The organism is uncultured Leifsonia sp. (genome assembly GCF_945957465.1).
In the GTDB taxonomy this organism is placed as follows: Bacteria; Actinomycetota; Actinomycetes; order Actinomycetales; family Microbacteriaceae; genus Leifsonia.
The window spans coordinates 1-111019 of sequence record NZ_CAMFLC010000004.1 but is presented as its reverse complement, the minus strand read 5'-3'; the positions used below and the strand labels follow the sequence as shown (position 1 = coordinate 111019).

The window sequence follows — 111019 nt, the reverse complement described above, 5'->3', positions numbered from 1 at the left end:
AGGGTTCCCGGTCTGAGTCAGAGCAGCCATCAGCTGAGCTCCTTCCGCGAGCCCCGGAGCTGGACGACGTAGGCGATCACCGCGGTGACGACTCCCATCACGATCGCGACCGTGGCCGCGTAGTTGAACTGCTGACCGGCGAACGACAGGTTGTAGGCGTACATGTTGGGCGTGAAGTAGCTGCTGATCGCGTTGGGCGCCAGCTGCTTCAGGAGGTTCGGCTCATTGAAGAGCTGGAAGCTGCCGATGATCGAGAAGATCGTCGCGATGACGATCGCGCCGCGCACCGCGGGCAGCTTGATGCTGAACACGGTGCGGAATGCACCGGCGCCGTCGATCTCGGCGGCTTCGTAGAGTTCGCCGGGGATGACGCGCAGCGCCGCATAGAAGATGAGCATGTTGTAGCCCATGAACTCCCAGGTGACGATGTTGCCGATCGAGCCGAGGATCCACTGGCCGGCGAGCGGAGCCAGCTGCGTGCCGAGCAGGTGGTTGACACCCGCGGTGAGGCCGAACTGGTCCCCGTAGATGAAGCCCCAGATGAGGGCAGCGACCACGCCGGGCACGGCGTACGGGAGGAACAGCGCGATCCGGAAGAAGCCCGCGCCGTGCAGCCGTGCGGAGTCGAGCGCGAGTGCGGCGACCAGCGAGAGGGCGAGCATGATCGGCACCTGCACCACGAGGAACAGCGCGACTCGGCCGAACGACTCCCAGAACTTGCCGTCTTGGAGGACCGCCACGTAATTGTCGAGCCCGACGAATGCGTTGCCGCCGATGAGCTGCTGGCGGAACAGGCTCAGGTAGAGCGCGTAGACGACGGGTGCGACGATCATGAGGGCGAACACCACCATGAACGGGGCCACGAAGGCCCAGCCGCGCCAGTCGCGACGCTGGCGCCGCAGCCGCCGCGGCGGGGACGCCGGCGGGGCCGTCGGCGTGAGGGACGTCGTTGTCATGGCCTTCCTCGGATGGTCGGAGCGTATTTCGGTGGAGCAGAGATGTTTACGTCAACATCTGGTTCGCTACCATAGCATGTTGACGTCAACATGACGCAAGTCCGTGTCGACCCTCGACGGAACAGCCGCCATCACCAGAATGAGGAACCATGACCGAGTCGATCGCCGATCCGGCGCCCGCACGCCGCGGCGGCCGCACCCGCGGCCCCTCGCTCGGCGACGTCGCCGCGCACGCAGGCGTCTCCACGCAGACCGTCTCACGGGTCGCGAACGGCCTCACCAACGTGGAGGCGGCGACGCGCGACCGGGTGCTGGCCTCCATGCAGGCTCTGGGCTACCGGCCCAACCGCGCTGCCCGTGCGCTGCGTTCCGGGCTGTTCCGCAATCTCGGCGTGGTGATGTTCACGCTGTCGTCGTACGGGAACATGCGCACACTCGATGCGATCGCGGTGTCGGCGGCGACCGCGGGCTATTCGATCACCGTCGTGCCGGTGGAGCGGCCCACGCAGCAAGACGTGAGCGTCGCCTTCACACGGCTGCTCGAACAGGCGGTCGACGGGATCATCATCGTCATCGAGGCGCACATCGTCGACCGCGCCGACGTCGAGCTGCCTCCCGGCCTCTCGGTCGTCGTGATCGACTCCACCGAACGCTCCGACTACCCGCAGGTCGACACCGACCAGGCGGAGGGCGCCCGCCAGGCGACCGAGCACCTCCTCTCGCTCGGGCACGAGACGGTGTGGCACATCGCCGGTCCGGCCGAGTCGTATTCGGCGGCGCGCCGCGAGCAGGCGTGGCGCGACACGCTGGAGGCCGCGGGCGCGACCGTTCCCGAGGTCTTCCGCGGCGACTGGTCGACGAGCGCGGGATACGGCTTCGGCCGCGAGATCGCGGCGCGGCCGGAGATCACCGCGGTGTTCGCCGCGAACGACCAGATGGCGCTCGGCGTGCTGCGGGCGCTGCACGAGGCCGGGCGGCGCGTGCCGGACGACGTCAGCGTCGTCGGGTTCGACGACATGGCCGAGTCGGACTCCTTCTGGCCTCCGCTCACCACCATCCATCAGGAGTTCGAGACCACCGGCCGCCGCGCCGTGGAGCTGCTGATCGCCGAGATCGAAGGCCGCCCGGAGCCCGTGCGGTCGTCGGTTCTCCCGACGCGCCTCATCGTTCGGGCGAGCAGCGGACCGGCACCCGAGGGGCTCCCGAGGGGCTCCCGAGGGGCGTCCAAACGCCCCTAAAACGCCCGCTTCAGGGCGTTTGCTCGCCCCTCGGGCGCCGCTCGGGGCGCTCAGGCGCGCTCGACGACCTCGAAGCGGTTGCCGTCGGGGTCGGTTGCCTGGAACATCGCCGGTACGCCGAGCCAGCGCAGCAGCTCCCCCACCGCGACCCCGCGCCGGATGAGTTCCTGGTGTGTGGCGCCCGCGTCCCGACTCTCGAACCGGATGCCGGTCTCGACCCCCGCCGGCACGTCCCCGCTCGCAGTGACGAGCGAGACCGATACGGCCGATCCCGGCGGCGCCAGCATGATCCAGCGGCCGCCCGTGGGCAGCGGCGCGTCCACCAGCACGTCGAACCCGAGCGTGTCCCGGTAGAACGCCAGCGCGACATCCTGGTCCGCTACCGGGATGCCGATCGTGTTCACCCCGATGATCCCTGTATCCGTCATGCGCGCATCCTCCTCCTCTCTGCGCCGAGGGTCCGTCAGCCGCGGTCGACCAGCGGGCGCACCTCGATGCCGCCGTGACCCTGCCGCGCTTCGGCGAGGGAGGCCGCGAGCGCCACCACCTCGTCCCGGTCGTCGCCCTCGACCACGTAGAAGCCGCCGACGACCTCCTTCGCCTCGGAGAACGGGCCGTCGGTCGTCCGCGGCTCGCCGTCCGCTCCCGTGCGCACCGCCGCGCCGGTGGAGGTCGCCTGCAGCTCCCCCGCCGCACGCACCCGTCCGGCGGCCTTCTCGTTGAACGCCCGATGGGCCTCGTCCACCGCCGAGCGCTCGTCCGCGCTCAGCGCATCCCACCGGCTCTCGTCACCGTGGATGAGGATCAGGTACTCGGTCATGTCTTCCCCTTCGTCGAATGTCCTGAACACCCTCACGTCGAATGGGCGGGGCCGTTTTCGACGCCCGTCGCCCGGCTATACTGCTGACGTCCGGCCGTTCATCCGGCCCGGTGCTCGAAAAAAGGGCACGAAGCCGCGCTCCTCCGGCAGCAGCGCGCGAGACACATACGGATCATCGCACCTCCGTTCCCGTCTCGAAAGGCACCAGCATGCCCTCTGTGTCCGCTCACGTCGCCGCCGCCCTCGCCCAGCACGTCGACCAGGTCTTCGGTGTCATGGGCAACGGCAACGCCCACTTCCTCGACGCGCTCGAGCGCGACGGCGCCGTCGCGTACTCGGCGATGCGGCACGAGGCGGGCGCCGTCGTGGCAGCCGACGCCTACCACCGCGCATCGGGGAGGCTGGCCGCCGCCACCGCGACCTACGGGGCGGGCTTCACGAACACCCTCACCGCGCTGGCGGAGGCGCGGCAGGCGCACATCCCGCTCGTGCTGGTCGTGGGAGACGAGCCGACCTCGGGCCCGCGCCCCTGGGGAGTCGACCAGATCGCGCTCGCCAGCGCCGTCGGCGCCCGCACCTACACGGTCGGCCGCACCGACGCCGCGGCCACGACGGTCATCGCCGTAGAGCACGCGCTCACCTACCGGGTGCCCACCGTCCTCGCCATCCCCTACGACGTCGCCACGCGCGAGGCCGGGCCTGTGCCGGCCGCGCCCGCACCTGTCGCACCGGCCCCGCTCGCGCCGGCCGGTCCCTTCGCCGCCCGGGCGATCGCGGACGCCGCTCGGGCGCTGGCCGCCGCCGAGCGCCCGTTCCTGCTCGCCGGTCGCGGCGCGTGGATCTCGGGTGCGGGCGCCGCGCTCGGTGGTCTCGCCGACGCGACGGGCGCCCTGACGGCCGGCACCGCCCTGGGACGCGGCGTGTTCCCCGACACCCGCTTCGACCTCGGCGTCACCGGCGGCTTCGGTGCGGAAGGGGCGATGGAGGCCGTACGGAGGGCCGACGTCGCCGTGCTCTTCGGCGCCTCCCTCAACCAGTTCACGATGCGGTTCGGCGACCTGTTCGCGCCGGGCACCCGGATCATCCAGGTGGACGTCTCCCCGGCCGCGACCCATCCGCAGGTCGGAGCATTCGTGCGCGGCGACGCCCGCCTGGTCGCGGAGGCGCTGCTGGACGAGCTGCGCGCTCTCGGAGCCGAGCCGTCGGGCTGGCGCGAGTCGGTCGACGTCGGTGCCCTGACCGCTCGGCCGGCCGGGAGCGGTCTCGCCGCCGACGGGCGACTGGACCCGCGTTCGGCCGCCGCGCGCATCGGCGAACTGCTGCCCGCCGACCGTGTGGTCGTCTCCGACGGCGGCCACTTCATCGGCTGGGCGAACATGTACTGGCCGGTCGCCTCCCCCGACCGCATGATCATGGTGGGCACGGCATACCAGTCGATCGGCCTCGGCTTCCCGAGCGTCGCGGGCGCCGCGCTGGCGCACCCGGAATCGACGGTGGTGCTCACGACCGGCGACGGCGGCGGCCTGATGGCCCTGGCCGACCTGGAGTCCGCCGTGCGCGTCGCCGGCGGCCGTGGCCTGGCCGTGGTCTGGAACGACGCGGCCTACGGAGCAGAGGTGAACCTGTACGGTCTCAAGGGCCTGGCCCAGGGTCCGATGCGCATCCCGGAGGTCGACTTCGCGGCCCTCGGACGCGCCGTCGGCGCGCAGGGTGTCGTGGTGCGCACGCTGGCCGATTTGGAGGTCCTGGCCGAGTGGGCGGCGCGCCCGGCGGGCGAACGACCGTTCCTGATGCTCGACCTGCGGATCTCCGGCGCCGTGATCGCGCCCTACCAGAAGGAGATCATCCGCGTGAACTCGTGAGGGTCGAGGAGACGTAGCGCTACGCTCCTATCAACATGCTGATGGACCCCGACGACGACCTCTTCCCCGTTCCGCCGCCGCCCGTTCACCGGCCTGCCGGGCCTGAGGACCTCGCCGTGACGATCGCGTTCACGGTCGTCCTGGTCGCCGCCGGCGTCGTCCTGTCATTCGTCGCCGTGCTCGAGCTGATGCGGGTCGACGCGTGCGGCCCCGACCCGTCCGTCTGCGATCCCACTCTCGCCGCTGCGACGATCTGGATCACCCCGACGGCGACGCTCGTCTCGATCGCCCTGGTGACCGTCGCCCTCGTCCGACGACCCGGGAGGCTCCGCCGCACCTGGTGGGTTCCGGTCCTCGGTGTGGCCGTCACCATCGGCGGGTTCGCGCTGGCGTCGCTCCTCATCGTGCAGGCACTGCCCGTCGCTTCGTGACGGACGCGTCCCGACGGACGCCTGACCGATCCGCTCCCGCGGTCGATAGTGACGGCTGACGTACCTCCTTTGGTTCTTCCGTCGCAAGTCGTGAGGAGTTGCCATGCCCGAGTCCGCACCCCGTTCCGCCCGGCACCGGGAGGCCACGCGCCGAGGAGCCGCCGAGACCGTCCGCCGTCTGCTGGGGCGGCTTCGACGACGAGGGGGAGGCGCTCCCCGGCGACGCCTGGCTGTCGCCGCGGCGCTCACGACCGCCGTTCTCGTCGGGTCGGGCGCGGTGGTCGCCACCGGAGCCCTCGCCGCGGCGACGCCGCGCGTCGACGTCACCTGGACGACCGCGAACGCCTGGACCACCGGGTTCCAGTCCGCGGTCACGATCACGAACGGAGCGGGCACCGGCACCACCTTGAAACCCTGGCAGGTGCGGTTCACCTTTCCGCACACGCTCGTCAGCATCTGGTCTGCCGTGTCCGTCAGCTCGCCGGCCGGCACGCTCACGGTCGGCGCGCCCTCGTGGGCGACGACTCTCGCCCCGGGAGGGTCCGCCCAGTTCGGGCTCACCGCAACACGCGCGGGGACCGCCGCGATCGTTCCCACCTCGTGCACCATCGTCGGACTGCCGGCCGGGTCGAGCCTGCCGTGCTCGGTGAACGGCGGGGCCACGACGCCCACGCCGACTCCGACCCCGACCCCGACTCCGACCCCGACCCCGACCCCGACCAGCACACCCACTCCCACCCCGGCTTCCGGCCTCGCCGTCACCTGGACCGTCACCTCCGAGTGGACCGCCGGCTTCCAGTCGTCCGTCGCCGTCGCCAACTCGTCCTCCCGCACGCTCAGCCCCTGGCAACTGGCGTTCACCACTGCCGATGGTGTCGTCAGCCTCTGGGACGGCACGGCCGCAACGACGAGCGACGGCTTCAGCGTCACCGCCCCTTCCTACGCCAGCGTTCTCGCGCCCGGCGCGACCGCGACCTTCGGGCTCACCTCCGCCAAGGCCGCAGGTGCACCGCTGGTGCCGACCGCATGCCGCGTCCTCGGTGCCGACCTGCCCTGCACGATCAACGGCGGGACGACGCCGACGCCGACGCCGACGCCGAGCCCAACCCCCACTCCCACGCCGACCCCCACACCCACGCCGACCCCCACACCCACGCCGACCCCCACACCCAGCACGACGCCGGCCCCCTCGACCTCCCCGCTGGTGGTCGCACCCTACGTCGACATGGGCCTGTGGCCGACCGCCGACCTGACGACGTTCGCCGCCTCCGCCGGCGTCAGCGCGGTCACGGCGGCGTTCATCGTCGCCGACCGCAGCAGCGCCTGCTCCCCCACCTGGGCGGGCTACACCGCTTACGCGATCGGCGGCAGCCAGGACTTCCAGTCGAACATCCAGGCGTTCCAGGCCCGGGGAGGCCGCGTCATCGCCTCCTTCGGCGGCGCGATCAACGACGAGCTCTCCCGGGTGTGCACCGATCCCGCCAGGCTGCTCGCCGCCTACAGCTCGGTCGTGACACGGTTCGGGCTCGACCGCGTGGACTTCGACATCGAGGGGGCGGACGTCTCCGACGCCACGTCCGACCTGCGTCGGGCGACGGCCGTCGCTGCGCTGCAGAAGCAGCGCGCTGCGGCCGGGCACCCGCTCCAGGTCACCCTGACCCTGCCGGTGATGCCGTACGGGCTCGTAGCGAGCGGCCTCCGTACGGTCTCGGAGTTCACCGCGGCGGGCGTACAGCTCTCGGCCGTGAACCTGATGACGATGGACTATGGAACGGGCGTCACCGACATGGGCGCCGCGGCCGTCGCGGCGGCGACAGCGGCCGCAACGCAGCTGAAGTCCATCCAGGCGTACTCGTCGTGGACCGACGCGCAGCGCCTGTCACTCATCGCCGTCACGCCGATGTTCGGGCTGAACGACACCGGGGAGCTGTTCACGATGACCGACGCCACGACGGTCGGGCGGTACGCCGCCGCCAACGGCCTGGCCGGCCTCTCCTGGTGGGAGTTGACCCGCGACCAGCCCTGCGCCCAGGGTGTCGCCGCCTACATGTGCTCGGGCACGAACCAGCCGCGCTGGGCGTACTCGCGCGCGTTCGTCGCGGCGGTCGGCTGAACCGTCGGGGAAAGAACGGAGCCGACTGCGGGGTTCGAACCCGCGACCGCTCGCTTACAAGGCGAGTGCTCTACCAGCTGAGCTAAGTCGGCGACGACGGGAGCCCGTCGCGAACCATCCTAGGGGATGTGCGGCGAGCCTCCCGGAGCGGGAGGGACCGGTCGCCGGCTCAGCTCCCGCTGCTCGGTGACGGTGTCGGCGTGGCCGTCGACGAGTATTCGTCGCCCTGCGCCTGGAGCACGAATGCTTTGAAGTCGTCGGCGTTCGTCAGCGAGCCGGTGTAGGGCTTGCCGTTGACGAGCACGAGCAGGGCGTTCGTCATCTTCTTGACGTCGGAGTTCGGGATCGGGCCGGTGAGAGCGCGGTCGCTCGCGGTGCCGACCCACGTCTTGAACCGACCGTCGTCGATGCACGAGTTGACGTCGGATGCGGAGGCACCGGCCGCCGCCGCGCGCTTCTTGAGCTGCTGATCGGTGAGACCGGGGCCGCCCTCGGCGGGCTGGTTCGTGAACAACGACTCGTTGAAGGCCCAGAACGCCTGAGGCGAGTAGTTGGCGACGCAGGCCGCGGCGTTGGCCGCGCGCAGCGAGTAGCGGGTGCCGGCCGAGTGACTGGTGTAGATGGCGACGGGGTGCAGCTCCACCGTCACGGCGCCGTTCTTCACCAGGGGTGCCAGCTGCTTGAGATTGGTGCGCTGGAACTGGCCGCACAGCTTGCACAGATAATCCGAGTAGATGCGGATGTCGACCGTGCTGCCGCTCGGGTCGGGGGCGCTCGCGATCGGCTTGGCGTCGGCGGCCAGGGCCGGCGTGGCTCTGACCTTCATACCGGAGCCGACGACGACGCCGTCGCTGGCCATGTTCTTGGGTCCGGGCACCGTCGGGCGGATGGCACCCGTGATGACGACGGCGACGATGGCCGCGATGGCGAGGACGCCGATCACGATGCCGCCGGTCAGCAGCGTCTTGTTCCTGCGGTCCTTGCGTTGCTGGCTCGTGCGGAGCTGTCGGGCTTTCTCCCGTGCTGCCGCACGGACGTCGCCGCTGCGGCCCTCGTCGGGATCGGTCATGGAACTCATATCTTCAGGGGGATCGGCTCTCGGGGTAGGCGGCGCTGCGCGCGGGGGGACGCGCAGCGGGACGTGCGTGAGCTAGACGCAACCGGACGATCGTATTCCGGCAGTCTGGGAATAGACCAGAGATACGCCGTTCGAGATCCGAACACCGCCTCCACGTGTCCCCCGAGTGCGGGACGCCGAGGGTGAGGAACCAGGTGGTAATCCCACCCCGTCCGATGCCTTACTATGGGGGTCGTGGCATCGACGCCCCTGGACGTCGACGCCACGTCTATTCCATTCACAACGGATCGTCCGGCACGTACCTGCCGGTGAAGGAGACAAAAGAAAAATGGCGACTGTCACCTATGACAAGGCGACCCGGCTCTACCCGGGTTCCAACCGCCCCGCGGTCGACGCTCTCGACCTCGACATCGCAGACGGCGAGTTCCTCGTCCTGGTCGGCCCCTCCGGCTGCGGCAAGTCCACCTCGCTCCGCATGCTCGCGGGCCTCGAAGAGGTCAACGACGGCAACATCTTCATCGGCGAGCGCAACGTCACCGACGTTCCGCCGAAGGACCGCGACATCGCTATGGTGTTCCAGAACTACGCGCTCTACCCGCACATGACCGTCGCCGAGAACATGGGCTTCGCGCTCAAGATCGCCGGCGTCGGCAAGGAAGAGCGCGCCTCCCGCGTGCTCGAGGCCGCCAAGCTGCTCGACCTGGAGCCCTACCTCGGCCGCAAGCCGAAGGCGCTCTCCGGTGGTCAGCGTCAGCGTGTCGCCATGGGCCGCGCCATCGTGCGTTCGCCCCAGGTGTTCCTCATGGACGAGCCGCTGTCGAACCTCGACGCGAAGCTCCGCGTGCAGACCCGCACCCAGATCGCCTCGCTCACCCGCCGCCTCGGCGTCACCACGGTCTACGTCACCCACGACCAGACCGAGGCGCTCACCATGGGCGACCGCATCGCGGTGCTGAAGGACGGCGTGCTCCAGCAGGTCGGCACCCCGCGCGACCTGTACGCCCAGCCCAAGAACGTCTTCGTCGCCGGCTTCATCGGCAGCCCGGCCATGAACCTGTTCACGGCCGAGGTCACCGACGGCGGGATCAGGTTCGGCACCTCGGTCGTCCCGGTCGAGCGCGACGTGCTCGCCAGCGCCGGCAACACCGTCACCATCGGTGTCCGCCCGGAGGACGTCGTCGTCTCCACCTCGGAGAGCGGCGGCCTGAAGGTCGCCGTCGACCTGGTCGAGGAGCTCGGCGCCGACGGCTACCTCTACGGCCACTCGGAGGTCGACGGCAAGCGCACCGACATCGTCGGTCGTGTCGACGGACGTGTTCACCCGAACGCGGGCGACACCGTCTACATCACGCCGAAGCCGGGCCACGTCCACCTGTTCCACGCGGAGTCGGGCGAGCGTCTCGGCGGCGCGGTCGTCGACTAAGGCGCCAGGAGAACATCCACACTCTGCCGCAGTCCGGTCTCGGGCTGCGGCAGAGTGGTTTCCGCACCTTTTCGTCCCTGGAGGCTCTGTCATGGCCGGCTCTGTCAACATCACCGCGGCGACCGTCGATCCCGCGCTGCTCGATCTCCCCTGGAACCTCCCGTTGGAGCAGTGGTCGAACGAGCACATCGCCCTGCTGCCGAAGGGCATCAGCCGCCACCTCGTGCGCTTCGCGAACCTCTCGGGCTACGTGATCGCGATCAAGGAGACGACCGCCGAGATGGCGCAGCGCGAGTACGAGATGCTCCGCACCCTCCAGCGACTCGACGTACCGTGCGTCGACCCGGTCGCGGTCATCAAGAACCGCACCGACGACAACGGCGACGCCCTCAACGCCGCGCTCGTCACCCGGCACCTGAAGTTCTCGCTCCCCTACCGCGCCCTCTTCTCGCAGACGCTCCGGCCCGACACCGCGACCCGGCTGGTCGACGCCCTCGCCGTCCTGCTGGTGCGCCTCCACATCGTCGGGTTCTTCTGGGGAGACGTCTCGCTGTCGAACACGCTGTTCCGCCGCGATGCCGGCGCCTTCGCCGCCTACCTCGTGGATGCCGAGACCGGCCAGTTGTATGACGGACTCTCCAACGGGCAGCGCGAGAACGACCTCGAGATCGCGCGGGTCAACATCGCCGGGGAGCTGATGGATCTGGAGGCCGGCGGCCGCGTCGACGAAGCGCTCGACCCGATCAAGGTGTCCAACGGCATCGTCGCCGCCTATCGGTCGCTCTGGAAGGAGCTCACCGGGAGCGAGTCGTTCTCGTCGTCGGAGCGCTGGCGCATCAGCCAGCGGGTCGAGCGTCTCAACGAGCTCGGTTTCGACATCGAGGAGCTCGCGATCAAGACCTCCGACGAGGGCACGACCGTCCGCATCCAGCCGAAAGTCGTCGACGCGGGCCACCACCAGCGGCGCCTGCTGCGGCTGACCGGCCTCGACACCGGCGAGAACCAGGCGCGACGCCTGCTGAACGACCTCGACTCGTATTCGGCGACGCTCGGCAAGCGGGGACTCGACGAGGAGGCCATGGCCCACGAGTGGCTGCTGCGCGTCTTCGAGCCGGTCGTCCGGGCCATCCCGGCGGATCTGAAGGGCAAGCTCGAGCCTGCGGAGGTCTTCCACCAGCTGCTCGAGCACCGGTGGTTCATGTCGCAGCGCGAAGGCCGCGACGTGCCCCTGGCCGAGGCGCTCACCTCGTACATCAACGACATCCTCCGGCACCGCCGCGACGAGGCCACCGTGGTCGGGCCGCCGACCGAGACGATGAGCATCCCGGTGATCCGGCGTGCCGCCGGTCTCGATGACGACGAGGACGAGGACGATTGGCGTTCGAAGGTCTGACGCGCTCCGCCGGGCCAGCGGGCTCCGCTACGCTCTGAGTAACCAGAACGAGGAGCCCGATGTCTCACCCCGAACAGCCCGGCAGCGTGCCGCCGTACCCGGCCCAGCAGTATCCGGCGCAGCCGTATCCGGCTCAGCCCTATCCGGGCCAGCCCGTCTATCCGGGCCAGCCCGTCTATCCGGGCCAGCCCGTCTATCCGTACGCCTATGCGCCGGAACCGGGCACGAACGTCCTCGCGATCGTCTCGCTGGTGTCGGCCTTCTTCGTCAGCCTCGTCGCGATCATCACGGGGCACATCGCGCTCTCGCAGATCAAGCGCACCGGCGAGAAGGGCCGGGGCCTCGCTCTGGCCGGTCTCATCATCGGCTACGCCGGCATCGCGATCGGGGCCGCGTTCATCATCCTGTGGCTCACACTCGTCTTCGCGATCATGAGCCACGGCATCGCGGTGTCGGGAACGTCCGCCTAAGCCGCCACCGTCAGCGCGCGGGCTTCGACTCCGCGCGCAGTTTCGCGATCTCGTACAGCGTGACGCTGGCCGCGATCCCGGCGTTCAGCGACTCGGTGGAGGCCGAGATCGGGATGGACACCACGGCGTCGCAGGTCTCGGTCACCAGTCGCGACAGGCCCTTGCCCTCGCTCCCGACGACGATCACGACGGGGCGGTCGGCGAACGGCAGCCCCGGCAGGGACGTGTCGCCGCCGCCGTCGAGGCCCAGCACGAAGACGCCCGCCTTCTTGAACTCCTTGAGGGTCGACGTCAGGTTGGAGGCCATCGCGACCGGAGTGCGCGCGGCGGCGCCCGCCGACGTCTTCCAGGCGGCCGCGGTCATCCCGACCGAGCGCCGCTGCGGGATGATCACGCCCTGCCCGCCGAACGCGGCGGCCGAGCGGATGATCGCGCCGAGGTTGCGCGGGTCGGTGATGCCGTCGAGCGCCACGAACAGCGGGGTCTGGCCCGTGCGCACGGTCAGGTCGAGCAGCTCGCCCGGGTGGGCGTACTCGTAGGGCGGCACCTTGAGCGCCACGCCCTGGTGCACGGCGTCGCGGCCGGCGAGCCGGTCGAGCTCCGGGCGCATCACTTCGAGCACGGGGATGGCGCGGCCGGTGGCGATCGAGAGGATCTCCTTCATGCGGTCGTCCATCTCGACCCGGGCGGCGATGTAGAGCGTGGAGGCCGGGATCGCCGCACGGAGCGCCTCCAGCACGGAGTTGCGCCCGGTGACGATCTCGCTCTCGTCGCCGCTCTTGGCACGGCGGGCGGCGCCGGACGCGCCGCGCGGCGCGCCGTCGCGTGCGCCGCGCTGCTCCGCCTTGGCCGCGGCGCGCTCGCGCAGCTGCTTGTTCTTGTAGGCGACGTGGTACTCGCGGTCCTCGGCCTTCGGGGTCGGTCCCCGACCCTCGAGAGCCTTGCGGCCGTGGCCGCCCGTTCCCACCTGGGCGCCCTTCTTGCTCTTCCTCACAGCGCCGGCGCGGGACTTTCCACCCGAGTTCTTCATGCTTCGATACTCCAATGCGACCCCGTCGGGGTGTCTTCGATACTGATTCCCGCGGCGGTCAGCTCATCGCGGATACGGTCTGCTGCGGCGAAGTCGCGCGACCGGCGCGCCTCGTTCCTGTCGTCGAGCAGTCGCTCGACGAGGGCGCCGAGCGCGTGCTCGGCAGCGCTGGATCCCGCCGAATGCCAGTGCGGCGACAGCGGGTTGATGCCGAGCACCTCGGTCATCGCGAGCACATGGCCGCGTGCGTTCGCGGCGGCCTCCAAGTCTTCCGCATCCAGCGCCGCGTTTCCTGAGCGCACCGTGTCGTGGAGGACGGCCAGAGCCTGAGGCACGGCCAGGTCGTCGTCCATCGCCTCGGCGAATGCTCCGGGGACCGTCTCGACACCGCTGCCGGCGAACCGGGTGCCGGCGAGCCTGCGGTCGACGCGTTCGAAGAATCCGGAGATGCGGTCGAGTGCCGCCTCGGCCTCGCTGAGGGAGCCGTCGTGGTAGTCGATGGTCGACCGATAATGGGCGGAGCCGAGGTAGTAGCGCACCACCAGCGGCCGGGCGGCGCCGAGCAGGTCGGCGGCGTAGACGGAGTTGCCGAGCGATTTGCTCATCTTCTGCCCGTTGACGTGGACCAGTCCGTTGTGCACCCAGTAGCGCGCGAAGGCGTCTCCGACCGCGGTCGACTGCGCGATCTCGTTCTCGTGGTGCGGGAAGCGCAGGTCGAGACCGCCCCCGTGGATGTCGAACTCCGGCCCCAGGTAGCGTCGCGACATCGCCGAGCACTCGATGTGCCAGCCGGGGCGGCCGGCCCCCCACGGCGAAGGGAACGACGCGGACTCCGGCTCGTCGCTCTTGCGCCCCTTCCAGAGCGCGAAGTCGCGCGGGTCGCGTTTGGCGCGAGGGTCGGCGTCGGCCGCGGCCTCCATGTTGTCGATGCTCTGACGGGTGAGCTCGCCGTACGACGGCCAGCTCTTCACGTCGAAGTACACGTCGCCGGAGCCGTCGGCCGCCGGGTAGGCGTGGCCGCGCTCGATCAGCCGGCCGATGATCTCCTGCATCTGCATGACGCTGGCGGTCGCCCGCGGTTCGTAGGTGGGAGGCTGCACGCCGATCGCCGTGTAGCCGGCCGTGAACTCCAGTTCGAACCGGTACGCGAGCGCCCACCACTCCTCGGAGCCGCCCTGTGCCTGAGCGTCCGCCGCATTCACGAGGACCTTGTCGTCGATGTCGGTGACATTGCGCACCAGCGTCACGTCGAGCCCCCGGTAGGCCAGCCAGCGCCGCAGCTGGTCGTACACCAGAGCCGACCGGAGGTGACCGATGTGCGGCGATGACTGCACGGTCGGGCCGCAGACATAGATGCCCACCGCGCCCGGGCGCAGCGGGACGAAGTCGCGGAGGGCCCCGGCCTTGGTGTCGAAGAGTCGCAGTGTCACGGCCTAAGCCTACGGGGCCGCGCGGGCGGCGAGCGCTTCGTTGACCGGCGCGAACGCCACCCGGTCGAAGATCAGCTCGATCCGGGTGATCGCCTCGTCCTCCACGGTGACGAGCTCGACGCAGGGCACCGCCCCGGCGGGCGTGTCGGTGACGAAGTCGTAGACGACGCACGCCCGGTCGCCGTCCGCGAAGACCTCGCGGATCTCGTTGCGCGTCAGCGCCGGCAGGAGCCGCTTGAGGGCGGCCAGCCACTCGTCCCTGCCGAGCGTGGTCCCGGCGAAGATCGCGGACAGCTCGGGGGCGAGGATACCGCCGACGGTTTCGAGGTCGTGGGCGCCGACCGCTTCGATATAGCGTCGCGCGATGGCCGCACCAGAGGTTTCGCTCATTTCGGTCCTCTCCACGCGACAGGCTAGTGAGTCGACGCCCTCAGCGCAGCAGTGCGGTCGCGAACACGGCGATCCCCTCGCCGCGGCCGGTGAAGCCGAGGCCGTCGGTGGTGGTCGCCGCGATCGACACGGGCGCCCCGAGGATGCCCGAGAGTAGTTCCTCGGCCTCGCGCCGCCGGGGAGCGAACTTCGGACGCTGCCCGATGATCTGCGCCGAGACGTTCCCGATGCGAAAACCGGCCTCCTCGACCAGCCGCCGCGTCTCGGTGAGGAACACCTCGCCGTGCGCACCGGCGAACCGGGGATCGCCCGTCCCGAACACTCCGCCGATGTCGCCGAGGCCGGCGGCGCCGAGGAGGGCGTCCACGATGGCATGACAGGCGGCGTCGCCGTCGCTGTGCCCCGAGAGCCCCTGTTCGTCCGGCCAGTGCAGTCCCGCCAGCCAGAGTTCGGCCGACGGATCGAACGCGTGCGTGTCGGTGCCGAGGCCGATGCGCGGCTGCACACGCGGGGAGATCATCTCGTGCGCACGCTGGAGGTCGCTCGGTGTCGTGATCTTGAACGCCTGCGCCTCACCGGGCAGCACGGTCACCGCGAAGCCCGCGGCGGCCACCAGGCCGGCGTCGTCGGTCTCGTCGGTCGTGGCCGCCGCGTAGGCGGCCAGAAGCTGCTCGCGGGGGAAGCCCTGCGGCGTCTGGACGGCCGAAAGCGTCGACCGGTCCACCGTCTCGTGCACCGATCCGTCGCCGGCGACGCGCTTGATCGTGTCGCTGACCGGGAGGCCGGGGATCACGCCGTGGCCGGTCTCGACGACGGCCTCGACCACCGCATCGAACAGCGCGGAGGAGGTCAGGGCGCGCGCAGCGTCGTGGACGAGCACCACCTCCACGTCCTCCGCGAGCGCGGCCAGCCCCTGCGCCACCGATCGCTGCCGAGTCTCGCCGCCCGGCACGACCCGCGCTGCTCGCCCGAAGACGGCTACGGCGATGGCGGCCGCTTCGTCGACGCGGTCGGCCGGGACGACGAGGATCGGGTCGGCCGCATGGCGCATGCCCCGCACGGAATGCAGGGCGCGTTCCAGCAGTGTCGGGCCGTCCAGCCGCACGAACGCTTTCGGGAGGTCGGCGCCGAGCCGCGTGCCCGATCCGGCCGCGACCACGACGACCGCGACCCGCGGTCCGGTCTCAGTGCTCATGCCCCGAGACTACTGCCCGGCCACAGCAGCGCCAGCAAACACCGAAGGCCCCGCTGCGCTGCAGCGGGGCCTTCGGAAGCGGGTGAATCGCGGGCTAGGAGGCCAGCACCTCGTCGAGGAGGCTCGACGCCTTCTCGTCGTCCGTCTTCTCTGCCAGGGCGAGTTCGGAGATGAGGATCTGCCGCGCCTTGGCGAGCATGCGCTTCTCGCCTGCGGAGAGGCCGCGGTCCTGGTCGCGGCGCCACAGGTCGCGAACGACCTCGGAGACCTTGATGACGTCGCCGGAGGCGAGCTTCTCGAGGTTCGCCTTGTACCGGCGGGACCAGTTGGTCGGCTCCTCGGTGAAGGGAGCGCGCAGCACCTCGAACACGCGGTCGAGGCCCTCCTTGCCGATCACATCGCGCACGCCGACGAGGTCGACGTTCTCGGCGGGGACCTCGATGGTCAGATCGCCCTGCGTGACGTTGAGCTTGAGGTACAGCTTCTCTTCACCCTTGATGATTCGTTTCTTGACCTCGGTGATCGTTGCAGCACCGTGATGGGGGTAAACGACGGTTTCGCCAACCTCGAAAAGCATAGATATGTTGTCCCTTCAGCAACGAATAGGATACCACACGAGGCACATGCTAAGGTTCGCCCTCACGCCTCCCGGGCGGCCGGGAGCGCCCGTCGGCATACGGTAAACTCAGTGCTGAATCCGCTTCGTAACAGGGCATCAGCGCGCCGTCGAGCGGAACGATTCGGAGGGTCATTCCAGTGAAAGCTCGCGTCGCGGCGTCCATCGTCCTCGCCCTGGCGGTCGCAGCCGGCACGGCCGGATGCGGTTTCATCGCACCGCAGGCAACCACGAAGCACTACGACGCGAGCGACGGCGTGAGCGGCAGCGTCGGCGCGATCGACGTGCGCAACGCCTTCATCGTCACCGACGGCGTCGGCGGCAAGGTCGGCAACCTCGTCGTCTCGCTGGTCAACACCGACAGCAAGAGCCACCGGGTCGCCATCACCTCCGGTTCCTCCGGCGCAGCGGCCTACATCACGGTGGAGCCGGGCCAGGTCAAGAAGGTCGGCTCCCAGCCCGACAAGGCATCGTCCAGCAACGTCTTCCTCACCCCGTTCGACGCGCTGCCGGGCGGCCTCTACCCCGTCTACTTCCAGTACGGCGACGCGACCGGCGTGAAGTTGCAGGTCCCCGTCCTCGATGGCGGCCTCCCCGACTACAAGAGCCTGGTGCCGCCGACGATCCTGCCGGCCCAGAACTGAGCTCGTCCGCCCCGACACGACATCGAAGCCGCCCTCGCGATCAGGAGGGCGGCTTCGTCGTCGTCGGAGCGGAAGCCGGTGTCGACGAGACGGTCAGGCGTTGAAGCGGTAGCCGAGGCCCCGCACCGTCACCAGCATCTGCGGGTCGGACGGGCTCTCCTCGATACGCGACCGGATGCGCTTGATGTGCACGTCGAGCGTCTTGGTGTCCCCGAAGTAGTCGCTGCCCCACACCCGGTCGATCAGCTGACCGCGGGTGAGCACCCGGCCGGCGTTGCGCAGCAACAGCTCGAGCAGTTCGAATTCCTTCAACGGCATGGAGATCTCGCCGCCGTTCACGGAGACGGTGTGCCGATCGACGTCCATGCGCACGGTCCCGGCCTCCAGGATGGAGTCGTCCTCCAGCTCGGCCTCGTCCACCCGGCGACGCAGCACGGCGCGGATGCGCGCCAGCAGCTCGCGCGACGAGTACGGCTTGGTCACGTAGTCGTCCGCGCCGAGCTCCAGGCCCACGACGATGTCGACCTCGGAGTCCTTGGCCGTCAGCATGATGATCGGCACGTTCGAACGGGTACGGATCTCGCGGCACACCTCGGTGCCCGGGATGCCGGGGAGCATGAGGTCGAGCAGGATCAGGTCGGCGCCCGCGCGGTCGAACTCGGCGAGCGCGGTCGGCCCGTCCTCGGCGACCGTCACGTCATAGCCCTCGCGCTTCAGCAGATACGCGAGGGGCTCGCTGAGGGCGGCCTCGTCCTCGACGAGCAGGATGGCTGTCACAGGTTCTCTCCAATCGGGGGACGCACGGTGGCCGCCTCGGGCAGCCGGATGGTGAAGGTGGAGCCGCGCCCGGGCTGCGACCAGACCCGGACCTCGCCGCCGTGGTTCTGCACGGCGTGCTTGACGATCGCGAGACCGAGCCCGGTGCCGCCGGTGTTGCGGGAGCGGGCCTGGTCGACGCGGAAGAAGCGTTCGAAGACCCGGTCGAGGTCGTCCTCCGGGATGCCCTCGCCCTGGTCGGTGACGGCGATCTCGACGACGCCGTCGATCGTGCGCACGCCGATCCCGATACGGGAGTCCTCCGGCGAGTACTGGATCGCATTCGAAATGAGGTTGTGCACAGCCGTGACGAGAAGCGCCTCGTTGCCGATGACGCTCGCGTCCTTCTCGCCGCGCATGGCGATCTCGATCTGACGTGCTTCGGCCGCCACGCGGTTCTGGTCGATCGCGGCCTTCACGACCTTCTTCGCCGAGAGCTGCGCGGCGTCGCCCAGCGCGTCGGCGGCCTGGAGGCGGCTCAGTTCGATGATGTCCTGCGTGATGCGGGCCAGGCGGGAGGCCTCCTCGCTCAGTCGCAGCGCGAACCGGCGCACCTGCTCCGGGTCGTCCGACGCGTCGTCGAGTGCCTCGGCCAGCAGACCCACCGCTCCGATCGGCGTCTTCAGTTCGTGGCTGATGTTGGCGACGAAGTCCCGTCGCACCGACTCGAGCCGGAAAGACTCGGTGCGATCCTCCGCCAGCAGCAGGATGTAACGCGAGCCGAGCCGAGCCACCCGCACGCTCAGGTGGATGTTGGCCTCGCCGAAGGGCCCGCGCGCGAGCTCGCACTCCTCGGTGACCGGCTCGCCCGTGCGCCGCACACGGTCGACGAGCTCCACGAGATGCGCGTGCACGAGCGTGCCGTTCCAGACGAGCCCGATCGCGTGGGCCCCCGGGGAGGCCTTGATCACGTTGTTCGACGGGTCGAGGACGATACCGGCGGACTCCATCGCGTCGAGCACCTGCTCGACGCCGTCAGGGACGGCCGGATTCGACACCGCGGCCGCGTGGTCGCCGCGGCGAGCGGCGATGTGGAGGATCCAGACGAACCCTGCGCCGACGACCAGCCCCAGCCCGAGCGAGAGCAGCACCAACCAGGCGGAGTCCATACTCAAAGCGTAGGTGATCGGATCGGGCGGGCAGCGACCGATCCGGCTCTGCGCCGCGTCTTTTCGCGGGTACGTTAGACAGTGTTCAGGTGGACGGCACCAACCGTTAACCTCACGACGCGAGCATGCTCACGGGGTCGTCCGACCCCCGTATTCCGCGTGCGCGCGCACGCCCAGGAAGGACCCAACCCATGCGCGAAGTTTTCCAGCAGGAGCTGGCCGAGGTCCAGGACCGGCTGGTCGAGATCGCCGAGCTGGTCGTACGTTCGATCCGCAGCGCCACGCAGGCGTTCAACGAGTCCGATGTGACCCTCGCCGAAGAAGTGATCGCCAACGACCACCGCATCGACGAGCTCACCGTGCTGCTCGATGAGCTGTCCATCCAGATCCTCGCCCGGCAGCAGCCCGTCGCCCGCGACCTCCGCATCGTCGTCAGTGCGCTGCGCATCAGTGCGTCGCTGGAGCGGATGGGCGACATGGCCGAGCACATCGCCCAGCTCGCCCGCTACCGCTTCCCTGACAAGGTCGTCCCGAAGAGCCTCCGCTCCACGTTCGCTGAGATGGGGCGCCTCGACGTCCAGATCGCCGAGAAGCTCGCGGAGCTGCTGCGCTCCCAGGACATCCGTCTCGCCGACGAGATCCGCAACGACGACGACGACATCGACGAGCTCCACGCCAGTGTGTTCGACAAGGTGCTCGGCGAGACGTGGAAGGGTCAGGCCGTCGACACGGTCGACGCGACCCTCGCGAGCCGCTACCACGAGCGCTTCGCCGACCACGCCGTCTCGATCGCGAAGAAGGTCCAGTACCTCGCCACCGGCGACTGGGCACCCGAACTCGCCGGCTGACCGAACCCCAGCCCTCCCTCACCCGCCGAGTACGCAGATTCGCTGCGTACTCGGCGGTTTTCGCATGAATTCGCGCGTACTCGGCGGTGTCAACTGAGGGGGATGCGGGTGGCGACCCGGCGGCGGGAGCCGGGGGTGCCCTCGACGATCGCGAGCTCGGAGAGCGAGACGTGGGCGCCGGGGGCGAGCGCGGCCGACCGCTGATCGGAGGCGTGCGGCCGATAGCCGGAGCGGATGTGCCGCTGATCGGCGATGTGCGCGCCGCCGTCCTCCAGCGCATCGACGCACGCCGTGTGCAGCGCGAGCAGGGCGGGCGACGGGCGGATCAGTGTGACAGGTACGGAGCCGCGGTGCCCGAACGACGCTCGCGCACCCGCGACGAGCGGGAGGCGCGGTCCGCGCGGCAGGAGCGCGGCCACGGCTTCAGCGTCGAGGTCCGCCGCGAACGGGGGCACGATCGTGACGTGCAGGGGCCAGTCCCCCGCCCCGAACTCCTCCGGAACGACGACGTCACCGCCGCGTTCCGGCAGGAACGCGACGACGACGTAGGAGCGATCGGTCGTGACGGTTACTTCTTGCCCTGGGCGGCGACGGCGGCGGCACCGGCCGCTGCCGCCTCGGGGTCGAGGTAGACGGCGGGCTCGATCGGCGCGAACGTCTCGTCGAGCTTGTAGACCAGCGGGATGCCGGTGGGGATGTTGAGCTCGGCGATCTCGTCGTCGGAGATGCCGTCGAGGTGCTTCACGAGCGCGCGCAGCGAGTTGCCGTGGGCGGTGACGAGCACCGTCTTGCCTTCGGCGAGGCTGGTCGTGATGTCGGACTCCCAGTAGGGCAGCATGCGGGCGATGACGTCCTTGAGGCACTCCGTGCGCGGCAGGTCGTCGCCGAGACCGGCGTAGCGCGGGTCGTGCGCCTGCGACCACTGGCTGTCGTCGGGCAGCGGCGGCGGGGGCACATCGAACGAGCGACGCCACAGCTGGAACTGCTCCGGCCCGTACTTCTCGAGCGTGTCCGCCTTGTCCAGACCCTGGAGGGCGCCGTAGTGGCGCTCGTTCAGACGCCACGACCGCTCGACCGGGATCCAGAGGCGATCCGCGACGTCGAGCGCGTAGTTCGCGGTCTGGATGGCGCGCGTGAGAACCGACGTGTAGAGGATGTCGGGCTCGAGGCCGGACTCGGCCAGCAGCTCGCCGGCGCGCTTGGCCTCGGCGACGCCCTGCTCGCTGAGCCGGACGTCGACCCAGCCGGTGAACAGGTTCTGCTGGTTCCACTCGCTGTTGCCGTGGCGGAGGAGGATCAGAGTGTAGGGAGCGGGCATGCGATTAATCTTGTCATATGCCGCCCTCGACCTCCTGCGCCGTCGGCACGGTGACCCGCGGCACGACCAACACCAACCGCTTGCGCCGAGTGGATCGGTGGCTCGCCTCCCTGCCGGTGCTGCGGAGGACAGGCGACCCGCTGGTCGTCGACCTCGGTTTCGGAGCGAGCGGGGTGACCGCCTTCGAGCTCCAGCAGCGGTTGGCGCGCGTGCGGCCCGACGTGGAGATGCTCGGACTCGAGATCGACCCGGGCCGGGTGCGCACGGCGCTCACCCAGCTGGAGGCGGTCCGGGCCGGGAGCACCGGCTTCGCCCCCGGCGCGCGCGTGGATTTCCGCCTGGGCGGCTTCGAGGTTCCCCTGCCCGAGGGCCGTCATGCCGCCGTGATCCGCGCCTTCAACGTGCTGCGGCAGTACGACGAATCGGAGGTCGCTGCGGCCTGGACGCGGATGCTCGGCCGGCTGCAGCTCGGCGGCGCGCTCGTCGAGGGCACCTGCGACGAGATCGGCCGGATCGCCAGCTGGATCACGCTCGACGCGACCGGTCCGCAGACCTTCTCGATCTCGCTCCGGCTCCGCGGTCTGGATGCGCCGAGCGTCGTCGCGGAGCGCCTGCCGAAGGCGCTCATCCACCGGAACGTGCCCGGCGAGCGCGTGCACGTCTTCCTGTCGGACCTCGATCGCCTGTGGCAGGTCCACTCGCCGCTCGCGGCGTACGGCCCGAAGCAGCGCTGGATCGCCGTGGCGCAGGGCATGCGCGATGCCGGCTGGCCGGTCGTCGGCGGCCGCGACCGGTGGCGGCTGGGCGAACTCACGGTCTCGTGGGAGGCGGTCGCGCCGGTCTAGCGAACGGTCAGGCGCGCGGGGTACGCGTGACGGCGCCCAGGCGCGGGAGGTGCGGCACGTGGGCCTCGGCGCCCGCTTCGGGCGGCACCACGATCTCCTGCGCCGCAGCGACGGGCGTGCCGTCGGCGTCGACCGTGAGCGTGGCCGCCGGGTCGGTGCCGCGCTTGACGACGGCGAGCGCGATCGGCCCGAGCTCGTAGTGCAGTGCCGACGACGTGACCGTCCCGACCACGCGGCCTTCGAGTGTGACCTCCGCTCCGGCTACGGGATGCACGCCTTCCGAACCGTCCAGGTGCAGCATCACGAGGCGGCGCGGCGGGTGGCCGAGGTTGTGGACCTTCGCGACCGTCTCCTGACCGCGGTAGCAGCCCTTGCTCAGATGCACCGCGGTGCGGAGCCAGTCGAGTTCGTGCGGGATGGTCCGCTCGTCGACCTCGGTGGCGAAGCGCGGGCGCCACGCCGCGACGCGCAGCGCGTCTGCCGCGAGGGTGCCGGCGACGGCGAGCTCGCCCGACTCGACGCGCGACACGATCGACGGCAGGGCCTCCCGCGGCACGACACGCTCGCTCCACGTCCACCCGGCTCCGGGATGGTCGCCCGTGGCGTACTGATGGCCGCCCGGCGTCAGCGCGCGCCACGGGTCATGCCACACGAGCGGGACGCCGTGGGGCGCAGCGAGCGGAAGCGGCGGCTCGGCGAGCGTTCCGATGGTCGCGAGGGTCTCCGTGTGGTCGGTCAGCTCGACCCGGAGCATGAACCGCATCGAGTCGAGCCAGGAGAGCAGGCCGGCGGCTTCGGGACGGTCGACCAGCAGCCAGAGCGCGGTGCCGTCCTCGATCAGCCGGACGGCGTGCTCGACCCGGCCGGTGACGTCGAGGAGCAGTGTCTCGGACGACTCCCCCGGCTGCAGGCCGAGCAGGGACTGGCTAGTCAGGGAGTTGAGCCAGCTCAGCCGATCCGGGCCGGTGATCGAGAGCACAGCGCGATCGGACAGGTCGACGATCGCCGAGCGGTCCTGCAGCGCGCGCTGCTCGGCCAACGGGTTGCCGTAGTGCGCGGGAACCCCGGCCTGCGCGGTGTCGACTGCGCCGGGCAGTGCGAGGAAGGGCGACGAAGACACGTCAGTCGACCTTGGCGAGGCGCGCCGACGCGTGCGTGCGGAGGTCCTGGCCGAGGGCGGCGATGTCCCACGCCCAGAGGAGGTGGCCCTCCACAAGACCGTACAGGCGCGTCGCCGCGCTGTACTCCTTGGCTCCAGCGGTACGCACGACCGCGTCGGTGGCCAGGTCGATGCGCGGGCCGTTGACCTGACCGATGTAGAGCTCGCTGACTCCGTCGGGGTGGATGATCGCCACGTCGATGTCGAAGCCCCCGCTCGACGCCCGCAGCGTCTCGACCGCCTGCGCCGTGCCGAACGGACGGCCGCCCTGACCGGGCAGCATCGCCGGGCCGGGAGCGCCCTCCACCAGCGTGCGGCTCAGCCGCCAATAGCCGGTCTCGGCCGCGAGCGGGGTGCGGTTCTCGTCGAGCACCCATGACGTGGCCGAGTAGTTGAGGTACGCCTCGCCGTCATGGCTGAAGCTGATGCGCTGGCCGAACTCGAGCTGGGTGTGCTCCTCGCCGACGGCGTAGTCGACGACGCCGCTCCCCTCCCAGATCCCGATCAGCCAGGACAGCGGGACGAGTTCGGCCGGAAGGTCGGTGGGGAGCTCGATCATGCCTAGCGCTGGCCGCGGAAGAGGTTGTAGACCACCACTCCGGAGACACCGAGGATGGCGAGGGTGGCCAGACCCAGCAGGCCGATGAAGAAGAGTTCGAGAGCGACGAGCATAGGGCCAGTCTAATCAGTGCCCGAGCGTGATGACGCCGAGGACCGCACCGAAGAGTCCGAGGATGACGAAGCTGCCGACGAGGGTCGTCGCGAGCCGGTTGACGAAGCCGTCCTTCCGCTGCGTCGCGAGCTGCGCCCCGAAGGCGCCGATCACGCAGACGCCGAGCGCGAGCGAGAGCCACGACGCGTACTGCGGAGGATGCGACAGCAGCGCGATCAGCACACCGAGGACGAGCGCGAGCGCCCAGACCGCGCCGACGCTCCACGCGACGGCCGCGCGCGGCAGCGGCTCCGGCGGCGGCCCCGCGGCCGCGGCCGGGCCCAGCGGTCCGGGCTCCAGCGGTTCCGGCTCCTGAGGCGTATCGCTCATCCCTCCATTGTGCCCTGCGGTCCGGTGGTGCAAGCGTTTCCGGTAGCATTGCGGCACGAAGAGGCGAGGAGGAACTGAGTGGCGCAGCTGTTGATCCTCACGTCTGCGCCCGATGCAGAGGTGCTCCCCGCCCTCGGTCTCCTCAGCCACCGCACCCGCCAGATCCCCGCCGAACCGGCATCGCTGGTCAACGCTCCCGCCTGCGACCTGATCTTCGTCGACGCCCGCCGCGACCTGGCGAGCGCCAAGTCCCTGTGCAAGATCCTCACGACGACGGGCATCACGGTGCCGCTCCTGCTCGTCCTCACCGAGGGCGGTCTCACCGCCGTGAGCGCCGATTGGGGCATCAACGACGTGGTCCTCGACAGCGCGGGTCCGGCGGAGGTCGACGCACGCATCCGGCTCGCGATCGGACGTCAGGGCCAGGACAACTCGCACTCGAAGATCCAGGCCTCGGGCGTCACGATCGACGAAGCCAGCTACTCGGCCAAGGCGCACGGGCGAGCGCTCGACCTCACCTTCAAGGAGTTCGAACTGCTGCGCTTCTTCGCCACGCATCCCTCGCGGGTCTTCACGCGCGAGCAGCTGCTGAGCGAGGTGTGGGGCTACGACTACTTCGGCGGCACGCGCACGGTGGATGTGCACGTGCGACGCCTGCGAGCAAAGCTCGGAGACCTGGAGTCCCTGATCGGGACGGTGCGCAACGTCGGCTACCGCTTCAACGTCTACGAGGACGAGAACGACCGGCTGCCCTCGTCCGTGCGCCCCTGATCCTCCTGCACCATCGGCCCCGGAGGTCGTTCGTCCACAGTTAATCGAGACTCGTGCCGCTCTGCGCTCGCCCGGTGCCATGATGGGAGGCATGGACGGCGAGCGCACCACACTGGAGAACGGCCTACTCGACAACGGGCTGAGCGGCAGCCTGGGCAGCGACTTCGACGACGACTTCGCCCCCTTCATCTACGAGCCCGACCCGACGCTCCCCGACGACCGCTACCTCGATCGCGAGCTGAGCTGGCTGGCCTTCAACCAGCGCGTCCTCGAGCTGGCGGAGGATCCGCTCCTGCCGGTGCTGGAGCGCGCCAACTTCCTCGCGATCTTCGCGAGCAACCTCGACGAGTTCTTCATGGTGCGCGTCGCGGGCCTCAAGCGCCGCATCGCCACGGGGCTCGCCGTGCCGACGAACGTCGGCCGCGCTCCGCAGGACGTGCTGGCCGACATCTCCGAGAAGGCGCACGAGCTCCAGGTGCGCCACGCCAAGGCCTACCGCGAGCTGGTGCTGCCTGCGCTCGAGCAGGTCGGCATCACGGTGTCGTCGTGGGACGAGCTCGACGAGGCCGACCGGGTGCAGATGCGCGAGGTCTTCTCGCAGCAGATCTTCCCCGTGCTGATGCCGCTCGCCGTCGACCCGGCGCACCCCTTCCCGTACATCTCGGGGCTCTCGCTCAACCTCTCGGTGCGCGTGCGCAACTCGCGTACAGGCAAGGAGCAGTTCGCGCGTCTCAAGGTGCCGCAGATGCTGCCGCGTTTCGTCCGCATCGATCAGCGCGAGGGGCTCGGGCAGGTGCGGTTCCTGCGCTTGGAGGACCTGATCGCCAACCACCTGGGCGATCTCTTCCCCGGCATGGAGATCCTCGACCACCACGTGTTCCGCGTCACGCGCAACGAAGACGTCGAGATCGACGAGGACGAGACCGAGAACCTGATCCAGGCGCTGGAGCGCGAACTGCTCCGCCGCCGCTTCGGGCCGCCGATCCGGCTCGAGGTCACCGACGATATGGACGACGTGACGCTCGGCCTGCTGGTGCGCGAGCTCGACGTGACCGAGCAGGAGGTCTACCGCCTCCCGGCCCCGCTCGACCTCGGCGGCCTGTTCGACCTGGCACGCATCGATCGTCCCGACCTGCACTACCCCAATCACGTGCCGACCACTGCGCCGCAGCTGATGCCGAGCGAGCCGAACGCCAAGCCCGACGTCTTCGCGGCGGTCTCACGTCAGGACATCCTGCTGCACCACCCGTACGAGTCGTTCGCGACGAGCGTGCAGGCGTTTCTGGAGCAGGCGGCGGCGGACCCGCACGTCCTCGCCATCAAGCAGACCCTCTACCGCACCTCCGGCGACAGCCCGATCGTCGAAGCGCTCATCGACGCGGCGGAAGCCGGCAAGCAGGTGCTGGCCCTGGTCGAGATCAAAGCGCGCTTCGACGAGCAGAACAACATCTCGTGGGCCCGCAAGCTCGAGAAGGCCGGAGTGCACGTCGTGTACGGCCTGGTGGGACTCAAGACGCACTGCAAGCTCGCTCTCGTCATCCGCGAGGAGAAGGGCGTGCTGAAGCACTACAGCCACATCGGCACGGGCAACTACAACCCGAAGACATCGCGCATCTACGAAGACCTCGGACTGCTCACCGCCGACGATCAGGTCGGGAAAGACCTCACCCGGCTCTTCAACGAGCTGTCCGGCTACGCGATCGAGAAGAAGTTCAAGCGCCTCCTGGTCGCGCCCCTCCACCTGCGCAAGGGTCTGCTCAAGCGAATCGACACCGAGGCGGCCAACGCCGCCGCCGGGCGCCCGTCCGGCATCCGGATCAAGCTCAACTCGATCGTCGACGAGGCCATCATCGACACCCTCTACCGGGCCAGCCAGGCCGGTGTGCCCGTGGAGCTGTGGGTGCGCGGCATCTGCGGCGTCGTTCCTGGGCGCGAGGGCCTCTCCGAGAACATCCGCGTGCGTTCCGTGCTGGGTCGCTATCTGGAGCACTCACGTGTCTTCTCGTTCGTGAACGACGGCGACCCGCACGTGTACATCGGCAGCGCCGACATGATGCACCGCAACCTCGACCGCCGCGTCGAGGCGCTGGTTCGGCTGACCGACCCCGACCACCTCGCAGAGCTCGGCCGCCTTTTCGACCTGGCGTTCGACGAGCGCACCGCCGCCTGGACACTCGGCGAGGACGGCGTGTGGACCCGTCATCACCTCGACGAGAACGGCGCGCCGCTCACCGACCTCCAGACCAAGCTCCAGCAGCAGGCCAGCCACCGTCCCCGCAGCACCCGTACGGGAACGAGGCGGTGAGCCTCGCCATCTACGCCGCGGGCGCCCTGTGCTGGCGCATCGTGGACGACAAGCTCGTCATGCTCGTGGTGCACCGCACCAAATACGGCGACGTCACGATCCCCAAGGGCAAGGTCGATCCGGGCGAGACGCTTCCGCAGACCGCGGTGCGCGAGATCCGCGAGGAGACCGGTCTCGCCGTCACCCTCGGCGTCCCCCTGGGCGTATCGGCGTACCCGCTGGCCTCCGGACGCGAGAAGATCGTGCACTACTGGGCTGCCGAGGTGAGCGAGCAGGCGATCGAACAGTCCACGTTCGTGCCCAACTCCGAGATCGCGGCGATCGAGTGGGTCACGCTCAAGAAGGCGCGCGGTTACCTCACCTACGACCGCGACGTGGAGATCCTCGACGCGTTCGAGGCGCTCGTGAAGCAGGGCATCACCTCCACGTTCGCCCTCATCGCCCTCCGCCACGGCAAAGCCGAGCCCCGCGGCGGCTGGGACGGCCCGGACGCTTCGCGCCCGCTCACCGACCGCGGCGTCAAGCAGGCGGCCGGGGACGTGCCCACCCTGCGCGCGTGGCGGCCGAAGCGCATCATCACGAGCGACGCCGTCCGCTGCGTCGCGACAGTCGCTCCCCTGGCGGCCGCGACCGGCGTCAAGCCGCGGCGGGAGCCCGGCATCAGCCAGGACGCCTACGAGGAGGGCACCGGCGATGTCCGCGGTGTGATCGGCAAGCGCGTCCGCTCACGCAAGAGCGCCGTGCTCTGCAGTCACGGGCCGGTGCTCCCCGAGATCCTTCGCGAGATCGCCCTGGCCACCGGCACCATGCCCGGCGGGTACCTCAACGAAGCCGCCGACCTCGACACAGGCGGATTCTCGGTCGTGCACCTCTCGACGACCAACCCCGCGTCGGGCATCGTCTCCATCGAGACGTATGCACCTGCGGTGAGCTGACCGCGGGACGGCCGGGCTCGCCCACCAGCTAGCCAACCCTTGTTTACCTTCCGTTTACCACCGCGGGGGACTCTGGACAGACATCGGGAATAGCGTCTCACGCGGGTCGCACCGACCCCGTCCTGTTGTTACTGATCCCCGGAAGGGACAACTGTGAAACTGAAGCGTCTTGGCGTTCCCGTGGCACTCCTCGCCGCCGCCGCCATCTCCCTCACCGCTTGCGCGTCGAACGAGGGCAGCACCCCGGCGACCACCACGGCCAAGCCGTCCAACCTGTCGGGCACGCTGAACGGCATCGGCTCGTCCGCTCAGGCCGCCGCCCAGACCGTGTGGATCGCGGGCTTCCAGCAGGCCAACCCGAAGGCGACCGTCAACTACGACCCGCAGGGCTCGGGCGCCGGCCGCAAGAGCTTCATGTCGGGCGCCGCCGACTTCGCCGGCTCGGACGCCGCACTGAAGACCGAGGAGCTCGCCGGCACGTTCGCGGGCTGCGCCGCAAACTCCAAGGGCATCGACCTCCCGGTCTACATCTCCCCGATCGCCATCGCGTACAACGTCGACGGCGTGAAGGACCTCAAGCTCGACGCCGACACGATCGCCGGCATCTTCTCGGGCAAGATCACCACGTGGGACGACCCCAAGATCAAGAGCCAGAACTCGGGCGCCTCGCTCCCGTCGGCCCCGATCACGGTCGTGCACCGCTCCGACGACTCGGGCACCACCCAGAACTTCACCGAGTACCTCGCGGCGAACGCTCCCACCGTGTGGACCGCTCCCGCCTCGCAGACCTTCCCGTTCCAGGTCGGTGACGCCGCCAAGGGCACCTCGGGTGTCGGCGACGCCGTGAAGAACGCGAAGAACTCGATCACCTACATCGACGAGTCCGGCTCCGCCGGCCTCTCGATCGCCCAGCTGAAGGTCGGCGACAACTACGAGAAGATCAGCGCCGACGGCGCGGCCGCCGTGGTCGCCGCCTCGCCTGTCGCCTCGGGCCGCGACGCCAACGACCTGGCCATCCAGATCAACCGCAAGGACACCACGAAGGGCGCCTGGCCGCTCGTCCTGGTCTCCTACGTGATCGCCTGCCAGGAGTACAAGGACGCCGCCAAGGCGGACCTCGTGAAGGGCTACGTCGACTACGTGATCAGCAGCGACGCCCAGAAGGCCGCCGCCGAGCAGGCCGGTTCGGCTCCGCTGTCGAGCGACCTGTCCTCCAAGGTCAGCAAGGCCGTCGCCAGCATCAAGTAACACCCCGGCCGCTCGGCCCGGACCGCACCACGGTCCGGGCCGAGCGGCGCACCGCACTCACCCTCCGGGGAACCCGATGAGAGAAAGCAACGAATGACCGCCGGAACCGCAGGAGCCATCAGGCCGAAGGCGAAAGTCCGCCTCGGCGACCGCGTCTTCTCCACCAGCACCGTCGTCGCCGGGTCGCTGATCCTCGCCACCCTCGCCGCGGTGGCGCTGTTCCTCATCATCCAGAGCTTCCCGGCCCTGTTCGCCGGCGCCGGCCAGCTGCCGAACAACGCGACCAACTTCTGGTCGTGGGTGTGGCCGCTCGTCTTCGGCACCATCTGGGCGGCGCTCATCGCGCTCATCATCGCCACGCCGCTGTCGATCGGCATCGCGCTCTTCATCTCGCACTACGCCCCGCGCCGTGTCGCGCAGACCCTCGGGTACATCATCGACCTGCTCGCGGCCGTCCCGTCGGTCGTCTTCGGCCTGTGGGGCATCGCGACCCTCTCGTCGTTCGTCCAGCCCTTCTACGCCTGGCTCGGCCAGTACCTCGGCTGGATCCCCTTCTTCGCGCCGCCCGTCTCGGGCACCGGCCGCACGATCCTGACCGCGGCGATAGTGCTCGCGGTCATGGTCATCCCCATCATGACCGCGATCTGCCGCGAGATCTTCCTGCAGACGCCGCGCCTCCACGAAGAGGCTGCGCTGGCGCTGGGCGCGACCAAGTGGGAGATGGTCCGGATGGCGGTCCTCCCGTTCGCCCGCAGCGGCATCGTGTCGGCGATCATGCTCGGCCTCGGCCGCGCGCTCGGCGAGACGCTGGCGATCGCGATGGTCCTTTCGCCCGCGCTCATCGTCAAGCTCGCCGTACTCCAGGCGCAGAGCCCGAACACCATCGCCGCGAACATCGCGCTGCAGTTCCCGGAGGCCACCGGTCTCGGCGTCAACGCCCTGATCGCCTCCGGTCTGGTGCTGTTCGTGGTGACCCTCCTGATCAACATGCTCGCCCGTTACATCGTCAGCCGCCGCGCGGCCTTCTCTGGAGCGAACTGATGGCTGCCACCACAACGACCGCGACCGCGGCTCCCCGACCGCTCGCCAACTCGTACACTGCGGGCAAGCTCCCCCGCTGGGCGCCCTGGACGATGCTCGTCGTCTCCTGGGTCGTCCTGGGCGGAGTGTTCGCGATGCTCGCCGCCAGTGGCGCGACCAAGGGCTTCAACATCGTCGGCGCGGTCTTCTTCGGCACGGTGCTGTTCGACGTCGCGATCTACACGACCTCCGTGCTCGTGGAGGGCACCCGCAAGGCCAAGGACCGGCTGGTCACCTCGCTGGTGGCGACGGCGTTCATCGTGGCACTGCTCCCGCTCATCTCCCTCGGCTGGACCGTCGTCAGCCAGGGCCTGGCACGCTTCGACGTCGCGTTCTTCTCGCAGTCGATGCGCAATGTGATCGGTGACGGCGGAGGCGCACTGCACGCGATCGTCGGCACGCTGATCATCACGGCCCTCACCGCGATCATCTCGGTGCCGATCGGTCTGCTCACCTCGATCTACCTGGTCGAGTACGGACGCGGAACGCTCGCTCGCGGCATCACCTTCTTCGTGGATGTCATGACGGGCATCCCGTCGATCGTCGCCGGCTTGTTCGCCTACGCCCTGTTCGCCCTGATCTTCGGGCCGGCCATCCGCAACGGCTTCATGGGCGCCGTCGCCCTGTCGGTGCTGATGATCCCGGTCGTGGTGCGCTCGAGCGAGGAGATCCTGCGGATCGTCCCGAACGAGCTGCGGGAGGCCTCTCTGGCCCTGGGCGTGCCCAAATGGCTGACCGTGCTCAAGGTCGTCCTGCCGACGTCGCTGGCCGGCCTGGTCACGGGCGTCATGCTGGCCATCGCCCGCGTGATCGGAGAGACCGCTCCGCTGCTGATCGTCGCCGGTTTCACCACCAGCATGAACTACGACCCGTTCAGCGACCGCATGATGGCGCTCCCGGTGTTCGTGTACACGCAGTACACGCAGGCCGCCGGCCTCCACGCCCAGGCCTCCATCGACCGGGCCTGGACCGGCGCGCTCACACTGATCATCATCGTCATGCTGCTGAACCTGATCGGCCGCATCATCGCCAAGGCATTCGCTCCCAAGTACGGGCGCTGATCGCGACTCCCGACTCACCCGAAGAACGCAGACAAGGAAAAACGTGTCCAAGCGCATCGAAGTCAACGACCTGAACGTCTACTACGGCAAGTTCCGTGCCGTCGAGGGCGTGTCGCTCACGATCGAGCCCCGCAGTGTGACGGCGTTCATCGGGCCGTCCGGCTGTGGCAAGTCCACCTTCCTCCGCACCCTCAACCGCATGCACGAGGTGATCCCCGGCGCGTACGTGGAGGGCGAAGTGCTGATCGACGGCAACAACCTCTACGGCGCCGGCGTCGACCCCGTTCTGGTGCGTCGCCAGGTGGGAATGGTGTTCCAGCGGCCCAACCCGTTCCCCACGATGAGCATCCGCGACAACGTGCTCGCCGGAGTCAGGCTCAACAACCGACGCATGTCGAAGAGCGAGAGCGACGAGCTCGTCGAGAAGTCGCTGCAGGGCGCCAACCTCTGGAACGAGGTGAAGGACCGCCTCAACCTCCCCGGTTCCGGGCTCTCGGGCGGCCAGCAGCAGCGTCTGTGCATCGCGCGGGCGATCGCCGTCTCGCCTGATGTGCTGCTGATGGACGAGCCCTGCTCGGCGCTCGACCCGATCTCCACGCTCGCGATCGAGGACCTCATCGAGGAACTCAAGAACGAGTACACCATCGTCATCGTCACGCACAACATGCAGCAGGCTTCGCGCGTCTCGGACCGCACGGCGTTCTTCAACATCGCCGGCACCGGCAAGCCGGGCAAGCTCATCGAGTACAACGACACCAACATGATCTTCTCGAACCCGACCGTGCAGGCCACCGAGGACTACGTGTCCGGCCGTTTCGGTTGATCGACCGCCCCGCACGACGAGAGGCCCACGGGATGTCCGGTGGGCCTCTCGTCGTCTGCGGCCTCCCCGACCGCGATTGCGTCAGGAGGTGATCGCGACGATCGGTTTCGTGGTGGGCTGCTTCGAGCCTCCACTCGGTTCGACGGTCACGCCGACCGTGTCGCCTGCGGTCATCTCGCCGGCGAGCACCCGCCAGGTGGCTGGGGCACCGGTCGCGGTCATCGTCCCGGCCGGCGTGGCGGCGCCGTCGCGGATGTACCAGAGCTCATAGGTCTTGCCTCCTGCGAGCTCCGGGAGGTCGGTGGCGATCAGAGCGGACCGGCCCAGCTGCGCCGACCACACCAGGGTGGCGGTGCCGCCGCCGGCGACGGGGGAGGTGGCGCGCTGGACGTCCGGAGCCGCGTTGATGCTCGCCAGGGCCGCGGCCTGCTGCTGCTGGTAGGAGTTCGTACTGGACAGGCTGACGCCGGCGAACGCGCCGGCGACGAAGAGGATGACGCCGGCGGCAGCAGCCGCGAGGATCGCACCGGGCCGCTGGAACCACCGGCGGCGTGCGCGCTCCTCAGCCGGCGTCGGCTGCGGCGGCGCGGCCTCGGAGGACGACTCGGACGGAACCGGGCGGAGGGCGACGGCCTGCACGGGCGGGTCTGCGGCCGGCTGAACGGCCTCCTGAGCGGCGCTGCGGTTCTCCGCCGGCAGCTGCGGCGTTTCGGCGAGCTTCGCGAACAGGGCCGCCTTCAGTTCGGCGGAAGGCTGCACCGGCTCGGCGGAGAGGGCGAGCTGGGCGGCGACGTCCTCGAACTCGCGCGCCTCCCGCTCGGTCTGCGCCCCCAGGCGCGCACCGAGGCGTTCAGGGTCGACGATTCCTCGCTCCTCGTCGGTCATCGGGTCACCCCCAGTTCGTCTCGCAGCCGTATCATCGCATCCCGCAACCGGGTTTTCGCTGTGCCGAGGGGGATGCCGAGCTCGGCCGCGACCTCGCTCTGACTCAGGCCGCCGTAGTACGCCAGGGCGATGGCTTGGCGTTGCGCCTCGCTCAGTCTCGCCATCGCCACCTCCACTCGCTCGTGCTCCACCCGAACCTCGACCGTCTCCGCGACCACGTCGAAGTCGGTCGGCAGGTCACGGATGCCGACGGCCGTGTCGCGGTCGTGGGCGGACTGGGACGCCCGGATGCGGTCGACCGCCCTGCGGTGTGCCATCGTGAGGATCCAGGTGATCGCTCGACCTTTATTCGGATCGAACCGCGCAGCGGATTGCCACGCCTCGAGGAACACCTCCTGAGCGACCTCCTCGGACTGCGCCGCGTCGATCAGGAGTCGGCGCACCAGCCCCAGCACGCGCGGCGCGACACGATCGTAGAAGTCGGAGAACGCCCGCTGGTCGCCGTGAGCGGTGCGCGACAGGAGCTCGTCGAGGTCGGAGGCGGAGGTGTCGTCCACGCGGTGCTCTGCGCCTCCTCGGTCGGGTGCTCGTGGGCTGCTGCCGTCACCGACAGTAGTCCTCCGTCGCGCCGGGCTCGGCCCTCCACGTACGAAAGAGCCGGACCGCAGAAACGCCTCTCGGCGCGAGGCCGCTCGAAGCGGCAAGTATTGGAGCCCGGGGTTACTGCGGTCCGGCTTCGTCCATAGTACAGGAGGCGCGGGCGAGGTCCACGGCGTGGCGTTCGCGGCCCGAGAACGCAGAACCGGAATACGCCGCCTCGCCGGTGGCCCCTGCGGGCTCAGTCGAGCGAGTCGCTGCGCCAGAGCCGGGCACAGGCGGTCAGTTCCTCCGCTGTGCGCGTGAAGCGCAGCGCCCGTGTGGTGAGCTCGCTCGCGCGCTCCGGGTCGAGCGGGTCGCGGTCGTCGGCCACGGACAGGCAGCCGGCCGCCGTCACCCGGCAGAACGCGGCGGCCCGGTCGAGCGCGACGGCGAAGTCGCCCTCGAACACACCGCGCAGGATCCGGTCGGCGAGCTCGGTCACCTCCCCCGGCCCGGCCGGCGTCGGCGTCCCGGCGACCACCGGGTCGATGGACACGATCACTTCGGTGCCGCGCTGGTAGAACAGCGCAGTGCCCGCGGAGTCCTGCCGGATGAGCAACCGCAGCAGGTAGATGCGCCAGAGCGCACCGGGAAGGCTCTTTGCAGTGGACCGCGACCACAGCTCGGCGATCGCGTCGATCCCGTGCTCGTCGGTGTACGCGACCAGCCGATCGACGATGGCCGGGTCGGGATCCTCCCGCACACGCGCGAGAAGCGCCTGTGCCGTCTCGTGGGCGACCCTGCTGATCTGCGCCGGATCGTCCCCACCGAGGAATGCCTCGAACATCCCCCCGGGGAACAGGGTCGGCTTGTGAAAGCGATCGGACATCCCACCATTCTGCCCCGGCACAGGGAGGTGCGGAATCCACGCTAGATTAGAGGGCGAGGGCCTCTAGCTCAGTCGGTAGAGCATCGGACTTTTAATCCGCGGGTCGTGGGTTCGAGCCCCACGGGGCCCACCCAGTAAATCAAAGGGATCTGAGCCCATCGGCGGCAGATTCGGAAGCGGCGATTTCGGGATTTGCCCACACTTTGCCCGTTACGTTGTTGATGCTCCTTGGGGCAGGCTCTGAGGGGTAGTGGCCTGTCGCGTCCGGCATGACGTATTTGCCCTGTCGGTGGATGATCCTTTGTGTGTTGTCACCGGGCGCGGCGTGGTCGTGGAGTGATCGCTGATAAGGACCCGGCCGGGCTGACGCTGAGGCCATCCGTAACGTGGCTGCCGAGACCCACGACCGTGAGGCCACTGTCGATGAGGACGGAGCGGTCATGATCGAGAACCACGAATCGGTGGATGTGTTCCTTGGCGTCGATGTCGGTAAGTCCGCGTTCAAGGGCGTGCTCCCCCACCGGGGCTGCAAGCGTCCGCGAGTTATGGAGACGTAGCCCTGCAGGGTGCTCGGTTTCACCTGAACGAGCGAGTCGATCCACTTTTCGCTCCAAGTCTCGAAGTTCACGCCCGCGCGGGCGGCCGGCACATAGTCGCCTCGCGCCTTCGCCAGCTCCAGCGATGCTAAGAACAGCTCGGCGTCGCGTTTGGTGCGGAAGCCGCGCTTGTCGGTCTGCTGGTTCCCGGCGTCCGATACCGGACCCGGTAGCGCCGCCCGGCTACCGTCTCGTATGCGCTGATGCTCCCCATTGACCTCACCCCGGACTCGAGTCTCCAACCGTGCACCGACACTCGACAGCTCGCGGAGGGGCCAGCTCGGGAAACGTGCCCCTCACTTACACGTTGTCGTTTCGGGCTGGGAACGGCGCGCAGATCAGACGTTGGCAGAAATCACACAGCTTCTTGGTCCGCCCCGACGCCCACAGTTGCGCGTTGAGCGACCGTGTCAAGGGCGCTGCGCGTCGCTCCGCGATGCAGCGGAACTGCACCCTTGACCCGGTCGCTCAGCGCGCGAGCATGCCTTGGGTGGGGCAGACCGAAGGCATCCTCGACCGGTCGCGGTTGGCTGACGACCCGTTGGAGTCGGGTTTCGACTCCCCCGAAGAGGGATGCGCACGTGCTCCGGCATGCGACTAGCGTCGAAATCGTGACGTTGATCCATCAACTTGAGCGCTTCGAAGCCGCGCTTCGCCAGCGGTTCCCTGAGGCTCTCCACGCGATGAAGCCCGGTCTCGATGATGACGGCATCGCGTCACTCGCCGCCCTAATTGCTCCATTCGACCTGCCCGAGCAACTCGTAACTCTCTACCGCTGGCACAACGGCAGCGAACGTGGGGTCTTCGCCGGCTGGACGATGGAGAGCCTCGAAGCATTGACAGAGCAGCGGCAGTTCTATCTCGGCGCACCGTTCAACGAACCGCCGGTCTGGCTTCATATCTTCCGGGCGGAGTACACCTACGTAGTCGCGGAGGTCGAGATACGCGGCCGCGGAGACTACGACCCGTCGATCTGGTGGGGGGACACGCACGACGGTGGTCTCATTCGCGCCTTCGACTCCCTGGAGACGCTGGTCGCCACATGCGCCGACCTGGTCGAGGAAGACATTCTGGCCGAACGATTCGGAGCGCTACTGGCCCCCGATATGTCGAGCCTGCGCGGACAGTCGTTGAGGGAGTATCGGCTCCGGCACTCCCCCACAGCCTTCACCGAATACGGGGCTTCAGCGGCCAATGAGCAACCGCGCTTTCCCGAGAGGTCATGGCCGGCCGCGTGGCTTGCGTCCCTCGATGTCGGCCCGGAGAGATGGAAACTCCGAGGGGCAGCAACCACCATTCGCGATCTGATCGCGAACGGCCAGAGCGTCCGTGGCTTCGACACGATCCGTGGAAGTGTCGGAACGCTGTGGGGCGGTGACACGTACGCGTTCGAGTTCAGCGATGGTACGGGCACGATGCACCTTGCCTGCGATCCGCGACAGACGATCTTCAGTCCAACCAGCGGACAAGAGTACGAGGTCGACGTCACACTGGGAGCCGGTCCGTATCACCCCGACTATGAGCCGTACCGTGCCGCCCTCACGGAAGCGGCCGAGAAGATCGGACACTCAGTGCGCTTCTCAACACCACAAGGCGCACCCGGAACTGTCATAGCGCTACGTCCAATCGATTAGCCGGCGTGAGCGTTGCCAGTGCACCCCACCGCGGCTCTGGCACGATGGATTTCCAGCCGGAAGACTCGTCAGGCGCATCCCGTGCAAGATTGCGCATGGACCGACTTCAGGGTCAGCTTGCCGATGATGCGACGCTAGCGGGGGCCTGCGCCGTCGCCGTCGCACCTCATTGTGTGGTGGGCGCCGCGCTCTCGGACACTTCCATTCGAGTGCCGTCTTGGGCACTTCGCATGAATAGCCCAAAACGCCGCGCATGTTTGGCTCCGGAGTAGGCGGCGGGGCGCGGCGCTGCCAGTAGGCAGCGCGGCAGAGAGGGTTGGAAGGGTCTGAGCGAAGGAACACGACGACAGGACGAATGAACTAACAACGAGAGAGGCCAGACCTAGAAACCAAGCCACGACAGGAGCCAAGGAGAATGGAGACTAAAGACTAGGCCGCATTGACTTTGGTGGTTTCGGGCCCAACTAGTCGGAGTGGTACGATATCTTGTACCACTTGGAGGAATCATGGCCATCACAGCAAGCGAAGCTCGCAGCGACCTGTTCGGCCTCATCGAACGCGTCAACCTCGACCAGACCGAAGTCGAGATCACATCCAAGCGCGGCTCGGCCGTGCTGATGTCGAAGGACGAGTACGACTCGCTGGTCGAGACCACCTATCTCCTTCGCTCCCCCAAGAACGCGCGACGCCTCATCGACGCCATCGAGAGCGCCCGCGCGGGAAACATCACCGAGCACGACCTGACCAGTGAGTGAGCACAAGCTCGCCTGGACAGTCGGCGGCTGGGAGGACTACCTCTACTGGCAGGGCCAGGATCGGCGAACGCTCAAGCGGATCAACCTTCTTATCGAAGACATCCTGCGCGACGACCCGTTCGAGGGCGTCGGTAAGCCGGAACCCCTGAAACACGCGCTGGCCGGGGCGTGGTCGCGACGGATCGACGAAGCCAACCGGCTCGTGTACCTGGTGGACGACGCGTATGTGACCATCCTGCAGGCTCGTTACCACTACTGACCCGGACACTCGCCCTGGATCAATCCTCGGCGTTTCGACCATCGATGCCCGACGGCGGGCGCTATTCGTCTGGTTCGAGGGTGAGCCAAGCGTGAATCTGGAGCTGCGCAGGAGAAGCATCCGCGAAGGTCGCCGTCGCCGGGGCCGTCAGAAGATAGACATGCTGAATTGGCCTGACTTTCGTTCCGTTCTTCTAGTAAGGATGGAACACGATGAACAGGACCTATTCGCCGGAGATGCGTGAGCGGGCGCTGCGGATGCTCGCGGAGGCACGGCCGGAGCACCCGACGATGATGAGCGCTATCAGGCACGTCGCCGGACTGCTCGGGATGAGCCCCGAAACGCTGAGGCTGTGGCAGCGCCGCTACGAGGTCGACGCGGGCGTCAAGCCCGGGGTCACCACCGATGCCGCCGCGGAGATCAAGCGGCTGCAGAAGGAGAACGCCGAGCTGCGGAAGGCGAACGAGATCCTCAAGGCTGCGAGCGTGTTTTTCGCGAAGGAGCTCGACCGCCCCTGACCGAGATGACCCGGTTCATTGACCTGCACCGGGATCGTTTCGGGGTCGAGCTCATCTGCCGGGTCCTCCGACCGGCGGTCCAGGGGTTCCTCACCTCGCGCGGTTATCGCGCCGCGGTGGGTCGGGTGCCGTCGGCCAGACAGCTGCGTGATGACCTGCTGGTGCCGGAGGTCGCCCGGCTGCATGCCGAGAACTACGGCGTCTATGGGCGCCGGAAGATGCACGCCCTGATGCGCCGGCAGGGTTGGGAGATCGGCCGGGACCAGACCGAACGGCTGATGCGTCTGGCCGGGGTCCGCGGGGTGAAGAAGTCCAAACGGGTGTTCACCACGAAGACCGACAAGGCCCTGTCGTTGCCGGCGGACCTCGTGAAGCGGCGCTTCCGCGCCGACGCCCCAGGCGGCTCTGGGTCTGCGACATCACCTATGTCGCAACCTGGTCCGGGTTCGCCTACGTCGCCTTCGTCACTGACGTTTTCTCGCGCCGGATCGTGGGCTGGAACGTCGCCGCGACCCTCAAAGCGGAGATCCTGCCGTTGCAAGCGCTGGACATGGCCGCCTGGGACGCGGGCGGAGACCTGGCCGGGCTGACCCATCACTCCGATCACGGCTCGAACTACATGGCGATGGTCTACACCGACCGCATCGTCGAACTCGGCGCGGTGCCCTCCACAGGAACCGTCGGCGACTCGTTTGACAACGCGATGGCAGAGGCGGTCAACAACCTCTACAAGACCGAGCTGATCCGCCAGCAAGGCCCCTGGCGAACCGTCGAGCAGGTCGAGCTCGCAACACTCGAGTGGGTGTGGTGGTGGAACAATCAGCGCCTTCACGGCGAACTCGACCTGCGCACCCCGCTCGAGGTCGAAACCGCGTACTACGCTGACCTGGAATCAGCCAATCCGGCACCTGCCGGACAAAGCTCCCCATAGGAACGAAAGTCAGGCCAATTCACCCACCGGATACGCAGTTGTTGTGTCCAGCGGCTGCCTTAGCCTTGCATGGCCACTGCAGGCTGCTTGTCTGCTGGCCGGCGGCACGGCAATTGTTGTTGTGTTCTGTTACGCAGCTGGCGTTCGTAGATCCGCCCAGATCGTCGATTTTTCTGAATCCACTCGCCTGTAACTGAGGAGATTGCCGTCGAGGCGAGCGCCTAAGCGACGTGCGCCAACAATTCAGGTCACATGTCCGACTCGCGGTGTCACTCGGTCGCTCAGGCGACGGGGCCCTGGGCGAGCGTGACGTTCGCGGTGTGGGAGGCTCCGGACGGGTCGGTCCAGGTGACCTCGACGCTCTCACCCGGGGTGTGCGTGCCGAGTGCGGCCGTCAAGGCAGCCGCCGAGTCGATCGCGGTTCCGTCCACGGCGGTGATGGTGTCCCCGCCCGCGAGTCCGGCGGAAGCGGCGGGGCTTCCGTCGATGACGCCGGCGATGGTCGCGCCGGATTCCGCCGCGCCCGAGGTGCTTCCGCTCGAGGTGCCGAAACCGAAGGCGTCGCCGCCGCCCGAGCCCGACGCCGCCGCGCTCGCGGAGTCGACCTCCACCCCGAGGAACGCCGGGTAGCCGATGGTCACGTTCGCCGATCCCTGGCCCGATTCGATCTGGCCCGCGATGGTCAACGCCGTCTCGATCGGGATGGCGTAGCCCGCGGTGGCCGTTCCGCCCTCTGCGGCGGCGGTGTCGATGCCGATCACCTGGTCGTCCGCGTTGAAGAGCGGGCCGCCGGAGTCGCCGGCCTGGATGTCGGCGTCGGTCTGGATGAGACCGTTCAGCGTCTCGGACGCTGCGGTCTGCTCGGCCTGTGTCGTGATGGTCTGGTCGAGGGCCGTGATCGTCCCCGGCGAGGCGGACGGCGTGCCGCCCGTGCCGCCGGCGTTGCCGACACCGGTCACGCTCTCGCCGACGGTCGCGTCGCCGGCCGCGTCGAGGCGGGCGGTGCTGAGCCCCGAAGCGCCAGTGAGCTGGAGGACGGCGATGTCGTCCGTGGCGTCGGTGCCCACGACGTTCGCCGTGTACTGGGCACCCGTGGCGACGACCGTGACACTGATGCTGGTCGCGCCCTCGACGACGTGGTTGTTGGTGAGGATCTCGCCGCTGGAGGTCAGCACGAGACCCGTGCCGGCGCTCTCGGCCTGGTCGTAGGTCAGCTGGGACGTGATGTCGACGACACCGACCTCCTGAGCGGCCGTGGCGCTGCCCAGAGTGGATGGGGCAGAGGAGCCGGATGTCGAGCCCGAGCCGGCAGAGCCCGAGCCGTAGCCGCCGTAGCCGTACCCGTAGCCTCCCGAACCGGAGCCGTACCGTCCCATCGCGGGGTGCACGCTCGCGGCAGAGGCGACCGATGAAGACGTTCCCGACGCCGCCGCGGTCGCTGCGGTCGCGGCACCAGCGCTCACCAGCCCGAACACCGCGCCGATCGCAGTGGCCGCGCCGATCGCGGTCGCTGCCGACAACGCGACCACGCGTCGGCTTCGGTCGCGTCGCGATCCCTGCTTCGCGTCGATCGTCGGCGTCGTACCCGCGTCGTCCCTACCTGTGGCCGCCCCAGCTCCGGTGTCCATGGCTCATGTCCTCTCGATTCCTCTTCCGAAGGCCACAGCACACCGCAGCCGAGTGAGAGGCGCTCATGGACGAACTATGTGCGATCTGGGAGAAACCCAGCGTCGGCTGTGAGGGTTGCGTGCCACCCCGACGGGATCACGCGGTGCGACATCAGAGGTCCCGGCACGGGTGGGACGTGGGATCCTGTGTCAGCTCCCGGCCGGCGACCACGGGCTCATGCCACCCCTGTGACCCGCCCACGCTCCAGGACATAGCCCACGGCGACCGCTCCGGCGACGCAGATCATGATCGGTGCGAGCATGTCGGGCCCCTGGTTGGTGAACTCCATCACCAACAGGAGCGCCGTGAGCGGCGCACGCATCGTGACGGCGAGGAACGCCGCAGCGCCGAGCAGGGCGAACGCGGCCAGGGGCTCGCCCGGCCAGAGCAGCTGCCAGACGCCGCCGAGGGTCAGGCCCAGGCCGGCACCGATCGCCAGGGACGGGGTGAGCGTCCCGCCCGCCGCGCCGGCGCCGATGGTCCCGACCGTCGCCGCCGTCTTCACGAGCGTGATCACGAGGATGATCACGACCGGCAACGACGCCGACATCGCGAGCTGGCCGAGCGACCGCCCGTTGCCCAGGATCGCGGGCAGCCACAGCGAGGCCACCCCGACCGCCGCGAACACGAGCGGCATGACGATCAGGATGCCCCACGACTTGGGGCGATGGCTTTGCGCCAGGCGGCTCAGACGCACGAAGCCGACAGCGGCGAAACCGATGATCGGGCCGGCGAGGATCGCCCAGATGACGATCTGGGGGTGCAACGGCACCTGCTCCACGCTGTAGAGCGGATTCGCCGGCACCACCAGCCGCGCCACCAAGGCGGCGATCGCCGATGTCGCTAATGCAGGGAGCACCGTGGCGAAGCTGATCTCGGCCAGCAGGATCTCGATCGCGAACACGGCCCCGCCGAAAGGCACGTTGTAGACGGCGGCAAGACCGGCGCCCGCACCGCACGCGACGAGGATGCGGCGCTCGCGAGCGCTCACCCCGGCGCGTTCCGACAGCCATGACGCCCACCACGCGGCGATCTCGCGCGGGGCCACCTCCCGGCCGATCGAAGCACCCAACCCGACGATCACGACCTGGAGACCGGCGTTCAGGAGTGTCACGACTCCGGGCATCCGTCTGCCCCCGACCGCGGACTCGATCGACACGACCGCGCGGTCGGCTCGCCGTCGGCCCCAGGCGCGGAGGAAATACCAGCCGACCGCACCGACGACGCCCGCCACCACCAGCGCGATCACGCGGTTCGCCGGGGGTGCGTCCAGCAGGCCGTCGAGGAAGGTGCCCTCCGAGTATCCGAAGGCCAGGTGCTGGATGCTGTGGAGTCCCAGGTAGACGAGACCGCCGCCGACGCCGGCGCCGACACCGACGAGGGCGGTCACGACGACGAGACGGATCAGCCAGCCGGGTGTCGTCGGTCCGGGCACGTGGCGGGCGATGGGCACGGGATCAGATTATCGTCCGCGGCGGTCCGCCGTCGCAGCGGCCGCTCCGCCCGGCACCCGCCGCTACGGCGCCGCCAGCGCGCCGACGGTGAGGAGGTCGACGGTCGTGGTGGTGCAGGCCGTGACCGAATCGTCCTTCACGAACAGCGACTCGGTCGATCCCGGCGGGTAGACGCGGAACCCGTCCGCCTTCTGCGGCTTGCAGTCCGCCTCCGGGTAGTTCATGGCCTGCACGATCTTCAGCGGCGCCCGCGCGGTGCCGCCCGGCTGGAGGACGACCGTCGCGTGCGGTGTGCTCCTGTCGAAGGCCGCCGGCTTGCCGAGCTGTGTGCCGTTGCCGTCGCCGACGAACGACACGCCCGGCCACCCCTGTAGTGAACACGGGGCGGATCCATTGTTGGTGAGAACGAGGGTGACCTCGACGCTGCCGGCGGCACCGCCGCCGCCTGCGCCGATCGATCCGCTGAGCTGGGAGGTCGCGCACTGCCCGTCGACCGGCTGCGAGGTGCTGGTGGCCGTCGGCCGCGGCGAGCCGGAGGCGGTGGACGAGCCCGACGACGTCGGCGAGGGGGACGGGTTCGCCGCTGGAGCGCAGCCGGCGACCCCCACGGCGAGCGCCGCCGCCAGCGCGACTGTGACGATGGTTCGGGCGGTCACGGGTCCGGAGTTCGTCGACATGCCCTATTGTCGGCACGGCGTCCCGCATCCGTGCTCGAAGGCACGCCGCCCTCTCGGAAGTCGCCCTGGCAGGATGGACGTATGAAAGCGCTCGGACAGTGGCTCGCCCGGTGGTGGACGGTCTTCGTCCCGATCGTCGGGATCATCGTGCTCGTGTCCTTCTGGACGGTCGAGCTGCAGCCGGTCGCCGTGGCGCTGATCGCCGTCGTGCTCGCGGGCACGGTGCTGGCCGCCGTGCAGCACGCGGAGGTGGTGGCCCACCGCGTCGGCGAGCCGTTCGGATCGCTCGTGCTCGCCGTGGCCGTGACCGTCATCGAGGTCGCCCTGATCGTCACCCTGATGACGACCGGCAAAGACAGCGCGACGCTCGCTCGCGACACCGTCTTCTCCGCCGTGATGATCACCATGAACGGCATCGTCGGCCTGAGCCTGCTGCTGAGCGCCTCCCGCCGCGAGACGACGACGTTCAACGCCCAGGGCAGCGGCGCCGCCCTCGGCACGGTGACCGCGATGGCCACGCTGACGATGGTGCTCCCGACCTTCACCGTGGCCACGCCCGGCCCCGAGTTCTCGCCGAGCCAGCTGACGTTCGCAGCCATCGCCTCGGTCGCGCTCTACGCGATGTTCGTGTTCACGCAGACGTTCGCCCACCGCGACTTCTTCCTGCCGGTGTCACCCAAAGGCACCCCGCAGCCCGAGGACACGCACGCGGACGCGCCCTCCACCCGCACGGCGCTCATCAGTGTCGGCCTGCTGCTCGTCGCGCTCGTCGCGGTGGTCGGGCTCGCCAAGCTGGAGTCGACGCCGATCGAGCGCGCGGTGACCGGGATCGGCCTCCCGCAGTCGTTCGTCGGCGTCATCATCGCCCTGCTGGTGCTGCTGCCGGAAGGTATCGCCGCATCGAAGGCGGCGCGGCGCAACCGCATGCAGACCAGCCTGAACCTCGCTCTCGGTTCGGCCATCGCGAGCATCGGGCTCACGATCCCCGCGATCGCGGTCGCGTCGATCTGGCTGCCCGGTCCCCTGCACCTCGGCCTCGGTTCGAGCCAGATCGTGCTGCTGATGCTGACCGTGGTGATCAGCATCCTGACGATCATGCCGGGGCAGGCCGCGCGCATCAAGGGCGGCATCCACCTCATCATCTTCGCGGCGTTCATCTTCCTGTCCATCGCTCCGTGAGGGCTGCCATCCGCCGCGTCGGCGACGTAGGGTGACCGCGTGAGCGAGCGCGATCCGCGGGTGGATGCCTACCTGGCCGGGCTGCCGACGTGGCAGCAGGACGTGTTCGGCGAGCTGCGGGACATCCTCCACGAGGCGGACCCCGCGATCGAGGAGACGATCAAGCGGTCGGTGCAGCCGTACTTCGTGCTGGACGGCACGGTCGCCGCGTTCCTCGCCGCACGGGATCACGTGAACCTGTTCGTCTACGACGGCGGGATCGTGCCCGATCCGACCGGGCTCATCACTGCCGGCCACGACAATGCGACAGCCCGCACGATCGGCTTCCGGCAGGGCGACCCGATCGATCGCGAGGCGCTTTTGACGTTCCTGCGCCGGCTCATCGCCGACAACCGCGCGGGCGGCTGGCGCGCGATCACCGGGCGGCGCTGACGGCTGCGTCCCAGAGCTGCTCGGCAGCGAGCCGGGCCGCGAGCGGCGTCCCGCCGCAGAGCGCGGCGCTGGCGGAGGCGCCGTCGAACAGCAGCGTGAGCTGAATCGCGAGCACGTGCGGGGACGCCGCGCCCGCAGCCTCGGCCTGGCGCTGGAAGTACCCCGTCAGCTCCCCCTTGAAGTGCTGCGCCACCAGGGCGGCCGGATGGTCGCGGTCGCGCAGTTCGGTGGCGACGTTGACGAACGGGCAGCCGAAGTAGTCGCCGGCCTCCGCGGCGCGGTGGAGCGCATCGTAGACGTGCAGCACCCGCTCGCGCGGCGAGCGCTCGTCGGCCTCGTCGGCGAAGTAGCCGGCGACGACGCGCGGACCGTACTCGCGGAGCATGTCGGCGACGATGGCGTCCTTGCTCTCGAAGTGCTGGTAGATGGAGCGCTTGGAGACCTGGGCCTCCTGGGCGAGCCGGTCGACGCCGACCGCGTTCACGCCCTCGCGGATGAAGAGCCGGGCGGCGGCGTCGAGTACACGCTCCCGCGGCCGGGGCCGGGCGGGGGATGTCGACGTCATGCCTTCGATTCTAGGGGCGCGCTTGCACAAAGTAAACCGATCTGTGTACATTGACGTGAAACAGATCGGTTTACTTTTGGAGGACTCCCATGACGGATCTCACCGGCCGTGTCGCACTCGTGACCGGCGCCAACCGCGGCCTCGGCGCCGCTTTCGTCTCCGAGCTGCTCGCCCGCGGCGCCACGAAGGTCTACGCGGCGGCGCGCCGCCCCGATTCCGTCGTCGTCGACGACCCGCGCGTCGTGCCGATCGCGCTGGACGTGACCGACGCCGACAGCATCCGCCGGGCTGCGGAGGCGGCGCCCGACGTGACCGTGCTGGTGAACAACGCCGGAATCGGCGTGAACCAGTCGCTCGTGACCGGCGACCTCGCCGAGATCCACCGCGAGTTCGACACCAACTTCTGGGGGCCAGTGCTGGTCACCCGCGCGTTCGCGCCCGCGATCGCCGCCCAGGGTGGAGGCGCGATCGTGAACATGCACTCCGCGCTCAGCTGGTACGCGATCGGCTCCTACAGTGCCACCAAGGCGGCGCTCTGGTCGGCCAGCAACTCGACCCGCGTCGAACTGGCGCCGCAGGGCATCCAGGTCGTCGGCGTGCACGTCGGCTACGTGGACACCGAGATGGCGGCAGACGCGGAGGGCTACAAGGTGCCCCCGGCGCAGGTGGTCCAGGAGGCGCTCGACGCCGTCGTCGCCGGGGAAGCCGAAGCGATCGTCGGCGAGACGGCGCAGCGGGTCAAGTCGGTCCTCCACGAGGACGTGCGCGCGCTCTACCCCCAGCTCGCCAGGTAGGAGTCGCCGGCGAAGCCCTGCGGGCGGATGCCCCACTCCGCCGTCCAGGTCTCGTCGGGCTCCAGCCAGCGCAGTCCCCGACCGGTGTTGAGCGCGTTCGCCGGAGCCGTCATCGGCTCGACGGCGAGCGCGACCTCACCCGCCTCCTTGGTGGCGAACGCCCGATGGGTGAACAGCTGGACGTACGCGAACGCCGCATCGCCCCACAGCGTGACGCGGCGGCCGTCGGGAGCAGCCAGCGTGTGCTCGATCGGCGAGGCGAGTTCGCCGAACCCGTCGTTCAGGTCGAGCTCGGCGACGACCCGGCCTCCGGAGAGGTCGAAGGGCGTGCCGGCCACGGGCGTCTCGCCGACGACGTTCAGCCGGTCGTCGGTCTCGAACCGTGTGCCCGCGTGAACGGTCAGTGTCAGCTGCGTGGGCGGCACGTCACCGATGCGGAGGTAGGGGTGCGCGCCGATCGCCACGGGAGCGGTGCGGGCGCTGCGATTAGTGACACGATGGGTGACCCTGAGCCCCTCGGTGTCGAGCTCATGCGTGACCGTCGTGTCGAGCACGAACGGGAAGCCGGACTCGGGGTAGATCGTGGCGGCCTGGGTGACTGCCGAATCGGTGCGCTCGACCAGCTCGTACGGACGGAACCGGAGGAGACCGTGCGAAGCGTTGCCGAGCGCCGGCTCCGTGATCGCCAGCCGCTGCGGGACGCCGTCCAGCTCCCACACGCCGTCTTTGACCCGGTTGGGCCAGGGCATGAGCACAATGCCGTCGGCAGCGGGAGGAGTGGAATCCTCGGGGAACGGTTCGACGAGGTCCACCCCTCCGTAGCGGAGGGTGCGGATGCCGGCCGCGACCTGGGTGATGGTGGCGGTCAGATCGCCGAACTCGAGTTCGTACTGTTCTCCTGTCGGTGCGCGCATGGAGACAGCGTATGCCTCAGGCGATGGTCACGGGCAGGCCCGCGGCCCGCAGCGCCGCGACGTCGTCCGGGTCCGCCGACTCCCCGGTGAGCAGTCCGGCCACCTCGTCGATCGCGGCGATGCGGCCGACGTGGGTGCGGCCGAGTTTGGACCCGTCGGCGACCACCAGGGCGCGGCCCGAGGTCGAGACCATCACGCGCTTCAGGTCGGCCTCCGGAAGGTTGACGTTGGTAATGCCTCCGGTGGGATGCACGCCGGTGCAGCCGATGAACGCGATGTCGGCGTGCACGCGCTCCAGCAGCGTGGACGCGAGCGGCTCGACGAGGGAGTGCTGCAGCGGGCGCAGCGTCCCACCGGTCACCACCACCTGGAACCGCGGGATGGCACGCTCCAGTTCGAGGGCGATCGTGAGCCCGTTCGTGATGACCGTGACGTCGTCCAGCTCGTCGCGGTCGGCGAGAGCGCTCGCGATCGCCGCCGTGGTCGTTCCGACGTCGAGCAGCACGCTGCTGCCGGGCTCGACCAGGGCGGCGGCGGCCTCCCCGATCCGCCGCTTCTCGTCGGCGGAGGACTCCAGCGCCTCCTCGAAGCTCACCTCGCGCGTGCCCGCGCTGCGGAGGACGGCCCCGCCGTGGACGCGGCGGATGCTCTGCTGCGAGTCGAGAGCGTCGAGGTCGCTGCGCACCGTCACGTCGGAGACCTGGAACTCCTCGCTCAACTCGGCGACGCGCACGAAGCCCGCGCGCCCGATCAGCTCGAGCATCCGCTCGCGGCGCAGCGCTGCAGGCAGGGGTTCGGTCATACCCGCAATGCTCCTGTGCTTGTGTTTTCTTGTCAATACGCAAGCAATTGGGTACATTTACTTTCGCAAACGAAAGGTAAGCATGGCCGCCATCACGAAGCGCCCGCACCGCCTCTCCGACGGTCGCGACCTGATCTACTACGACGACGCCGACTCGACGCTCGACCCGGAGCGCGCCCCCGACCTCCGGGAGCCGGCTCCGCGTCCCGCGACCGCGACCATGCGGCAGGACCCCCTGACCGGCGAATGGATCTCCATCGCTGCGGCCCGCCAGAACCGCGTCATGCTTCCACCCGCCGAACTCGACCCGCTCGCACCGGCCTCCCCGCAGAACCCGTCCGAGATCCCCAGCCTCTACGACGTCGCGGTCTTCGAGAACAAGTCGCCGTCGTTCGGCCCTCTGCTCGACGACGCGAACCAGCCGGCGGACCTCGACGACCTCGCGACCGTCGGCCTCGGCCGCACCCGCACCTCCGTCGGCCGCTGCGAGGTGGTGTGCTTCAGCCCGGCCAGCACCGGGTCGTTCGGCAGTCTCACCCCGACGCGAGCGCGAACCGTCATCGAGGCCTGGGCCGACCGCACCGCGGCGCTCTCCGCCCTGCCGAACGTGCGCCAGGTGTTCCCGTTCGAGAACCGCGGGGAGGCCATCGGCGTCACGCTGCACCACCCGCACGGCCAGATCTACGCCTACCCCTACATCACCCCGCGCACCAACGCGCTCATCCGTTCGCTCGACAGCTACGGCCCGACGCTGTTCGCCGACATCCTCGAACGCGAGCGCGCCTCCGAGCGGGTCGTCCTCGCCGGCGAGCACTGGACGGCGTTCGTGCCGTTCGCCGCGCGCTGGCCGATCGAGATCCACGTGCTGCCGCACCGGCACATCCCGGACCTCGCGGCCACCTCCGACGCCGAGCGCGACGAGCTCGCGACCCTCTACCTGCGCGTGCTGCGCGGCGTCGACGCGCTCTACGACTCCCCCACGCCGTACATCGCGGCCTGGCATCAGGCGCCCGTCCACACGCACCGCGACGACATCCGCCTGATGCTGCAGCTCACCTCCCCCCGCCGCGGCGCGGATAAGCTGAAGTACCTGGCCGGCTCGGAGTCGGCCATGGGCGCCTGGATCGGCGACATCCCGCCGGAGCAGGCGGCCGCCGCGCTGCGGGAGGCCGTGGCCCGGGCCGATCGTGAGAACCCCGTCGGCGCGCTCCCGCCCGGGATCGGCGGCCTGGTCACGGTCGCCGGCAACACCGGCCCCGCCGCCCCCGGCACCGCCCCCGACATCCTCGAAGGAAAGACCACCGCATGAGCGACCTGCGCACCGGCGTCCGCGACGACTTCAGCTCGATCTTCGGACGCGAACCCGACGGCGTCTGGTCGAGCCCCGGCCGCGTCAACCTCATCGGCGAGCACACCGACTACAACCTGGGCTTCGTGCTGCCCTTCGCGATCAACCGCCGCACGGTCGCGGCGCTCGGCCTGCGCGACGACCGCACCGTGCGCGTCGGCAGCACCTTCGCCGACGAACTCGTCGAGATCGACCTCGACCGCCTCGCCCCCGAGGCCCTCGACGGCTGGTCGGCGTACCCGCTCGGTGTCGCCTGGGCTCTGGGCGAGTTCGGGGCCGACCTCGCCGCCGTGCCGGGCTTCGACCTGCTGATCGACTCGAACGTCCCGGTCGGGGCCGGGCTCTCGTCGTCGGCGGCGATCGAGGGTGCGACCGCGCTCGCCCTCAACGACGTGTGGCGGCTCGGCCTCGACCGCCGCACGCTCGCGCGCGTGGGCCAGCGCAGCGAGAACATCGTCGTCGGCGCGCCCACCGGGATCATGGACCAGTCGGCCTCCCTGCTGGGCGAGCAGGACGCCGCCGTGTTCCTCGACTGCCGCTCGCTCGACGCGCAGATCGTCCCGCTCGGCCTCGAGGAGGCCGGGCTGGCGATCCTCATCGTCGACACCGGCGTCACCCACGCGCACGCCACCGGCGGGTACGCGGAGCGGCGTGCGTCGTGCGAAGCCGGCGCCCGAGCGCTCGGCGTCGAGTCGTTGCGCGACGTGAGCGTGGACGACCTCCCCCGCGCCAGAGAGATCCTCGACGACCTCACGTTCCGCCGCGTACGGCACGTGGTCACCGAGGACCAGCGCGTTCTCGACACCGTGCGCACGCTCCGCGAGAGCGGGCCGGCCGCGATCGGCGACCTGCTCGACGCGTCCCACGTGTCCATGCGCGACGACTTCGAGATCTCGGTGCCGGAACTCGACCTCGCGGTCGAGACGGCGCAGGCGAACGGCGCGATCGGCGCGAGGATGACCGGAGGCGGGTTCGGCGGCTCGGCGATCGCCCTCGTTCCCGTCGACGCACTGAGCCGGGTGCAGGTGGCCCTCGACGGAGCGTTCGCCGAGCACGGGTTCGCCCAGCCGGAGCTGTTCACGGTCACGCCGTCCCAGGGCGCAGTCCGCGAGAGCTGAGCCGAGTTCATCCAACAGACACCTCGCTTCGCCAGAATGGGACGATGAGCGACCCGCAGATCACCTGGCTGAGCCCGGACACCGTCCAGCTCCGTCAGCCCAAGTCGTCGCACTGGGAGGCACCGTTCCTGTTCCTGCTGTTCGGCCGGGAGCGTGCCCTCCTGATCGACACCGGCGCCACCGGCGACGAGGCGGTCTTCCCGCTACGGGCCACGATCGACTCTCTGACAGACACCTGGCTGCGGCGCAACCCGGCGGTGTTCACCCGTCCGTACCCGCTTGTCGTCGCCCACAGCCATGCCCATCGCGACCACATCGCCGGGGATGCCCTCCTGTCGGTCCGGCCGGGGACCACCGTCGTCGGCACGACCCCTGCGCAGGTGATCGCGTTCTTCGGTTTCCACTCCTGGCCGCACGAGACCGTGGAGTTCTCGCTCGGCAGGCGCATCGTCGACGTGATCGCAGGCCCGGGTCACGAGCCGTCCGCCGTCGCCTTCTTCGATCGGGAGACGGGCATCCTGTTCACGGGCGACACCGTGCTCCCCGGTCACCTCTATGTGCGCGACCTCGCTCAGTTCGCGGCGACGATCGAACGGCTGCAGCACTTCCGGGACGCCCCGACAGCGCCCGTCAGAGAGCTCCGCGGCGCCCATGTCGAGATGTCGACGACCCCCGGCGAGATCTACCCGCCCGGCACACTCGACCAGCCGGACGAGCTGCCGCTCGCACTCCCTCCGCGCATCCTGGACCGCGTGCGCTCGGCGCTCGACGACCTGCGCGGCGAGCCCGGCGAGCGCATCGTCCGCAAGCGCTTCGTCGTCGTGAACGAGTGACCCGGTCGCCGAGGGGCACGTCGATGTCGCGTACGAAGCGTGGAACCGACGACGACGTGCCCCTCGCGCATCTGGATGGGCGCTCTAGGGTGAGTGCATGACTCTCGTGACCCTTGCAGACGGCTCCGCCCCGCGCGTCGCCGACGACGCCTTCGTCGCCGCCGGCGCCGTGCTCGCCGGCCGCGTGCACCTCCTGCCCGGCTCCAGCGTCTGGTACAACGCCGTCCTGCGCGCGGAGGCCGAGGACATCGTCGTGGGCGAACGGAGCAACCTCCAGGACAACGTGTCCTGCCACGTCGACCGCGGCTTCCCGCTGACCATCGGCTCCGACGTCTCCGTCGGCCACAACGCGGTGCTGCACGGCTGCACCATCGAAGACGGTGTGCTGGTGGGGATGCACGCCACCGTGCTCAACGGCGCCGTGGTCGGCGCCGGGTCGTTGCTGGCCGCAGGCACCGTCGTGCTGGAGGGGGCGGTGATCCCGCCCGGATCCCTGGTCGCCGGCGTGCCGGGCAAGGTACGCCGCGAGCTCAGCGACGAGGAGCGCGCCGGCATCCTCCGCAACGCGGGAGCGTACCTCGTGCACGTCACCGAGCATCCCGCCGGCTGACGCCGAAGGGGCGCCGAAGGGGCGCCGAGGGGGCGCCGAAGGGCGCCTTCGCGCCCTTAAGAGCGGGTTTTAGGGGCGTTAAGGCGCCCCTCGGCGGTCCCTCGCGCTAGTCAGGCGGGCACGACCGGGCCGGGCTCGCCAGCGGTGATGCGGACGAGCTCGTCGAACGTCGTCGGGAAGACCGTGTGCGCGTGGCCTGCGGCCGCCCAGACCTCGGGATAGCCGGCCAGTGCGACATCCACGACGGTCCGCAGCCGCTCGGGATGGCCGAGCGGCGCGACGCCGCCGATCGTCTGGCCGGTGGCGGCCTTCACGGTGTCCGCGTCCGCGCGACGGATGCGGCCCCCGAGCCGCTCGCCCAGGAAGGCCGTGTCGACCCGGTGCGCTCCGGAGGTCATGACGAGCAGCGGCTCGCCGTCGATGGTGAACACCAGCGAGTTGGCGATCGCCCCGACCTCGACGCCCAGCTCGGCCGCCGCGGAGACCGCGGTCGGCGTCGCCGACTCGAACCAGCGCACGCGCGGCTCGATCCCGGCCTCCAGGAGGGCGGCCTCCACCCGCTCGACGGCGGGGTGCGTGCGCTCGGCGCCGTCGTCGGTCATGCCAGGGCCCGCTCGGCGGACTCGACGACGTTCTGCAGCAGCAGCGCGCGCGTCATGGGCCCGACCCCGCCGGGGTTGGGCGAGATCCACGAGGCCACCTCGGCGACGTCCGCCGCCACGTCTCCGGCGACCTTGCTCTTGCCCGTCACCGGGTCCTCGATGCGGCTCACGCCCACGTCGAGCACCACGGCGCCCGGCTTGACGTTGTCGGCGGAGACCAGGCCGGCGACACCGGCCGCTGCGACGATGATGTCGGCGCGCCTCAAATGGGCGTCCAGGTCGGCCGTGCCGGTGTGCGTCAGCGTGACGGTCGCGTTGTACTCGCGCCGGGTGAGGAGCGAGCCGATCGCCCGGCCCACGGTCACCCCGCGACCGACGACCACGACGTCCTTGCCGCTCAGGTCGATGCCGTGGCGCAGCATCAGGTCGATGACGCCGCGGGGCGTACAGGGCAGCGGCGTCGTGATCGGGCGGTTCACGTTGAGCACGAGCCGTCCCAGGTTGGTGGGGTGGAGGCCGTCGGCGTCCTTGGCGGGGTCGACGAGCTCGAGGATGGCGTCCGTGTCGATGTGCCGCGGCAGCGGAAGCTGAACGATGAAGCCCGTGCAGTCCGGGTCGTCGTTGAGCTCCTCGATCACGGCCTCGAGCTCGGCCTGCGAGATGTCCGCCGGCAGATCCCGGCGGATGGAGGCGATGCCCACCTCCGCGCAGTCGCGGTGCTTGCCCGCGACATACCACTGCGACCCCGGGTCGTCGCCGACCAGGATCGTGCCGAGCCCGGGCACGACGCCCTGCTCGCGCAGCCGCGCGACGCGCTCCTTCAGCTCCGCCTTGATCTCGGCCGCGGTCGCCTTGCCGTCCAGAATCTTCGCCGTCACGCCGGCCTCCACACTCGTTGCGAACCGTCGAGTACGCGGATAGTCCGCGTACTCGACGGTTTCTGGCTGATTATTCGCGTACTCGGCTGCTGCCGAGGGGCGGTCAGATCGAAGACGGGAGCTCGACCGGGAAGGCGTCCTGACCCGACGGGGTCAGCCCCGGGTAGAGCGGGAACGCCGCGGTGAGCGCGTCGACCCGGGCACGCAGTGCCGGGAGGTCGGCACCGGGGCGCAACGCGAGCGCGATGATGTCCGCCACCTCGGTGAACTCGACGTCGCCGAATCCGCGCGTCGCGAGCGCCGGAGTGCCGATGCGGAGACCGGAGGTCACCATCGGCGGGCGCGGGTCGAAGGGCACTGCGTTGCGGTTGACCGTGATGCCGACCTCGTGCAGGACGTCCTCCGCCTGCTGACCGTCGAGCTCTGACGTGCGGAGGTCGGCGAGGACGAGGTGCACATCGGTGCCTCCGGTGAGGACGTCGACGCCCGCGGCACGCGAGTCGTCCGCGGTCAGGCGCTCGGCGAGCAGCTTGGCCCCGCGGATGGTGCGCTCCTGGCGGTCCTTGAACTCGTCGGTCGCGGCGAGCTTGAACGCGGTCGCCTTGGCTGCGATCACGTGCATGAGGGGGCCGCCCTGCTGTCCCGGGAACACGTTCGAGTTGAGCTTCTTGGCCAGCTCGGTGTCGCGGCTGACGATGAAGCCGGACCGCGGACCGCCGATGGTCTTGTGCACGGTCGAGCTGACGACGTCCGCGTAGGGCACGGGAGACGGATGCAGACCAGCGGCCACGAGTCCGGCGAAGTGCGCCATGTCGACCCACAGCTTGGCGCCCACCTCGTCGGCGATCTCGCGGAAGGCTGCGAAGTCGAGCTGGCGCGGGTACGCGGACCAGCCGGCGATGATGACCTGCGGCTTGTGCTCGAGCGCCTTGTCGCGCACCACGTTCATGTCGACGAGGAACGACTCGGGGTCGACACCGTAGGAGACCGCGTTGTAGAGCTTGCCCGAGAAGTTGAGCTTCATGCCGTGCGTGAGGTGGCCGCCGTGCGCGAGCTCGAGGCCGAGGATCGTGTCGCCCGGGGTCGCGATCGCCGACAGGACGGCGGCGTTGGCGGACGCACCCGAGTGAGGCTGGACGTTCGCGTACTCGGCGCCGAACAGGCTCTTCGCCCGGTCGATCGCCAGCTGCTCGGCGATGTCGACGTACTCGCAGCCGCCGTAGTACCGGCGGCCGGGATAGCCCTCGGCGTACTTGTTGGTCAGGACGGAACCGACCGACTCGAGCACTGCGCGCGGCACGAAGTTCTCGGAGGCGATCATCTCCAGGTAGTCGCGCTGGCGGCCGAGCTCGAGAGCCAGCACCTCCGCGATCTCCGGATCGACCTCCGCCAGCGGTGCGGTGAAAGTGGACGGAAGGGTGTCGGTCACAATCGGCTCCTTCAAAACAGGGATGAATACTGCATCGACCCAGGCGCGCGGCCGAATCCATCCGTTCGTTCGAGGTACCGTCGTCGCTCCCCGATGGTGACCATCTGAGCGCCAGTCGCGACGTGAGCAAGCATAGCAAAGGCGCGCACGCTGGAGGCCTGCTCATCGGCCGGAGGCTTGCTCATTAGTTAGGAGCCCTGCAATACTCGCTGGTGGCCGTCCCGCGGGCGGGCAGTGCCGGCCGACACCCCGAGTATCCCCCTGACGTCGTGAGGAGCATCCGTGGTCGTGCCGCGCCCCGCCCTGCTCGAGAACACGGGCGACGCGCCCTTCACCCTCCTCCCCGGCGCACGGATCATCGTCGCGGGCTCCGGAGCCGACGTGGTCGGGCGGTTGCTGCGGGACGAGTTGGCCTCGGACTGCCGACGCGACCTCGCCGTCGTGCACGAGCCTCCCGCGTTCGGTGACATCGCCATCGTGATCGCCGACGACGAGGGCCCCGCCGGCCACGCTGCCGAGGGCTACACCCTGGACGTCGCCGCCGAGGGCGTCCGCATCGGCGCGGCGACCGCGGCCGGCGCGTTCTGGGGCGTGCAGACGCTTCGCCAGCTGGTGCCGGCCGTGTGCGACGGCGACCCGCTGACCGTGGCGGCCGTGCGGATCAGCGACCATCCGCGCTTCGCGTACCGGGGCGCGATGCTCGACGTCGCCCGCCACTTCTTCCCGCCGGCCGACGTCAAACGGTTCATCGATGCCATCGTTCTGCTCAAGCTGAACCACCTGCATCTGCATCTGACCGACGACCAGGGCTGGCGGATCGAGATCGCATCATGGCCCGAGCTGACCCGCCACGGCGGATCGACGGGGAGCGATGGCAGCCGCGGCGGATATTACACAGCCGGCGAGTACCGCGACCTGGTCGACTATGCCGCGGAGCGCTGCGTCACGATCGTGCCCGAGATCGACATGCCCGGCCACACGAACGCTGCGCTGTCGTCGTACCCGGAGCTGAACCCGGACGGCGTAGCACCGGCGCTGTACACCGGGTCGGAGGTCGGCTTCAGCACTCTGCAGACCGGCGACCCGGTGACCGACCGGTTCGTCCGTGACGTGATAGGGGAGCTCGCCGCCCTCACTCCGGGACCGTACCTGCACATCGGCGGGGACGAGTGCCTGAGCACGCCGGTGCAGGATTTCCTGACCTTCATCCGGCAGGCGGCGGAGGCGGTCGCCGAGTCGGGCAAGATCCCGATCGGCTGGCACGAGATGGGCCGCAGCGCCGAGCTCCCGACGGGGACCGTGGGCCAGTACTGGTCGTTCCGCACACCGCAGAACGGCGCCGCCGAGGAGACGCTCTCGTTCGTCCGCGGCGGCGGCGCGGTGATCATGTCCCCGGCGGATGTCGCCTACCTCGACATCGTGTACGAGGAGGGCGACGTGATCGGCCAGGACTGGGCTGACGGGCCGACCGACCTGCGCAGCTCGTACGAGTGGGATCCGGCCCGGATCGTCCCCGGGCTCGGCGACGCCCACATCCTGGGCGTCGAAGCCCCGCTCTGGACCGAGACGATCGCGACGGTCGAGGAGGTGGAGGACATGGTCTTCCCGCGCATCGCCGCGATCGCCGAGATCGGCTGGTCGTCTGCGCCCGCCGACACCGGAGCCGTCGAGACGGCGCGCGACTTCGATGACTTCGCCTCCCGTGTCGGGCGCCTCGCCGAGCACTGGGATGCGTCGGGCACGTCGTACCGACGGGTGCCCGGGGTGCCGTGGCCGGAGGTCGTCGTCGGCTGACGCGTGCGTGATCGGTCCGTACCACGGCTCCCTGCCCGACAGCGGTGAGCCGGCGACCCCGGTGGGCCGCCGGCTCACCGCCGAGCGAGGTCACGGTCGTGACGTGGCCTTCGTCGCCTCGTGCTCGTCAGGTCTGATCAGGCCGCGGCGCCGGCTCGCGCACGACGGCGACGGACGATGAGAAGCACGAGACCGCCCACGAACAGCAGGACGGCACCCGTCGCGATGCCGGTGACGGCGATGTCCGAGCCGGTCATCGCCAAACCGCCCGAGCCGGAACCGGAGGCCGAACTCGAGCCTGTGCCCGAGCCGGTGCCGGTGCCGGCGCCCGTTCCGTCACCCGTGCCGGGATCGGTCGATCCCGCCGCGCGGACGACGGTCGTGACCACGAAGTGGTCCCACACCTCGCCGGAGGCGAGGATCACGTCGAGCTCGTACTGGTCGCCGTCCTGAGCGCTCATCGGGATGACGAACGTGAAGGTGTGCGACCCGTCGGCCGCCGCGGGCTTGGCGAACGTGCCTTCTGTCGCCGGCGCGGTCTTCAGGGATGCCAGCGTCATGGTGTGCGCCTCGACGCCCCGGATCTTCTGGGTGAGTGTCTCACCGGCGGCGTAGGTCTCTGGCGCCGCGGTGTAGGTGATCGTGTCGCCGGGCGCGCCGACGAGCGAGCTGAGCGTGCCGTGGAGTGCGTCGCCCGCGCCGGGCGGGTATGGTGCGGCGTTCGCACCTGCGGCCGGCGCCAGGGCCACCGCTAGGGCGACGAGGCCGCCGAAGATCGTCTTTCGCATGGGGTTCTCCTTTTGTGTGGGTCGGAACGGTTCTGTGTGGGTCGGAACGGTTCTGTGTGGGTCGGAACGGCTGATCGGACCGGGTCCGATCAGCCGCAGGTTCCGCGCTCGGCGTAGTGCTCGAACGGGGTGGCGGTAGGCGTCGCGATGATTCGGTCGACACGGGGGGTGCGCTCGGGAAGGACGGTGAACTCGGTCTCGACGACCGACACCTGGCCTGGTGCGAGGTCGATGAGAGCGACCACGACCGGGCTGCCGCCGATCATGCGGGTCGTCGTGCTGACCTCCTCGCCGTCGACGGTGGTGCGCACCGGACGGAGGCTGTCGGTTCCGACGATCTGCACCATCGTTCGGATGTGCCCTGTGGGCAGACCGCTCACTCCCGGCCCCGTGACCACCCACGGCGCCGTCGCGATGTCGTCCGGTGCCGTGGAGGCGAGGGTGGCCGTCGCCGCGATGGACCGGGAGTCCTTCTTCGCCGAGCAGGTCGCGGTGACCGTCCCCTCGAGATACCCGTCCATCTTCCCGGCCGTGCCGTCGGCGAAGAACACCCCGACAGGTGCCCCGTCGTCGCGCAGCTGCGCGAGCGGGCCGCCCAGCGGGCCGCCTGCCGTCACGCCCTGCAGTCGCGGGTCGGCGAACCAGACGGAGATCCGACCCTCGCCTGCTGCGGCGCCGAACTGCTTAGCGAGCGCGACGAGCGGCGTGGAGCCGCTGAAGAGCTTGTCGAACACGACACGCGTCAGCTCGGCGAAGAACGCGTCTTGCTGGGCGCGGTCACCGATCTCGCGATAGACCTGCGTCAAAAGAACGTCCGTCGCCGTGTGGGAGTCGAGCCGGAGGCCCGCGACGGTCACCGGCCCTGTGGCGCCGAGCAGATGCGAGATCGAGGCGGTGTCGATCGAGATCACCCCGTCGAGCGCAACGCCCTGAGAGTTGCGCCAGTGGGCGGAAGTCAACTCTCCGGCCCGCGCGAAATCGGGGGTCAGGTTGACATTCTGGATGTACTCGCCCAGCTGAACGCCGAACAACGCGCGCTCCTCGGGCGAGACCGCGATCCCGTCGCCCTCGCCCGGGTTGAGGTCATCGGGCACGAGCTGGCGGCCGAGTTCGAATCGACCGGATTCGGTCGTCAGCTCGGAGATCGCGCCCGCGATTCCGCCCGTCGTCCTGAGCTCTGCGTTGTTGTTGAACAGGATCGCATAGCGCTTGGCGCCCTCGGCGCCGAGGGCGGCGGGCAGCACCTCGGCCGCGATGGAGAGATCGGAGACCGTGGCGTGCAGGCCGCCGACCAGCTCGCGCGCTTCGCGCACGCCGGAGGCGAGTTCCGCCACGAGCGCTCCCGACTCCGCGTCCGCTTGGGCGCTGGCGAGCGTGTTCTCGCTGCGCCCCAGTGCGTCGGCGGCCGAACGGAGGCTGCCCGCGGTCGAGGCGACGGCTCCGACATCGACGGTGTGGGCGGACAGCGAGACGGAGGTCGCGAGCGTCGAGAAGTCGGCGGCGGCCGGCTCCAGCCCCTCGCCGACCGCGATCGCCACGGCCTCGACGGTCAGGCGGTACACACGGAGATCGTCGCCGACGAATGGGAGCACCTCGGCGGAGCGCCACACGAGGTCGGACGTCAGTTCGCGCGCGTCGCCCAGGCGGCTGTCGAGGCCGCGCAGCCGGTCGAGCGAGGCTGCTGCCGCGGCAGGATCGGCGGATACCGACGCTACGATGCGTGCGGCTTCCGCCCTCGCGACGGAGAGGTGCCCGTACGACATCGCCAGGCGCACGCCGATCCAGGCCGCGGAGCCGACGACCACGAGCACCAGGGCGCCGACGACGGCGAGGACGATGCGCCTCGTCTTCGCCGAGCGCGGCGCCGTCACTCGACGGCGTACTCGATCGCTCATGCCTCGGGTCCCTTCAGTACGAATCCATGCTGTCGTCCGACATGCGGCGCGGACCCGCGAATCCGGAGAACAACGGGCCTCCCCACCCACAAACCGTGGCCCGTCCGCGACATTACGTGCCTGGAATTGGCATTCTGCGTATTACTTGCGTGCAAGTCTGATCTCTACCGTTCCTTCACCCCCGGAGTTCGCCGTTGACCGATTCCCCCACCGCAGCCGCGCCGCAGCTCGTCGGACGCGAACGCGCACTCGCGCTCACCCGCGAACTTCTGCTCTCCGCCGGGATGGACGTGGACGTGGTGGGTCCCCGCCGCAGCGGGCGGACGAGCATCGTCGAGGCCGTGGCCGCCTCCGCGTCCAGCGCCCAGCGTCCGGCCGTCCGCGTGAACGGCGTGCGGTCGCTCGCCGCCACGCCGCTGGCGGCGCTGCACGCGGCCGGGCTGGGCGCGGGCGCAGGACAGGAACGCCGCGCCGCCTCCCCGCTGCAGCACGCGATCGACGTGCTGACAGGGGCCGTCGCACGCAGCGGCGCCGTCGTCCTCGTCGACGACGCCGATCTCGTCGACGATGCGTCGACGGGCGCCATCGACGCGGTTCGGCGCGCGACAGGCACGCCGGTGCTGCGCACGCGCGCCCGTCCGGTGGTGGCGGGCGATTCCGGTCATGTCGTGGAGCTGCCGTCGCTTTCCTACGACGAACTGGCGGCGGCAGTCGCCGGCCGCCTCGGCTCTCCCCTCGACGCCGCCACGATGAGCCGCCTCTACGCCCTCACCTTCGGCAATGTGGGGGTCGCTCTCTCCACCGTCCAGGTCGCTGTGGTGGAGGGAACGATCGCGCGGCGCGACGGAATCTGGACAGCGGACGGAGAGCTCTGGAGTCCATCGCTGCGCGGACTGGCGACCGACCACCTCGCCCACCTCACACCCACCGAGAGATCGGCCGCCGAAGCCATCGCGCTGGCGTCGGCCGACGAGGCCGCCGCTCTCTGCGCGCGTCCGGACACGGCACTGCACGGGCTCCTGACGACCGGCATCGTCAAGACCATCGACCACGGAGGCAGGAACAGGTTCGTGCTCGATCCTCCCCTGCTGCGCGAGCACTTCCGACGCGCCAACGACACCGCCCCCGCTCCCGAAGCGCTCTTCGCTCAGCTCGTCCACGAGAAGGCCGATGCCCGCCGTGCAGCCGCAGCCGAGGCATGGCGGCGCTCGCCGACGCCCCGGTCGGCGCTCGCCCTGGCGCGGGCTCTGATGGCGCCGAGCGGCGTGGCCCCTGGCGGCGCGGACGACCTCGATGCGGTCTTGGCGTGCGCCGACGAGTCCGGAGACGACCCTCTCGCGCTCCTGGCCCTGGCCGAGCTGCGCGCCCGCCGCGCGCTCGGGAGCGGGACAGACCTCGCGACGGCCTCCACCGCCCTGCACGCTGCCGCCGCCGCGCTGGGCCGCCCGTACTCACGTGCCGCCGATGCCGTCGTGGCCCTGCTCGCCGCGGAGGTCGGCGCGATGCCGCAGACGACCGCCGGCCCACCTCACGGGCACCGCCCGGAGGACGAGGCCGAGTTGCCGCCGGCCGTTCGCGCCAGATGTCTCCTCGCAGCCCAGGCCGTCGCCCTCCAGCGCGGCCGGTTCTCGGACGCACTCCACGTTCACGAGCGGATCCGCACGCTCCCCTGCGCAATCGCCCGTTCGCTCTCCGACGGCCTGCACGGTCTCGCGCTCCTCGGGGCAGGACGCAGTGCCGAGGCTATCAAGTGGGCGTCACGCGGAGCGGCCGATGCCCGGGAACGCCTGGACGTCGCGGCATGGCGACTCCACAGCCTCGCCGCCGGCCTGAGCCACTCCATCGCGGGCCGCACGGAGGATGCCGCCGATGCGATCGCGATGGTGGGCGCCCTCGGCGCCCCGCCGGTTCCCGGCTCGGCCGTCGAAGCCGGACTCCGCGGGCTCGCCGCCGTCATCGCAGCGCGCGAGGGCGACCTCGCGCGTGCCGAGCGCATCCGCTCCGAGCTCGCCGCGGCCCCGGCCCCGGCCCCGCAGTCGACCGCCACCGAGGCGGCACTGGGTTGGATCGACGCCGCACTCGCTGCCGGTCGGGGTCGTTCCGACCGTGCGGCCGCACTGCTCCACAGGCTGGCGGGCCGGCTCCGCACGAACCAGCAGGAGGCGGCGGCCGCCTTCGCGCTGCTCACCGCGCTCGAGCACACCGCCGGCGAGGACGGGGTGGAGGAGGCGAGGGCATTGGTCGCCGGCCAGCAGTCGGAGCTGTTCGACGCTCACCTCGCGCAGGTCGTCGCTCGCACGCGGCACGACGACGACGCCCCCGGCGCGCTCGCACGCCGCCTCCGCGCGGTCGGCCTCGCACGGCTCGCCACCGCGAGCAGGGACGACACCGGCTTCTTCACGACACCTGTCGTGCTGACCGACAGAGAGCGGGAGATCGTCCGGTTCGTGGCCGACGGCCTGGTCTACCGCGAGATCGCGGCGAGACTGCACCTCAGCGCCCGCACGGTCGAGGGCATCGCTGCCCGGATCATCCGCAAGCTGGGGCTGCGGGATCGGCGCGAGCTCGCCGCGCTCGCGCTCGCCGGGGAAGTGTGAACGAGCCCGATGAACGCCGGTCCGCGAAAGGCGCTCAAGGGTAACCGATGAACCACAGCAGGACGAGCGCGACCGGTTGCAGTGCGACCCCCGCGACGAGCACGATGCGTCGCGCGCGCACGTTGTGCGTGAGGCCGGCAGCTCCGGCGAGCGGCGCAAGAGGCATCAGCAGCCGGAACAGGCTCTGCTGCGGCAGGAACACGGCGAAGAGGTAGAGCGCATAGCTGGAGGCGTACGCGACGACCTCGGTCCCGAGCGCCCGGACGCTCGGCCGGTTGAGCAGCCAGGCGTATCCGGCGATGACCGCGACGACCAGGAGTGCGCCCGCGACGCTCGCATAGCGCCAGGTGAAGAGGAACCACGGCGTCAGCGGGACGAAAGCGACCCGGCCGATGAACCCCGTCCACCAGGACAGTTCGGTCTCGACGTAGGCCCCTGGCGTCCCGGTGACCGAGGCTGCGACCAGCGGCCACGCCAGGCCGGCGACCGCCGTGACGGCTCCAGCCACGATCATCGCGACGCGCTCGCGGGCGCCGAACGTCGCGCTGCCGCGACGCGCGCGCAGGGCTCGGATCACGTAGACGATGCCGAGCGTCAGCGGCAGGGCGAGCTCGCCGGGGCGTGTGAAGGCCGCTGCCACCCCCAGCGGAATCATCGCCCAGTACCGGCGCGCCATGATCGCCCAGAGTGCGCCGAACAGCAGGAGGAAGAACATGCTCTCGGCGTAGGCGATCTGCAGGACGAACGACAGCGGGCCGAAGCTGAAGAACACCGCGGCCCACAGGCCGCTCACCGCTCCGACGCGCGAAGCCACGAGCCGGTACAGCACCAGCGCCGCCCCTGCCCCGCACAACACCGCGATGAGAACGCCGGCCGGCGCGAAGCCGAGCCCGGTGGCCGCCATGAGGCCGCGCACGACGAGCGGGTACAGCGGGAGGAACGCCCATTCGTTCTGCTGCACGTCACCGTCGGCGTCCGTCGGAAGCGTCGCCGGGTACCCGTGCTCGACGATGCGACGGTAGTACGAGGCATCCCAGGTGCCGGCGAATCCGAGGAAGGTGGGGTGGGCTTGCGGGCTGCCCCCCTCCCAGTGCATGACGCCGGCGACGAGGTAGAGCGTCAACATGAACACCGTCGTGACGACGCGTGAGACCGCGTAGACGCCGAGGATGCCCGCCCACCACACGACGTCCCGGCCGAACAGCCGCACATGGCCGACATCGAGCGCGGGACCAGCGGGATCCGCCGGGCGCAGCGAACTGGAGGTACCGGCCGTCATCGATCCGATGCTACCCCCGCGAGCACCCGCGGCGAGGGGGTCGACATCCCGGCCTGGAGAGGGAAGGAAGCCGAGGGGTGCACCCGCGTCGCGCCACACGCGCGGGTGCCCCCGGCAGGAGGTCAGAGGGCGCGGTTACTTGACGCTGCCCGCTGTCAGGCCGCCCACCAGCCGCTTCTCGATGAGCGCGAACAGGATGACGACCGGGATGACCGCGACGATGGACACCGCGAACACGTACTGCCACGCCGCGTCGTACTGGCCGACGAATTTGGTGAGCGCCACCGACAGCGGCTGGTTGGCGTCGGTGGACAGGATCACGAGACTGGCCGCGAACTCGTTCCAGGATGCGACGAACGTGTAGATGATCGCCGTCACGATCCCGGGCCACACCAACGGCAGTTGCACCCGCAGGAGAACCGTCCATTTTCCTGCCCCGTCGAGCTGGGCCGCTTCGTCGACCTCCTTCGGCACCCCGGCGAAGAAGGTGTGCATGATCCAGATCGCGAAGGCGAGGTTGAACGCCGCGTTGACGAGGATCATCGCGAGCCAGGTGTCGTTGATGCCGAGCGCGACCATCTCCTTGAACAGGCCCGTCGCCAGCACGGTGGGCTGCAGCATCTGGGTCACGATGACGAGGAAGAGGAAGACGCCCCGCCCGGGGAAGCGGAACCGCGCCGTGTAGTACGCCGCCGGGACGCAGACCACGAGCACCAGCACCGTCGCGAACACCGAGATGACGATCGTCGAGATGAGGTTGAGCGGGAGGGGCGTCTCGGGCGTCGACCACATCGTGAGGTAGTTCTCGGGGTGCCACTGGGTCGGCAGGTAGGTCGGCGGCACGGCCAGGATGTTGTCCCTGCTCTTGAACGAGCCGACCAGCATGATCAGGTAGGGCGCGATGAAGACCAGGGCGATCACGATGCCCGCGATCACCTTGCCCGTGAGGCGCCATGAGAAGCGCGAGCGGGGTCGGCGCGGAGCTGCCGTCGAGGCGGGCCCGTGGCCCGAGAGTGCGACGGGTGCCGGTGCGGTCACGAGACCTCCTTCATCGGCTTGACGATCCACAGGTAGAGCGCCACGACCACGAGCACGATCAGGAAGTTGATCACGCTGAGCGCGCTCGAGAGGTCGATGCGCTGCTCGTTCTGCAGCAGCTTGAACACATAGGTGGTCGTGGTGTCCGCCTTGTACCCGGGGATCGCCCCGGTCATCAGCTTGAGGATCGGCAGCGAGTTGAACACGTTGATGATGTTGATCAGGCTGGCCAGCGCGATCGCCGCCCGCAGGTTGGGAAGGGTGACGCCGAAGTACGACCGCACCGCGCCTGCGCCGTCGACCTTAGCCGCTTCGAGCATGTCGCCCGGGATTCCGGCGAGGCCCGCGAGGATCGTGTAGGTCGTGAAGGGAAGCGACACGAACACCGCGATCGCGATCGACGAGAGGAACGCCGGCACCGGCTCCTTGGTGAAGCCGAACGGCTGCGCGAGCACATGGATGTCGACCAGGAACTTGTTGATGATGCCGTAGAACGGGTCGAGGCCGTAGACGAACACGGTCGTGGTCATGACCACGCTCGCAGCCCAGGGGACGATGATCGCCATCCGAACCCAGCGGCGCCCGGGGAAGCTCTTGTCGAGGAACTGCGCCAGCGCCAAGGAGATCACGACCGTGATGACCACGACCGAGACGACCCAGATGAGGGTGTTGAGCAGGATGCCGGGGATCTCCGGGCGCGAGAGCACGGTGACGTAGTTCTGCGGGCCGACCGACCCGTGGTCGACGCCGGCGACCGAGATCTTGCGCGTCGAGTTGAAGATCATGTAGCCGGCGGGGAACAGCACCACGCCGAAGATGAGGATCAGAGCGGGCAGTGTCCAGGGCACGGCGTTCCACAGCGTGGTGGAGTTGCCGTGCCGGGCCGGTGGCGCTCCGCGGCGGGGACGGCCGGTGGCCGTCCCCGCCGTGGTGGTTTCGATGGTCGAGCTCATGCCGCTGCTACTGGCCCATGGCCTTCGCCTGGATGGACTTCAGGAGCGTCGACGGGTCGGCGCCCTGCCCGAGCTGACCGATCTGGCTCTGGATGGCGCCCTGGGCGGCCGACCAGTTCGGGTTCGTCGACGGGTAGAACTTGGCGTTCGGCAGCAGGTCGAGGAACGGCTTGATGGTCTCGTCGGAGCCCATCGAGTCAGCGCCCGACTTGGTCGTCGGAAGGAAGCCCTCCTCGCCGACCCACTTGGTGTAGACCGCCGGCGAGTAGAAGTAGTCGAGGAACTTCTTGATCGAGTCCTTCTTGTCGGTCTTGTTCTTGAAGGCCATCAGGTGGTCGGCGACGCCCAGGGTGAAGGAGGAGCCGTCCTTGGTCGGGATCGGTGCGATCCCGTACTTGAGCGACGGGTTCTTGTCCTTGATCTGGCCGACGATCGGCGGGAGGCCGATCTGCATTCCCAGCTGACCTTGGATGAAGACGTTCATCAGCGGGGTGCGGTTGGTCGAACCGGGGTTCGCCTCCGTGAAGCCCTGGTTGATGATCTTCTGCATCTCGGTCGCGCCCGCGACGTTCTCGGCGCTGTCGATGGTCAGCGTCTTCGGGTCGCCGTAGCCGCCTCCCGCGCCGTAGAACCAGATCGCGGTCTCGGCCTGCGCCTCTTCGGAGCCGAGCGGCATGCCGTAGGGGGTGACCCCGGCGGCCTTGAGCTTGGCGGCGTCCGCTTCGAAGTCGGCCCAGGTCTTCGGGGGCTCGGCGATGCCGGCCTTGGCGAAGTCGTCCTTGTTGTAGAACAGTGCGCGGGCGGAGGCGATGAACGGCAGACCCCACTGGGTGCCGTCGATGCTGGCGTTCTTGTTGAACGCCGGCTGGAAGTCGTCGAGGGTCTTCGCCGAGACGATGTCCTTCGCCGGATAGAGCAGGTCGTCTGCTGCGAATCCGGCGAACGCGTCGATGTTCAGGATGTCGGGCTGCTTGCCGGCCTGGATCCTGGTCTTGATGACGTTGTTGATGTCGGTCCACGATTCGACGTCGAGGTTGACCGTGACGCCTTTGTTCTTGGCCTCGAAGTCCTTGATGATCTGCTGCCACTCGGCCTTGGTGTTGTCGGAGTAGCTGGCGACCATCAGATTCAGGTTGCTGGAACTGCCGCCGGAGCCGCCCGATCCCCCGCTGAACCCGCAGGACGCGAGCGTCAGGGTGGCGACCGCCGCCGTGGCGACAGTGGCTCCCCACCGCACAGACTTCTTCATCGACTTTCCTCACTCTCGCTCTGGGTCACGACCGTCGCAGGACTGTTGCGGTGCGCGACGGTGCGTTCCTGGATGATGCTTCGTGATTTGTTTTGAGCAAAAACAATCAGATGCACTCATTGGTTGCTCGAATACTTGCGCATCGCGCGGGCCGCGTCAAGGAATTTGTTCAACTTCTTTACATATCGGAAACACGGCATGCCCGATCTCCTCCGCCGCCGGGTGCGGCGATCGAAAATGATCACTAGACAACGGTTACGCTCATAAGCAATCATTGAGACGACCGAACCGTCGTCGCAGAGGAGTGAGCAGTGGCGTCCGACCCCCGACTCGACGACCGACTCGACGACCGACTCGATGACCGGCTGGGCGCCGGGCATCCGGTGCTGGCGTTCGACGTCGGAGGCACCGACCTCAAAGCGGCCCTGGTGGACGCCTCCGGACGTATCGTCGAGCTCCTCCGGCGCCCCACGCCGCTGGCCGGCGCGGAAACCGGTGACGCTGTGGTGGCGGCGGCCGCCGCGCTGCGCGACGAGTTCCGCCGCACACACCCGCAGATCGAGCCGCTGGCGGCAGGACTGGTCGTACCGGGTCACGTGGACGAGGCGCGCGGCGTCGGTGTGCTCGCCGAGAACCTCGGCTGGCGCGACTACCCGTTCCGGGAACGCGCTGCGGGCGCGCTCGCGCTTCCGGTCTCGTTCAGCCACGATGTGCGCGCCGCCGGCGAAGCGGAGTACCGGCTGGGAGCCGCCAAGGGGTTCCGCGACGTGGTGGTGATGGCCATCGGCACGGGCATCGCCGCAGCGATCTTCATCGACGGGACGCTCTTCACCGGCGGCGGCATGGCCGGGGAGGTCGGGCACTCCCGCGTCGCAGACGGCCCGGACTGCGCCTGCGGGGGACGCGGCTGCCTGGAGGCCGTGGCCTCAGCAGCCGCGATCGCGCGCCGCTACACCGCGCTCAGCGGCGTTCCGGCCTCGGGATCGCGGGAGGTCCTGGAGCGCGCGGCGGCGGGCGACCCGGCGGCCCGCGCCATCTGGGATTCCGCCCTCGACGCCCTCGCGCTGGACCTGTCGCACACGGTCGCGCTGCTCGCCCCGGAGGCGATCGTCATCGGCGGCGGGCTCGCCCAGGCCGGCGACGACCTGTTCGTCCCGCTCGCCCAGCGCCTCGACGGCATCCTGACCTTCCACCGGCGGCCGGCGCTGCTGGCGGCCCGCATCGGTGAGAACGCCGGCGTGATCGGCGCCGCCTTGCGAGCACGAGAGGCTCTGTCCGCTCCGGTCGCCGCACCCGTCCGCGAGGGAGCCCGATGATCCTGACCGTCACCCCCAACCCCGCGATCGACCTCACCTACCGCGTCGCGGCGCTCGAGCCGGGCGAGACGCACCGCGTCGAGGCGCCGGCCGCCCGTGCCGGGGGCAAAGGCCTCAACGTCGCACGGGTCATCGCGCAGACGGGCGGCGCCGCGTTCGCGTTGACGACGGCGGGCGGCGCTGCCGGGCTGCGGCTCGCGGACGACCTCGAAGCGGCAGGACTTCCGTCGGAGCTCATCCCGGTGGCCGCGGCCACGCGCAGCAGCGTCGCGATCGTCGACGAGGGCTCCGGGGTGACGACGATCCTCAACGAGGCCGGCGGCGGGCTGTCGCCCACCGAGTGGACGGCACTGGCGGAGGCCGTCGAGCGGCTCGCCGTGCCGGCGACGGCGATCGTCGGCTCCGGCAGCCTCCCGCCCGGCGCGCCCGACGGGTTCTACGCCGACCTGGTCGCAGTCGCCCGCCGGCGCGGCGTCCCCAGTGTCATCGACGCGACCGGCCGGCCGCTGCTCGCCGCCGCCGAAGCCGGCGCCGACGTCCTCAAGCCGAATCGTCGCGAGCTCGCCGACACCGTCGGCACCGACGATCCGGTCGTCGGCGCGCGCGCCCTGCTCACCGCCGGAGCCGGGCTGGTCCTGGTCTCGCTGGGCGCCGAGGGGATGCTCGCGGTGACCGCGACGGACGTCTTCTCCGCGCGACTGCCGCAGCCGCTCAGGGGCAATGCCACCGGGGCCGGGGACGCGGCCGTGGCGGCGGTCGCGACCGCGCTCGCCTCCGGGGTCGCCGACCCGCAGACCCTCGTGCGACGCGCCACCGCCTGGTCGGCCGCCGCCGTCGTCGCCCCGCTCGCGGGCGAGCTCGACCCCGCCTTCCCCGAGTACGAGGCCCGCCTCGTACTCGCCTGACCCCGCGAACGCCGACCGACCGGAGATCCCCATGCCCCTCGTTCCGACTCTCGACCTCCTGCACGGCGCCGTGACGGCGCGCACCGGTGTCGCAGCCTTCAACGTGATCCATCTCGAGACCGCGGAAGCGCTCGTCGCAGCCGCCGAGGAAGCACGGCGCCCGGTCATCCTGCAGATCTCGCAGAACTGCGTGCGGTATCACGGCGCGCTCGAACCCATCGCGCAGGGAGCGCTGGCCCTCGCTTCGGAGTCGTCGGCGCACGTCGCCGTGCACCTCGACCACGCGGAGGACGAGCAGCTGACCCGGCGGGCGATCGACCTGGGCTTCGGTTCCGTCATGTTCGACGGCTCGACGCTGCCGTACGACGCCAATGTGGAGGCCACCGTCCGCGTGGTGGAGTACGCGCACGCCAACGATGTCTCCGTCGAGGCGGAGCTCGGCGAGATCGGCGGCAAGGACGGCGCCCACGCTCCCGGTGTGCGCACCGACCCGGACGAGGCGCGCCGATTCGTCGCGGAGACCGGCGTCGACGCGCTGGCGGTCGCCGTCGGCAGCTCGCACGCCATGACCGAGCGCACGGCCCGGCTCGACCTCGGACTGATCGCGTCGCTGCGACACGCCGTACCGGTTCCGCTCGTCCTGCACGGCTCCTCGGGCGTCGCGGATGAGACGATCGAGGCGGCGATCCGCTCCGGCATCACCAAGGTCAACGTCTCCACCCACCTCAACCGGTTCTTCACGAACGCGATCCGCGCCTACCTCGACGCGAATCCGGACGTGGTCGACTCGCGCCGTTACCTGCGTGAGGGACGCGCCGCCGTTGCGGCGGAGGCGGCACGGCTGCTGACCTTGTTCGACGTCGCGACGCGCACGCCGGACGAAACGGAGACGGCACACCCATGAACAGAGCGGAACGCCTCAACGCGGTCCTCGATCTCCTCGCGGAGACGGGTCAGATCGAGGTCGACGACATCGTCGCGAAGCTCGACGTGTCCGCGGCGACCGCGCGGCGCGACCTGGACGCTCTCGCGTCGCAGCAGCTGCTGACGCGCACCAGGGGCGGCGCCGTGGGGCAATCGGTGGCCTACGACCTGCCGATCCGCTACAAGCGCGAGCAGCACGCGCCGGAGAAGCTGCGGATCGCCCAGGCTGCGAGCGCTCTCGTGCCACGGGGGTCGGTCGTCGGCCTGTGCGGCGGCACGACCAGCACCGCGGTGGCGAGCGTGCTGGGCTCACGACCCGACCTCATGGAGCCCTCGCCGCATCCCAATCTCACCGTCGTCACCAACGCGATCAACATCGCGGCGCAGCTCGTGATGCGCCCGCAGATCAAGACGGTGGTGACCGGCGGCGTCGTGCACGCGCGTTCGTACGAACTCGTCGGCCCTTACAGCGATGTCGTGCTGGAGAAGATCACGATGGACATCGCCTTCATCGGCGTCAACGGCATCGACCCCGTCGTCGGGGCGACCGTGCACGACGAAGGCGAGGCGAGCGTGAACTCGCTGATGGCGCGCAGGGCCACGCGCGCCGTCGTCGTCGCGGACTCGAGCAAGATCGGCCGGAAGGCCTTCGCGACGCTGGGCGGCCCGACGATCCTGACCACGTTGATCACCGACGACGGCATCACGGCGGACCAGCGCGCGGCCTTCGCCGAACAGGGTGTCGAGGTCATCGTCGCGTAGGTTGGAGAGGATGACCGTGCATGTGATCCATTCCGCCCGTCTCGTCAGCGATGGCCGCATCGTGCATAACGCCTGGGTGCTGTTCGACGGCGACCGGGTCGGCGCGGTGGGAACGGGTGACGACTGGATGGCCGCCGTCGCCGGCGCACCGGAGGCCGTCGTGACGGATGCCGACGGCGGATGGCTCACTCCCGGCTTCATCGACATCCACGGTCATGGCGGGGGCGGCGCCGCCTTCGACGACGGAGCCGACGCGATCCGCACCGCGCTCGCCGTCCACCGACGGCACGGCACGACGCGGTCCGTCCTGTCGCTCGTCACCGCGACGCTGCCCGAGCTCGCCGAACGCGTCGGCGTCGTCGCCGCTCTCGCCGCGGAGGACCCGCGGGTGCTCGGCTCGCATCTCGAAGGCCCGTTCCTCGACGTCGCCCACAAGGGCGCGCACGATCCGGCTCTGCTCCGGTCCGCGACGGCGGCGGACATCGAACTGCTGCTCGACTCGGCCAGGGGCACGCTCCGTCAGGTCACCATCGCCCCGGAGCTGCCCGGTGGCATGGAGGCTGTCCGCGCGTTCGCCGACGCAGGCGTGGCGGTCGCGATCGGCCACACCGGCGCCGACTACGAGCAGACACGCGCGGCCTTCGACGCCGGGGCGACGATCCTGACTCATGCCTTCAACGGCATGGACGGAATCCACCACCGTGCGCCCGGCCCGGTCGCGGCCGCGACGCACACGCCCGGCGTGACCGTCGAGGTCATCAACGACGGCATCCACGTGCACCCGGAGGTGGTGCGGATGGCGTTCGCTTCGGCTCCCGGCCGGGTCGCGCTGATCACGGACGCCATGGCGGCGGCCGGGGAGTCGGACGGCGACTACCTTCTGGGCGCCCTGCGCGTCCAGGTGCGCGGCGGAGTCGCCCGGCTCGCCGACGGCGGCTCGATCGCGGGCTCCACGCTCACGCAGGACGACGCGCTGCGCCGGGCCGTGCAGGAGGTCGGTGTGACGATCGAGGAGGCCGTGCTGGCCCTCACCGAGACACCCGCCGCCGCCGTCGGGCGGGCCGCGGATCTCGGTCGCCTCGCTCCCGGCTACGCGGCCGATGCCGTCCTGCTGGACGACGACCTCCACGTGCTGCAGGTGTGGTCGGGAGGCTCACCCGTCCCGCGCTGAGCGGTCGACGCTCCCCCGCTGAGCGCGCCGACCGGCCACCTCGGAGCTACTCACGATCTCGATCAACGGCGCGTACAACGCCATGACGTCGAGTGCGCGCCGATGATCCGCGTCGGTGATCCCCGCGCAGCCATCGGCGACCACGAGAACCCGCAGACCCGCGTCCGCCGCCGCGACCGCCGTCGACAGCACGCAGCAGTCGGTCGAGACGCCGGTCAGGACGAGTTCGTCGGCGTCGCCGATCGCCTCCTGCAGCGCCGGCCCCCACTTGCCGAAGGTCGGGAGCGTCACGACCGGATGTCCGGTGTCGCGGAACGCGAGCACCTGGTCGTAGAGGGGGTCGTCCGCGGGCACGAGGGCGAACGGCCACTGCTCGTAGTACCGCTCCCACGCACCCTCGGGTCGCTCGGGGGCGACGAACCGGGTGAACACCGCTCGAGACCCGAAGGCCGGGAGCAGTCCGGCGATCACGGCCTCCGCTTCACTGAACCGGGGCGTGAACCAGGGGCTCGCCGGGTCGCCGAAGACCTGCTGCATGTCGACGACGACGAGCGCCTGCCCGGTCAACGCTCCTCCTGGCGGCGGATCGTCGCCCGGCCGAACACCACGATCCCGAGGAACCCGATCACCAAGGAGACGAGCACCCCGAGGTTCGCATACGCCCAGTCCCCCGTCGTCCCGCCGAGACCGAGCGGACCGAGCAGGTAGCCCTGCCAGCTCAGCCATGCGGCCGCGCCGTTCGTGACCAGGCCCCAGCCGACCGCCGTCCCCACCGCGATCAGCGCGATCGGGAGCCAGCGCACCGATCCGTATCGGCCGCGGCGATCGTAGAGCTCGGCCTCGGCGTAGTCGCGCCTGCGCAGCGCGACATCGGCGACGAAGACGCCGCACCACGCGGCGATCGGCACTCCCAGGGTGATGAGGAAGCCCTGGAACGGACCGAGGAAGTCGCTCGCGAAGAACACCACGTAGATCGCGCCCGCCGTCATGATCACGCCGTCGATCCCGGCCGCCACGAACCGCGGCACCCGCACGCCGACGCTGAGGAGCGCGAGCCCGGAGGAGTAGATGTCGAGCACGGCCCCGCCGACCAGGCCGAGCACCGCCACGATCACGAACGGCACCAGGAACCACGTCGGCAGCAGCGAGGCCAGGGCACCGATCGGGTCGGCCGCGATCGCCTTCGAGAGCGACTCGGACGACCCGGCGAGCAGGATCCCGAAGATCAGCAGGAGCACGGGCGCGAGCGACGACCCGAACGTGGTCCAGCCGACGACGCCGCCGCTGCGCGTGGAGCGCGGCAGGTACCGGGAGTAGTCCGCGGCGGCGTTCACCCAGCCGAGCCCGAAGCCGGTCAGCATGAACACGAAGCCGCCGACCACGTGCGGCGCATCGCCGGCCGGCGGCGCGCCCACGGCGCCGAGGTCGATGTGACCGAGGACCAAGGCGATGTAGAACACGGTGAGCACCCCGGTGACGATGGTGATCACGACCTGCATGCGCATGATGAGGTGGAAGCCGATCACACCGCCGGCCACGACCAGCGCCACGACGACGATCAGCGCGACGACCTTCGTCGCCGTGCCGCCCTCCCAGCCCAGCCGGGTGAACACCGTCGCGGTCGCGAGCACGGCGAGCGCCGCGAGAACGGTCTCCCAGCCCACGGTGAGGAGCCACGACAGTGCGGAAGGGACGCGATTGCCCTCCACCCCGAACACCGCCCGGCTCAGGACCATCGTGGGCGCCGAGCCGCGCTTGCCCGCGAGGGCGATCACACCGCAGAGCAGGAACGAGGCGACGATGCCGACGACGCCCACGAGCGTGGCCTGCCAGAACGAGATCCCGAAACCGAGCAGGAACGACCCGTAGCTGAGCCCGAACACCGAGACGTTCGCGCCGAACCACGGCCAGAACAGGTCGCGCGCCCGCCCGCGGCGCTCGCTCTCGTGGATGGTGTTGAGCCCGTTGAGCTCCACACCGAACGCCGTCGCCGCACCGCCGACGCGGTCGGGCCGGTCTTCACCGCTCGTCATGAACCGATCCAAGTGCACCGGCCACGTGGCGTCAACCGAGTGCCCCAGCGCGGCCCGCTACCCTGGACGGATGGATTCCACCGGCCCTTCCAGCTCCACCGGACCTTCCAGCGCCACCGGCCCTTCCAGCGCCACCGGCACTGCGAACCATTGGGTGCTGACCTTCAGCTGCGCGGATCAGCCCGGGATCGTGCACGCCGTGTCGGGCGCGATCGTGGCCGCGCGGGGCAACATCACCGAGAGCCAGCAGTTCGCGAGCACCGACACCGGCCGGTTCTTCATGCGGCTGCAGGTCGAGTCCGAGGCCGACCGTGCCGAGTTCGAGCGCGCCCTCGCCCCCGTGGTCGAGCGATTCGGGATGACGCACAACGTCGACAACGTCGGCCGGCCGCTGCGCACCCTCGTCCTGGCCTCCACCGCCGCGCACTGCCTCAACGACCTGCTGTTCCGGCAGCGCGCCGGCCAGCTGCCCGTCGAGATCCCGCTCGTGCTCTCGAACCACGGCACCCTGCGCGACCTGGCCGGGTTCTACGGGGTGCCGTTCGAGTCGCGGCCCGTCACCGATCCCGCGTCGAAGGCCGCCTTCGAGGCGCGCATCCTGGAGGCCGTCGAGGAGCACGACATCGAACTGGTCGTGCTCGCCCGCTACATGCAGATCCTCTCCCCCGAGCTGTGCGAGAAGCTCGCCGGGCGGGCGATCAACATCCACCACTCGTTCCTGCCCGGTTTCAAGGGCGCCAACCCGTACCGGCAGGCGCATGCCCGCGGTGTGAAGCTGATCGGGGCGACCGCGCACTTCGTCACGAGCGACCTCGACGAGGGGCCGATCATCGAGCAGAACGTGGTGCGGGTCGATCACTCGCGCAGTGTGTCCGAGCTGGTCGCGATCGGCCAGGACGAGGAGAGCCGAACGCTCACCCAGGCGGTCAAATGGTTCGCGGAGGACCGCGTGCTTCTCGACGGAGCGCGCACGATCATCTTCCGCTGAGACCGCGCGGCTACACTGGTCCGGTGACCCCCACGCACGACCCGAGCACCCCCAATGCAGAGCGCCCCGTCGCCCTGCGGGCCAACGACATCCTGCGCTTCCTGCTGGAGATCTTCGCGATCGTCTCGCTCGGCATCTGGGGCTTCGTCGCCTGGCCGCTGCCGTGGAACATCGTGGTCGGCATCGCCGCTCCCGCGCTCGCCATCCTGCTCTGGGCGCTGTTCCGGTCGCCGAAGGCCGTTCTGCACGTCGACGCGTTCGTCAAGGCGGTCGTCGAGCTCGTCGTCATGGGGTCTGCGGCGTTCGCCTGGTGGAGTCTGGGGCAGCCGATCGTCGCGCTGGTGTTCGCCGTGGTGGCCACGGTGAGCGGCGTCATCAACGGACGGCGCGAGTTCGCATGAGCGGCGTCGTCGTCCATGACGCCCGCAAAGTGGATGCGAGCGGACTGGTCGACGAGTTCTGGATGGCGGTCGACGGCGACCGCATCCAGGCGACCGGGTCCGGAACCGGGTGGCACGAAGCCGCACGCGCGCCCGGCGTGGAGGTCATCGACGCGGGCGGCCACTGGCTGACGCCCGGTTTCATCGACCTGCACTGCCACGGCGGCGGCGGGCACCCCTACGACGACGGCCCCGAGGAGATGCTCGCGGCGCTCGCCACGCACCGCGCACACGGCACGACGCGCGCACTCGTCTCGCACGTCGCCAATCCGCTCGCCTCGCTCCGAGAGAGCCTCGGCGTGGTCGCCGACCTCGCCGCCGTCGACCCGATGGTGCTCGGCTCGCACCTGGAGGGTCCTTTCCTCGCCCGCGAGCGCCGGGGAGCGCACGACGACGCCTTCTTGCGCGAGCCCGGGCCCGAGATGGTGGAGGAGCTGATCGGGGCGGCGCGCGGCACGCTGCGCACGGCCACGATCGCGCCGGAGCTGCCGAACGCCCTGGAGGCCATCGGCGTCTTCATCGAGGCCGGCGTGGTGGTCGGCGTCGGGCACACGGCAGCCGACTACGAGCAGACCCGCCGGGCTTTCGAGGTCGGCGCGCGCCTCCTGGTGCACGCGTTCAACGCGATGAACGGCATCCACCACCGCGCTCCCGGGCCGGTGATGGCCGCCATCGAGAACCCGGAGGTCACGCTCGAGCTCATCCTCGACGGCCTGCACGTGCACCCGTCGGTGGCGGGGCTGCTGTTCCGGGAGGCTCCGAGCCGGGTCGCGCTGGTCACCGACGCGATGGCCGCGGCGGGCGCCTCGGACGGCGACTACCGGCTGGGCGGCCTGAACGTCAGCGTGCGCGACGGGCTCGCGGTGCTCTCCGGCACCACGACGATCGCCGGCTCGACCCTCACGCAGGACGTGGCCCTCCGCAACGCGATCAGCCTCGTCGGCATCGACCCCGTGACCGCCGTCACCGCGCTCACGCACACCCCGGCGCAGGCGCTCGGCGAAGGCCACCGTTTCGGCCGGCTCGGCACCGGCTTCGCCGCGGACGCGGTGCTGCTCGACCACGAGTGGCGCGTGCAGCGCGTGCTGGCCGACGGCCACCTGCTCTAGCGGCGCCGCCCGGTCGCGCGGGCAACGGAGGTTTCCCACCTTCCGAAGCCCGCCATCTCCTCCGTTGGTTGCCGTTCCCGGGCGTGTCGCACGGGATCTCCTCCGTTCGCCGCCGGGGTCGGTAACGGAGGATTTCCAGGCCGGTGCGCGGTCGAAAAGCAGCGTGCGGAGGAGATCGGCGGCCGGGCTGGCCGGATCTCCTCCGTTCGCCGCGGGGCCTGGTGCGGCCCAGCCCGGCTAGAGCTGCTGCCAGGCCGGTTTGTGGTCGTAGGCGTACCGGTAGTAGTCGATGTTGCGCAGCCGGGAGGCGGCGGCTTCGTCGACGAGGACGGTGACGTGCGGGTGCAGCTGGATGGCCGAGCCGGGGTTGGAGGCCGACACCGGCCCTTCCACGGCACCGGCGAGCGCCTCCGCCTTGCCCTCGCCGAACGCGAGCAGCAGCAGGTGCCGCGCCCGGAGGATGGTGGAGAGGCCTTGGGTGATGCAGTGCATGGGCACGTCGTCTTCGCTGTCGAAGAACCGGGCGTTGTCGCGCCGGGTCTGCTCGGTGAGGGTCTTGACCCGGGTCACCGACGCGAACGAGGAGCCGGGCTCGTTGAAGCCGATGTGGCCGTCGGTGCCGATGCCGAGGATCTGCACGTCGACACCGCCGGACTCGGCGATCGCCTTCTCGTAGTCGGTGCCGGCGTGCTCGATCGTCTCGCGGGCGCCGTTCGGGGTGTGGATGAGCGACGGGGTGAGCCCGAGCGGCTCCACGACCTCCCGGGTGATGACCGCGCGGTAGGACTCCGGGTGCCCCGCGGGCAGGCCGACGTACTCGTCGAGCGCGTAACCGCGGACGTGCGAGACGTCGAGGCCGGATTCGCCGATCCGCCGGGCCAGCGCCCGGTAGACGGGCAGCGGGGTGGACCCGGTCGCCAACCCGAGCACTGCGTCGGGTTTGGCGGCGATCAGCCGGTGGATCGACTCGGCAGCGAGTTCCCCCGCCGCCTCCTTGTCCGCCACGACGACGACTTCAGCCATCACATCCTCCTACGAGCGCCGCACCGAGCGCTGCCACTGGGGTTCCTTCGGGGACGAGGCGCACACGCCGGGACAGCGCGAGCGACGCGAGGAACGGGGACGTCCGCGCCCAGCCGTCGAGCACCTCGTGGACATCGCTGAGCAGCCGGTCCCCGAGATGCCGGAGGCCGCCGCCGATCACCACGGTGTCGACGTCCACCGTCAGCACGAGGACCCGCACCGCTGCGGCGATGCCCTGAGCCAGCCTAGCGGCGATCGCGCGGGCGTCCGGGTCTCCGTCGGCCGCTGCGGCGAACAGTGCGCGCGCGGGCAGCGGGTCGTCGGTGCGCCATTGCCGGGCGATGCCCGAGCCGCTCGCCATGGTCTCCAGGCACCCGCGCTGCCCGCACCGGCAGAGCGCACCGGCGGGGTCGACGGGAAGGTGGCCGATCTCGCCGGCGACGCCGGTCGCGCCGCGCCAGAGCCGGCCGTCGACGACGATGCCGGCGGCCATCCCCGTGCCGAGGTTGAGGTAGGCCATCGACCCGGCCAGCCCCAGCACGTGGAACGCTCCGAGCGCTGCCGCCTTCACGTCGTTCTCCACCCGCACGCCGACGCCCAGCCTCCCGGCCAGCTCGCCGCCCAGCGCGAGGCTCTCCACGCCGAGGTTGACGGCGTGCGCGACCTGTCCCGAGTCGTTGTCGACCATCCCCGGGATGCCGATGCCGATCGACGAGAAGCCGCCGGCCGCCAGCCCGGTGAGCTCGCCGATGCGGGCGACGGCGGTGACAGCGGTCTCGACGACGGCCACGTGCCCGAAGCCCGTCGCGAGACGCACCCGTTGGGCGAGCGCTCCGCGGTCGTCGACGGCCACGGCGTCGGTCTTGGTGCCGCCGATGTCGATGCCGAGCCTCACGGAGACTCCCCCGCATCCGCATCTGCACCAAGATCACGGTCGAGGAGTTCGATGAGCGCTCGCCCGATGAGGCGTGAGGCCCCGAAGGTCGCGATGTCCGCGTAGGCGCGGTCGTCGCTGGGCCAGCCCATGTCGACGACGAGCGCGCTGTCGCGCTCCGACCGCAGGCGGTCGATCGCCGCGCGCGCGAAGGCGTGGCGATGGTTGTCCTTGCCCACGACCAGCACGGGCGCGGAGGCCGCGAGCACCAGGTCGGGGTGGTCGCCTTCGGTGAACACCACCAGCGGGCCGGCGGCGAACCGGGAGTCCGTCCCCTCACCGGCGCCCTCGTGCGTCGAACCCGCCGCCACCTCGGCGAACGGCCCCCAGGGCGCCTGGCCGATGGCGATGTTGGCGACCGTGTCGACGCGCACGATCGAGTAGTGGCCGTGATGTTCTCTCAACCACGCCCACGCGTACCCGGAGATGTCGAAGGCATCGAGCGCGCGGCGCACATCCTCGTCGTCGATGTCGCCCGCGAGTCCCCGGGGGCCTGCCGGCCGCGGCTCTGCCGCGTATGCAGCGGCGTCGACGCGCACGCCCTCAGCCAGCGCGAGGACCCGGCCTGCGGCTTCCTCGACGCGCTCCGCCGTGAGCCGGCCGCCGACGATCGCCGCGGCGATCGCGTCCTCGATCTCGGTGAGCTGCGCGTCGGTGTTCTCCGTTCCGATGCACAGCAGATCGCAGCCGGCGGCGAGCGCGAGCACGGCGGCCTCGGGGATGCCGCGCTCGCCGCTCGCTCCGTGCATGTCGAGCGCGTCGGTGACGACGACGCCCGTGAAGCCGAGCTCGCCGCGCAGCATGCCCTCGACGACCGCAGGGCTGAAGGTGGCCGGGAGGTCGGGGTCGATGCGCGGCAGCAGGATGTGCGAGGTCATGACGGTCCGCGCCCCGGCCTCCACCACGGCACGGAACGGAAGCAGTTCGCGCTCGCGCAGCTGATCGGCCGTGAGGTCGACCTCGGGCAGCTCCAGGTGGGAGTCCTGAGCCGTGTCGCCGTGTCCCGGGAAGTGCTTGGCGCAGACGGCGACGCCGGCCGATTGCAGTCCTCGCGTCCACGCGGCGCCCTGAGCGGCCACCGTCTCGGGCGAGGAGCCGAAGCTGCGCACGCCGATGACGGGGTTGTCCGCGTTCGAGTTGATGTCGACGTCGGGGGCGAGGTCGAGGTTCACGCCGACGGCGTTGAGCTCCTCGCCGACGCGCCGGGCGACCGCCTCGGTGTACGACTCGTCGCCGAGACGGCCGAGAACGGCGTTGCCGGGGAAGGGCGAGCCGCTGTCGTAGTAGAGCCGGGTGACATCCCCGCCCTCTTCGTCGATCGCGACGATCGCGTTCGGGTTGGCGGCGTAGACGGCGTCCGTGAGGGCGCGCAGCTGCGCGGCCGACTCCACGTTCTGCCCGAACAGGCACACCCCGCCCAGACCGTCGCGCAGCCTCGCCTCCAGCCAGGCGGGCAGCGTCGTGCCCACGAAGCCGGGAAGGAGGGTCGCCGCGATGCGGCGGCGGAGCGCGGTGTCGGTCGGGGTGGGCGTTGCGATCGCGTCGGAGCGGGTGACCGACATCCCGCTCACCCCTTGACCGCCCCGCTGACCAGGCCGCTGGTCATCCGCCCCTGCACGATGAGGAAGAAGATGATGACAGGCACGGCGACGAGAGTGGATGCCGCCATCACCTGGCCCCAGTCCGTCGCGCGCGACGCCGACTGCTGGATGAAGCCGCGCAACCAGAGCGGCAGGGTCTGGCTGCTGTTCTCCTGCAGGATGACCAGCGCGACCGTGAACTCGTTCCACGCCTGGAGGAAGGCGTAGACGCCCGAAGCGACCAGGCCCGGGGCGAGCAGGGGGAAGGTGATGCGCAGGAACGCCTGCGTGCGACTGAGCCCGTCGACCATCGCGGCCTCTTCGAGGTCGGCGGGGATGCCCGCGACGAAGCCGCGCAGCATCCAGATGGTGAACGGCACGACCGCCGCGATGTAGATGATGCTGACTCCGACGACCGTGTTGAGGAGGCCGAGGGACCCCATCAGCTTGTACTGGGCGATGAACAGCCCCTCGGCGGGGAGCATCTGGATGAGGAGGACCGCGAGCACGAACGACGTGCGGCCGCGGAACCTGAACCGGCTGATCGCGAGCGCCGCCAGGAAGGCGAACCCGAGGCAGAACACGACGGTGACGAGAGCGACCACCAGGCTCATCCCGAGCGCGGGGAAGAACGTCCCGCCCTGGATGACGGCGGTGAAGTTGTCGAACGAGCCGCCGAACGGCAGCCAGGTGGGTGTCGAGCTCTGCAGCACCACGTTCGGCAGCAGCGACGAGTTGAGCATCCAGTACACCGGGAAGACCCAGATCAGCCCGAGCACGACGGCGAGGACGCCGAGGAGGATGCGGCCGGGACGGACCCGCTGCTTGAGCTTGCGGTCGGCGGCGACGGTGGTCGCCGAGGTGACGGTGGTCACGACTGGTCCTCCTTGAGCAGGTGGCGGACGTAGAACCAGCTGAGGGCGACGGTCAGAACGAGCACGAACACCGAGACGGCGCTCGCCATCGCGAAGTCGCTGGAGCCGACGCCGAGCTGATAGATGTAGGTTCCGAGCAGGTTGGTCTCGCTGGCGATGGAGCCCTTGTCCTGCAGCAGCTTGATCTGGGTGAAGACCCGCAGGTCCCAGATGATCTGGAGCAGCAGCACGATGCCGAGCACCGGACGGATCATCGGCAGGATGATGTAGCGCAGCCGCTGGAGGCCCTTCGCCCCGTCCATCTGGGCGGCCTCCAGCACCTCGGACGACACCTGGGTGAGTCCGGCGTAGACGGAGAACGCGACGAACGGCACGCTCATCCAGGTCACGATGACACCGGCCACGAAGAAGAACGAGAGCGGGTTCTGCAGCCAGTTGTGGTTCTGGAAGTCCAGCCCCCACGACGTCAGCACGCTGTTGATGACGCCGCGGCGCCAATCGAACAACCAGTTCCAGACGGTCATGGCGGCGACGACGGGCATGGCCCAGGCGAGCAGCAGCGTGATCTGCAGGAAGATGCGGGGGAACCGCGAGATGCCGGTCATCAGCAGGGCGAGACCGACCCCAATCACGACCGTGACGGCGGCGGTGACCAGGCAGAAGACGATCGAGCGCCCGACCACGACCCACATATAGGGATCGGAGAACAGGGTGACGTAGTTGTCGAACCAGACGAACGGCGCGGGCCGGCCGAACTGCTGGGCGAGCCCGAAGTGCTGCATCGACGTGATGAGCTGCCAGACGATCGGGTAGCCGAGCGCGAGCAGCAGGATGAGGATGGCCGGCAGCAGCAGGGCGTACGGCGTGATGCGGCCCTTGCGCTTGCGGGGAGCGATCGGTCGGGGTGCGCTCGCGGTGGACGAGGCGGTCACGGTTTCGCTGGTGGTGGTCACGGCGGTCCTCCTTCCGGGGTGTAGGGAAAGCCGGGTTCTGGGAAGAGTCTGCGGGCAGGAGCGAGGGCGCGGAAGGGTGGTGCTGCTTCCGCGCCCTCGCCCCGCTCGGTACTGCTAGGTGGAGCCGATCAGCCGTTCTTCACGTTGAGAAGAGCGTCGATCTTCGTGTCGTACTGCTGGGCGAGACCCTTCAGGTCGGACGAGTCGCGGATCTTGGAGAAGAACTCCTCCATCACGTTCGCCGCCTCGACGGACGCCCAGCCCGGAGCGGCCGGGGTCAGCTTCGAGTTGGAGGCCGACTCGATGAGCGCCTTCGCGAACTGGTCGTCGCCGAGCGAGGACACGTAGTCGGAGTTCGCCGGGCCGAGCCCGTTCTTGCCCAGCAGCTCCTGGTACTCCTTGCTGAAGATGATCTTCAGCAGCGTCTTGGCCAGACCCGGGTTCTTGGACTTGGCCGAGATGCCGATGTTGGAGCCGCCGGCGAAGACCGGCGCCGGCTTGCCGTCGTTGCCCGGCAGCACGTACGTGCCGAAGGTGTTGTCGTTCCAGGTGCGGACCGCCTTGCCGTCCTTGGTGGACAGGTCGCCGATCGACCAGTGCGCCCAGCCCGGAGCCATGATGGTGGCGGCGGCGAGCGAGGTGTCACCCGTCTTGTTGCCGTTGGCGTCCACCGTCTGGTCGGTGTCGTTCAGGTAGATGTACTGGTTCGAGTCCTTGGCATCGTTCGGGGCCTTGGACGCGTTCTTGTAGATGTCCTGCAGCTGCTGGAGGCCCTTCTGCGACTCCGGCGAGTCGAGGGTGGCGACCCACTTGGAGCCCTCCTTCTTGGCGATGTCGCCGCCGTTCGCGAAGATCCAGGAGATGCCGTCGCGCCAGTCCTGACCGCCGAGGAAGAAGCCGGAGAAGTTCGGGATCCCCTTCGGGTTCTTGGCCGTGATGTCGGCGACGGTGCTGTTGAACTGGTCGAGTGTGGTCGGCACCGTTGCACCGGCCGCGCTGTAGACGTCCTTGCGGTAGAACATGTAGCGCGAGCCGAAGTAGTACGGCAGCGTGTAGTTCTTGCCGTCGACCTTCCCGGCGTCGACGAACGACTGCAGCAGCTTGTCGCCGCCGAGGTCCTTGTACATGTCCGAGATGTCGAGGAACGCGCCCACGTTCGTGAAGGTCGGGGACTGCGTGTTGCCCATCTCCGTCACGTCGGGGGTGTTGTTCGCGTCGGGCAGCGAGGTCGTCAGCTTCGTGACGATGTCTCCCCAGTCCTGCTGCTCGATCTTGAGCGTCGCGCCGGTCTCCTTGTTGAACTCCGTCTTCAGGTAGGTCCGCAGCGCGTCAGGAGTGTCGGAGCCGACGAGCCACAGCGTGATCGTCTTGCCCTTCCCGTCCGTGCTCGGAGCCTGGCCTCCACCTGAGGCGCATCCGGCGAGCACGAGAGCGGAAGCCGTAGCCACAGCGGCGAGGCCGACGAGCTTTCTCTTCATTGCTGTTCCCTTCATTGTGTTCGGGCTTTCTTGGGTGGGTCAGTGTGGGCGGTTGCGTCACACCGTCGGTGCAGGGGTCGTGGATCGCGGTGCTGTGCTACGAGACCCCGAGTTGTCCGGACAGGACGAGTACGGCCGCGCCGCGCAGGACGATGTCCTGCCCCTGCGTGGTCATCCGGACCGCGAGATCGGCGTGGTTCTCCGCCATCGTGCGGTTCCGGAGCGTGTGGATGGTCGCCTCGGCGAGAGGGCCATCGAGGAGGTCCGTCGGCCCGCTCAGCACGAGTTCCGACAGGTTCAGGGCGCCGACGACGGGGGCCAGTGCGATCCCCAGGCGGCTGCCGGCCTCGCGGAGGACGGGCGTCGTGTCGTCGCCGGCTTCCTCGGCCGCGTGGATGCCGCGGCGCAGCTGGGGCACGCTGAGCCAGTGCTCGAGCACCTGGTCGCGGTTGTAGGTGGCGTCGAGGCCGAGATCCGTGCCGACCATCACCTGGCCGATCTCGCCCGCCGCGAAGTGGCTCCCGTAGACGAGGGCTCCGGCGATGATCAGGCCGGCGCCGATGCCGTGGCCGACCCGGATGAGCATCATGTCGCCGGTGGCGCCGCCATAGCTGTGCTCGGCGAGCGCTGCGGCGTTCGCGTCGTTGGCGACCACGACCGGCAGTCCGGTGAGGCGGTGGAGGTCCTGTTGCAACGGCACGCCCGTCCAGCCGAGGTTCGGCGCGGTGAGGATGGTGCCGGTGAGGTCGACGACGCCGGGCGAGCCGACTCCGATGCCGAGGATGGGGGCCGTCGCGCTGTCGACGAGGTGGCGGACCAGCTCGACGACCTTCGCGAGCGCGTCGTCCCCGGTCGCCGCGCGGCCGGCTCCGTCCTCCAGCGGGACCTCGGCGGAGTGCAGCAGCTCGCCGTCGAGGTCCATCACGGCGCCGCGGAACCGGTCGTGGTCGCTCAGGTCGACGCCGATGATCTGGTGCGCCGTGCGGTTGATGTCCAGCAGCACGGCGGGCTTGCCCGGGCGGGCAGCCTCCCGCTGGCCGAGCTCGATCACGAGGCCTTCGCTCAGGAGTTCCGCGACCAGGTCGGATACGGTGACCCGGGTGAGGCCGGTCTCGCGGGCGATGTCGGCGCGGCTCAGCCGCCCGGAACGGTAGAGCGTCTGCAGGACGAGCGACCGGTTGTGGCTGCGCGCGTGTTCCGGGAGGACCTTGGCGCGCGGCCGGAGCGCCCGGCCGGGACCGAGCCCGCCGTTGCCTCCCCGCACATCCATCGTGGTCATGTTTGTTAGTAAAGCTTACGAACAAATGAAACGCAAGCGGCGAAACGAACTCGTTACACAGGGACGCGACCAACGGCTCGCCGGCCGGGGGTTTCCGATTCGGGCCGGGACGGACGACACCCCAGAGCATGACTGCTTCGCCCTCCCCTGCCACCCGCACTCCGTTCGCCCTCACCGGCTCACGCGCACTCGTGACCGCGGCCAGCCGCGGCCTCGGTCGCGAGATCGCCCTCGAACTGGCGGGGCAGGGGGCCGATGTCGTGCTCGGCGTCCGCGACCCGGAGGGCTCCGCAGCCCTGGTCGAGGAGCTGAATGCCTTCGGCGTCACAGCACAGGCCATCCACCTGGACGTGCTCGACCTGGACTCCTGCCGAACCGCGATCGATGCGGTGACGGCCCAGCTGGGGCCGATCGACATCCTCGTCAACAACGCGGGAGGCGGCATCAACGCGCCGGCGCTGGAGGTGACGGAGGACGACTTCGATCACGTCTGGCGGCTGAACACCCGCTCGACCTTCTTCCTGTCGCAGCACCTCGCGAAGAGCATGCGGGCGAGCGGCGGCGGTGCCATCGTGAACATCGCCTCCCAGGCCGGCCTCGTCGCCCTCCCGCTCGAGTCGTCATATTGCACGGCCAAGGCCGCGGTCGTCCACCTCACCCGGTGCCTGGCCGTCGAGTGGGGCGGCTACGGCATCCGCGTGAACGCGGTCGCGCCGACGTTCATCGCGACGGACGGGACGTCCGAAGCGCTCTCCGACGCCGCGTTCCGCGCCGACACGATCGAGCGCATCGCGGCGCTCCACCGCATCGGCGTGCCAGCCGAGGTGTCGGGCGCGGTCGCCTTCCTGGCGTCGCCCGCGGCCTCACTCATCACCGGCCAGACCCTGGCGATCGACGGCGGCTGGACGGCGCGCTGAGCCGAGTCCTGCCACGGGTCTCGCGATTCGTCGCGAACGTCGGAAGACCGCGGCGCGGACGCCGCCATCGGGCGCGCTGAGCACCGAGGCCTTCAGGCCGAGCGAGCCGAAACCCTGGGCGACGGTGACAGAACGCGCGGAGCTCGGCCCCGCGAGCCGGTCGAGGTCTCCGCCTGCGCCACCTTCTCGAGCGCGAACTCCATCGCGAGCTGTGCTGCGACGAGGGCTGCGGCGGCGGCGGCCCCACCGACCTGCGCCGACGGATCGGTCACGTTGCCGGCAGCCCAGACACCCGGAACCCCGGTTCGCCCCTGCGCGTCGGCCGGCAGGTATTCGCCGATGCCCGCTGGGTGCTCGACGGGCGCGAGGCCGAGACCGTCGAGGAACGGGGCGACGATGCGCGAGCGCGGAGCGATGACCACGGTCTCGACCTCGTGCACGTCGCCGTCGGCGAGGCGGATGCCCGCTACGCGTCGGTCTCGCAGCTCCACGGCGGCGACCGGACCCTCGACGACGCGGATGCCGTGCGCGGCGACCTCCTCGGCTACACCCGGCTGATCGTTCACGAACACCGTGACGTCCGGGCTCCACTGATGGAACAGCAGGGCCTGGTGCGTCGCCCGGGCGTTCAGCGCGAGCACGGCGATCGCAGTGTCGCGCACCTCCCAGCCGTGGCAGAACGGGCAGTGCACGACCTCGGCGCCCCAGCGCTCGCGGAGGCCCGGGATGTCAGGCAGGTCGTCGACGAGTCCGGTGGCCACGACGATCCGGCGCGCAGTGAAGCACCGATGCCCGTCCACGGTCACCACGAAGCCGGTGCCGGTGCCGTCACCGGTGCTGCCCGGGCGGGCGTCGGTCACGGTACCGGAGCAGATTCTGCCGCCGTAGCCGCGGACCTCCTCGCGGCCGTGTGCGAGCAGTTCGCCGGGAGGCGTGCCGTCACGGCCGAACAGTCCGTGCACCTCCCCCGCCGGCGCGTTCCGCGGGGCACCCGCGTCCACCACCAGCACGGAGACGCGGGCACGAGCCAGCATGAGTCCGGCGCTGAGCCCGGCCGCGCCGCCGCCGATCACGATCACATCGAAGTCGTCCATGACTCCAGACTCGGTGCCTGCCAATGGTCTTGGCAACTTTCTTTGCCGGAATGGCAAAATGGAGGCCATGACGAACGACCCCGACTCGGGCCGCAGCCTCGGCGCCGTCGGCGATCGCCTCCGCGCCCTGCGGACCCGGCGCGATCTGACGCTCGCCGACCTCTCCGCCGAGACCGGCATCTCGGTCAGCACGCTCTCCCGGCTCGAGTCCGGCTCACGCCGACCGACCCTCGAACTGCTGCTGCCCCTCGCTCGCGCCCACGGCGTCACGCTCGACGAACTGGTGGATGCGCCGCAGACCGGCGATCCCCGCGTGCACCTGCGGCCGGTGCAGCACGGCGACCGCACCGTGATCCCGCTCACCCGCCGGCCCGGTGGAATCCACGCGTTCAAAACGGTCATCTCCGGGGGCCGGCCGGCCCCCGGGGTCCCCGACCCGAAGACCCACGAGGGCTACGAGTGGCTCTACGTGCTGAACGGCCGGCTTCGCCTCGTTCTCGGTGAGCACGACATCGAGCTCGGCCCCGGGGAGGCCGCCGAGTTCGACACCCGCGTGCCGCACTGGTTCGAGCGAGCGGGAGAGGACGCCGTGGAGTTCCTCAGCCTGTTCGGCAAGCAGGGCGAACGCGTCCACCTGCGCGCACGGCCGGCGCGCACGGGCGACGCAGACGCAGCGGCCGGTTGAAGACATGTGCCGAGTGTCGACTCCGAACGCATCGGAGCCGACACTCGGCGCGAATGTCTGCGCGGGGCGTTACGCCATGCGCGCCTTGAGGTTCTCGCTGATCGCGTCCAGGAACTCCTCCGTGGTGAGGAACGTCTGCTCCGGGCCGACGAGAAGGGCGAGGTCCTTGGTCATCTTGCCCTCCTCGACCGTCTTCACCACGACGTCCTCGAGGGTGTGGGTGAAGTCGATCAGGTCCTGGTTGCCGTCGAGCTTGCCGCGATGCGCGAGGCCGCGCGTCCAGGCGAAGATCGAGGCGATCGGGTTGGTGGAGGTCGGCTTGCCCTGCTGGTGCTGGCGGTAGTGGCGGGTCACCGTGCCGTGCGCGGCCTCGGCCTCCACGACGCTGCCGTCGGGCGTGGTGAGCACCGAGGTCATCAGGCCGAGCGAGCCGAAACCCTGGGCGACGGTGTCGGACTGCACATCGCCGTCGTAATTCTTGCAGGCCCAGACGTAGCCGCCCTCCCACTTGAGGCTGGAGGCGACCATGTCGTCGATCAGGCGGTGCTCGTAGGTGAGGCCCGCGGCGTCGAACTTCTCCTTGTACTCGGTGTCGAAGACCTCCTGGAAGAGGTCCTTGAACCGGCCGTCGTAGGCCTTGAGGATGGTGTTCTTGGTCGACAGGTAGACCGGGTACTGGCGGTCGAGGCCGTAGTTGAACGACGCGCGGGCGAAATCGCGGATGGACTCGTCCTGGTTGTACATGGCGAGCGCGACGCCGGCGCCCGGGGCCTGGTAGACCTCGAAGCTCTGCGCCTCGCCGCCGTCGTTCGGCTGGAAGCTGATGGTGAGGGTTCCCGGGCCGTCGAAGGTGAAGTCGGTGGCACGGTACTGGTCGCCGAAGGCGTGACGGCCGATGACGATCGGCTTGTTCCAGCCCGGGACCAGACGCGGGATGTTCGAGATGATGATCGGCTCGCGGAACACGACGCCGCCGAGGATGTTGCGGATGGTGCCGTTCGGGCTCTTCCACATCTTCTTGAGGCCGAACTCCTCCACGCGGGCCTCGTCGGGGGTGATGGTGGCGCACTTCACGCCGACGCCGTGCCTCTGGATGGCGTGCGCCGCGTCGATGGTGATCTGGTCGTCGGTCTCGTCGCGCTTCTGGATGCCGAGGTCGTAGTACTCGAGGTTCACATCGAGGTACGGGTGGATGAGCGAGTCCTTGATCGCCTTCCAGATGATCCGCGTCATCTCGTCGCCGTCGAGCTCGACGACCGTTCCATCAACCTTGATCTTGTCCACTGGTTCTCCTGGGGTCTGTGCCGTGTTTCAGCCGGAGACAGCTTACCCGAGTCGGGCAACTATCTTGACATCGAGACACTTCTGCCAGCATTCGGTCAGCGCTGCCGCCGACTATGCGGGTCGCGCCGCGCACGTTACCCTTTCGTTATGGCTGAGTTGAGACTGGAAGAGTTGAGCGCGAAGACCGTCGTGGCGGCGAACGCGCTTTCGCTGAAGCCTGGTCAGGAGCAGTTCATCGCTCCCGTGTCGTACTCGGCCGCGGCCGCTGTGGCCGACCCGACGACCTCCTGGCAGCGCGTCGTCCTCGACGGCGACGACGTCGTGGGTTTCATCATGGGCGACTTCAACCCGCACGCGGAGCACGACGAGTTCAAGGCGATCCTCTGGCGGATCAACGTGGACGCGGACGACCAGGGCCGCGGCATCGGCACCTTCGCGGTGCGGGCGCTGGCCGACGAGGCGCGCGAGCGCGGTGTGCAGCGCCTCTACGTGATCTGGGAGTCGGGCGAGCTGGGGCCCGAGCAGTTCTTCCTCCGCACCGGCTTCCAGCCCGTCGGCGAGACGCAGTACGGCGAGACGATCGGTGCCCTCGACCTCTGACGGCTCCGTGGAGGGCGAGGATTTCGCGACCCGGGTCCTCGCCGTCGTCGAGGGCATCCCGCCCGGGCGCGTGATGACCTACGGCGACGTCGCCGCGACGCTCGGCTCCCGCGCCTCCCGTATGGTCGGCCAGGTGATGGCGTACTACGGGTCGCAGGTGCCGTGGTGGCGTGTGGTCCGGGCGAGCGGTCACCCGCCGGCGAACCACGAGCACATCGCGCTGCAGCACTACCGGGCTGAGGGCACACCGCTTCTCGGCGGCGGCGACCGGCCCTATCGGGTCGATCTGGCGGTCGCCCGGCACGCCGGCTGACGCGCAGCGGCCGAATCATCCTCCCGGCCGATGCAGCGCTCAGGTTCATGGTGTTGACTGAGTGGATCTGTCCCTGATCCCGCCAGGAGCGTCCGTGCCCCGTACCCGTCGACTCGGCCTTGCCGTCGCAGCCGTGCCCCTCGTCGCCGCTCTCTCCGGGTGCTCCGTCGTGGCCGCGTTCACGCCGCACGTCGAACCGGCGATCTACGACACGGTGAAGGACTACAAGGCGGCGAGCCACCCGACGGTCGCGGCTCCGTCCTTCATGCCCGACGACGCCACCGTGATCCGGATCGACTACGACACGCAGACCGGCGAAGCGATCATGACGTACGCATCCGCCAAGCAGCTCGCGCCCAAGGTGTGCACGAAGGTGACGACCGCTCCGAAGCCGACGATCCAGGACAGCTGGTGGCCGACGACAGGGATCCCCGAGAAGGTCTCGTTGTGTCCCGGCAACTGGAGCGTGTTCGCGATCGGCTCGCAGCTCTACGCCGCCCGCCCCGCCACCCGGAAGTAGTGCGCCCGGGCCGTTACGACGGCCTGCCGCCCTCGGACGCGTGCGCCGGCACGACCAGCTCGACGATCGTGCCCAGGCCGACGACCGAGCGGACGTCGACATGGCCTCCCACGGTCTCGACGCGGTCGCGAAGGCCCTCCAGGCCGCCGCCCGGTTCGACGCGCGCACCTCCCCGGCCGTCGTCTTTGACCGTCACCGTGATCTGGTCGCCTGCGCGGGTGACGAGCACGGCGCAGTTGCGCGCCTCGGCGTGCTTGGCCGCGTTCGCGAGGCACTCGGAGACGCAGTAGTAGATGGTCTCCTCGACGACGTCGGGCAGCCTGTCGTCGAGTTCGACGTGCACCTCCACCGGTGTCCGGCTGCGCTGGGCCAGCTCCTCGAGCGCCGATCGCAGGTCGCCGTCGGTCAGCACGGTGGGGTGGATGCCGCGAGCGAGCTCCCGCAGCTCGCGCAGCGCATCGGCGAGCTGGGCGGACGCCCTCTCGAGGTCGCCGACGAGTTCGTCCTCGCCGGCCGCGGACGCTTTGGAGGCCGCGATGCGCAGGCTGATCGCGAGCGACACCAGCTGCTGCTGCGAACCGTCGTGGAGGTCGCGCTCGAGTCTCCGCCGAGCGAGGTAACCCTCCTCCACGATCCGCAGGCGCGACTCCCGCAGCTCCTGGATGGTCTGCTCCAGCCGGGCGCGCAGCCGGTCGTTGTCGACCGACAGCAGCAGGGCGGACGACACGGCGTCGAGCAGCCGGTCGTCCTGCGCGAGTGCGACGTCGTGCTCGATGAGCGCGATCGGGCCCTGATCGGAGTCGATGGCGAGGGTGGAGCGACCCGGCCGGTCGACCCGCTCGCCGTCCGGGACGGCGTCACCGCGGCTGGTGCGATAGCCGCGACGGTGCTCGTCCCACCAGAAGACGCGCAGGGAGTTGTCGTGCAGCGTGCGGGCCAGACTCGACTCCCAGAGCCCGCGATCGACCTTGTCGCGGGCGACGATCACCAGATCCGCGACCCGGGACCGCAGCCCGCGCGCGTAGAACACGCCGCCCACGAAAGCCGGCGGGATGAGCGCGATGGCGACGGGAGGGACGAACTGGAGCCAACCGCCGTCCCACCCGAGCGCGAAGCTCAGCGAGTCCTGCACGGTGCCGTAGCACCAGAGCAGCAGGGCCAGCGGCATCACGAACGCCACGCGCCGTGCGGGAAGGGTGCTGGTCATCCAGCGCACCGACAGCCGTACCGCGACGGTCAGCAGGAGTACCACGCCGACGACGCGCCAGGCGATGCCGAGCCAGTAGTCGGCGTCGTGGCTGGGGACCAGCACGTAGGGATTCGCCACACATCCGCACTCCGCGACCGTGGGCGAGGAGAACACGAGGATGCCGAGGAACCGGACGAGGAACGCCGCACTCAGCGTGTACGCCACGACGCGGTCGAACTGTGACGTCAGGCGCCCCGAGGGATACGTGAGGACGAGGACCCCGACCAGTACCGCCCACAGGTCGGTGACGCCCTCGACCAGCGGCCACAGCCAGGGGATGTCCCTCGTCAGCGGGTACCAGGCGCCCGCCGACCAGAAGAACGCCGCGCCGACCATCAGCCAGCCGGGCACCGGGCTGCGCACCGCGCGCCACGCGATCACCGCGCAGACCACGTAGTCGACGGCGACAGCGACGAAGACGACGGCCCAGCCGAGTCCCTGAGGACGGGGACCGTAGTCGCCGGTGATCGCGCTGGCGACTTGGGCGAGCACGTTCGATGCGATCGTCACCGTGACGGCGAACGCCCGCAGGGAGAGCCGTGCGGCGCTCATGGCCCTCAGCTGTCCCGGCCGAGGAAGCGCAGCACAGCGAGCACGCGCCGGTGACCTTCCGTGGTGTCCTCGATGTCGAGCTTGTTCATGATGTGCCCGATGTGCGACTCGACGGTTCGCAGGCTGAGGTGGAGGGCCGAGGCGATGCCTGCGTTCGAGAGACCCTCCGCCATCAGTCGCAGGACGTCGACCTCCCTGCCGGACAGCGATTCGACGGCGGCCTCGGACGACCGAGCGGAGACGAGGAGCTGCACCACCTCGGGGTCGACGACGGAACCGCCGCCCGCCACCGTGCGCACGGCGTTGACCAGGGTGTCGCCATCGGCAACGCGGTCTTTCAGCAGGTAGCCCGTGCCGCTGCCGGCGCTCATCGCCCGGATCGCGAACGCGGCGGTGGTGTACATGGACAGCAGCAACACCCCGACCGTGGAGCCGGCTGCGCGCAGCGTCTCGAGGGCGCGCAGCCCCTCGTCGGTGTGGGTGGGCGGCATCCGGATGTCGAGCACCACGGCGTCGATCCGGTGGTCACCGTCGGCGAGGAGCTGCAGCAGTTGCTCCGCCGTGTCCACCGACGCGACGACGTCCACTCCACCCGCCCGCAGGAGCTGACCGATCCCCTCGCGCAACAGCACGGCGTCATCGGCGATCGCAACCCGGAGCGGGCGGGAATCCGAGTTCTCTCCCCCGACCACGCGCTTACATTAGCAGGCTGCGAATCGCCTCACCGCTGAGTTCCGCCTTGCTGATGAAGCCGTCCGCCCCGCTGTCGGTGACGCGCGTGCCGTAGTCGCGCGACGATCGACTGGAGGTCAGCACCACGGCGGCTCCTGTCGCACGCATCGCCGCGACCAGATCGAATCCGTTGGCGTCGGGCAACCCCACGTCGAGGAGCACCAGATCGGGCGCGAGCGAACGGCTCAACTCGATGCCGCGGGCACCGGTCTCGGCGTCACCGACGACGGAGAAGCGCTCCAGTGTGAGGAGCTCGGCGGCCTGAGCACGGAACCGCGCGTGGTCGTCGACGATCACAACACGGAGGCACATGCTGACGATTCTCTCCGGGCGGACGGGCGTAGCGCATCCGTGCCAGCACGTAGGGGCATTCGGGTGGTCCCCCGGATGCGGGGTGTCGTCGCCCAGCCCGAAGATATGAGGCAAGCTCACCGTCTCGCGCTGAACCCGCCGACCCGAACCGAGGAGGATGCGATGCCCACCGCAACCCGAACCGTCGACCCGAACGGAGCCGCCGATCAGGCCTCCGAGGCGGTCGCGGTGGGCGTCCACGACCTCCCCCTGGTGGTCATCGACCTCGACCGGGCCCGCCGCCGCTACCGCGCGCTGCGGGATGACTTCCCGTGGGTCGACGTCCACTACGACGTGAGCGCCCTCGCGCATCCCGCACTGCTGGCGGCTATCGCGCAGGTCGACGGCGGTTTCGAGGTCACGCACGACCGGGCGTTGCCCGCACTGCTCCTCGCCGGCAGCTCCGGGCGCCACGTCCTGCACGCCACCCCGCTGACGCACCCGCACGAGGCTCGCGCCGCCTACGACGCCGGGGTGCGTCGCTTCGTGATCGACGGGCATCGCGCGCTGGAGGTCTTCGCGGGCGCACCCGACGACCTGCAGGTCGTCCTCAAGCTCGAGCCGGGACTCACCCCGCGACCGGCGCACCGCGCTTCTCCGGGAATGACGCCCACCGCCATCGTCGCCGCCTCCCGCTCCGCCCACGGCCTCGGCGCTCGGATCGCCGGCCTGTCGCTGACCCTGCCGAAGGACGCCGGCCCTGCCGAGTACGTGGCCGAGATCGTGCGCGCGATGGGCGTCGCCGCCGATGTGGAGGCCGCAACAGGGCAGCGGCTCCGGCTGCTCGACCTCGGCGACGGATTCCCGGGCCGCGCCGACGGACGCCCGTCGGAGCGCGCGGAACTGGCCCGCGCGATCCGCGGCATCATCGCACCCGCCACCTCGCGGATCACGGTGACGGCGTCGGCGGGACGATCCATCACCGCCGGCTGCCTGACCGTCGTCGCAGCCGACGTCCGCCGCGATGTGGAACCCGCGGTCGCGAGCGCGTGCATCGACGCCGGCGCGGAGGTCGTCGTCCTCGACGCCGACGGCTCCTCGCTGTTACGTCGCCTGCCGTTGCTGCGCAACCGCGGCGTCTCCGACCACCGGGTGCTCCGCAGCGCCGCACGCACCTGACCCCGGACCTGGCCGGACGGACCGACGACTCAACCCACTCCAACCCCTCGGCCCGCCCCGTCCACGGCGACAGGCCCCGGATCCTCTCCCCGAAGGGAGGGCCGGGGCCTGTCGGTACCACCTCGGCCCGTGATCAGACGAGCGAGTCCCGCCACGCGGCGTGCAGCTGGGCGAAGCGACCGGTGCCGGCGATCAGCTCGTCCGGCGAGCCGTCTTCGACGACCCGGCCGTGCTCCATCACGAGCACCCGGTCCGCGATCGCGACCGTCGACAGGCGGTGCGCGATGATCACGGCGGTGCGGTCGGCGAGCAGCGTTTGCAGAGCCTCCTGCACCAGGCGCTCGCTCGGGATGTCGAGCGAACTGGTCGCCTCGTCCAGGATGAGCACCGCCGGGTTCGCCAGGAACGCCCGGGCGAACGAGATCAGCTGGCGCTGACCCGCCGAGACCCGACCGCCGCGCTTGTTCACGTCGGTGTCGTAGCCGTTCGGCAGGCCCGTGATGAACTCGTGCGCGCCGACCGCCTGCGCGGCCTCCACCACCTCGTCCCTCGTCGCGTCCGGCTTGCCGAGCGCGATGTTGTCGGCCACCGACCCGCTGAACAGGTACGCCTCCTGGGTGACCATGACGATCGCCCGGCGCAGGTCCTTCGGGTGCATATCGCGCAGATCCACGCCGTCGAGCGCGACGGTCCCCGCGCTCGGGTCGTAGAACCGCGAGATCAGCTTCGCCAGGGTCGATTTGCCCGCGCCGGTCGAACCGACCAGTGCGATCGTCTGCCCGGCGGGGATGTCGAGGCTGAACTCCGGCAGGATGACGCGGTCGCGCTTGTAGGCGAACGTCACATCGTCGAACCTCACATGTCCCTCGGCTGTCCAGAGGTCGACCGGCTTCACCGGGTCGGGTACGCTCGGCTCCTCCTCCAGCACGCCCGAGATCTTCTCGAGCGCGGCCGCCGCCGACTGGTAGGAGTTGTAGAACATCGCCATCTCCTCCATCGGGTCGAAGAACCGGCGCGTGTAGAGCAGCGCGGCGAGCAGCACACCGATGGCGAGCTGCCCTTCCGCGACCCGGAAGCCACCGACCAGAAGAACCACTCCGACCGTCACATTGCCGATCATCACGAGGCCGGGGTCGAAGATCCCGAACAGCTGGATCACCCGTGCGTTGACATCCCGGTAGTCCTCGACGAGGCCGCCGAACTCCTTCTCGTTGCGCTTCTCCTTGCGGAACGCCTTGACCGCGCGGATGCCGGTCATGGTCTCCACGAAGTGCACGATCAGCTTCGCCGACGCCACCCGCGAGATGCGGAACAGCACCTGCGAGCGCTTCTGGAACCACCGCGTGAGCAGGTACAGCGGCACCAGCGAACACAGCAGCACGACACCGCTCAGCCAGTCGAGCCAGAACAGCGCGATGGCGATGAACAGCATGTACAGGAAGCCCTGCACCAGCTGGTTGATGCCGGAGTCGAGCAGCTCGCGGATCGAGTCCAGGTCGCTCGTCTGCCGCGAGATGATGCGGCCCGACGTGTACGACTCGTGGAACTCGAGCGAGAGCTTCTGCGTGTGCAGGAAGACCCGCTTGCGCAGGTCGATCAGGATCGCCTGGCTGATCCGCGCGCTCAGCACGGTGTACCACGCGATGAGCACAGCGCCGATGATGCCGGTGAGCAGGTAGGCGACGCCGGCGGCGGCGACCGGGAGCCAGTTCTGCGAGTGCAGAGCCGCGATCCCGTTGTCGATGCCGAAGGCGATGATCGCCGGGCCGGCGACTTGGCCGGCTGTGCTGACCACGACGACGATCGCGGTCAGCACCAGCCGCAGGCGCAGCGGGTGCAGCAGCGAGCCGAGCAGGCGCAGCGAGCGCCGACGGATCTGCCTGCTCTCCTCTTTGCTGAGGTCGTTGCGCTCTTCGCCCTCGACGCCCAGAACGGTCGCGGTGCTCACAGGTTCACCTCCTGAAGGATCTCCTCGTCCTGCTCCTCTTCGAGGGAGGAGAGGACGAAACGGTAGTGCTCGTTGGATGCGAGCAGCTCATGATGGGTGCCGACGGCGGTGATCCGGCCGTCCTCCAGCAGGGCCACCCGGTCGGCGAGCGTGACCGTCGACGGACGGTGCGCGACGACCAGGGCCGTCGTGGAGGCGAGCACCCGGCGCAGGGCGGCCTCCACCAGCGCCTCGGTGTCGACATCGAGCGCCGACAGCGGGTCGTCGAGCACCAGGATGCTGGGCGCGGCCGCCACCGCACGAGCGAGGGCGAGACGCTGGCGCTGTCCCCCGGAGAGGCTGAGTCCTTCCTCACCCACCTTGGTGTCGACACCCTCGGGCAGCTCGTAGACGAACCCGGCCTGGGCGATCTCGAGCGCCTCCGTGAGGACGCGCTCCGCCTCCGCCGAATCGGGGTCGAGCCCGTCGCGGCCGAGCAGCACGTTGTCACGCACCGACGCCGAGAACAGCGTCGCGTCCTCGAAGGCCATGGCAATGGCCTTCCGCAGGTCGTAGCGCGTCAGGTCTCGCACGTCCACGCCGTCGACGCGCACCGAACCTCCCGTCACGTCGTACAGACGGGTGGTCAAAGCCGTCAGCGTCGACTTGCCGCTGCCCGTGAGGCCCACGAGCGCCATCGTCTCCCCCGGTTGCACCGTGAGATCGATGCCGTTCAGGAGGTCGGGGAAGCGCTCAGGGGAGTCCTGGTAGCGGAAGTGCACGTCGTCGAAGACGAGCTCCCCGCGCGGATCGGTGATGCGCTTCGGGTCGGCCGGGTCCGTGATCGTGTTGACCTCGTCCAGCACCTCGAAGAAGCGGTCGGCGGCGGTTCGCGTGTCGAATGTCATCGCGAGCAGGAAGCCGATCGACTCGATCGGGAACCGGAGCACGGTCGCGGTCGCGAAGAACGCGACCAGCTCGCCGACCGACAGCTCTCCCTGCGCGGCCAGCCACACACCGACCACCAGGCAGATGCCGAAGGCGATGTCCGGGATCATCAACAGCCACAGCCAGAGGCCGGCCACCGCCTTCGCCTTCTCGATCTCCGTGCCGCGGAGCTGCTCCGCCTGCGACTCGAACTTCTCCAGGGCGTGCTTGCCGCGACCGAATGCCTTGAGCACCCGGATGCCGTGCACCGACTCCTCCACGGCGGTCGCGAGGTCGCCGGCCTGATCCTGGCTGCGGCGCGCGACGACGGAGTACTTCTTCTCGAACACGAAGCCGTAGATCCACAACGGGACGGACAGGACCAGGAAGATCAGCCCGAGGATCCAGTTCCAGCCGATCAGGATCGCGAAACCGACGATGATGGTCACGACGTTGACGACGAGCAGCACGATGCCGAACGACAGCCAGCGCCGGATCAGGCTCAGGTCGCTCACGGCGCGCGAGAGCAGCTGCCCGCTCGGCCAGCGGTCGTGGAACGCGACAGGCAGGTCCTGCAGCTTCTCGTAGAGGGAGTTGCGCATCCGCGCCTCGACGTGCGTGCCCGGAGTGAGCACGAACCACCGGCGGAGCGAGATGAACACGGCCTCGGCGGCGCCGAGCCCGACGACGAGCAGCGCCGCGGGCCAGACCGCCGAGGGGTCGCCGGTGGACAGCGGGCCGTCGACCAGCCAGCGGAGCACCTGCGGGATGAGCAGCGCGACCAGGCTCGCCAGCAGCGCGGCGACCATGCCGAGGACGATGCGGGGTGCCGCCGACTTGGCGAACGGGAGGATGCGCAGAAGCGTGCGGACGGTTCCCGACCGCTTCTGGTCTTCTCTTTGGGGTGGGTGCTGATGCGTTTCAGCGATGGACATGAGTTCCGTCTTCTCTAGTTGTGCGTTGCGTGAATTCTGTTTCGTAGCGCGGGTCGGCTCCGACCCGGTGAAGCGTGCTGAGAGGTCGCCAAAAGGAGTCGTTCGCGTGGGCGCGACGAGCCCGGGCCACGGATGCCCGGGCGGTGTGCCGGCGACAGTCAGCCGGAAGCGCGTTCCTGCCTGGGACCTACCAGGCGGGGGCCGGCTCCGGGGACGCGTACGCGGCAGCGACGAGCCCGAACACGGTCACGGTTCGTGTCTTCTCAGTCGTTGTCATGGCGTCCTCCCAAGGCCCGATGCGTCATCCGAACGCTGCGACAAGGCAGCCCTACAGAATATTCCCAGCATCGCCCCGAACGCAAGAGCAAGTTCGGGGACGGTCGTGCCGCGCCGGTTGCGAGGGCGGCCGCTAGGCTGCAGGGATGGTGTGGCGCTCGCTCCCGTTCTGGTCGGTGATCGGAGCGTTCGCGGTATTCGTGGCACTGATCCTCGGGCTGTACGCGAGCGCGGGCGTGGCGTGGACCGCCGCCCGGTCACTGACCCACACCGCGATGGAATTGCGCGTGCAGGGCGCGCACGCGCGCACCGTGGAGGTCTTCCTCCACCACGCGACGTGCGTCGTCCGAGCGAACGGGCGCGTGGTCGTGCGCAACGACCCGACCTCACGCGCCGGCGGTCAGATCGTCGCCGACCTGCGCAACGGCAGCTTCGGCACGAACCTCACCACCGGTGACGGCGGCTCGTTCTTCTCGACGGCGGCCTTCCGGCTCGAGGACGGGCGGGTGCGCTTCGACGGCATGATCGGCCAGTACACCGACCCGTTCGAAGGTGCCACCTCGACGACCGCCCAGCTGGCGGGCAGCATCCCCTGCACCCGAGACACCTCAGGCGACTGAGGAGCCGCCGGTCAGCGGATCCGGATGGAGAGACAGGTGACGCAGCCCTCGAGCTTCTCGAACTCCGAGATGTCGACCTGCACCACCGTGTAGCCGAGGTCCTCGACGAGCGCCACCGAAGCGGGGGCGGACGACGACATCAGCACGGTCTCGTCGTCGAGCACCACCACGGCGGTGCCGTGGGCCTCCGGCACGGGCAGGAAGCGCTCGAAGATCCGCGGGTCGTCCACGATCGGTTCGTACCCGATCACGGTGCCGTCCGGAAGAGCCGTGACGGCGGTCTTCAGGTGCAGCGCCTTGGTCACGGGGACCGCGACGACGGTATAGCCCAGGGGCGCGACCAGCGCGCGCAACTGTCGGATGCCCTCGGCGTTGGTGCGGCCGCCGCGGCCGACGTAGACGGTGTCGCCCACCTTGAGCACGTCGCCGCCGTCGAGGGTGCCCGGCTCCTCGATCCGCTCGAGGCGGAGGCCCTGCGCGCGAAGGGCGGCCTCGGTCCCCGCGGTCTCGGGGCGACGCGAGTCGGCGCCCGGACGCGAGATGACCGCGGTGTCCCCGAAGACGATGGCCGTGTCCTCAACGAAGACCGAGTCGGCCAGCTGATCGGCGCTCGCGACCTCCACGGTCTGCCAGCCGGCGGCGGAGAGCGCGGCGACGTACCCGTCCCACTGCTGGTCGGCCAACTCGCTGTCGATGGCCTCCCGCTCGATGTGGGTCACCAGGCCGTCGGCGAGGTTGGCGGCAGGGATGCGGACGAGGGCCACCTTGCGGCCGGTCGTGCCGCCCTGGCCCTCCACGGCGCGGAACACGGCGAAGCCCGCCGTGGGGAACGCGACGGCGACCGCGAGCCAGAACGGCAGCTCGTAGGAGATCAGCAGCTGGAACACCTGCCCCCAGGCCGCACCGTTCAGGGGAACGTTGAGCGTGGAGAACAGGACGATCTCGCCGATGAACGTGCTCACGAGCCCGACGAGGATTCCGGCCACGACGGCGATCCACCGCCGGTCATAGCCTCCGAGAAGGGCCGCGATCGCGGACAGCACGAATGCCGCGAGCGCCGGCCACCCCACGTACATGGTGATGTTCTGGAGCGCAGCCGGGTTCAGCTGGTTGGCCACCATGAGCAGCAGCGTGGACGCGACGAATGCGACGGCGGCGACCGCGACGGCGGAGACGAGGGAGGCGACGAGCCGGCGGCCCCAGGAGGAAGTCATGAGAACCAAGCCTATCCGACCGGTTCCTATGGGAATGCTGGCACCGGCCGCCGTCCCGCCGCCGGCCGTCCGGGGCGGCGGGACGAAACGACCGGGTCAGGCGTGCGCGGGCTCGCGAAGACGGGCGAGCGCGATCTCGTCAGCCGCATCCAGCGTCGTGATGCCCCGTTCGGCCGCGATGTCGAAGACGTGGGCGACGGTGTCGCCGATCGCCTCGACGCGCTCCCGGGTGGCCTCGGCGGAGGGCCTCTCCTCGTTCATCATCGAGAGGAAGATCACGCCACCGGCGTTGACCACGAAATCGGGAGCCCAGAGGATGCCGCGGGAAGCGAGTCGCTCGGCGCCGGAGCGGTCGGCCAGCTGATTGTTGGCCGGGCCGACGACGGCCTTCACCCGCAACTCGTCGATGACGGCGTCGGTCAGCACACCGCCGACACCGGCGGGCACGAACAGGTCGCCCTCCACGCGGTGCGCCTCGTCGGGCTCGACCCAGGCGGCGCCGAGCGCCTCGGCGAGGGCTCGCTTGGCCGGGTTGACGTCGGTGACCGTCAGCACCGCGCCCTCGCTCGCGAGACGCATGGCGATGATCGAACCGACGTGCCCCAGGCCGAGCACGGTGACGCGGCGGCCGGCGACGTCGCGGCTGCCGGTGGCACGCTCCAGCGTCGCGAGCAGGCCCGCGTAGACACCGGCGGCGGTCGCGTCGCTCGGCTCGCCGACGCCGCCCTCGGCGGGCGGGAGGCCGCACACGTGGGCGGTGCGCGTCGCCACGACCGACATGTCCTCTGCGCTCGTCCCGACGTCTTCCGCGGTCATGTAACTGCCGCCGAGGCTCTCCACCGCGTCGCCGAGGTCGAGCATGACCTCGTAACGCTCGGTGGGGGTCAACTGGTGCCCGTCCGGCAGATAGACGACGGCTTTGCCGCCGCCGCGGCGCAGGCCGGCCGCGGCGTTCTTGTAGGTCATCCCCTCCGCCAGGCGGAGCGAGTCGGCGACGGCCTCCTGCCAGGAGTCGTAGTTCCACACCCGGCAACCGCCCAGGGCGGGGCCGAGGGCCGTGGAGTGCACCGCGATGCTGATGGTGAGGCCGCTGCGCCTCCCCTTCACAACGTGCAGTGTTTCGTGCGGCAGGTCTGCGGGCAGGACGGACATCGGTGTCTCCTCGTGGGATCGCGGTGAATGCTGAGGGTCTTGTGGACCGTCGTCCATTCTCGCCCGACCCCACGAGGGATGCAACGGGACGCCCGGATGAGCACGGCTCCCCGGCGCCCGCGTCAGTGGAAGAAGTGCCGCTCCCCGGTGAAGTACATCGTCACGCCCGCTGCCTTCGCGGCGGCGATGACGTCCTCGTCGCGGATCGAGCCGCCGGGCTGCACGATCGCCGAGACACCGGCCGCGATGAGGATCTCCGGGCCGTCGGCGAACGGGAAGAACGCGTCGGATGCCGCGACCGATCCGGCCGCCCGGTCGCCCGCGCGGCTGACGGCGAGGTTGCACGAGTCGACGCGGTTGACCTGGCCCATGCCCACGCCGACGGAGGCGCCGTCTTTGGCCAGGAGGATGGCGTTGGACTTCACCGCCCGGCACGCCTTCCAGGCGAACTCGAGATCGGCGCGGGTGGCCGCGTCGGCCTCCTCGCCCGAGACGAGCGTCCAGCCGGAGGAGTCGAAGCCGTCGAACCGGTCGCTGTCCTGCACGAGTACGCCGCCCGAGATCTGCCGGAATTCGGTCGTGGCGCGCGCGTAGCCCTCGGGCAGCCGGAGGATCCGCAGGTTCTTCTTGGTCTGCAGGAGTTCCAGCGCCTCCGGCTCGAAGCCGGGCGCGATGAGCACCTCAGTGAAGATGCCCTTGACCGTCTCCGCCATCGCCAGGGTCACCGTGCGGTTGGCCGCGATCACGCCGCCGTAGGCGGACACCGGGTCGCACTCGTGCGCCTTGCGGTGTGCATCGGCGATGTCGGCGGCGACGGCGATGCCGCAGGGGTTGGCGTGCTTGATGATCGCGACGGCGGGCTCCGTGAAGTCGTACGCGCTGCGCAGGGCCGCGTCGGCGTCCACGTAATTGTTGTACGACATCTCTTTGCCGCCGAGCTGGGTCGCCTGGGCGATACCGTGGCCGGCCGGATCGGCGTAGAGCGCCGCCGCCTGGTGGGAGTTCTCGCCGTAACGGAGCGTCTGCTTGAGTTCGGCGCGCACTTCGAATCGTTCCGCGAAGTCGTCGGTCGAGGGCGCCTCCCCCGCGAACCATGCGGCGACCGCGCCGTCGTAGGAGGCCGTGTGTGCGAAGGCCTTGGCGGCGAGCGCACGCCGCTGGTCGAAGCTCGTCCCGCCGGCGGCGACCGCGGCTGCGACCTCCGAATAGTCGGCGGGCGAGACCACGATCGCCACGTTGGCGTGGTTCTTCGCGGACGCCCGCACCATCGCGGGGCCGCCGATGTCGATCTGCTCGACGACATCGTTGCCGACGGCGCCGGACGCCACCGTCTCCACGAACGGATAGAGATTGACGACCACGAGCTCGAAGGGCTCGATGCCGAGTTCCTTCAGCTGGTCTTCGTGCGAAGCGAGGCGGAGGTCGGCGAGAAGACCGGAGTGGATGGCCGGGTGAAGCGTCTTGACCCGCCCGTCGAGCGACTCGGGGAACCCGGTCACCGTGGCGACGTCGGTCACCGCGTACCCGGCATCGCGGATGGTCTGAGCGGTCGAGCCCGTCGACACGATCTCGACCCCGGCCTCGGCCAGCGTCGCGGCGAGTTCGGTCAGGCCCGTCTTGTCGCTGACCGAGATCAGCGCGCGGCGGATCGGGACGGTGTCCCGTTCGCGGTAGAGGCTGGCGTCGTGACGGGGTCCGCTCATACTCGGGAGAGCTCCTTGAGGTCGATGTGTCCGTTGGCGATGTCGAGGACGGCGTCGATCAGGAGGCGCCGCTCCACGGGTTTGATGCGTTCGTGCAGGCTGGCCTCGGTGTCGCCGGGCACGATCGGAACGCGCTCCTGACTGATCACCGGGCCGGCGTCGACACCGTCGTCGACCACGATGAGGCTGGCGCCGGTCTGCGTGGCGCCGGCGGCGAGCGCGTCGCGGACGCCGTGTGCGCCGGGGAACTCCGGCAGGTAGGCGGGGTGCGTGTTGATGAGGTTGGGCGAGAAGGCCTTCACGACACGTGGCGGCACGAGGCGCATGAAGCCGGACAGGATGACCAGGTCGGGCTCCCAGAGCCGGATCTGCCCGAGAAGGGCGTCGCCCCACTCCTCGCGGCTGTCGTACGAGGTGAACGGCACCGTGAACGAGGGGATGCCGAACTCCTCCGCGTGCTCGAGCCCGTCGGCCTCCCGGTCGGCGCCGACGGCGACCACCCTGGCCGGGAACTCGGCGTCGGAAGCGGCCTCGAGCAGCGCGCGCAGATTGGACCCACCGCCGGAGATCAGCACGACAATCGAGAGCACGCGACAAGCCTACCCATGCGGCGGGGGCGCTCAGACCAAACGCAGCCCCCGCCGCGACGGCGCGACCGTGCGTGCCGCCGCCGAAGGGGTGAACCTCGGCAGATCCAGTCGAGGGCCCGGCGCTCTCATCGTCGTGCGCGCCCTCCGGCCAGCAGCCCGATGACCGCGGCGATCCCGACCTCCGCCGCGGCGAGCGCACCGACCAGCCAGGGGTTCGGCCCGACGTCGTGCAGGCGCCCCGGGCCGAGCGCACCGGCCGACCACCAGGCGAGGAGACCGAGCTGGATGCCCGCGACCACGCCGATCCCGAGCGCGGTCAGCAGGAGGGCGAGTGGGCCGTCGGCGTTCGTCCGCCTGGTCGCGCGCAGGAGCGCTGCCGCGACGAAACCGGCGAGCAGCGGCACGAGGACTCCGACGAGGCCGAACGTGTACCCGTGCGCCGGGATGACACCGAACAGCGGCACGCCGGGCAACGGACCGAGCGCGGTACCGATGGGGCTCACCGCGGAACCCGTGCCGATCGCGAATCCGGGCCCGACGAGCCACGACATGAGCCAGATCACGAGGTTGGGCAGGAAGGCGAGCTGTGCCACGGTGAGGGCGACACCGCCGGCCACACCGGTCTGCAGCTGTTCGTAGAGGCTGATGATCGCGCCGTAGTTGCCGAAGATGAGCAGGGCGAGGACGAAGGCGGACGCCCCGATGACCAGGGCGGTGGCGGCGCTCCCGGCGCGGATCGCGCCCAGCACTCCGGCGCGGACCGGAGCGGGGATGGTGTCGATCCGGGCACGGACGGCGACCGTGACGGGGGCCGCGCCGTCGCGCCCTCCGGTCGACGCCATGTCGTCGCGGCCCGCGTGATCGTCGGAACGCTCACCGGCTCGTGCGGGGGCGCGCCCTGATGCGCCGCGCAGCCCTGCGAACGCGAAGCCGACTCCGATGCCGAGCGCGTAGACGAAGGGGGGCAGCACGATCCCCTGCCACAGCGACGGTGTCACCACGGCGCTCCCGGCGGTCAGCGTCACCAGCAGGGACACGGCGAGGAACACGGTGAGCGCGGAGATCGCGCCGGTACGGCGGTACGGCGTCTCCGCGGCGCGCAGCCCGGTGCGCACGCCGAGTCCGGCCGTGAGGGCGGCGAACCCGAGGAGCGCGATCGTCACCTGGAAGGGAGCCGCGGCGCCGGGGAGCCCCAGCGTGCCGACGGTCTGCGGGTCGAGCGCCACCGTCAGGTTGACGCCGTGCCCCACCAGCCAGACATCGGCCGCGGCCCTCCACACCACCATGAAGTCCCCCGCCAAGTGATACTGGGCGGCCCAGAGCACGGTGAGCGCGACCACGCAGATCCCGATCCCGACCGCCGCGACGATGACCGCCTCGAGCGCGGCGAGCAGGGCGACGGTTGTGCGACTCATGACCGGATGGAGCCTACCGGTCGCGGTCGCCTCCGCCCGCTCGACACTTCGATCCCCCGGCGACCCAGGGGACTTCGTCAAACATGTTGCATCTATACCTCTTGCATTTATGCCTGAGATTCTGCTTCGCTGGGCCTATGAAGAAACACACCAGAGTGAACAAGCTCCGCTCCCGCATCGCCGCGGGCGCGGTCGCAGCAACCGCATCGATCGGCCTCGTCGTGGGCACGGCGGCGCCGGCGGAGGCGGCCATTTGGCACTACGTGTCGTCGTCCTGGGTCGAGGCCTATGCGGGGACGACGTCGAACAACAACCAGGACGGCTGGCTTCAGGCGTACGCCCAGTTGGGAAGCGACATCCGCTGGGGTGCAAAACGCACGTCCCACAGCGATGCACAGGTGCTCGGCTTCAACACGACGCACAAGGCACGCGTCTACCGCAACAACGTCGTCCTCGTCCAGAGCTGATCCACGGGAAACACGGGGCCGGGTGCGCTTCGGCGCCGCCCGGCCCCGTCTAGTCAGCGTTCTCAAGCTCTCAGCGAAAGTCCTCAATGAAGACCCGAATCACGCGATCCGCATCCCTGATCGGCGCAGCTGTCCTCATCTTCGCGATGGTTGCGTGCAGTTCCCCAAATCCCTCGCAGGGAGGAAAGCTCGCAGCGACCTATCTCGCGTTGATCGAGGAGGAGCTCGACAGCGGTACCCTGACCGAGTTCGAGACAGCAGTACTCACTCGCGCCAAGGATCGTGGCTCCATCTCGCAGAGCGACTACGAAACCGCACACGATCGATACCGAGAGTGCATGGCTGCCAAGGGAATCGCCGCCCAAGACCACAGATATCCCAACGGAATCATCCACTCGACTCCCCCCGGTCCCGACGAGACGTTCACGATCGACGATCTCGCCGATGCGGACTTCGCATGCAGCGTGGGAACCATCGCCGCCATCGACCAGCTCTACAGCGTTCAGCAGGGCAACCCCGGGCTTCTCCGCGATCGAAACGAAGCCGGCGCCGCTTGTCTTGTCCGTGAAGGAATCGCGCCTGCATCATTCTCGCGCGACGAGTTCGCCAAAGCCTTCGACGGACCGGGCTCCAACTACGACGACCTCCCATTCGACGTGCGAGACGAACGGGTGCACATGTGCCTCTACGTGGCCGGCATCGTCATCGGGTTCGCGGATTGAAGGCCAGAGTGAGCAAGGCCCGTCGCCGCATCGCCGCGATACCGACCGACTCAACGGAAGAGTCGATGATGAAGACATGGAAGCGAACAGTGGCAGCGACAGCTGCCATCGTGCTGATCGCCACTGCCAGCGCATGCTCTAGACAGGAAGCGACCGAATCCGGCGCGAAGCTCGCGTCGTCGTTCGGTGCCCTGATCGACGAACAGCTCAGCAACGGCACCCTGAGCGAGTTCGAGACAGACGTGCTGACTCGAGCGCGCGAGCGCGGCACGATTTCGCAGGCGGATTACGAGAGCGCCCACGATCGCTACCGCGAATGCATGGCCCGGTCCGGGGTCGATGCCGACGAACGGCGATTTCCGAACGGCGTGATCCACGCGACCCCCGGCCTGCCGAGTGCGGAATTCACGGTCGAGCGACTCGGGGACATCGACTACGCCTGCTCAATCGGAACTCTCGTGGTGATCGATGAACTCTTCGTCGTTCAACAGGGCAATCCGGATCTCCTGAGCGACCTCGAGGCCGCCGGTGCGGCCTGCCTCGTACGCGAAGGGCTTGCACCGGAAGGCTTCGGTCACGACGACTTCGCGGCCTCATTCGGTGAGGGAAAGACCGACTTCTCGTCACTTCCGTTCGACGTACGCGACGCGCGCGCACAGATGTGTCTGTTCGTCGCTCACCAGACCATCACGTTCGCAGACTGATTCGGCCCCCAGCACCATGAATCCACATCCCTGGAAGAAGCTCACGCACTCCTCCGTCGCCCTCACAGCGATCGGACTCGCCACATGATCCGCCGCGCCCTCCTCCCAGCCGCCGCGGCGCTCGCTGGCCTGGCGGCCGGCGTTCTCCTCGTGTCGGTCTTCCCGCCATCGGCGCCCGACAGCCTGCAGACCCCGACCGCCCCGCGCACGCTCGGACTCCACGAAACCGAATTCCGGGACGAACGGTCCATGGGTCTGATCGCCGAAGTCGACCGCACCGCCGCCATCGCGCTGAACACCACCGGAATGGTGACCGCGTCCGGCTGCGCGTCCGATCGGACCATCGAGAACGGTGGCGTGATCGCACACATCGACGCCGCGCCGATCGTGGCGCTCGCGACCAGCACGCCGCTCTTTCGCGACCTCGCGCCGGGCGACGAGGGAACCGACGTGGCTGCGCTGCGGCAGGCGCTGCGTGCTCTCGGATTCGACGTGGATGCCGAGGGCCGGTACAGCGCGGCGGTCCGCGACGCCGTGAAGGAGGTGCAGCGCCGTGCCGGCATCGCACCCGCCGATGGAACTCTTCGGCTTTCCTCCGTCGCGTGGCTTCCTTCACGAACGGTCGCGGTCTCCTCGTGCGAGGTCGCCGTCGGTGAACGCTATGAACTCGGGAGCTCATTCGTCGAGCTGCCGGGCACCCTCCGATCGCTCAGGCTCGTGACCGGAGAGACCACCGCGGTCGTGCCGGGCGACCGCACCATCCGGCTCGGCGCCCAGGAGTTCGCGATGCCCGAGAGCGGAGTCATCGACGACCGCACCGTCCTCGACGCGGTCGCCGCCTCGCCGGAGTATCTGGCGAACGCCGCAAAACCGAAGGACTCTCCCCTCTCAGTCTCGGCGCGACTCGTCGCACCGCTTCGCGTCGTCGCCGTCCCCCCAGGAGGTCTGATCGGCGTAGCGGACAACCGATGCGTTCAACGGGAGGCAGGAGCCACGGCGGCCGTACGGGTCGTAGCGAGCCGGCTCGGCTCCTCCTTCGTCACCTTCGAAGGCGATATCCCGAAACGCATCCGGATCGGCGCCGCGGTGACAGCGAAAGCGTGCGAGTGAGCACGGGCAGCGGCGCGCGCATGGAACTCCACGCCGTCGCGCACGCCTTCAGCCCCGGCTCGCCGATCTTCCAGGGTCTCACCGAGACGTTGACGGCCGGTGACGTCTGGGCTGTCACCGGGCCGTCCGGATCGGGCAAATCGACACTGCTCTCGCTCCTCGCCGGCTGGGAATCCCCGACCGCCGGCCATATCCGCCGCGTCGGCGTCGACACGGTCGGCTGGGTCTTCCAGAATCCGCACGGCCAGGCACGCCGCACCGTGCTCGACCACGTCGTGTACCCGATCATCGCGCGCGGCAACCCGCGGCAGGAGGCCGCCTGGAGGGCGGAGCGCATCCTCGATGAGCTGGGACTCCGTGCCCTCGCGAAGCGGACGTTCGCCCAGCTGTCCGGCGGGGAAGCGCAGCGTCTGATGCTCTGCCGGGCGATCGCCGCCGAGCCCGACCTCCTTCTGGTCGACGAGCCGACCGCCCAATTGGACCGCACCAATGCAGCGACCGTGAACGGAGTGCTGCAATCGCTCGCCGGCATCGGAGCCATCGTCGTCGTGGCGACCCACGATCAGGACACCGTGGTCGCGTGCAGCCGTCGGCTGGCGCTCGACGCGTCTCCTGCCCTGGCGCGAGGCCCGCGATCGTGAGGCTCACCCGACTCCGTTCCCTCGTCGGCGAGAGCCGACGCAATGCCTCGACCAGTCCGCTGCGTTCGTTCATCCACGGTGCCGTCCTCGCGTCGGTCATCGTCGCGACCGCCCTGCTCGACACCCTCACGATCGACGGGTTGGAGCGCCAGGCGGAAGCGTTCCGAGCGGCGGGCGGCGCGACGCGCGTGCTCTCGTCGCCCGATGCGGTCGACCGCGACCGCTGCGAACAGCTGCCGACGGCCGCCGGGTTCTCGGCCTCCGGCTCGCTCGCGCAGAGGGACTCGATCGTACTTCTCGAGCCAGGGTCGAGCACAATTCCCGTCTACGAGATCAGCCGTGGGCTGGCCGCCCGCCTGGGGATCGTCGATGTCGGACGCGGAGGCGTGTATCTCACCACGACTTTCGCGGCCGAGCTCGGTGCCGATCGTGGCAGCGTGCTGATGACGAGGGAAGGTCCGCTGCCGGTCCTCGGTGCGTTCGCCCCCGGTCCGGGCGACAGCGGGGCGTCCCGGCTCTCGTCCGCTCTCGTCGCGATCGTTCCAGCGACCGGAACCGCATCGGAGTGCTGGGCGGACACTTGGCCGGCCAGTCGGGACCGCGACCCTCTCCTGTTGACCGCGCTCGCGCCCGATGCACCGTCGAAAGAGACGTCCATCGACCCGCTGAATCCGGTCGTCGGACAGGAGTTCACCGGTGCGAAGGCCTTTGTCGAGCGAACCAGCCGCTTCGCCCCGACGGCCGCCGTCGTCGCGGCACTGCTCCTCGGAGTCGTGTACTCGCTGACCCGTCGGCTCGAGTTGGCCAGTTCGCTGCACGCGGGTGCGAGCCGAGCGTTCGTCGCCGGAACCATGGCTGTCGAAGCCGCACTCATCGGCCTCCCGGCGCTGGGGGTTGCTGGATTGGGCTATGGTGCGCTCGCCTTCGTGCTGGGGGCGAACCCCGGCTCGCTGCCTACGGCACTGGCACTCTCCGCCGGAGTCGTCGCCGCCCTGTTCGTCACCGGTGTTATATCAGCGGCCTCCACCGTTCGCGAGAGCGACCTCTTCGCGCTGTTCAAGGCGCGTTGACCGCACCGGACTTCGGCGCTGAGCAGTCGGCGCTCACGACGCCGTTACTACGGGCGTATCGTCGTCAGCGTCCTCCGGAACGGTGATGACCGGTCTCTGCACGAGCTCCAGGATCGCGATGACCACCGCCGCGATCACGAGCGTCCAGATGATGAGCGACGGTGTGAGCGGACGCACGAACAGCACGACCGCCGCCGCGATCACGGCGACGGCGCTTCGCAGCAGGACGCGCTGCGCGTAGATCCACTCGCCCGCGCGGCCGGTGGTGATGCCATGGCGCTCGGCGGCCTCCCGCACCCAGGTCACGCCCGACCCGAAGAAGCCGCGCAGACGCCGAGGCACGCCGAACGGACCGGAGTACCAGGCGACCAGGGCGACGACGATCGCCAGCACCAGCACGGCGACCCCGGTGTCCTGCATGGCGGTCGAGACCGTCGCGTAGAGCGTCCTCGCCACCCCCGCAGGAACGAGCGACGGTGACGCCGACGCGATGAAGACGATCTGACCGATGCCGATGCCCGCGACCACCACGATCATCGCGACGGCCAGCGCGCACGCAGCGCCGATCAGCGCCAGCGAGCGACGGCGAGCGACGATCACGCCCAGTGCGAGAAGCCCGATCGAGACCCACGGCAGCCACGCGCCGGCGACGATGGCCAGGTTGTAGAACACCTGCAGCGTGGGAATGGAGGAGTTCTGAGCCACCGTGATCGTCTTGTCGATCGTCGGGATCTGCGCCGCGAACGAGATGCCCTGATCCTCCAGCACCTGTTTGACGCGATCGATGATGGGGCCGAGTTGGACCCCGACCGACCCGTCCGCGCCGATCGCGACCGCCGCCTTCGGATCACCCTGCATGGTCGCCACCAGCTGGGTATGGCTCGCGCGCAGGGCTTCCTGCCACACCTGAGCGAAGGCGTCGGACGACACGAACCGGCCGACGGTCGTCTGGATCAGCGAAACGATCCCTTGCGCGAGGGGCGCCTTCAGCGCATTCAGTGCCTTCGTGGCCACCGGCCCCGTGCCGAGGCCGGTGATGCCGTCGATCACCTGCGAGGTCAGCTGGGGGATGTCGACGTGCTCCTGGATGGCCTTCACCGCCTCATCGGTGACGTAGGCCTGCACGCCAGGATCCTTGGCCAACGGCGCGTAGGTGGTGACGAACGCGTCCGTGTCGGTGAGCTGCACCTTGGCCCAGGAGGCGACGACGGCGACCGGTGCGAGGATGGCACCGATCACGATGAGGACGACCGCCAGCAGCGTCCACCCCCAGCCGCGCTTGTGCTTCGGCTCGACAGTCGGCGTCGACTCGGGGAGCGGCTCCGTCGCGTTCTCATCGAGCCGGCTCTTGAGAGCGGCGTTCTCGGCTTCGAGCGCTGCGACCCGCCGAGCGAGTTCCGCGTTCGTCATGTTCGGCATCGGCTGCATCCCCTTCCGGGCGGTGATGGCTCACTGTAACGCCGGCACGGGTGGCAGGGGCAGGCCCGGAAATCGGGCGGTGGATAGACGAGACGGGCCGGACTCCGTGGAGGAGTCCGGCCCGTCTCGTTCGGCGTCGGTGCGGCCGTTTACAGCGCCGCGTAGACCTCGCGCAGCAGCGCGGCGGTCTCGGACGGGGTCTTGCCGACCTTCACGCCCGCGGCCTCCAGGGCTTCCTTCTTGGCCTGCGCCGTGCCGGCCGAGCCGGAGACGATCGCACCGGCGTGGCCCATGGTCTTGCCCTCGGGCGCCGTGAAACCGGCCACGTAGCCGACGACGGGCTTGGTGACGTTGGCCTTGATGAAGTCGGCCGCGCGCTCCTCGGCGTCTCCGCCGATCTCGCCGATCATGACGATCGCCTTGGTCTCGGGGTCGGCCTCGAACGCGGCTAGCGCGTCGATGTGCGTGGTGCCGATGATCGGGTCGCCGCCGATACCGATGGCGGTCGAGAAGCCGAGGTCACGCAGCTCGTACATCATCTGGTAGGTCA

Annotated in this window: 107 protein-coding genes, 2 tRNA genes, 2 pseudogenes, 1 riboswitch and 1 other annotated feature (1 of these 113 cut by a window edge); of the genes and pseudogenes, 52 read left to right on the top strand and 59 right to left on the bottom strand. The window is 69.8% G+C overall.

Annotation, left to right across the window (positions count from 1 at the left end; translation table 11 throughout):
- A protein-coding gene (locus Q0Q23_RS03645) for a carbohydrate ABC transporter permease (RefSeq protein WP_295119435.1) crosses the window boundary here: on the bottom strand, nucleotides 1–30 show its beginning. It extends 918 nt beyond the left edge of the window; only the first 30 of its 948 coding nucleotides appear in the window; it begins with the start codon at nucleotides 28–30; its stop codon lies off the left edge, out of view.
- Complete coding sequence (locus Q0Q23_RS03640) at nucleotides 30–956, bottom strand: carbohydrate ABC transporter permease (protein WP_295119432.1); 927 nt, start codon at nucleotides 954–956, stop codon at nucleotides 30–32. The genes Q0Q23_RS03645 and Q0Q23_RS03640 overlap by 1 nt, the downstream gene beginning before the upstream one ends.
- A gap of 149 nt (nucleotides 957–1105) precedes the next feature.
- Between Q0Q23_RS03640 and Q0Q23_RS03635 the strand changes: the two genes are divergently transcribed.
- The gene (locus tag Q0Q23_RS03635; protein ID WP_295119429.1) at nucleotides 1106–2194 is read left to right on the top strand and encodes a LacI family DNA-binding transcriptional regulator; all 1089 of its coding nucleotides are present in this window, start codon (nucleotides 1106–1108) and stop codon (nucleotides 2192–2194) included.
- A gap of 50 nt (nucleotides 2195–2244) precedes the next feature.
- Here the strand turns inward: Q0Q23_RS03635 and Q0Q23_RS03630 are convergent, their stop codons facing one another.
- Nucleotides 2245–2622, bottom strand: a complete 378-nt coding sequence (locus Q0Q23_RS03630) for a VOC family protein (protein ID WP_295119426.1) — start codon at nucleotides 2620–2622, stop codon at nucleotides 2245–2247.
- Nucleotides 2623–2657: 35 nt separating this feature from the next.
- The gene (locus tag Q0Q23_RS03625; RefSeq protein WP_295119424.1) at nucleotides 2658–3014 is read right to left on the bottom strand and encodes a YciI family protein; all 357 of its coding nucleotides are present in this window, start codon (nucleotides 3012–3014) and stop codon (nucleotides 2658–2660) included.
- A 209-nt stretch (nucleotides 3015–3223) separates the two neighbouring features.
- On the opposite strand from Q0Q23_RS03625, the gene Q0Q23_RS03620 reads away from it, so the two are divergent.
- The 3 genes from Q0Q23_RS03620 (at nucleotide 3224) to Q0Q23_RS03610 (ending at nucleotide 7420) form a co-directional block, all read left to right on the top strand.
- Nucleotides 3224–4876 (top strand): thiamine pyrophosphate-binding protein, encoded by a 1653-nt coding sequence (locus Q0Q23_RS03620; RefSeq protein ID WP_295119422.1) that lies wholly within the window; start codon nucleotides 3224–3226, stop codon nucleotides 4874–4876.
- A gap of 41 nt (nucleotides 4877–4917) precedes the next feature.
- Complete coding sequence (locus tag Q0Q23_RS03615) at nucleotides 4918–5307, top strand: hypothetical protein (RefSeq protein WP_295119419.1); 390 nt, start codon at nucleotides 4918–4920, stop codon at nucleotides 5305–5307.
- Nucleotides 5308–5410: 103 nt separating this feature from the next.
- Nucleotides 5411–7420, top strand: a complete 2010-nt coding sequence (locus Q0Q23_RS03610; RefSeq protein ID WP_295119416.1) for a cellulose binding domain-containing protein — start codon at nucleotides 5411–5413, stop codon at nucleotides 7418–7420.
- 19 nt (nucleotides 7421–7439) lie between these two features.
- On the opposite strand, the gene Q0Q23_RS03605 is transcribed toward Q0Q23_RS03610, so the two are convergent.
- Nucleotides 7440–7512, bottom strand: a tRNA-Thr gene (locus Q0Q23_RS03605).
- Nucleotides 7513–7589: 77 nt separating this feature from the next.
- On the bottom strand, nucleotides 7590–8489 hold the full coding sequence (locus tag Q0Q23_RS03600) for a thioredoxin domain-containing protein (RefSeq protein WP_295119412.1): 900 nt from the start codon (nucleotides 8487–8489) through the stop codon (nucleotides 7590–7592).
- Nucleotides 8490–8826: 337 nt separating this feature from the next.
- Here Q0Q23_RS03600 and ugpC point away from each other — a divergent pair, with 337 nt between their 5' ends.
- From ugpC to Q0Q23_RS03585, 3 genes are all read left to right on the top strand, one after another.
- A complete protein-coding gene (ugpC, locus tag Q0Q23_RS03595) occupies nucleotides 8827–9921 on the top strand; it encodes an ABC transporter ATP-binding protein (RefSeq protein ID WP_295119409.1) in 1095 nt (364 codons plus the stop codon).
- A 91-nt stretch (nucleotides 9922–10012) separates the two neighbouring features.
- On the top strand, nucleotides 10013–11314 hold the full coding sequence (locus Q0Q23_RS03590) for a DUF4032 domain-containing protein (RefSeq protein WP_295119406.1): 1302 nt from the start codon (nucleotides 10013–10015) through the stop codon (nucleotides 11312–11314).
- Between the two features lie 59 nt (nucleotides 11315–11373).
- A complete protein-coding gene (locus Q0Q23_RS03585; protein WP_295119403.1) occupies nucleotides 11374–11784 on the top strand; it encodes a DUF4190 domain-containing protein in 411 nt (136 codons plus the stop codon).
- A gap of 10 nt (nucleotides 11785–11794) precedes the next feature.
- Here Q0Q23_RS03585 and rlmB read toward each other — a convergent pair whose 3' ends face one another.
- From rlmB to Q0Q23_RS03560, 5 genes are all read right to left on the bottom strand, one after another.
- Nucleotides 11795–12814, bottom strand: a complete 1020-nt coding sequence (gene rlmB / locus Q0Q23_RS03580) for a 23S rRNA (guanosine(2251)-2'-O)-methyltransferase RlmB (RefSeq protein WP_295119400.1) — start codon at nucleotides 12812–12814, stop codon at nucleotides 11795–11797.
- Nucleotides 12811–14244 (bottom strand): cysteine--tRNA ligase, encoded by a 1434-nt coding sequence (gene cysS / locus Q0Q23_RS03575; RefSeq protein ID WP_295119397.1) that lies wholly within the window; start codon nucleotides 14242–14244, stop codon nucleotides 12811–12813. The genes rlmB and cysS overlap by 4 nt, the downstream gene beginning before the upstream one ends.
- Nucleotides 14245–14253: 9 nt before the next feature.
- Entirely contained in the window at nucleotides 14254–14634 is a 381-nt protein-coding gene (locus tag Q0Q23_RS03570) for a nuclear transport factor 2 family protein (RefSeq protein WP_295119394.1), read from the bottom strand.
- A 40-nt stretch (nucleotides 14635–14674) separates the two neighbouring features.
- On the bottom strand, nucleotides 14675–15829 hold the full coding sequence (gene ispD, locus Q0Q23_RS03565; protein WP_295119391.1) for a 2-C-methyl-D-erythritol 4-phosphate cytidylyltransferase: 1155 nt from the start codon (nucleotides 15827–15829) through the stop codon (nucleotides 14675–14677).
- A gap of 94 nt (nucleotides 15830–15923) precedes the next feature.
- The gene (locus Q0Q23_RS03560; RefSeq protein WP_021763858.1) at nucleotides 15924–16406 is read right to left on the bottom strand and encodes a CarD family transcriptional regulator; all 483 of its coding nucleotides are present in this window, start codon (nucleotides 16404–16406) and stop codon (nucleotides 15924–15926) included.
- Nucleotides 16407–16585: 179 nt separating this feature from the next.
- Here Q0Q23_RS03560 and Q0Q23_RS03555 point away from each other — a divergent pair, with 179 nt between their 5' ends.
- Nucleotides 16586–17089: a hypothetical protein gene (locus Q0Q23_RS03555; protein WP_295119384.1), complete on the top strand. Its 504-nt coding sequence runs from the start codon at nucleotides 16586–16588 to the stop codon at nucleotides 17087–17089.
- Nucleotides 17090–17182: 93 nt separating this feature from the next.
- Here Q0Q23_RS03555 and Q0Q23_RS03550 read toward each other — a convergent pair whose 3' ends face one another.
- Both Q0Q23_RS03550 and Q0Q23_RS03545 read right to left on the bottom strand, forming a co-directional pair.
- Nucleotides 17183–17866 (bottom strand): response regulator transcription factor, encoded by a 684-nt coding sequence (locus Q0Q23_RS03550; RefSeq protein WP_295119381.1) that lies wholly within the window; start codon nucleotides 17864–17866, stop codon nucleotides 17183–17185.
- Nucleotides 17863–19014, bottom strand: a complete 1152-nt coding sequence (locus Q0Q23_RS03545) for a cell wall metabolism sensor histidine kinase WalK (protein ID WP_295119378.1) — start codon at nucleotides 19012–19014, stop codon at nucleotides 17863–17865. The genes Q0Q23_RS03550 and Q0Q23_RS03545 overlap by 4 nt, the downstream gene beginning before the upstream one ends.
- Nucleotides 19015–19205: 191 nt before the next feature.
- Between Q0Q23_RS03545 and phoU the strand changes: the two genes are divergently transcribed.
- Nucleotides 19206–19862, top strand: coding sequence for a phosphate signaling complex protein PhoU (phoU, locus tag Q0Q23_RS03540; protein ID WP_295119375.1), 657 nt, complete (start codon nucleotides 19206–19208; stop codon nucleotides 19860–19862).
- An 89-nt stretch (nucleotides 19863–19951) separates the two neighbouring features.
- Here the strand turns inward: phoU and Q0Q23_RS03535 are convergent, their stop codons facing one another.
- Nucleotides 19952–20392, bottom strand: a complete 441-nt coding sequence (locus tag Q0Q23_RS03535; RefSeq protein ID WP_363316233.1) for a 2'-5' RNA ligase family protein — start codon at nucleotides 20390–20392, stop codon at nucleotides 19952–19954.
- A 38-nt stretch (nucleotides 20393–20430) separates the two neighbouring features.
- Nucleotides 20431–21180, bottom strand: a complete 750-nt coding sequence (locus Q0Q23_RS03530) for a phosphoglyceromutase (protein ID WP_295119372.1) — start codon at nucleotides 21178–21180, stop codon at nucleotides 20431–20433.
- A 17-nt stretch (nucleotides 21181–21197) separates the two neighbouring features.
- Between Q0Q23_RS03530 and Q0Q23_RS03525 the strand changes: the two genes are divergently transcribed.
- A complete protein-coding gene (locus Q0Q23_RS03525) occupies nucleotides 21198–22025 on the top strand; it encodes a class I SAM-dependent methyltransferase (RefSeq protein ID WP_295119370.1) in 828 nt (275 codons plus the stop codon).
- A gap of 7 nt (nucleotides 22026–22032) precedes the next feature.
- On the opposite strand, the gene Q0Q23_RS03520 is transcribed toward Q0Q23_RS03525, so the two are convergent.
- The 3 genes from Q0Q23_RS03520 to Q0Q23_RS03510 all read right to left on the bottom strand — a co-directional run bounded on the left by Q0Q23_RS03520 (nucleotide 22033) and on the right by Q0Q23_RS03510 (nucleotide 24226).
- Nucleotides 22033–23145: a folate-binding protein YgfZ gene (locus tag Q0Q23_RS03520; protein WP_295119367.1), complete on the bottom strand. Its 1113-nt coding sequence runs from the start codon at nucleotides 23143–23145 to the stop codon at nucleotides 22033–22035.
- Between the two features lies 1 nt (nucleotide 23146).
- Complete coding sequence (locus Q0Q23_RS03515) at nucleotides 23147–23743, bottom strand: FABP family protein (RefSeq protein WP_295119364.1); 597 nt, start codon at nucleotides 23741–23743, stop codon at nucleotides 23147–23149.
- A 126-nt stretch (nucleotides 23744–23869) separates the two neighbouring features.
- A complete protein-coding gene (locus tag Q0Q23_RS03510) occupies nucleotides 23870–24226 on the bottom strand; it encodes a hypothetical protein (RefSeq protein WP_295119361.1) in 357 nt (118 codons plus the stop codon).
- A 78-nt stretch (nucleotides 24227–24304) separates the two neighbouring features.
- Here Q0Q23_RS03510 and Q0Q23_RS03505 point away from each other — a divergent pair, with 78 nt between their 5' ends.
- From Q0Q23_RS03505 to pstB, 7 genes are all read left to right on the top strand, one after another.
- The gene (locus tag Q0Q23_RS03505) at nucleotides 24305–24997 is read left to right on the top strand and encodes a response regulator transcription factor (protein ID WP_295119358.1); all 693 of its coding nucleotides are present in this window, start codon (nucleotides 24305–24307) and stop codon (nucleotides 24995–24997) included.
- Nucleotides 24998–25088: 91 nt separating this feature from the next.
- Entirely contained in the window at nucleotides 25089–27302 is a 2214-nt protein-coding gene (locus Q0Q23_RS03500) for an RNA degradosome polyphosphate kinase (protein ID WP_295119355.1), read from the top strand.
- Nucleotides 27299–28237 (top strand): NUDIX domain-containing protein, encoded by a 939-nt coding sequence (locus Q0Q23_RS03495; protein ID WP_295119351.1) that lies wholly within the window; start codon nucleotides 27299–27301, stop codon nucleotides 28235–28237. The genes Q0Q23_RS03500 and Q0Q23_RS03495 overlap by 4 nt, the downstream gene beginning before the upstream one ends.
- A gap of 153 nt (nucleotides 28238–28390) precedes the next feature.
- Nucleotides 28391–29485 (top strand): phosphate ABC transporter substrate-binding protein PstS, encoded by a 1095-nt coding sequence (pstS, locus tag Q0Q23_RS03490; protein WP_295119348.1) that lies wholly within the window; start codon nucleotides 28391–28393, stop codon nucleotides 29483–29485.
- Nucleotides 29486–29578: 93 nt separating this feature from the next.
- Nucleotides 29579–30526 carry a phosphate ABC transporter permease subunit PstC gene (gene pstC / locus Q0Q23_RS03485; protein WP_295119346.1) on the top strand — a complete coding sequence of 316 codons (948 nt, stop codon included), beginning with the start codon at nucleotides 29579–29581 and terminating at the stop codon, nucleotides 30524–30526.
- Nucleotides 30526–31626 carry a phosphate ABC transporter permease PstA gene (gene pstA / locus Q0Q23_RS03480; RefSeq protein ID WP_295119343.1) on the top strand — a complete coding sequence of 367 codons (1101 nt, stop codon included), beginning with the start codon at nucleotides 30526–30528 and terminating at the stop codon, nucleotides 31624–31626. The genes pstC and pstA overlap by 1 nt, the downstream gene beginning before the upstream one ends.
- 43 nt (nucleotides 31627–31669) lie before the next feature.
- Nucleotides 31670–32449: a phosphate ABC transporter ATP-binding protein PstB gene (gene pstB, locus Q0Q23_RS03475; protein WP_295119340.1), complete on the top strand. Its 780-nt coding sequence runs from the start codon at nucleotides 31670–31672 to the stop codon at nucleotides 32447–32449.
- 81 nt (nucleotides 32450–32530) lie between these two features.
- On the opposite strand, the gene Q0Q23_RS03470 is transcribed toward pstB, so the two are convergent.
- From Q0Q23_RS03470 to Q0Q23_RS03460, 3 genes are all read right to left on the bottom strand, one after another.
- Nucleotides 32531–33334 (bottom strand): anti-sigma factor, encoded by an 804-nt coding sequence (locus Q0Q23_RS03470; RefSeq protein WP_295119337.1) that lies wholly within the window; start codon nucleotides 33332–33334, stop codon nucleotides 32531–32533.
- The gene (gene sigK / locus Q0Q23_RS03465; protein ID WP_295119334.1) at nucleotides 33331–33891 is read right to left on the bottom strand and encodes an ECF RNA polymerase sigma factor SigK; all 561 of its coding nucleotides are present in this window, start codon (nucleotides 33889–33891) and stop codon (nucleotides 33331–33333) included. Before sigK ends, Q0Q23_RS03470 begins: the two co-directional genes overlap by 4 nt.
- 281 nt (nucleotides 33892–34172) lie before the next feature.
- Nucleotides 34173–34802, bottom strand: a complete 630-nt coding sequence (locus tag Q0Q23_RS03460) for a DNA-directed RNA polymerase subunit beta (RefSeq protein ID WP_295119331.1) — start codon at nucleotides 34800–34802, stop codon at nucleotides 34173–34175.
- A 57-nt stretch (nucleotides 34803–34859) separates the two neighbouring features.
- On the opposite strand from Q0Q23_RS03460, the gene Q0Q23_RS03455 reads away from it, so the two are divergent.
- The 5 genes and pseudogenes from Q0Q23_RS03455 (at nucleotide 34860) to Q0Q23_RS03435 (ending at nucleotide 39495) form a co-directional block, all read left to right on the top strand.
- Nucleotides 34860–34932: transfer RNA gene (locus tag Q0Q23_RS03455), tRNA-Lys, on the top strand.
- Between the two features lie 1077 nt (nucleotides 34933–36009).
- On the top strand, nucleotides 36010–37032 hold the full coding sequence (locus Q0Q23_RS03450; RefSeq protein WP_295119328.1) for an SMI1/KNR4 family protein: 1023 nt from the start codon (nucleotides 36010–36012) through the stop codon (nucleotides 37030–37032).
- A gap of 506 nt (nucleotides 37033–37538) precedes the next feature.
- Nucleotides 37539–37787 carry a type II toxin-antitoxin system Phd/YefM family antitoxin gene (locus Q0Q23_RS03445; RefSeq protein ID WP_295119325.1) on the top strand — a complete coding sequence of 83 codons (249 nt, stop codon included), beginning with the start codon at nucleotides 37539–37541 and terminating at the stop codon, nucleotides 37785–37787.
- Nucleotides 37780–38046: a Txe/YoeB family addiction module toxin gene (locus tag Q0Q23_RS03440; protein WP_295119322.1), complete on the top strand. Its 267-nt coding sequence runs from the start codon at nucleotides 37780–37782 to the stop codon at nucleotides 38044–38046. Before Q0Q23_RS03445 ends, Q0Q23_RS03440 begins: the two co-directional genes overlap by 8 nt.
- 212 nt (nucleotides 38047–38258) lie before the next feature.
- Nucleotides 38259–39495 (top strand): annotated as a pseudogene (locus tag Q0Q23_RS03435) (IS3 family transposase).
- Nucleotides 38531–38647, top strand: a sequence feature (AL1L pseudoknot). It overlaps the preceding pseudogene by 117 nt.
- A 281-nt stretch (nucleotides 39496–39776) precedes the next feature.
- On the opposite strand, the gene Q0Q23_RS03430 reads toward Q0Q23_RS03435, so the two are convergent.
- From Q0Q23_RS03430 to Q0Q23_RS03420, 3 genes are all read right to left on the bottom strand, one after another.
- A complete protein-coding gene (locus Q0Q23_RS03430; protein WP_295119318.1) occupies nucleotides 39777–41123 on the bottom strand; it encodes a S1C family serine protease in 1347 nt (448 codons plus the stop codon).
- A 215-nt stretch (nucleotides 41124–41338) separates the two neighbouring features.
- Nucleotides 41339–42616, bottom strand: a complete 1278-nt coding sequence (locus Q0Q23_RS03425; protein ID WP_295119315.1) for a chloride channel protein — start codon at nucleotides 42614–42616, stop codon at nucleotides 41339–41341.
- Nucleotides 42617–42679: 63 nt separating this feature from the next.
- Entirely contained in the window at nucleotides 42680–43294 is a 615-nt protein-coding gene (locus Q0Q23_RS03420; protein WP_295119312.1) for a DUF4232 domain-containing protein, read from the bottom strand.
- Between the two features lie 81 nt (nucleotides 43295–43375).
- Between Q0Q23_RS03420 and Q0Q23_RS03415 the strand changes: the two genes are divergently transcribed.
- Together Q0Q23_RS03415 and Q0Q23_RS03410 are read left to right on the top strand one after the other, a co-directional pair.
- A complete protein-coding gene (locus Q0Q23_RS03415; RefSeq protein ID WP_295119309.1) occupies nucleotides 43376–44473 on the top strand; it encodes a calcium:proton antiporter in 1098 nt (365 codons plus the stop codon).
- Nucleotides 44474–44512: 39 nt separating this feature from the next.
- The gene (locus Q0Q23_RS03410; RefSeq protein ID WP_295119306.1) at nucleotides 44513–44905 is read left to right on the top strand and encodes a DUF1801 domain-containing protein; all 393 of its coding nucleotides are present in this window, start codon (nucleotides 44513–44515) and stop codon (nucleotides 44903–44905) included.
- Here the strand turns inward: Q0Q23_RS03410 and Q0Q23_RS03405 are convergent.
- The gene (locus Q0Q23_RS03405; RefSeq protein ID WP_295119303.1) at nucleotides 44889–45470 is read right to left on the bottom strand and encodes a TetR/AcrR family transcriptional regulator; all 582 of its coding nucleotides are present in this window, start codon (nucleotides 45468–45470) and stop codon (nucleotides 44889–44891) included. The genes Q0Q23_RS03410 and Q0Q23_RS03405 overlap by 17 nt on opposite strands.
- A gap of 89 nt (nucleotides 45471–45559) precedes the next feature.
- Here Q0Q23_RS03405 and Q0Q23_RS03400 point away from each other — a divergent pair, with 89 nt between their 5' ends.
- Nucleotides 45560–46264: an SDR family oxidoreductase gene (locus tag Q0Q23_RS03400; RefSeq protein ID WP_295119300.1), complete on the top strand. Its 705-nt coding sequence runs from the start codon at nucleotides 45560–45562 to the stop codon at nucleotides 46262–46264.
- Here Q0Q23_RS03400 and Q0Q23_RS03395 read toward each other — a convergent pair.
- Nucleotides 46243–47178: an aldose 1-epimerase family protein gene (locus Q0Q23_RS03395; RefSeq protein WP_295119299.1), complete on the bottom strand. Its 936-nt coding sequence runs from the start codon at nucleotides 47176–47178 to the stop codon at nucleotides 46243–46245. The genes Q0Q23_RS03400 and Q0Q23_RS03395 overlap by 22 nt on opposite strands.
- A 16-nt stretch (nucleotides 47179–47194) precedes the next feature.
- Nucleotides 47195–47980, bottom strand: coding sequence for a DeoR/GlpR family DNA-binding transcription regulator (locus tag Q0Q23_RS03390; RefSeq protein WP_295119296.1), 786 nt, complete (start codon nucleotides 47978–47980; stop codon nucleotides 47195–47197).
- A gap of 82 nt (nucleotides 47981–48062) precedes the next feature.
- Here Q0Q23_RS03390 and galT point away from each other — a divergent pair, with 82 nt between their 5' ends.
- From galT to Q0Q23_RS03370, 4 genes are all read left to right on the top strand, one after another.
- Nucleotides 48063–49289, top strand: a complete 1227-nt coding sequence (gene galT, locus Q0Q23_RS03385) for a galactose-1-phosphate uridylyltransferase (RefSeq protein WP_295119293.1) — start codon at nucleotides 48063–48065, stop codon at nucleotides 49287–49289.
- Nucleotides 49286–50446 (top strand): galactokinase, encoded by a 1161-nt coding sequence (gene galK / locus Q0Q23_RS03380; RefSeq protein WP_295119290.1) that lies wholly within the window; start codon nucleotides 49286–49288, stop codon nucleotides 50444–50446. The genes galT and galK overlap by 4 nt, the downstream gene beginning before the upstream one ends.
- 44 nt (nucleotides 50447–50490) lie before the next feature.
- On the top strand, nucleotides 50491–51279 hold the full coding sequence (locus Q0Q23_RS03375) for an MBL fold metallo-hydrolase (protein ID WP_295119286.1): 789 nt from the start codon (nucleotides 50491–50493) through the stop codon (nucleotides 51277–51279).
- A gap of 97 nt (nucleotides 51280–51376) precedes the next feature.
- Nucleotides 51377–51889 (top strand): gamma carbonic anhydrase family protein, encoded by a 513-nt coding sequence (locus Q0Q23_RS03370; protein ID WP_295119283.1) that lies wholly within the window; start codon nucleotides 51377–51379, stop codon nucleotides 51887–51889.
- A gap of 110 nt (nucleotides 51890–51999) precedes the next feature.
- Here Q0Q23_RS03370 and Q0Q23_RS03365 read toward each other — a convergent pair whose 3' ends face one another.
- The 3 genes from Q0Q23_RS03365 to glyA form a co-directional block, all read right to left on the bottom strand.
- Complete coding sequence (locus tag Q0Q23_RS03365; protein ID WP_295119279.1) at nucleotides 52000–52491, bottom strand: YbaK/EbsC family protein; 492 nt, start codon at nucleotides 52489–52491, stop codon at nucleotides 52000–52002.
- The gene (locus tag Q0Q23_RS03360) at nucleotides 52488–53369 is read right to left on the bottom strand and encodes a bifunctional methylenetetrahydrofolate dehydrogenase/methenyltetrahydrofolate cyclohydrolase (RefSeq protein ID WP_295119276.1); all 882 of its coding nucleotides are present in this window, start codon (nucleotides 53367–53369) and stop codon (nucleotides 52488–52490) included. Before Q0Q23_RS03360 ends, Q0Q23_RS03365 begins: the two co-directional genes overlap by 4 nt.
- A 103-nt stretch (nucleotides 53370–53472) precedes the next feature.
- Entirely contained in the window at nucleotides 53473–54798 is a 1326-nt protein-coding gene (glyA, locus tag Q0Q23_RS03355) for a serine hydroxymethyltransferase (protein WP_295119273.1), read from the bottom strand.
- Nucleotides 54799–54828: 30 nt separating this feature from the next.
- Nucleotides 54829–54927, bottom strand: a riboswitch (ZMP/ZTP riboswitch).
- 153 nt (nucleotides 54928–55080) lie between these two features.
- Here glyA and Q0Q23_RS03350 point away from each other — a divergent pair.
- The gene (locus tag Q0Q23_RS03350; protein ID WP_295119271.1) at nucleotides 55081–56592 is read left to right on the top strand and encodes a family 20 glycosylhydrolase; all 1512 of its coding nucleotides are present in this window, start codon (nucleotides 55081–55083) and stop codon (nucleotides 56590–56592) included.
- A gap of 137 nt (nucleotides 56593–56729) precedes the next feature.
- Here Q0Q23_RS03350 and Q0Q23_RS03345 read toward each other — a convergent pair whose 3' ends face one another.
- Nucleotides 56730–57380 (bottom strand): hypothetical protein, encoded by a 651-nt coding sequence (locus Q0Q23_RS03345; RefSeq protein ID WP_295119268.1) that lies wholly within the window; start codon nucleotides 57378–57380, stop codon nucleotides 56730–56732.
- 89 nt (nucleotides 57381–57469) lie between these two features.
- A complete protein-coding gene (locus Q0Q23_RS03340) occupies nucleotides 57470–59275 on the bottom strand; it encodes a DUF4012 domain-containing protein (protein ID WP_295119265.1) in 1806 nt (601 codons plus the stop codon).
- Nucleotides 59276–59469: 194 nt separating this feature from the next.
- On the opposite strand from Q0Q23_RS03340, the gene Q0Q23_RS03335 reads away from it, so the two are divergent.
- Nucleotides 59470–61872: a helix-turn-helix transcriptional regulator gene (locus Q0Q23_RS03335; protein WP_295119262.1), complete on the top strand. Its 2403-nt coding sequence runs from the start codon at nucleotides 59470–59472 to the stop codon at nucleotides 61870–61872.
- A gap of 34 nt (nucleotides 61873–61906) precedes the next feature.
- Here the strand turns inward: Q0Q23_RS03335 and Q0Q23_RS03330 are convergent, their stop codons facing one another.
- The 4 genes from Q0Q23_RS03330 to Q0Q23_RS03315 form a co-directional block, all read right to left on the bottom strand.
- The gene (locus tag Q0Q23_RS03330; protein ID WP_295119259.1) at nucleotides 61907–63151 is read right to left on the bottom strand and encodes a hypothetical protein; all 1245 of its coding nucleotides are present in this window, start codon (nucleotides 63149–63151) and stop codon (nucleotides 61907–61909) included.
- A gap of 135 nt (nucleotides 63152–63286) precedes the next feature.
- Nucleotides 63287–64189, bottom strand: a complete 903-nt coding sequence (locus Q0Q23_RS03325) for a carbohydrate ABC transporter permease (protein WP_295119257.1) — start codon at nucleotides 64187–64189, stop codon at nucleotides 63287–63289.
- Entirely contained in the window at nucleotides 64186–65142 is a 957-nt protein-coding gene (locus Q0Q23_RS03320) for a carbohydrate ABC transporter permease (protein WP_295119255.1), read from the bottom strand. Before Q0Q23_RS03320 ends, Q0Q23_RS03325 begins: the two co-directional genes overlap by 4 nt.
- 7 nt (nucleotides 65143–65149) lie before the next feature.
- Nucleotides 65150–66391: an extracellular solute-binding protein gene (locus tag Q0Q23_RS03315; RefSeq protein ID WP_295119253.1), complete on the bottom strand. Its 1242-nt coding sequence runs from the start codon at nucleotides 66389–66391 to the stop codon at nucleotides 65150–65152.
- 383 nt (nucleotides 66392–66774) lie between these two features.
- On the opposite strand from Q0Q23_RS03315, the gene Q0Q23_RS03310 reads away from it, so the two are divergent.
- The 5 genes from Q0Q23_RS03310 to nagA (Q0Q23_RS03290) are packed head-to-tail and all read left to right on the top strand — an operon-like array spanning nucleotide 66775 to nucleotide 71469.
- Nucleotides 66775–67707: an ROK family protein gene (locus Q0Q23_RS03310; protein WP_295119551.1), complete on the top strand. Its 933-nt coding sequence runs from the start codon at nucleotides 66775–66777 to the stop codon at nucleotides 67705–67707.
- On the top strand, nucleotides 67704–68612 hold the full coding sequence (locus Q0Q23_RS03305) for a 1-phosphofructokinase family hexose kinase (protein WP_295119251.1): 909 nt from the start codon (nucleotides 67704–67706) through the stop codon (nucleotides 68610–68612). The genes Q0Q23_RS03310 and Q0Q23_RS03305 overlap by 4 nt, the downstream gene beginning before the upstream one ends.
- Before the next feature lie 31 nt (nucleotides 68613–68643).
- Nucleotides 68644–69516 carry a class II fructose-bisphosphate aldolase gene (locus Q0Q23_RS03300; protein ID WP_295119248.1) on the top strand — a complete coding sequence of 291 codons (873 nt, stop codon included), beginning with the start codon at nucleotides 68644–68646 and terminating at the stop codon, nucleotides 69514–69516.
- On the top strand, nucleotides 69513–70298 hold the full coding sequence (locus Q0Q23_RS03295) for a DeoR/GlpR family DNA-binding transcription regulator (protein WP_295119245.1): 786 nt from the start codon (nucleotides 69513–69515) through the stop codon (nucleotides 70296–70298). The genes Q0Q23_RS03300 and Q0Q23_RS03295 overlap by 4 nt, the downstream gene beginning before the upstream one ends.
- 10 nt (nucleotides 70299–70308) lie before the next feature.
- Nucleotides 70309–71469 (top strand): N-acetylglucosamine-6-phosphate deacetylase, encoded by a 1161-nt coding sequence (nagA, locus tag Q0Q23_RS03290; RefSeq protein WP_295119243.1) that lies wholly within the window; start codon nucleotides 70309–70311, stop codon nucleotides 71467–71469.
- Here nagA (Q0Q23_RS03290) and Q0Q23_RS03285 read toward each other — a convergent pair.
- Both Q0Q23_RS03285 and Q0Q23_RS03280 read right to left on the bottom strand, forming a co-directional pair.
- Nucleotides 71452–72036 carry a cysteine hydrolase family protein gene (locus tag Q0Q23_RS03285; protein ID WP_295119240.1) on the bottom strand — a complete coding sequence of 195 codons (585 nt, stop codon included), beginning with the start codon at nucleotides 72034–72036 and terminating at the stop codon, nucleotides 71452–71454. The two genes, nagA (Q0Q23_RS03290) and Q0Q23_RS03285, sit on opposite strands and share 18 nt — an antisense overlap.
- Nucleotides 72033–73502 carry a cytosine permease gene (locus Q0Q23_RS03280; protein WP_295119237.1) on the bottom strand — a complete coding sequence of 490 codons (1470 nt, stop codon included), beginning with the start codon at nucleotides 73500–73502 and terminating at the stop codon, nucleotides 72033–72035. The genes Q0Q23_RS03285 and Q0Q23_RS03280 overlap by 4 nt, the downstream gene beginning before the upstream one ends.
- A gap of 70 nt (nucleotides 73503–73572) precedes the next feature.
- Between Q0Q23_RS03280 and purU the strand changes: the two genes are divergently transcribed.
- The 3 genes from purU to nagA (Q0Q23_RS03265) are packed head-to-tail and all read left to right on the top strand — an operon-like array spanning nucleotide 73573 to nucleotide 76039.
- On the top strand, nucleotides 73573–74490 hold the full coding sequence (gene purU, locus Q0Q23_RS03275) for a formyltetrahydrofolate deformylase (protein ID WP_295119234.1): 918 nt from the start codon (nucleotides 73573–73575) through the stop codon (nucleotides 74488–74490).
- A gap of 23 nt (nucleotides 74491–74513) precedes the next feature.
- Nucleotides 74514–74891, top strand: coding sequence for a YrdB family protein (locus Q0Q23_RS03270; RefSeq protein WP_295119231.1), 378 nt, complete (start codon nucleotides 74514–74516; stop codon nucleotides 74889–74891).
- Nucleotides 74888–76039, top strand: coding sequence for an N-acetylglucosamine-6-phosphate deacetylase (gene nagA, locus Q0Q23_RS03265; RefSeq protein WP_295119228.1), 1152 nt, complete (start codon nucleotides 74888–74890; stop codon nucleotides 76037–76039). The genes Q0Q23_RS03270 and nagA (Q0Q23_RS03265) overlap by 4 nt, the downstream gene beginning before the upstream one ends.
- Before the next feature lie 237 nt (nucleotides 76040–76276).
- Here the strand turns inward: nagA (Q0Q23_RS03265) and Q0Q23_RS03260 are convergent, their stop codons facing one another.
- From Q0Q23_RS03260 to Q0Q23_RS03230, 7 genes are all read right to left on the bottom strand, one after another.
- A complete protein-coding gene (locus tag Q0Q23_RS03260; RefSeq protein ID WP_295119226.1) occupies nucleotides 76277–77062 on the bottom strand; it encodes a glucosamine-6-phosphate deaminase in 786 nt (261 codons plus the stop codon).
- Nucleotides 77055–77957, bottom strand: coding sequence for an ROK family protein (locus tag Q0Q23_RS03255; RefSeq protein WP_295119223.1), 903 nt, complete (start codon nucleotides 77955–77957; stop codon nucleotides 77055–77057). The genes Q0Q23_RS03260 and Q0Q23_RS03255 overlap by 8 nt, the downstream gene beginning before the upstream one ends.
- The gene (gene nagZ / locus Q0Q23_RS03250; protein ID WP_295119220.1) at nucleotides 77954–79558 is read right to left on the bottom strand and encodes a beta-N-acetylhexosaminidase; all 1605 of its coding nucleotides are present in this window, start codon (nucleotides 79556–79558) and stop codon (nucleotides 77954–77956) included. The genes Q0Q23_RS03255 and nagZ overlap by 4 nt, the downstream gene beginning before the upstream one ends.
- Before the next feature lie 5 nt (nucleotides 79559–79563).
- Nucleotides 79564–80379 carry a carbohydrate ABC transporter permease gene (locus Q0Q23_RS03245; RefSeq protein WP_295119547.1) on the bottom strand — a complete coding sequence of 272 codons (816 nt, stop codon included), beginning with the start codon at nucleotides 80377–80379 and terminating at the stop codon, nucleotides 79564–79566.
- 68 nt (nucleotides 80380–80447) lie between these two features.
- The gene (locus tag Q0Q23_RS03240; protein ID WP_295119218.1) at nucleotides 80448–81404 is read right to left on the bottom strand and encodes a carbohydrate ABC transporter permease; all 957 of its coding nucleotides are present in this window, start codon (nucleotides 81402–81404) and stop codon (nucleotides 80448–80450) included.
- A gap of 128 nt (nucleotides 81405–81532) precedes the next feature.
- Nucleotides 81533–82882: an extracellular solute-binding protein gene (locus Q0Q23_RS03235; protein WP_295119216.1), complete on the bottom strand. Its 1350-nt coding sequence runs from the start codon at nucleotides 82880–82882 to the stop codon at nucleotides 81533–81535.
- Between the two features lie 97 nt (nucleotides 82883–82979).
- Entirely contained in the window at nucleotides 82980–84161 is a 1182-nt protein-coding gene (locus tag Q0Q23_RS03230) for an ROK family transcriptional regulator (protein ID WP_295119214.1), read from the bottom strand.
- Nucleotides 84162–84289: 128 nt separating this feature from the next.
- Here Q0Q23_RS03230 and Q0Q23_RS03225 point away from each other — a divergent pair, with 128 nt between their 5' ends.
- Nucleotides 84290–85078 carry an SDR family NAD(P)-dependent oxidoreductase gene (locus Q0Q23_RS03225; RefSeq protein ID WP_295119212.1) on the top strand — a complete coding sequence of 263 codons (789 nt, stop codon included), beginning with the start codon at nucleotides 84290–84292 and terminating at the stop codon, nucleotides 85076–85078.
- Nucleotides 85079–85170: 92 nt separating this feature from the next.
- Here the strand turns inward: Q0Q23_RS03225 and Q0Q23_RS03220 are convergent, their stop codons facing one another.
- The gene (locus Q0Q23_RS03220) at nucleotides 85171–86172 is read right to left on the bottom strand and encodes an NAD(P)/FAD-dependent oxidoreductase (RefSeq protein WP_295119210.1); all 1002 of its coding nucleotides are present in this window, start codon (nucleotides 86170–86172) and stop codon (nucleotides 85171–85173) included.
- A gap of 67 nt (nucleotides 86173–86239) precedes the next feature.
- On the opposite strand from Q0Q23_RS03220, the gene Q0Q23_RS03215 reads away from it, so the two are divergent.
- Entirely contained in the window at nucleotides 86240–86857 is a 618-nt protein-coding gene (locus Q0Q23_RS03215) for a helix-turn-helix domain-containing protein (protein ID WP_295119208.1), read from the top strand.
- Nucleotides 86858–86926: 69 nt separating this feature from the next.
- Here the strand turns inward: Q0Q23_RS03215 and Q0Q23_RS03210 are convergent, their stop codons facing one another.
- Nucleotides 86927–88141: an NADP-dependent isocitrate dehydrogenase gene (locus Q0Q23_RS03210; RefSeq protein ID WP_295119206.1), complete on the bottom strand. Its 1215-nt coding sequence runs from the start codon at nucleotides 88139–88141 to the stop codon at nucleotides 86927–86929.
- A gap of 147 nt (nucleotides 88142–88288) precedes the next feature.
- Here Q0Q23_RS03210 and Q0Q23_RS03205 point away from each other — a divergent pair, with 147 nt between their 5' ends.
- From Q0Q23_RS03205 to Q0Q23_RS03195, 3 genes are all read left to right on the top strand, one after another.
- Nucleotides 88289–88741: a GNAT family N-acetyltransferase gene (locus Q0Q23_RS03205; RefSeq protein ID WP_295119203.1), complete on the top strand. Its 453-nt coding sequence runs from the start codon at nucleotides 88289–88291 to the stop codon at nucleotides 88739–88741.
- A complete protein-coding gene (locus tag Q0Q23_RS03200) occupies nucleotides 88725–89054 on the top strand; it encodes an MGMT family protein (RefSeq protein WP_295119201.1) in 330 nt (109 codons plus the stop codon). The genes Q0Q23_RS03205 and Q0Q23_RS03200 overlap by 17 nt, the downstream gene beginning before the upstream one ends.
- A 94-nt stretch (nucleotides 89055–89148) precedes the next feature.
- The gene (locus tag Q0Q23_RS03195) at nucleotides 89149–89574 is read left to right on the top strand and encodes a hypothetical protein (protein WP_295119198.1); all 426 of its coding nucleotides are present in this window, start codon (nucleotides 89149–89151) and stop codon (nucleotides 89572–89574) included.
- A 13-nt stretch (nucleotides 89575–89587) separates the two neighbouring features.
- Here the strand turns inward: Q0Q23_RS03195 and Q0Q23_RS03190 are convergent, their stop codons facing one another.
- The 3 genes from Q0Q23_RS03190 to Q0Q23_RS03180 are packed head-to-tail and all read right to left on the bottom strand — an operon-like array spanning nucleotide 89588 to nucleotide 92419.
- The gene (locus tag Q0Q23_RS03190; protein WP_295119195.1) at nucleotides 89588–91375 is read right to left on the bottom strand and encodes a sensor histidine kinase; all 1788 of its coding nucleotides are present in this window, start codon (nucleotides 91373–91375) and stop codon (nucleotides 89588–89590) included.
- Between the two features lie 5 nt (nucleotides 91376–91380).
- Nucleotides 91381–92067: a response regulator transcription factor gene (locus Q0Q23_RS03185; RefSeq protein ID WP_295119192.1), complete on the bottom strand. Its 687-nt coding sequence runs from the start codon at nucleotides 92065–92067 to the stop codon at nucleotides 91381–91383.
- A gap of 4 nt (nucleotides 92068–92071) precedes the next feature.
- Nucleotides 92072–92419 (bottom strand): response regulator, encoded by a 348-nt coding sequence (locus Q0Q23_RS03180; RefSeq protein ID WP_295119189.1) that lies wholly within the window; start codon nucleotides 92417–92419, stop codon nucleotides 92072–92074.
- A gap of 162 nt (nucleotides 92420–92581) precedes the next feature.
- Between Q0Q23_RS03180 and Q0Q23_RS03175 the strand changes: the two genes are divergently transcribed.
- Complete coding sequence (locus tag Q0Q23_RS03175; protein WP_295119186.1) at nucleotides 92582–93577, top strand: hypothetical protein; 996 nt, start codon at nucleotides 92582–92584, stop codon at nucleotides 93575–93577.
- A 133-nt stretch (nucleotides 93578–93710) separates the two neighbouring features.
- Here the strand turns inward: Q0Q23_RS03175 and Q0Q23_RS03170 are convergent, their stop codons facing one another.
- Nucleotides 93711–95525, bottom strand: a complete 1815-nt coding sequence (locus Q0Q23_RS03170) for an ABC transporter ATP-binding protein (RefSeq protein ID WP_295119182.1) — start codon at nucleotides 95523–95525, stop codon at nucleotides 93711–93713.
- Nucleotides 95522–97366 (bottom strand): ABC transporter ATP-binding protein, encoded by a 1845-nt coding sequence (locus Q0Q23_RS03165; protein ID WP_295119179.1) that lies wholly within the window; start codon nucleotides 97364–97366, stop codon nucleotides 95522–95524. The genes Q0Q23_RS03170 and Q0Q23_RS03165 overlap by 4 nt, the downstream gene beginning before the upstream one ends.
- Before the next feature lie 422 nt (nucleotides 97367–97788).
- Between Q0Q23_RS03165 and Q0Q23_RS03160 the strand changes: the two genes are divergently transcribed.
- Nucleotides 97789–98262, top strand: a complete 474-nt coding sequence (locus tag Q0Q23_RS03160) for a hypothetical protein (RefSeq protein WP_295119176.1) — start codon at nucleotides 97789–97791, stop codon at nucleotides 98260–98262.
- An 11-nt stretch (nucleotides 98263–98273) separates the two neighbouring features.
- Here Q0Q23_RS03160 and ddaH read toward each other — a convergent pair whose 3' ends face one another.
- From ddaH to Q0Q23_RS03135, 5 genes are all read right to left on the bottom strand, one after another.
- Nucleotides 98274–99476 carry a dimethylargininase gene (ddaH, locus tag Q0Q23_RS03155; protein ID WP_295119173.1) on the bottom strand — a complete coding sequence of 401 codons (1203 nt, stop codon included), beginning with the start codon at nucleotides 99474–99476 and terminating at the stop codon, nucleotides 98274–98276.
- Nucleotides 99477–99572: 96 nt separating this feature from the next.
- A complete protein-coding gene (locus tag Q0Q23_RS03150; RefSeq protein WP_295119171.1) occupies nucleotides 99573–100628 on the bottom strand; it encodes a Glu/Leu/Phe/Val dehydrogenase family protein in 1056 nt (351 codons plus the stop codon).
- Nucleotides 100629–100750: 122 nt separating this feature from the next.
- Nucleotides 100751–102331, bottom strand: a complete 1581-nt coding sequence (gene purH / locus Q0Q23_RS03145; RefSeq protein WP_295119169.1) for a bifunctional phosphoribosylaminoimidazolecarboxamide formyltransferase/IMP cyclohydrolase — start codon at nucleotides 102329–102331, stop codon at nucleotides 100751–100753.
- On the bottom strand, nucleotides 102328–102921 hold the full coding sequence (purN, locus tag Q0Q23_RS03140) for a phosphoribosylglycinamide formyltransferase (protein ID WP_295119167.1): 594 nt from the start codon (nucleotides 102919–102921) through the stop codon (nucleotides 102328–102330). The genes purH and purN overlap by 4 nt, the downstream gene beginning before the upstream one ends.
- A 125-nt stretch (nucleotides 102922–103046) precedes the next feature.
- A complete protein-coding gene (locus Q0Q23_RS03135) occupies nucleotides 103047–104336 on the bottom strand; it encodes a DUF6350 family protein (RefSeq protein WP_295119164.1) in 1290 nt (429 codons plus the stop codon).
- Between the two features lie 137 nt (nucleotides 104337–104473).
- On the opposite strand from Q0Q23_RS03135, the gene Q0Q23_RS03130 reads away from it, so the two are divergent.
- The 6 genes from Q0Q23_RS03130 to Q0Q23_RS03105 all read left to right on the top strand — a co-directional run bounded on the left by Q0Q23_RS03130 (nucleotide 104474) and on the right by Q0Q23_RS03105 (nucleotide 109050).
- Nucleotides 104474–104803, top strand: coding sequence for a hypothetical protein (locus Q0Q23_RS03130; RefSeq protein ID WP_295119161.1), 330 nt, complete (start codon nucleotides 104474–104476; stop codon nucleotides 104801–104803).
- A gap of 86 nt (nucleotides 104804–104889) precedes the next feature.
- Nucleotides 104890–105525: a hypothetical protein gene (locus Q0Q23_RS03125; RefSeq protein WP_295119158.1), complete on the top strand. Its 636-nt coding sequence runs from the start codon at nucleotides 104890–104892 to the stop codon at nucleotides 105523–105525.
- A gap of 8 nt (nucleotides 105526–105533) precedes the next feature.
- Nucleotides 105534–106229: a hypothetical protein gene (locus tag Q0Q23_RS03120; RefSeq protein ID WP_295119155.1), complete on the top strand. Its 696-nt coding sequence runs from the start codon at nucleotides 105534–105536 to the stop codon at nucleotides 106227–106229.
- Nucleotides 106230–106313: 84 nt separating this feature from the next.
- Complete coding sequence (locus Q0Q23_RS03115; protein WP_295119152.1) at nucleotides 106314–107339, top strand: peptidoglycan-binding protein; 1026 nt, start codon at nucleotides 106314–106316, stop codon at nucleotides 107337–107339.
- Nucleotides 107336–107980 (top strand): ATP-binding cassette domain-containing protein, encoded by a 645-nt coding sequence (locus Q0Q23_RS03110; protein ID WP_295119149.1) that lies wholly within the window; start codon nucleotides 107336–107338, stop codon nucleotides 107978–107980. The genes Q0Q23_RS03115 and Q0Q23_RS03110 overlap by 4 nt, the downstream gene beginning before the upstream one ends.
- Nucleotides 107977–109050 carry a hypothetical protein gene (locus Q0Q23_RS03105; RefSeq protein WP_295119146.1) on the top strand — a complete coding sequence of 358 codons (1074 nt, stop codon included), beginning with the start codon at nucleotides 107977–107979 and terminating at the stop codon, nucleotides 109048–109050. The genes Q0Q23_RS03110 and Q0Q23_RS03105 overlap by 4 nt, the downstream gene beginning before the upstream one ends.
- 33 nt (nucleotides 109051–109083) lie before the next feature.
- Here the strand turns inward: Q0Q23_RS03105 and Q0Q23_RS03100 are convergent, their stop codons facing one another.
- Together Q0Q23_RS03100 and Q0Q23_RS03095 are read right to left on the bottom strand one after the other, a co-directional pair.
- A complete protein-coding gene (locus tag Q0Q23_RS03100) occupies nucleotides 109084–110469 on the bottom strand; it encodes a hypothetical protein (protein WP_295119144.1) in 1386 nt (461 codons plus the stop codon).
- A gap of 149 nt (nucleotides 110470–110618) precedes the next feature.
- Nucleotides 110619–111019, bottom strand: a pseudogene (locus Q0Q23_RS03095) (succinate--CoA ligase subunit alpha); the annotation flags it as partial.

What these genes read in the sequence shown, in the direction of transcription:
- Q0Q23_RS03395 (WP_295119299.1), bottom strand. Translation starts at nt 47,178, where the DNA reads ATGCGCGCACCGACAGGAGAACAGTACGAACTCGAGTTCGGCGATCTG.
- Q0Q23_RS03420 (WP_295119312.1), bottom strand. Translation starts at nt 43,294, where the DNA reads ATGTCGACGAACTCCGGACCCGTGACCGCCCGAACCATCGTCACAGTC.
- Q0Q23_RS03220 (WP_295119210.1), bottom strand. Translation starts at nt 86,172, where the DNA reads ATGGACGACTTCGATGTGATCGTGATCGGCGGCGGCGCGGCCGGGCTC.
- galK (WP_295119290.1), top strand. Translation starts at nt 49,286, where the DNA reads ATGAGCGACCTGCGCACCGGCGTCCGCGACGACTTCAGCTCGATCTTC.
- Q0Q23_RS03135 (WP_295119164.1), bottom strand. Translation starts at nt 104,336, where the DNA reads ATGAGTCGCACAACCGTCGCCCTGCTCGCCGCGCTCGAGGCGGTCATC.
- nagZ (WP_295119220.1), bottom strand. Translation starts at nt 79,558, where the DNA reads ATGTCGGTCACCCGCTCCGACGCGATCGCAACGCCCACCCCGACCGAC.
- Q0Q23_RS03620 (WP_295119422.1), top strand. Translation starts at nt 3,224, where the DNA reads ATGCCCTCTGTGTCCGCTCACGTCGCCGCCGCCCTCGCCCAGCACGTC.
- Q0Q23_RS03525 (WP_295119370.1), top strand. Translation starts at nt 21,198, where the DNA reads ATGCCGCCCTCGACCTCCTGCGCCGTCGGCACGGTGACCCGCGGCACG.
- Q0Q23_RS03345 (WP_295119268.1), bottom strand. Translation starts at nt 57,380, where the DNA reads ATGCGAAAGACGATCTTCGGCGGCCTCGTCGCCCTAGCGGTGGCCCTG.
- Q0Q23_RS03600 (WP_295119412.1), bottom strand. Translation starts at nt 8,489, where the DNA reads ATGACCGATCCCGACGAGGGCCGCAGCGGCGACGTCCGTGCGGCAGCA.
- Q0Q23_RS03175 (WP_295119186.1), top strand. Translation starts at nt 92,582, where the DNA reads ATGCCCACCGCAACCCGAACCGTCGACCCGAACGGAGCCGCCGATCAG.
- Q0Q23_RS03445 (WP_295119325.1), top strand. Translation starts at nt 37,539, where the DNA reads ATGGCCATCACAGCAAGCGAAGCTCGCAGCGACCTGTTCGGCCTCATC.
- Q0Q23_RS03430 (WP_295119318.1), bottom strand. Translation starts at nt 41,123, where the DNA reads ATGGACACCGGAGCTGGGGCGGCCACAGGTAGGGACGACGCGGGTACG.
- Q0Q23_RS03340 (WP_295119265.1), bottom strand. Translation starts at nt 59,275, where the DNA reads ATGAGCGATCGAGTACGCCGTCGAGTGACGGCGCCGCGCTCGGCGAAG.
- purU (WP_295119234.1), top strand. Translation starts at nt 73,573, where the DNA reads ATGGATTCCACCGGCCCTTCCAGCTCCACCGGACCTTCCAGCGCCACC.
- Q0Q23_RS03560 (WP_021763858.1), bottom strand. Translation starts at nt 16,406, where the DNA reads ATGCTTTTCGAGGTTGGCGAAACCGTCGTTTACCCCCATCACGGTGCT.
- Q0Q23_RS03625 (WP_295119424.1), bottom strand. Translation starts at nt 3,014, where the DNA reads ATGACCGAGTACCTGATCCTCATCCACGGTGACGAGAGCCGGTGGGAT.
- Q0Q23_RS03330 (WP_295119259.1), bottom strand. Translation starts at nt 63,151, where the DNA reads ATGACGGCCGGTACCTCCAGTTCGCTGCGCCCGGCGGATCCCGCTGGT.
- purH (WP_295119169.1), bottom strand. Translation starts at nt 102,331, where the DNA reads ATGAGCGGACCCCGTCACGACGCCAGCCTCTACCGCGAACGGGACACC.
- Q0Q23_RS03130 (WP_295119161.1), top strand. Translation starts at nt 104,474, where the DNA reads ATGAAGAAACACACCAGAGTGAACAAGCTCCGCTCCCGCATCGCCGCG.
- Q0Q23_RS03460 (WP_295119331.1), bottom strand. Translation starts at nt 34,802, where the DNA reads ATGTCCGATCGCTTTCACAAGCCGACCCTGTTCCCCGGGGGGATGTTC.
- Q0Q23_RS03635 (WP_295119429.1), top strand. Translation starts at nt 1,106, where the DNA reads ATGACCGAGTCGATCGCCGATCCGGCGCCCGCACGCCGCGGCGGCCGC.
- Q0Q23_RS03305 (WP_295119251.1), top strand. Translation starts at nt 67,704, where the DNA reads ATGATCCTGACCGTCACCCCCAACCCCGCGATCGACCTCACCTACCGC.
- Q0Q23_RS03470 (WP_295119337.1), bottom strand. Translation starts at nt 33,334, where the DNA reads ATGACCGACGAGGAGCGAGGAATCGTCGACCCTGAACGCCTCGGTGCG.
- phoU (WP_295119375.1), top strand. Translation starts at nt 19,206, where the DNA reads ATGCGCGAAGTTTTCCAGCAGGAGCTGGCCGAGGTCCAGGACCGGCTG.
- Q0Q23_RS03205 (WP_295119203.1), top strand. Translation starts at nt 88,289, where the DNA reads ATGGCTGAGTTGAGACTGGAAGAGTTGAGCGCGAAGACCGTCGTGGCG.
- Q0Q23_RS03100 (WP_295119144.1), bottom strand. Translation starts at nt 110,469, where the DNA reads ATGCCGAACATGACGAACGCGGAACTCGCTCGGCGGGTCGCAGCGCTC.
- galT (WP_295119293.1), top strand. Translation starts at nt 48,063, where the DNA reads ATGGCCGCCATCACGAAGCGCCCGCACCGCCTCTCCGACGGTCGCGAC.
- Q0Q23_RS03230 (WP_295119214.1), bottom strand. Translation starts at nt 84,161, where the DNA reads ATGACCACGATGGATGTGCGGGGAGGCAACGGCGGGCTCGGTCCCGGC.
- Q0Q23_RS03295 (WP_295119245.1), top strand. Translation starts at nt 69,513, where the DNA reads ATGAACAGAGCGGAACGCCTCAACGCGGTCCTCGATCTCCTCGCGGAG.
- Q0Q23_RS03150 (WP_295119171.1), bottom strand. Translation starts at nt 100,628, where the DNA reads ATGTCCGTCCTGCCCGCAGACCTGCCGCACGAAACACTGCACGTTGTG.
- Q0Q23_RS03510 (WP_295119361.1), bottom strand. Translation starts at nt 24,226, where the DNA reads ATGAGCGATACGCCTCAGGAGCCGGAACCGCTGGAGCCCGGACCGCTG.
- nagA (WP_295119243.1), top strand. Translation starts at nt 70,309, where the DNA reads ATGACCGTGCATGTGATCCATTCCGCCCGTCTCGTCAGCGATGGCCGC.
- pstC (WP_295119346.1), top strand. Translation starts at nt 29,579, where the DNA reads ATGACCGCCGGAACCGCAGGAGCCATCAGGCCGAAGGCGAAAGTCCGC.
- nagA (WP_295119228.1), top strand. Translation starts at nt 74,888, where the DNA reads ATGAGCGGCGTCGTCGTCCATGACGCCCGCAAAGTGGATGCGAGCGGA.
- Q0Q23_RS03515 (WP_295119364.1), bottom strand. Translation starts at nt 23,743, where the DNA reads ATGATCGAGCTCCCCACCGACCTTCCGGCCGAACTCGTCCCGCTGTCC.
- Q0Q23_RS03400 (WP_295119300.1), top strand. Translation starts at nt 45,560, where the DNA reads ATGACGGATCTCACCGGCCGTGTCGCACTCGTGACCGGCGCCAACCGC.
- pstA (WP_295119343.1), top strand. Translation starts at nt 30,526, where the DNA reads ATGGCTGCCACCACAACGACCGCGACCGCGGCTCCCCGACCGCTCGCC.
- Q0Q23_RS03545 (WP_295119378.1), bottom strand. Translation starts at nt 19,014, where the DNA reads ATGGACTCCGCCTGGTTGGTGCTGCTCTCGCTCGGGCTGGGGCTGGTC.
- ddaH (WP_295119173.1), bottom strand. Translation starts at nt 99,476, where the DNA reads ATGACTTCCTCCTGGGGCCGCCGGCTCGTCGCCTCCCTCGTCTCCGCC.
- Q0Q23_RS03180 (WP_295119189.1), bottom strand. Translation starts at nt 92,419, where the DNA reads ATGTGCCTCCGTGTTGTGATCGTCGACGACCACGCGCGGTTCCGTGCT.
- Q0Q23_RS03365 (WP_295119279.1), bottom strand. Translation starts at nt 52,491, where the DNA reads ATGACCGACGACGGCGCCGAGCGCACGCACCCCGCCGTCGAGCGGGTG.
- Q0Q23_RS03115 (WP_295119152.1), top strand. Translation starts at nt 106,314, where the DNA reads ATGATCCGCCGCGCCCTCCTCCCAGCCGCCGCGGCGCTCGCTGGCCTG.
- Q0Q23_RS03405 (WP_295119303.1), bottom strand. Translation starts at nt 45,470, where the DNA reads ATGACGTCGACATCCCCCGCCCGGCCCCGGCCGCGGGAGCGTGTACTC.
- Q0Q23_RS03125 (WP_295119158.1), top strand. Translation starts at nt 104,890, where the DNA reads ATGAAGACCCGAATCACGCGATCCGCATCCCTGATCGGCGCAGCTGTC.
- ispD (WP_295119391.1), bottom strand. Translation starts at nt 15,829, where the DNA reads ATGAGCACTGAGACCGGACCGCGGGTCGCGGTCGTCGTGGTCGCGGCC.
- rlmB (WP_295119400.1), bottom strand. Translation starts at nt 12,814, where the DNA reads ATGAAGAACTCGGGTGGAAAGTCCCGCGCCGGCGCTGTGAGGAAGAGC.
- Q0Q23_RS03530 (WP_295119372.1), bottom strand. Translation starts at nt 21,180, where the DNA reads ATGCCCGCTCCCTACACTCTGATCCTCCTCCGCCACGGCAACAGCGAG.
- Q0Q23_RS03320 (WP_295119255.1), bottom strand. Translation starts at nt 65,142, where the DNA reads ATGAGCTCGACCATCGAAACCACCACGGCGGGGACGGCCACCGGCCGT.
- Q0Q23_RS03160 (WP_295119176.1), top strand. Translation starts at nt 97,789, where the DNA reads ATGGTGTGGCGCTCGCTCCCGTTCTGGTCGGTGATCGGAGCGTTCGCG.
- Q0Q23_RS03235 (WP_295119216.1), bottom strand. Translation starts at nt 82,882, where the DNA reads ATGAAGAGAAAGCTCGTCGGCCTCGCCGCTGTGGCTACGGCTTCCGCT.
- Q0Q23_RS03630 (WP_295119426.1), bottom strand. Translation starts at nt 2,622, where the DNA reads ATGACGGATACAGGGATCATCGGGGTGAACACGATCGGCATCCCGGTA.
- Q0Q23_RS03615 (WP_295119419.1), top strand. Translation starts at nt 4,918, where the DNA reads ATGGACCCCGACGACGACCTCTTCCCCGTTCCGCCGCCGCCCGTTCAC.
- Q0Q23_RS03300 (WP_295119248.1), top strand. Translation starts at nt 68,644, where the DNA reads ATGCCCCTCGTTCCGACTCTCGACCTCCTGCACGGCGCCGTGACGGCG.
- Q0Q23_RS03280 (WP_295119237.1), bottom strand. Translation starts at nt 73,502, where the DNA reads ATGACGAGCGGTGAAGACCGGCCCGACCGCGTCGGCGGTGCGGCGACG.
- Q0Q23_RS03225 (WP_295119212.1), top strand. Translation starts at nt 84,290, where the DNA reads ATGACTGCTTCGCCCTCCCCTGCCACCCGCACTCCGTTCGCCCTCACC.
- Q0Q23_RS03585 (WP_295119403.1), top strand. Translation starts at nt 11,374, where the DNA reads ATGTCTCACCCCGAACAGCCCGGCAGCGTGCCGCCGTACCCGGCCCAG.
- Q0Q23_RS03190 (WP_295119195.1), bottom strand. Translation starts at nt 91,375, where the DNA reads ATGAGCGCCGCACGGCTCTCCCTGCGGGCGTTCGCCGTCACGGTGACG.
- Q0Q23_RS03590 (WP_295119406.1), top strand. Translation starts at nt 10,013, where the DNA reads ATGGCCGGCTCTGTCAACATCACCGCGGCGACCGTCGATCCCGCGCTG.
- Q0Q23_RS03390 (WP_295119296.1), bottom strand. Translation starts at nt 47,980, where the DNA reads ATGACCGAACCCCTGCCTGCAGCGCTGCGCCGCGAGCGGATGCTCGAG.
- Q0Q23_RS03370 (WP_295119283.1), top strand. Translation starts at nt 51,377, where the DNA reads ATGACTCTCGTGACCCTTGCAGACGGCTCCGCCCCGCGCGTCGCCGAC.
- Q0Q23_RS03500 (WP_295119355.1), top strand. Translation starts at nt 25,089, where the DNA reads ATGGACGGCGAGCGCACCACACTGGAGAACGGCCTACTCGACAACGGG.
- Q0Q23_RS03415 (WP_295119309.1), top strand. Translation starts at nt 43,376, where the DNA reads ATGAAAGCGCTCGGACAGTGGCTCGCCCGGTGGTGGACGGTCTTCGTC.
- Q0Q23_RS03570 (WP_295119394.1), bottom strand. Translation starts at nt 14,634, where the DNA reads ATGAGCGAAACCTCTGGTGCGGCCATCGCGCGACGCTATATCGAAGCG.
- Q0Q23_RS03315 (WP_295119253.1), bottom strand. Translation starts at nt 66,391, where the DNA reads ATGAAGAAGTCTGTGCGGTGGGGAGCCACTGTCGCCACGGCGGCGGTC.
- Q0Q23_RS03640 (WP_295119432.1), bottom strand. Translation starts at nt 956, where the DNA reads ATGACAACGACGTCCCTCACGCCGACGGCCCCGCCGGCGTCCCCGCCG.
- Q0Q23_RS03260 (WP_295119226.1), bottom strand. Translation starts at nt 77,062, where the DNA reads ATGGCTGAAGTCGTCGTCGTGGCGGACAAGGAGGCGGCGGGGGAACTC.
- ugpC (WP_295119409.1), top strand. Translation starts at nt 8,827, where the DNA reads ATGGCGACTGTCACCTATGACAAGGCGACCCGGCTCTACCCGGGTTCC.
- Q0Q23_RS03375 (WP_295119286.1), top strand. Translation starts at nt 50,491, where the DNA reads ATGAGCGACCCGCAGATCACCTGGCTGAGCCCGGACACCGTCCAGCTC.
- Q0Q23_RS03610 (WP_295119416.1), top strand. Translation starts at nt 5,411, where the DNA reads ATGCCCGAGTCCGCACCCCGTTCCGCCCGGCACCGGGAGGCCACGCGC.
- Q0Q23_RS03165 (WP_295119179.1), bottom strand. Translation starts at nt 97,366, where the DNA reads ATGTCCATCGCTGAAACGCATCAGCACCCACCCCAAAGAGAAGACCAG.
- Q0Q23_RS03215 (WP_295119208.1), top strand. Translation starts at nt 86,240, where the DNA reads ATGACGAACGACCCCGACTCGGGCCGCAGCCTCGGCGCCGTCGGCGAT.